The sequence below is a fragment of the Embleya hyalina genome (assembly GCF_003967355.1).
GTDB classification, from domain to species: Bacteria; Actinomycetota; Actinomycetes; order Streptomycetales; family Streptomycetaceae; genus Embleya; species Embleya hyalina.
The window spans coordinates 1-115343 of the sequence record NZ_BIFH01000040.1; the positions used below are offsets into that span (position 1 = coordinate 1).

Below are 115343 nucleotides of genomic sequence, written 5' to 3' on the forward strand. Positions count from 1 at the left end.
CGATGAGCAACGCACCCGTCTCGTCGGGAGCTTCGGGTCCCCGAGCCCCGCATGCCGGCGGCGGCCCGCCTCACGACCCGGACCAGCCGGCCCGCGACCCAAGGCGCAACGCCCGCCGAGGATGACCTGCCTACTCGGGAAGGCACCCCGGCGAACTCGACCCGAGCGCCCTCCTTGCCTGCCGCTGCAGGCCGCTTTTCAGTGAGCAACGCACCCCTGTCGTCGGGAACCCTCCGGCCCGGAGCCCCGAACGCCGGCGGCGGCCCGTCCCACGACCCGGACCAGCCCCGCACCAGACCCCGCGACCACAAGCGCAACGTCCGCCGAGGATGACCTGCCTGCTCGGGAACGCTCCCCGGCGGACTCGACCCGACCCCGTCCCTGTCCGCCGCTGCAGGCTGGTTTTCGGTGAGCAACGCACCCGTCTCGTCGGGAGCCTCGGGTCCCCGAGCCCCGCATGCCGGCGGCGGCCCGCCTCACGACTCGGACCAGCTGGCCCGCGACCCAAGGCGCAACGTCCGCCGAGGATGACCTGCCTACTCGGGAAGGCACCCCGGCGAACCCGACCCGACCGCCCTCCTTGCCTGCCGCTGCAGGCCGCTTTTCGGTAAGCAACGCACCCCTGTCGTCGGGAACCCTCCGGCCCGGAGCCCCGAACGCCGGCGGCGGCCCGTCTCACGACCCGGACCAGTCGGCCCGCGACCCAAGGCGCAACGCCCGCCGAGGATGACCCGCCTACTCGGGAACGCTCCCCGGCGGACTCGACCCGACCGCCCTCCCTGCCTGCCGCTGCGGGCCGGTTTTCGCCGACCCACGCATCCGTCTCGTCGGAAGCCCCAAGTCTCCGAGCCCCGTACGCCGGCGGCGGCGGCCCACACCACGACCTGGACCCGCCCCGCACCGGTATCTCGTAACCAACAGCGCAACGTTCGCCGGGTCTCCGATCTACTCGGCCTCGGTCGGGGATGTCGGCGTGGTCGGCGCAGGGTGGTTGGCATCCCACATGTCCTGAGTTGGCCGATTGCCATGGCCGGGCTTCGAGCGTGTGGCGGCACTCGGCGGGTTTCGAGTGATCACCGGTCGCGTTCGGGCTCGTGCTCCGGCTCGGGCTCGGGGTTTGGTCCGGTGCCTGCTGGTGGCTTTTGGGTTCTTTCGGTGAGGCTGAGTGTGGCCAGGATTTGGAAGAGCGCCGCTGTGGCCAGGGCTGTGGTGAGGGAGTGGGTGAGCAGAGGGCCGGTGAGGGCTGCGCCGAGGGCGAAGGCGGTGATTTTCAGGCTGGCGCCGGTGGTGAAGATGCGGCTGCGTAGGCCTTCGGGGGCTTCGCGGTGACGGATCGTGAACAGGGCCGTGAGCTGGGGGCCTTCGGCCGTGCCGGCGAGCAGCATCGCGGCGATCAGTGGGATCGGGTGGGCCGTTGCCGCGAGCAGGAGGGCGCCGGTGAGGATCAGTGTGCTGTACCGGATCACCGTCTCCGGGCGCAGTGCGTGCGGCCGGCGGGCCAGGAGCGCGTTGGTGGTCAACGCCGAGGCGGCGAGCAGTGAGAGCAGGGTCGTCCCGTGGGCGGCCGAGCCGAAGGCCCGTTCGCCGAGGAGTGGGCTGCCGGCGAGCAGGATGCCCTGTCCGACACAGGACAACATCGACGCCACCGTGGCCCGGGCCAGGGACGGTGATCCCACGATGGCCCGGAAGCCCGCGACGAGGTCGGCGCCGATCGACGGGGCCGACGAGTGCTTCGGGGGCACGTGGGGGCGGGTCGCCGCCGGCAGGTTCGAGGGCTCCCGGGGCTCATGGCTGCGATTGGCGGGCGACGCCCGGGTCGGTGGTGGCGGCACGTGCCTCCGCGGCACCTGCGTGCGGGCCGGCATCTGGGCTTGGGCCGGTGGTAGTGCTCGGGCCGCCGGCAGGGCCAGGCAGATCAGGACGATCGCGGTCGTTACCGCGAACCGTGCTCCGGCCAGGGTCGTGACGATCCCGGCCAGGGCCGGGCCGGTCAGGGCGGCCAGGTTGAATGTCATGGCGTCGTACGTCGTCGCGCGTGGCAGGTCGGATGGTGCGACCACGCGCGGCAGCTGGGACGTCCAGCCGCCGGTCAGGGCCGGGCCGGCCAGTCCTGCGGTCAGGGCGATCAGCAGTGTGACCGCGATCGGGGTTCGGCCCAGCGTGGCCAGGATCGCCCCTAGCGCCGCCGCGTAGCCCGCCAGCGTGGCGGTCAACAGGCGACCCGGTCGGGGGGAGCGGTCCAGGAGTACGCCGAAGACGGGACCGCCGAGAGCCGCCGCCGCGGTGACGGCGGCCAGTAGTGCCGAGGCGGTGGCGGCCGAGCCGGTGGCCGCCAGGCCGGCCAGCAGCAGGGCCGGGCCCGACATCTCGTCACCGGTGCGTGCGGCCGCCGCTCCGGCGATGTAGGACCATACTCCTCCGTAACGCTTTTGCATGACTGGCACGTTACGTAGGTAACCCAATCATTGGCTAGATGCGTTACATTTGACAGGTGCTGCACTCGACTGACGAGCGGGCCACCCGCCATTCGGTACAGGCCGTGGCCCGACGCACGGTCGCCCTGGTCAACGCGCTGACGGCGGACGACCCGACGCCGGACCCGTCCCCCTCCGCCCTGGCCGAACTCCTGCGCGAACACGGCGAGTCCGATCCGATCGAGCTCACCGCGACCGACGTCGTCGACCTGCATGCCGCCGCCCTGCTGCTGCGTGCGGTCTTCGCCGCAGAGGACGTCGACGTCGCCGCCGACGCGCTCAATCGCCTGCTGCGTCGGGGTCGGGGCAGGCTTCGGCTCACCTCGCACGCCGGCCGCAGTCCCTGGCATCCGCACCTCGACCGCGACGACGACGCGCCGTGGGGCGAATGGTTCCTCGCCTCGTCCTGCCTGGCCCTGACCATGCTGCTGTGGGACCGGCAACGTCCACCCGGCGGCGTCTGTACGTCGGCGACCTGCCGACACGTCTTCGTCGACGAAGGCGGCGGCCCGCCCCGCCGCTACTGCTCCCGCCGCTGCGCCACGCGCGAACGTGTGGCCGCCCACCGCCGCGCCCGGGCGTAGGGCGGCGTTTCGGCACCCGGCTCCCCGGCCTCCGGCTCCCCGACACCCAACCCGTCGGCATCCGGCCCGTCGGCATGCAACTCCTCGGCACCCGACCCCCTGGCACCCCGCCCCCGACGCAGCGCCGGGTCCAGTGCCGTGGCCGCCACCAGTACGACCGACATCACCGTCAGGATCATGGCCAAATGGTGCAGCCCCGCGTCGGTTGCCCGGGGGCCGAAGGTGGTGCCGATCAGACTCGCCGACGCCAGTGCGCCCAGGTAGGAGAAGGTACGCAGCAGCCCGGCCGCCGTGCCCGTCGCGGCGGCCGGCGCCTGGCGGAACATCGCCCGCTGGTTGGTCGTGTTGGCCAGGCCGTTCTGAAGCCCGAAGACGACGCTCACCACGATCAGCAACCACAGCGGCGAGTCGGCGCGCAGCAGCAACAGGCTCGCGCTGCCCACCGTCAGTACGCCGGCACCGGCCAGCAGGGGAGTACGCAGCCCCGGCCCCGTCACCACGGCCGAGACCCCGGCGGCCACCACGAACGACGGCGTCATCAGCAGCCCGGCGGCCGACGCGGAGCGGCCCGCGCTCTGCTCCAGCCACATGGTCCAGCCGTAGATGAAGCAGTAGGTCGAGGCCATCGCCACCGCCTGCCGCAGGTATGTCCTGGTCAGCGCGCCGTTGCGGGCCACCATCCGCACGTCCAGGAACGGCGAGGGCGCGCGCGACTCCCAACGGGTCAGCATCGATCCGGCCACCAGACCGAGCGCGAGCAGCCACCACCTCGACGCGGCGGGCCGCATCAGGAACAGCAGTACGCTCGTCAACGTCGCGGCGAACAGCAGCAGGCCCGGGGGATCGAGCTCCCGCGCCGCCGAACCGGTACGCCGCCGAGGCTCGTCCGCCGGCAGCCACAACACCGCGAACCCGGCCGCGATCGCCGCGAGCGGGATGTTGATCAGGAACATCGTCCGCCACCCGCCGACCGCGATCAACAGCCCGCCCAGTGGCGGCCCGATCGCCATCGTGGTCTGCCCGGCCACCGCGAGCGCGTTCAACACCCTTCCCGGCGCGGGCCGGGCGAGGCGTTCGGACTGCCGGCGCACCATCGTCATCGCCGCCGGATAGGCCGCCGACGTACCCAGCCCGAGCACCACACGCGCGACCACGAGCATGCCGATCGACGTGCCCACGAAGCCGACCAGCCCGCCGAGCGCGACCAGTGCCATGCCGGCGAGGTACACCCGCCTGGGCCCGAACAGATCCGCGAGCCGCCCGGCCGTCGGCTGCCCGATCGCGGTGGCCAAGTACAACGCCGACACCAGCCACGTTGTGGCCCCCGCGTCCACGCCGAACGCCCGGCCGATCGACACCAGCGCGATCGCGATGATGGACGAGTTGATCGGATTCAGGACCGATCCGATGGCGGCGGCCGCGGTGAACCGGGCCCCGAACCCGGCCTGTTCGGGGGTGGGTCCGGCGGATCGGCGGCGTGGGGGCGAGGGTATCGGGTGCGGAAGCGGATCGGTCGGGGGCATGGCGGCGGGCACGTCCGTTCTGCGAGTCGAGTCGAGTCGGGTCGGGTCGGGAGCCGGACCCGGGGCGGTGCTGTCAGCTTCGCGCGTGCGTGGGTCGCCATGAAGGCCGTGTCATTCGCGCCAATGGTGAGCGCGGTGCCGGGATGGGTGGCGGCACGGTCGTCCCCGTGCCGGTGCCACCGCGCCGTCGCGGTCCCTTTGCTCGGCCTGCGGCCGTGCCTGTCCCCGTGGGGGATACGCACCGAGACCCCGGCTTTGTGACAATCGAGAGGTGACATCACCACATCCACTCGGAGAGTTCCTGCAGGCCCGCCGCGCCCGGCTCCAGCCGGGCGATGTCGGGCTGCCCGCCGGCACCGGACTTCGGCGTACCCAGGGGTTGCGCAGGGAGGAGCTGGCCGCGTTGGCCGGGCTGAGCATCCAGTACTACACGCGCCTGGAGCAGGGCCGCGAGAACAACCCCGGTGGTGCGGTCCTGGACGGGATCGCGAGCGCGCTGCGGTTGAACGAGGAGGAGCACGCGCACCTGTACGCCCTGGCCAACCACGCGGCGGAACGGGTGCCGGCCGGCGGTGCGCCCGCCGATCGGGAGGTACGGCCGGGGATCCGCGCGCTCCTGGAGCGAGTCCGACCCTGGCCCGCGTACCTGCTCAGCCGGACCAGCGACATCCTGGCCGCCAACCCCGAGGTGTTCGCGCTGCTGCCCGGGCTGGCCGACTGGGCGCCGGAGCGGCGCAACAGCATCCGGTACCTGTTCCTGCACCCGATGGCACGGGAGTTGTTCGCCGACTGGGAGCGGGCCGCGCTCAGCACCACGGCGCAACTGCGCTCGCTGCTCGCCGCCGACCCCAGAGACCGGGAGTTGGCCGCTCTGGTGGACGAACTCACCGAGGAGAGCGCCGAGTTCGCGGCGCAGTGGCAGCGGTACGACGTACGTCGTCGGCGTAGTGACCAGGAGACGTACCGGCATCCGCAACTCGGCGAGATCACCCTCGCGTTCGAGGTGCTGCGGATGGAGGGCGGCCAGCGGATCACCATCTACCAACCGCAGGCGCCGGACGAGGAGGGCCGCCGGGTATTGCGGGGCCTGTCCGAACTGGCCACGAAGGTCCGGCCGGAGGCCACGGACTAGGGGGGCCGGCGGCCCGGGGGTGGGGTTCTCGGCGCTGTGCGGGCGCCGGCGGGGAGGGGTCTTGCGTCGGCGGGTTCGGGGCCATGGCGCTTGGGTTCTCGCGTACTCCTGCTCTCCTGTTCTCCCGTTCTCCCGTTCTCCTCTACTCCTGTACTCAGGTTCTTGGCTGCCCGGGTTTTCGGCTGATCAGTGTCCGGCCGTCGCGTCGACTCCGTTCGGGATGGTGGACTCCGTTTCGACCTCGGCCACCGGTTCGGCCCCGGTCGCGGCGGCGGCCTCGGCCTCGGTGAGTGCGCGGCGCATGTCCTCGGCGTGGCGGCGGGCCATCTCCCGGATCTCCGGGGTGAGATACGGGCGGTCGGCGACCGCCGCCGCCTCGGCCGACTCGGTCCAGGCGCGCATGACGTCGAGCGGGCGCTGGTGTCCGCACGACACCTCGGCACCCGATTCGTCGTGCACGGTGGCCTCGTAGGCGCCGTTGACCCAGACGCTGACACCCTCGTCGTGGAATACGACGTCGAAGGGCACATCGTCGGGATCCGGTTCGGGACCGTCGCCGGTGAGGAGCGTGAACTTCTCGTGTGGTCGCATCCAGTGGTCGGTGCCCCACGGCTCGACCCAGATGGCCAGCATCGCGGCGGTGTCGTTGTTCAGTCTGATCGATGGCATGGCCCAGGGTATTCAGCCCACGCCCGGCCCGCTTCGGTTCGGCGCGTCGAGGGCGGGGTTCGCGCGAGTGGGACGGCGTGCGGCCCGGCCGGGCGGGCGGTCGGGTCGAATCCGCCGGAGGGCTCCCCGACTTCGTCATGCTCGCGCAGTGCTTCGAACGGTGTACGGCGTCCGACATCCTGGGCAGACGTCGCGGGCGGCAGCGGTCGAGCGAGTTCCCGGATGTGCATCACCACACCCGCCGCCGACGCGATGACCGCACAACAGCTCGCGGAGAAGCTCAAGGCCGGCGGCCAGGCGATCGGCGAGATCACCGTGTTCGACGAGACCACCGACCCGAACCACCAACTCGGTCGTCCCGGCCAGTACTCGGCCAAGGTCGGATTCGTCGACACCCGCGTCAACCTCGCCGACGCGGTCGACACGCCGGGCGACATCTCACGCGGCGGCGGCATCAAAGTCCGGCCGAACCGGGCGGCAGCCCGGAAACGCGCCGACTACATCCGGAAGATCACCGCCGCCCTCGGCATGCCGACCATGCGCGAGTACGACTGTGTGCGAGGCGGCTATCTCCTGCGGATCACGCAGACTCTCACGCCCGCCAGGACAAGGCGTACGAAGCCGCCCTGAAGGCCGCGGTCGGCTGACCCCGGACACGACACGGTCCGAACGCCACGACGGACGAAGCTCGGCCGGTGTCGTCGTCCGCGTTCCGCGACGGCTTCTCGCGCCGACCGCCGCAATCCGCGACAACGCCCACACCGACCGGCCGACCGACCAACCGGCCCTCGGTGTGGCGCGAGAACTGGGGCGTGCCCGGCCGTGATCGGCCGGCGGGGCTCAGAAACCCGGTGGACGGCGGAATCCGCCGATCGCCTTCGCGAGGCACTGCACGAACCGGACCGCCGTGCGGTCGTGCAGGTAGGGCGCGATCACCTGGATGCCGACCGGAAGCCCGTCCCGGGTCGCCCCGACGGGCGCCACCGCCGCAGGCAGGTGGTTGACCGCCGAAGGCGCCATCCATGTGAGCATCTCGCGATACGGCCGGTCGCCGCCGTCGACCCGCAGGGTCCGGACCGACCAGGCGGGGTCGGGTCGATGGTCGTGCGGGAAGGCGGCCGTCGGGCTGACCGGGCACAGGAGCACGTCGACGTCGCGGAAGAACTCGGCCCAGCGGCGGCGGGAGTGTTGCCGGCGTTCGTCGAGTGCGTGCCAGCCCCGGAAGCTGATCGTCAGGTCCGACGCGAACCCGCCCGTCGTCCCCTCCGTCGCGGCGAGTTCCACGAGCCCGGCATACGACTCGTCGGACTCGACCAACCCGCTCTGCGCCATCAGCAACGGCTGATAGAGGGCCATCGTCTCGTCGAGCCCGACCGGCCCCTCGCCCTCCACCACGGAGGCGCCCTCGGCCCGCACCGCTTCCAGTGCCGCCCGCATGATCGCGACCAACTCGCTGTCGACAGGGCAGAACGGGTCGTCGAGCCAGGCCGCGACCCGGAACTCGCGCAGCGTGCGGGCCCTGGAGGCGGGCAGTTCCAGTCGCCATGCCGGGGCGCGTTCGTGATCCGCCCCGGCGAGGACGTCGAGACCCAGATCGAGGTCGTCGGCGTGCCTGGCGAGCGGGCCGAGCACCGCCATGTCGAAGTCCGCCAGTGTCCCGGGAGCGTGTCCCGAGACGCTGCCGTACCTCGGCACGATCCCGTACGACGGGCGCAGTCCGTAGACGCCGCAGAAGTGGGCGGGCACCCGGATCGAGCCCGCCGTATCGCCGCCGAGTTCCAGGCCGGTCAGTCCCGCGGCCACTGCCGCGGCGGACCCGCCGGACGAACCGCCGGGTCCGCGGGTCGGGTCCCACGGATTGTTCGTGGTTCCGTAGATCTCGTTGTGGGTCTGCCAGTCCCGGGCGTCGGCGGGCAGGTTGGACTTGCCGAACACGATCGCTCCCGCGTTCCTGAGCCGTGCGACCGACTCGGCGTCGTGCGTCGAGACGTGATGTCCCCAGCGGGTCGAGCCCCCGGTGGTCCGCATGCCCGCGACCTCGAGGCTGTCCTTGATCGTCACCGGAACGCCGTGCAGCCGGCCCAGCGGCTCGCCACGCGAGACCGCGCGGTCCGCCGCCAGTGCCGCGGCTCGCGCGCCCTCCTCGTCCCGGGCGACGATGGCGTTGACCTTCGGGCCGAGCCGCTCCAGCCGGGCGAGGTAGTGGTCGAGCAGTTCGACGCTCGACACCTCCTTCGCCGCGACGGCGGCGGCGAGTCGGCTTGCGGAACGAAATGCCAGATCGGTCATGCGAACCTCCGGAAAAAGCCCGAACCGCAGCGATCACACCACTGCGGCCGACACAAAAGCCCAGTTCAGGGCCGGTCGAGGCCGAGACTAACGTGCGTTTGCGATCAATTCGGCGTGTGGCCTTTGTCACTTTCGACAGCGGCTTCGTCCCGCACTCCGCGGCTCCCGACACGCCACTCGGACACGCCACTCGGACGCGGCCGACGGCCGGATGCTTGCCGCGGGTCTGATCGACGAGGTGCGCATGGACGTCGTACCCGTCGTGTGCGTGCGGGTCCGGGAAGCGCTACATCGGGTCGGCCCCCGCGCAGCACCTGCCGGAGGATCCCGACGTGGTGATCCGGAGTCACCGGGTGCTTCGCGTGCGCTATCGGGTGCGCCGTCGACCGACCCGAGCGGGGACGGGCCGCACCCACCGGTCCGCCGCCGTGCTCACGGCGTTGACGTGATCGGCACCGATCCGAGATGCCTGCGTATCGCGAGGGCCACGCGGTCCATCTCCGCGGTCGGCACTCGCTCCGCCTCGGACGGGTTCAACAGGGCGAACACGCTCGGCCCAAGCAATTCGGGAGCCAGGCCCGCCATGCGGGGCACCAGGTGGAAGTGCACGTGCTCGAACCCGGGTTTCTCGGCGAACTGTGCCACGTAGGTCTTGGCACAACCGGTCACCTCCCGCAGCGCCCGCGACACATGGACCTGCAACAGTCCCAGACCCGCAGCCTCGTCATCGGTCAGGTCCGCGATCGAGGTCACATGGCGCCGAGGGACCAGGACCAGCCAGCCCGGCAGGCTCGTGCCGACCGCGTGCGTCACCCTCCACAGCGCGTCGGAAACGATGCGTTCGCGGGGCGGGAGGGTGTCGTACAAGGCGTCCTGCCGACAGGAGAAGCAGGTCTCGGAAGGTGTCGTCATGCCCCCGAGCGTAGGCGGCGCGCGAAACCGCGAGAGGGGAAGTCCCTTTCCTGATCGGGCCGATGCGATGCGCGGCGTGCCTGGTCCGGGGCGGGGAATTCGGCCGGGAGGGACGATTCGGGGACGCCGAGGACGGGGAGGCGGGGTTCGCGCACTCGGCCCGGAGCAACGGGACTGCGGGCGTGCCGTGTGGCCGGGCGCGAAGGGGCCCGCAGGATGGCGGGCAGGCCGCTGCGGACCGGGTGCGCGTCGATGGCGTCGGGATCGGGGTCGACATCGCCCGCGGATGGGAATCACTCGAACCCGGATCCGGGCGACCGCTCGGCGAACTCACCTTCCAACGCCGCGTGTTCGCCGGGGGATGTCGGGATGTTCCACGGCGCGATCGGACGCGGGCCCGCGATCGCCGGCTTGTCCGCCGATTCGACGAGACTTGGCGATCGGGCGAGCTTCTGGGCGGGCCGACCGACCGGGGTGTTCTTCCACCCCTCGGCGACCGGTGTGTCCGACCGAGCGCGTGCGCTCACGGCGGAGTCGCTTCCGGTGCCGGTTCGTTCCCGTCGCGAGGGTGGAGCCCTATGCGTCCGGGCCCAAGGCCGCGAACAGCGTGTCGATCCGCAGCCGTAGTTTGGCGTCCGTCGCCCCCGTGACGACGACGTCGACGAGGTCCTTGTCACGAGTGACGGTAGCGACGTGCACGTGGAGAGACGCGGTCGAGCCCTCCATCGAGTGGGTGTCCCACATGGCGAAGTCGTCCTCGTCCGTGCTCCGTACGCACGCCACCACGGCGTCCCAGTCGGTCGGGACGAAGTCGGCGTCCGTGAACCGGGCCAGGAGATGCATGAACGAGCCGAGGTTCCCGCGCGATATCCGGCCGTCGAGGGCATAGTCCGGCGGCGGTGTTCCGTCGGGCGAAGGGCCGGCGCGGAGTGCTCCGCTGACGGGATATGGGTCGTCGAAGTACGTGCGCAGGCGCACGGTGAGGTCGAGTTGCCGGCACGCGGTCTCGGGGTCGTAGGCGGCGGTGGGCAGTTGGGGCACGCGCTTGCGGCCGGTCCCATCCAGCCGGTACGGCTCCTCGAACGCCCGCTCCCACCGCTCGACGGCAGGCGCGAAGCACTCGCGGGCACGGGCCGCGTCGGTGCCGAGGAAGTGGGCGATGTCCTCCCACGAACTGCCCCGCTCGCGCTCGAAGATCACCGCGCGGGTGAGGAGGTGATCGGCGTATTCCCGCAGGGCGACGGCCTCGCTGACCCGTCCGCCCAGGCCCGTCTGGTCGTCGAACCGGGTGATCGCCAGGTTCGCCGCCCCCTCGGCGAGCCCGACGCCGGCGTGGCTCAGGACCAGGCGCGCCAGTGCCGCTCGGGTAAAGGTGGCGCGTGCGGCGTCGTAGGGGGTGTGCTGCGTCAAATCCGGCTGCTCCCGTGCATGTTCCGACGGCCCCGGGCTGTGGGGTCCGCAGGACACTGTGACGCTCCGGGCGCGGCGGCGCCACCGCTTTTCCGACGCCGGAGCCCGAGGGCGCGGGCCCACTGTTCGGGTGAGCAGCGCTTTCGAGTGGGGTTGGGGGGTGGGGGTGGGGCGGAGCGATCGCCGGGAGCGTTTCGAGGGTTCGCCCGAGAAGTGCCTCGCCGCATGTCCCGATCGAATTGCCGGCGCAGGACACTAGGTCGTCGGAGCGACGGCCCCGAACGGCTCGTAGGCGAGAACGTCCGAGTGCGTCGAGCCGGACCATTCCTCGATGACGATGACCTCGATCGGATTTCCGTCCTCGTCGCGGCCGACCCCGAGCGTGGCGCGGACCAGGCCCGACGTATTCTCGGCGCGCAGCCGGGCCGTCTGCTGCTTCACCAGCGTTTGGACGCCCGCCTCGTCCGTGGCGGGAAGCCGCCGCGTCATCCACTTTTCGGCGACCGTGTCGACGTGCGCCACCACGGCGACGATCTCGGTCAGCGACCGGTCCCGCTCGATATCGGGGACCCGGTTGTTGACCGCCGCGCCAGGGATCGGCGCGACGTGGTGAACGTAGTGGTCGCGTGCGGCGGCGGTGGTCCACAGTGATTGGAGGAACAGCGTCGGTTCCGTCGGCGAGCGAAGCACCGAGAACCGGATCAGCCCGTCGGTCCGGGGCATCACCTCCAGCGCGCCGCGAGCGGCCTCGTCCGCCGCTGCCGCCGTGGGCAAACGCCACCAGCTGTCGATTCGCGCCGTGGCATCGTCATGGTGCGTGGCAACGTGTGTCGGCCGCATTGCTCGGGTTTGGTTCCGCTGATCGGTCATGCCCCCACTCTGCGTGTTGAACATTTGTTGAAGGCAAGGGCTCGGCGGTGGGAGAGTGCCGTCATGGCAGACACCGGGACTCCGACCGATGCGCCGCAGACCGTTGGTCCACGCGAAGCCGGATTGACTGTCGGCGACGTCGCTCGGGAGTCGGAGGTCGCCACTTCGGCGGTGCGCTTCTACGAGCGCTACGGCGTGATCAAGGCGGAACGGACCAGCGTCAACCACCGGGTGTTCGATCAGTCGGCGGCATGTCGGATCAAGGTGGCCAAGTTGACCCAGGGTGTCGGCTTGACCGTGCGCGAGATCGCGGAACTGCTCGCCACCCTGCCCCCCGACCCCCAGCCTGACGACTGGGCCGGGATCGCTCAGGAATTGATGGACGAGGCCGAGCGTCGAGTGGCCACACTGCGCGGCTTCCTGACGGAGATCGCCTCTCCCGGCAAGCTCTGTGAGGTTGTCGACCGGGTGAGTTGGCGTCCTGCGCCCGCCCCGGCATAGACACGGAACCACTTGCCGAGCCGGGGTCAGAAGTACGTGTCCACCCATTCGGCTGCGCCCGGGAGTACCTCGTCGAGGGTGGGGATTTCCGGGTACCAGGCTTTTTCCCACTCCAGGGAGATCCAGCCTCGCCAGTCGTGGTTTCGCAGGGTGGTGCCGATGGTGGTCAGTGGTACGGCTCCGGTGCCCAGGGGGACCGGGGTGGTGTCCACCGTCGAGGCCGCGTCCTTGATCTGCACGTAGTGCAGGAAACCCGCGAGTGCTTGGGCGGTTTCGGGGGGTTGTTCGCCGTGGCGCCAGGGGTGCAGGGCGTCCCAGATCACCCCGACCGCGCCGGCGAAGGGGCGGACCAGGGTGGCGACGGCCGTGCCCGTGGGGTGGGAGTCGTGGGTTTCGATGAGCATGGTGACGCCGCGTGCGCGGGCGTCGGGGAGGAGGGCGGCCAGCCTGCGTTGGGCGCGTTCGGTGTCGCCCTCGCCGGTGCCGCCGGGGAAGATGCGGACGGCCGATGCGCCCAGGTCGTAGGCCAGGTCGAGGAGGCGGTCGATGGTGGAGAGGACGACCGGGTCGGGGGTGGGTGCGCAGATGCCCGCGTAGCCGGCCAGGCACGGTACGGCCAGGCCGGCGTCGGTGAGTTGGGCGCGGATTGCCCGGCGCTCGGTCGGAGGCAGGTCCAGGTGTACGAACTCGTCCTGGTGGACCCGGAGTTCGATGCCCGTGCAGCCGTGTCGGAGGGCGCGGACGAGGTGTTCGTGCACCGGCCGACCGGGGGCGCCGAGGGTGCTGAAGGCCCACCTCGGATGCTCGGGTGTGCTCACGTGTCCTCGAATCTTTCGCCCGGCGGGTGGCACGGTCGACGTGGAAAGCGCTTTCCCATTTCTGTTTCGGAGCGTAGGTCTCCTCCGCCCCCGGGTCAAGGCGACACCGGTGCGTCGAGGTGTGTCCCCCGCGTCCGACTGTCGGAGCCGGGTGTCAGCCGAGTGTGTAGTCCAGGACGTACGTGTGACCGCCGTCCTCCGTTCGCGCGATCTCCAGCGAGCCGGTGATCCCGGCGAGTTCGTCCGTCCCGCTGCCCGCGACCACCCGGATCGCCAGTTCCTCGCCGGCGGTGCCCGGCGCGCAGTGCAGGAAGACGAAGGAGCCCTTGCGGCCGGTCAGTTCGCCGGTGAAGCGTTCCACCGCGACATAGGCGGCGGGGGCGCCTTCGACGTCCATGACCGACGACATGTGCACCGTGCCCTCGCCGGCCAGGTCGCCGGCGAACACCTTGGTGATGGTGACCCGGCCGAGTGCGGCGCCCGGGGCGTCGTCGATCGCCTCCGGCCGGAAGGAGGTGAGGTCGAATGTCCCGGTGGCGGTCGTACCCGTGCCCATTGTGCGGCCCTCGTTTCTGGAAGCATTCGGAAGCAGTCGGAAGAATGAGGATTCCGTACCCCGTCGGTCGCACGCAGCCTTGCATACGGGGCCGACACCCGGGGAGGGCCGGGCGCCCGCGGGTCAATCCCGCCGCCGCGCCACCAGCACCGTCGTCACCGCGCACAGCGCGGCCGGCAGCAGCAGGGCCCGGGCCGAATCGTCCGCGCCCGTCGTGCCGTCGACGCCGACGAACGCGCCCATCGCCGCGACTCCGACCGTGGCGCCGATCTGGCGGACCGCGTTGAACAGGCCGCCGGCCGCGCCGGCGGTGCCCTCCGGCGCCGTGGTGATCACCGTGCCGACCAGTGCGGGCAGCGCGAAGGACACCCCGAAACCGGTGCACACCAGGCCGATCGCCAGCACCGGATACCCGAGGTCGGCAAGCACCGCGACGGCGAACACCACGCAGCCCGACGTCAGCAGCCCCAGCCCGGCCAGCATCGGGGCCCGGGGCCCGGACCGCGCCACGATCCGGCCGGTCAGCAGCGGGTTCACCGCGAACGGCAGCGTCATCGGCAGGAACGCCACCCCGGTCCGCATCGGCGACATGTGCAGGTTCTGCCGGAACAGCAGCGGCAGGACGAACAGCAGCCCCGTCATCGCGAAGTTGACCGCCGCCCCGGCGAGCAGCGCCGACCTCGTGGCGCGCGAGCGCAACACGGCGGCCGGCAGCACCGGGTGCGGGCTGCGCCGTTCGGCCCGGACGAACAGCAGCGCGGCGAGCACCGCCGCCGCCCCCGAGCCCGCCGCGTGCGTCCCGGACCCCGACCCGGCCGCGATCAGCGCGTCGGTGGCCAGGCCCAGCGCCACGCACACGACGAGTTGGGACGTCCGGTCGATCGGCCGCTCGCCCCGGGGACACCGCACCGCGCGGCCGGCGGTCAGCGCCAACGTGAGGGCGGCGATCGGGACGTTGATCAGGAAGATGGCGCGCCAGCCGTACGCGTCCGCGAGCAGGCCGCCGGCGAGCGGGCCGACCGCGAGGGCCGCGCCGCTGAGCGCGGCCCACACCGATACCGCTCCCGCCCGCTCGGCGGGGACCGGGAACAGCCGGGTGATCATCGCCATCGACGCCGGTACGCAGGCGGCCGCGGCCACCCCGAGCAGCCCGCGCAGCGCCACCAGCGTCCACAGGTTCGGCGCCGCCGCGCTCAGCAGCGAACCGACGCCGAACCCGACGATGCCGACCCGGAACGCCCGGTGCGCGCCGAACCGGTCGGCCACCGCCCCCGCCGTCAGGAGCAGCGCGCCGAAGACGACCGTGTACCCGGACACCGTCCACTGCAGCCCCGCCACCGAACCGCCCAGCGACCGGGCCAGGTCCGGCTCGGCCACGGACAGCACGGTCATGTCGAGCAACACCATGAAGTAGCCGAGCGAGATCCCGATCAGGGCCCGGGTGCGACCTCGAGGTGATGGTGTGCGGGGTCGCGACGGGTGAATCGACGACGGTCATCGAGGGTTCTCCTGGCGTGCGGCGGCGGTGGGGAACGATCCCGGAGAGGCCGGGGATCGCGGCGCACCACTGTCCGTCCACCTCGGGTCTCGACTCGACCGGCCCGACCGTACGCTCCGTTCGGAATATCCGAATGCTCGAAGGAGGTTGCGCGGCCATGGAACTTCGCCAGCTCCGCACCTTCGAGGCGGTCGCCCGGTTCGGCACGGTCACCGCGGCCGCCAACGCGCTCGACATCGCGCCGTCGTCGGTCTCCGAGCAGATCCGGGTCCTGGAGAAATCCGTCGGCGTACTCCTGTTCGACCGAGGCCCCCGGGGCATGACACCGACCGCCGCCGGGGAGCGTATGCGGGAATGGGCGCACCGGCTGCTCGACCAGGCCGAGCAGGCCCGCCGCGAGGTGGCCGCCGCGGCGCCGCTGCTGCGGCTGGGGGCGTTGGAGAGCATCGCCGTGACCCACGTGCCCTCGGTGCTCGGCCGGCTCGCCGCCCGTCGGCCCGATCTGCGGGTCCGGGTGGTCTCGGACACCGATCGGAGCGGACTCCTGGCCGCCGTGGTGGCCGGTCGGCTGGACGCGGCGCTGCTCCTGGACACCGGCGCCCGGTTGGCCGAACTGGGGTTCGAACCACCGTCGGCCGCGCTGGCGTTCGTCGACCTGGAACCCGTCGCGCTGGCGCTGGTCGCCGCGCCGGGGCATGCGCTGGGCGGCCGGGACCGGATCACCGACGCCGACCTGCGCGAGGATCGGCTGCTGGTCAACGGGGCATCGGCCTGCTCGTTCCGGCTGGCCGGCGATCGGTTGCTGGGTGCCGAGGTGGAGCGGGTCCGGGCCGGCGGTGTCGCGGTCACCCGGGCCTGGGCCGAACAGGGCCTCGGTGTAGCGCTGTTGCCGCACTTCGCGGTCGCCGATCAACTCGCCGCGGGCACCCTGGTCCGGCTTCCGCTGGACACCCCCGACCTCACCCTGCGCCTGGTCTGGCGCCCCGACCGCGAGACGCTGCCCGGGCTGCGCGAGGTGCTGTACGCGGCGGCGTCCGGCGAGCGGGCCGGTGCCGGCCCGCCGATCCGGGCAGGCTCGTCGCGGGGTCGAGCCCACCCGCACCCCTCCCCCGGCCCAGTTCCCGCCCCACCGACGAGCGCGTCGATCGTGCGCCGACTACGCTCGAAAACCGACCGTCACGCTACGTGACGACAGTGCATCGGCCCATGCCCGCTCGCCGGCCCGGCCGGTCGACGGATGGGAGCAGGACGATGCCGGACAGCGCTGCGCTCCGCACGGCCGAAGGATGGTCGCCATGGATCCGGTGACCGCTTCCCTGGCCGAACTGCACGACCGGCTGAGTTCGCTCGCGGACGGCGAAGTCGCCGACTACATCCCGCAGTTGGCCTCGGCCGACCCCCGTACGTTCGGACTCGCGCTGGTCAGCATGTCCGGCAACTGCTACCACGCCGGCGACACCGACGACCTGTTCAGCATCCAGTCGGTGTCCAAGCCGTTCGTATACGCGCTCGCCGTGTCCGCACTCGGCCCGACCGAGGTGGCCCGCCGGGTCGGCGCCGAGCCCAGCGGAGAGGCGTTCAACGCGATCAGCCTGGAGCCGGGCACCGGCCGACCGGCGAACCCGATGGTCAACGCGGGGGCGATCGTCACCACCTCGCTGGTTCCGGCCGCCGACGCACGGGACCGCTTCGAGCGCATCCGCGCGTGCCTGTCCGCCTTCGCGGGCCGATCGCTGGACGTCGACGAGGACGTCTACCGCTCCGAGGCGGCGACCGGGGACCGCAATCGGGCGCTGGCCTACCTGATGCGCGGTGCGGGTTCGTTGGCCGGCGATGTGGACGAGACCGTACGCACCTACTTCCGCCAGTGCTCGATCCAAGTCCGGGTGGCCGATCTGGCGGTGATGGCGGCCACGCTGGCCAACGGCGGCGTCAACCCCGTCACCGGCGACCGGGTGATCGAGGAGCCGGTGGCGGTGCGGGCGTTGGCGGTGATGGCGACCTGCGGGATGTACGACGGCGCGGGCGAATGGCTGTTGCGGGTGGGGCTGCCCGCCAAGAGCGGGGTGTCCGGCGGCCTGATCGCGTGCAGCCCGGCGCGGTTCGGCATCGCGGTACACAGCCCGCCGCTGGACCGGGCCGGCAACCCCGTACGGGGCGTGCTCGCGCTGACCGAGTTGTCCGAGCGCTTCGCGCTGCACCTGATGCACCAGCCCGGTCGGCACATCGCGACCGTCACCGAGGTCACCACCACGCTCGACCACCCGTCCTACCGGGCCCGCACACCCGCGCAGCGGGCCGTCCTGGACCGCGAGGGGCATCGTGTCGTGGTCATCCGCGCGCAGGGGGCGTTGGAGTTCACCGAGACGGAGCATCTGCTGCACGCGCTGCGCCAGTCCGCGCCGAGCCCGCCCGGGTGGATCGTGCTCGACCTGGACCGGGTCACCCGGATCGCGCTCGGCTCGGCCGCGATGCTGGGCGCCGCGCTGGCCGACCTGGTCGCCGCCGGCCACGAGATCGCCATCGCCGCCCGGGAACCGCTGCTCGACCCGATCGGCGACGGGCCGGCGCCGTGGACGGCGTTCGCCGGCCGGGAGGAGGCCGTCGCGTGGGGCGAGGACCGGCTGCTGGCGACGACGAGCGAGCCGACCGGATAGCCACGCCGCTGCCCGGTCGCCCGGCATCGTGCCGCTCCGTACGGCCCCGAAAGACTTCACCGGAGCGGTTACCCTCCTCCGCCGGCGCGGGGCACCCCCCGACGGACCAACAACGGTCCCGCACCCGCAAGGGCGAAAGCCTCGACCCGGACCCGGACCCGGACCGGATCGCCGGCCGGCCCCCCTTCGCGTCCCTGGTCGAGGCCGGCGCGCAGTCGCTCCGGGACGTCGAGGAGGCCGACGACAACTCGATCGGTCTCATCCGGGAGGTCTGAGTCGGGAGCGTCGTGGGCCCGGGAACTCGCGAGTCCCGGCCGAGGACACCGAACCCCGGCCATGACTCCCGAGACCGGACTTCCGCGCCCGCGCGGGGAGCGGGACGCCCGAGCCGATATCTCCGGCCGGACCCCGCCCCGCCCCTGCTCCGGACCCCGCCTCCGCTCCGGCTCCGGCCCCGGACCGCGCCCCCGCCCCCGCGACCCGTACGGCGCGGCCGACGCCCCCCGTGGGCGTCGGACGCACCGTCGGTGTGTGCTCCCGGGCGTTCGGCTACCCCTGCTCGGGACGCTCGTAGCTGCCGTAGGCGGGTGCGCCCCGGCGCTCGTAGGAGGTGATCACCACGCCCTTCCCGGTGACCTCCGAGCCGGTGAGCGCGAACGCGGTCGGCAGGACACCCGGCTCGAACAGGCGCTTGCCCGCGCCGAGGGCGACCGGGAAGGTCAGCAGGTGCATCGTGTCGATCAGGCCGAGCCGCAGCAGCGCCCCGGCGAGCGCGCCGCTGCCGTGGATCTGGAGTTCGCCGCCGTCCTGCTTCCGGAGCGCGCCGACCTCCTTCGCCAGGTCGCCGTGCAGCAGTCGGGTGTTGTTCCAGTCGGCCGACGTGAGGGTGTTGGTGGGCACGTACTTGGGCAGGGTGTTCAGCGGCCCGGCGATCGGATCGGCCGGGTCGGTGATCGCGGGCCAGTAGGACGCGAAGATGTCGTACGTCCGACGCCCGAGCAGGAACGCCTCGGCGCGGCCGATCACCCCGACCATGAACCGGCCGAAGTCGTCGTCCCCGTAGGGCACCGACCAGCCGCCCTGTTCGAAGCCGCCGCCGCGGTCCTCCTCCGGGCCGCCCGGGGCCTGGTAGACCCCGTCGATGGTGAGGAAGGTGGTGAGGGTGATCTTCATGGCGCCGCCCTTCGTCGCGGTGGTGGTCCGGTGGTTTTCGAGCCGACACATGCTTCGACCGCGCGTCCACCGGAAACTCATCGGTCCGGGAGCCCCCGGAAGCCGGTCCTCGATCGATCTCCGACGATTCCCGCCCGGATCCGCCCGCATGCGTCACGACCACACACGTCACAACCACACACGTCACGAACGTGCGTCACGTCCGACGAGGAGCCCGCGATGTCCTTCCCCGACGTCCCCGACGATCCGCAGAGCCTCGGTTACCCCGAGACCCGCTACCGAGGCGACTCCGGCGAGGTCAACGCCCGGTTCCGCCCCGCCGAGCACCCGCCCGAGCTGATCACCGCCGGTGCGACCTACCACTACCTGGCCACCACCGATGCCACCGACGGCGAGTACGGCCTGTACCGGGTCGACATGCACGCGGCGCCCAGCGGGCCCGGCACCCACTTCCACCGGACCATCTCCGAGTCGTTCTTCGTGCTCTCCGGCACGATCCGGCTGTTCGACGGCCGGGACTGGCGCGACGCCAAAGCCGGGGACTTCCTGTACGTCCCGGTCGGCGGCCTGCACGCGTTCCGGAACGAATCCGGCGAGCCGGCGTCGATGCTGCTCCAGTTCGCCCCGGGGGCGCCCCGCGAGGCCTACTTCGAGGGCATCCCCGAGCTGGAACACCTCACCGACAAGGAACGCGCCCGGTTCTTCCTCCGCCACGACAACCACTGGGTCGACCTCGGCGGGTAGGCGCTCAGCCCCTCGTCGGCGGCGGTACCGCGGAGCGGCGGTGGATCCGGGAGCCCGGGGCGGTGACGATCAGGCTCCCGGCGTGGCCGGCCAGCGTGCGACAGGCGTCGGCCGGGGCCGATTCGCCGGGCAGCGGGACGAACGCGGCCGGCCCCACGATCGGCAGCCGGGTGCACAGCCGGCCGGCGCCGTCGGCGGCGTACAGCCGGCCGTTCATCGCGGCGAGCGCGATCGTGCCGCCCGCCGGGCCGAGCACGCGCCAGGGCGCGGGCGCCTCGGGGTCGGCGGGCAACTCGGTCGCGTACACGTGGTGCAGCGTGTCGGCGGCGTCCACCGCGAAGACGCCGCCGTCGCACAGCGCCAGCGCGAGGGTGCCCTCGGGCAGTCGGGCGACCGGAGTCCACGGCGCGGCCCGGGTCACCGGCGGCCGGCGCAGCAGCCGATCGTGCCCGCCGACCGCGTACACCTCCAGCGGCAGCGGACCGGCCGCCTCCCGCGCCGCGGCCAGGGCGCGTACCGTCGGCGCGGCGCCGATCGTCCGCCAGGGCAGGTTCTGCCCGCCGGTGTCGCGGCAGATCAGCGCTCCCTCGGTGTCCACCGCGAACAGCACGTCCTCGCAGGCGGTGAGCGCGTGGATGTCCGCGGCGGGGCCGATCACCTCCCACTGCGGTCGCGTGGCGGCGCCGAGCCGGTCCAGCACGTTGCGGGTGACCCGGTCGACCACCGGATCGGCCAGCGCACTGCCCCAGTTGATGGTGCCGGCGTTGAACACCGTGCCCGCGCCGAGCCGGAACGTGCCCATCACCGCGTCGCCACCCTGCCCGTAGCGCGCCCAGTGCCGCAGGTCGGCGGTGGCGAGCACGACGAACGACGGCGGGGTGCCGTCGCGGCCGGTGGTGCGCGGGACGCCCGTGCTCCAGTCCAGTTCGGCCGCGTCCGTCTCGTAGCCGAGCGCGCCCTGGGCGAACTTGTCGCCGTCCGCGAGGCCGGTGCCGGCGAACACCCAGTGGTCGGTGAACCGGGCGATGTACGCCTCCTCGCGGATCACCTTCATCCCCTCGCCCCACGCACCCGCGCCCCGCCGGAAGCTGAGCCCGGTCATCGTGTTCTCCGGCCGGTGCACCGGCGCGCTGGACCACTCCACGGTGACTCGTTCGGGATCGATCGCCGCCATCGGGTCGGCGACCGCGTCCCGGTGGCAGACCATGGTGCGGCCGTCGTCCTCCAGGCGCATCTGCCACCACGCGGTGTTCCCGGCGAAGATGGCCAGGTTGCCGCCGCGCCGGACGAATCCCTCGACGCTGTCGCGCTGTTCCCGGGACCAGTACTCGTCGTGCCCGTTGATCACCAACAGCCGGTAGTGCGCCAGGAGTTCGTCACCACCGTGCAGATCCAGGCCGGAACAGAACTCGACCGGGCGGCAGGTGGCCCGCAACCAGCGCTGCAGGCCCTCCTCCCAGCGCTCCGGCGGGGGCCCGCCCCCGGGCCGGTCGAACGCGACCCGGGCGGCCCGGTCCGGCTGCTCGGCGTAGTACAGCCCCAGGCCGGGCACGCCGGAGCGGTTGTACGCCTGCCAGGTGGCGAACGGCACCGACACCAGGATCGGCGCGGCCGCGCCGGGGCGCGCCGCGCGGACCACGAACCAGGCCTCGTGGTCCAGGGGTTCGTCCCCGGCGAGCGGTGTGCCGTCGTCGAACACGGCCCGGTACAGCGAGCTGGGCCAGTCGGACGGGACGGGCAACTCCCAGTGTTCGCCGATCACTCGGGACCGGGCCAGGACGTGGTCGGTGGTCGCGTCGATGATCGTGACCTCGCCGCGCACCGGGCCGCCGTCGGTCGAGGCCAGATGGAAGCGCAGCCGGTCGCCCGCCGTGACGGACGTGGCACCGGCATACGCCAGGACGCTCACGCGACCGGCTCCGCCACCCGCTCCGCGAAGCCGGTCAGCGCGCCGATCGGCACCTCCCGCCCGGCGGCCGCGCGCACCAGCAGATCCTCCAGCGCGACCAGGTGCGCCTCCAGCGCGTGTACGGGCAGATAGGCGGTGTCGCCGGTGACGCTGACCACCAGCGCGTCGCCCTCGGCGACCACGTGCAGGCAGTACCGGCAGGCGATGAACTCGTGCCCGCCCGCCGGTTCCACCCGACTTCGGGTGCGCGCCACGTCCAGTTCGGCGGCGGTCGGCTCGGGGCCCGGCTCCGGCGGCCGGTCCACCAGGCGCATGTCGTTGAAGCAGCAGAACGGCCGGATGGGCGTGCCGCGTTCGGCGGTGATCCTGGACATCAGCGCGTTCCACCGGTCGGGGTCGTAGCCCGCGCTGCGATACGCCCGCAGCGACGCCCGCCACGCGGCGGGAAGCAGGTCGGTGAAGCGCGCGTCGAGGTCCAGGTCGAGCACGAACAGCCCTTCCTGGGACAGTGTGGTGACCAAATCGCGGCTGTCCGCCCGGAAACGGTTGGCGACGATCGGCAGCATCACCGCGGTGTCCCGGCCGCCCGCGCGCGCCGCCAACACGGCCGCGCCCGCGAGCAACACCGCGGACGGGCTGACCCGATGGCGCAGCGCGACCGCGTCGGCGGCGCGGGCCAGGGCGGGGGAGACCAGGCGCACGGTGCGAAAGCGCGGCGCCGCCGGCTCGGCGACCACGTCCGCGAACACCGTCGGGGCGATCCGCCGATAGTGCGTCTCCCAGTGCGCGAGCGCCGATTCGCCCCGGCGCAGGCCGGTGGTCGTGGACTGCTCGTGGGCCAGGTCCAGTGGCGCACCCGCCGCCGGGCCGCCCGCCGATCCGCGACGGATCAGCAACCGCAGGTCGCGGACCAGGACTTCGACGCCGTGCCCGTCGGTGGCCACGTGACACAGGGCCAGTGCGATGTAGCGGACCCGGCCGCCGTGCACCACCAGGCCGACCCGGATCGGCCAGGCGTCGAAGTAGTCGAAGCGGGTGGCGCCCAGACGTTCGGCCACCGCCGCGGCGACCGTGTCCGCGTCCTCGATCAGCGCCGCCTCGAACACCTCCACCGGCAGCGTGCCCACCGAATGGCGGGCCTGTAGGGGCTCGCCGTCGGCGGGCACGAGCCGGGTGCGCAACGCGTCGTGACGCTCCATCAGCCGGCCGAGCGCGGCGCTCGCCCGGGTCACGTCCACCGGGTGTCCGCGGTCGGCGATCGGTAATACGCGGGTCATGTTGAAGTAGTGGTCGCTGGGCGCGGTGCGCCGGATGGCCTGCCAGATGGCCCGCTGACCCCACGTCAGCGGCGCCCGGACCGGGTCGTCGGCGGAGACCGCGAAGGGTGCGGGCACCTCGTAGGGGGCCGCGACCGGTGTCCGGGCCGCGACCCGGGCTCTCGCCGACTCGTCCTCAACCATCGCCCACCGCCACGCCGTGTCGGGTCAGGTGTGCCACCAGCGAGTCCAGGTCCTCGACGAAGTCCAGGTCGGCGTCCAGGTCGAAGAACACGTCGAACTCGCCCTCCAGGGCGTCGATCAGGCGCAGGAAGGTCAACGAACTCACGCCGGACGCGGTCAGCGGGCCGGTCGATTCCAACACCTCGTGCGCGCTCACCTCGCCCCCGCTCACGTCGGCGATCAGCGTGGCCACCCGTTCGCGCAGCGGGTCCGCCCTCATGCCGCGTCCCCGGCCAGTCGCCGACGCAGGCTCAACGGCCGGATGTCGGGCCAGACCCGGTCGATGTGCGCCGTGCACTCCTCGCGGGTGCCGACGAACCCGGTGGGCACCCAGCCGGCGGGCGGGTCGGTGCGCAGCGGCCACAACGAGTGTTGTTCCTCGTCGTTGACGACCACGCGGTAGGTCTCCTGGTCGGTCTCGGGGTCGAGGGGTTCGGGATCGTCGTGCATCACGGCTCCTGGAGGTCGCGGACGGCGTCGGTCACGCCGCCGACGGTGGGGGTGTCGAAGAAGACGTCGAGCGGGACCTCGACGCCGAGGCGTTTGCGGATCCGGGCGGCGATCCGGGTGATGGTGAGCGAGTGGCCGCCGAGGTCGAACAGGTCCTCGTCCACGCCGATGTCGTCCAGGCGCAACACCTCGGCCCAGATCGTGCGCACGGCCTCGGTGAGGTCGTCGGCCGGGCCGACGACCGCGCGGAACGCGTCGGTGGGGTCGATCGGTTCGGGCCGGGTGGGTGCCGGTTCGGGCAGACGGGCCCGGTCCAGCTTGCCGTTGGGGGTCAGCGGGAAGGCGTCCAGGGCCAGGAAGCCGGTGGGCACCATGGCGCTCGGCAGGGTGCGGGCGAGGAAGGCGCGCAATTCGCCGGGGGCGACGGGGGGTCGTCCGGGCTCGGGGACGAGGTAGCCGACCAGGCGGGCGTGTTCGCCGTCCGGGTCGAGCAGTCGGATCGCCGCCTGGGCGATCCCGGGGTGTGCGGCGAGCCGGCTCTCGATCTCGCCGAGTTCGATCCGGTGTCCGCGCAGCTTGACCTGGGCGTCGGTACGCCCGACGTAGTCCAGGCCGCCGTCGGGCGCGTGCCGGACCAGATCGCCCGTGCGGTACAGGCGGGCGCCGGGCGGCCCGAACGGGTCGGCCACGAAGCGCTCGGCGGTCAGCCCCGGGAGGCCCGGGTAGCCGTGCGCGACGCCGTCCCCGCCCAGGAACAACTCGCCCACCAGGCCCTCGGGGACCGGATGCAGCCGGCCGTCGAGCACGTACGCGCGGGTGTTGGCCAGGGGCCGGCCGATGCCGGGCGCGGCCGCGGAGTCGACCTCGGCGTAGGTGGACCACACCGTCGTCTCGGTGGGTCCGTACACGTTGACCAACCGGCCCACCACGCCGCGTAGTTCGGCGGCCAGTGGGGCGGGCAGGGCTTCGCCGCCGGTGATCGCGGTCAGTCCCGGACGGTGCAGGCCGGCCGCGAGCAGCACCCGCCAGCCGCTCGGGGTGGCCTGGACGTGCGAGACGGCGTGCCGCTCCAACAGGGCCAGTTGGGCGTGTCCGTCCCGGTGCCGATCGTCGGGGACCAGTACCACCCGGGCACCGGTGGTCAGCGGCAGCAGGAGTTCGACCGTGGAGATGTCGAAGGACAGCGAGGTCAATCCGAGCCAGCGGTCGCCGGGACCGGCGCCGAGCCGGTCGCGCATGCTCGCGAGCAGGTTGGCCAGCGCGAGGTGCGGGATCTGGACGCCCTTGGGCCGCCCGGTCGAGCCGGACGTGTAGATCACGTACGCCGGATCGCTCGGCGCGGGCCCGGTGGGCGGCCGGACCCGACCGGGTTCGGCACCGAACAGGTCGGGCCCGTTCAGGTCGGGGGCGGCCAGGACGAGCGGTTCGGCGGGGGCGACGAGGCGGAGCCGGGCCGGATCGGCCGGAGCGTCCGGGACGATCGGTTCGGCGGGGGTGACGGGGTGGACCCGGGTCGGCTCCGCGGGTATGTCCGGAACGCGAGGGGCCGTGGCGTGCGCACCGGGGCTGCCCGGACCGTCGCTCGCCGGCGCACCCGTGTTCCGCACGATCGCCGCCACACGCGCGTCCGACCGGATGAAGGCCAGCCGTTCGGCCGGATGGCCCGGGTCGAGCGGCAGGTACGCGGCGCCCGAGGCGAGCACGCCGAGGACGGCGGCGACCTGTTCGCCGGTGCGCGGCAGTTCGATCGCCACCAGGTCGCCCTGGCCGACCCCGGCCCGGTGCAGGCGCTCGGCGAACACGTAGGCGGCCGAGGCCACCTGGCGGTAGGTCAGGAACCGGCCCGAGCACACGACGGCGACCGTGTCGGGGGCCGCCGCGGCGCGCGCGGCGAACGACTCGACGACGGTGTCCCCCGCCGGATACGGCGTGTCGGTGGCGTTGTCGGTGTGCAGGACCCGGACCAGCTCCCGCTCGGACAGCAGCGGCAGGTCGCCGAGCGGCAGTTCGGGGTCGGCCAGCGCCGTGTTGAGCAGGGTGGCGAAGTGGCCCGGGATGCGCGCGGCCGCGTCCGGGACGAAGCCGTCCGTCGGTACGTGCAGCGCGCCGTCGATGCGATCCCGGCCCTCGACCAGTTGCAGATGCGCGGTGTTGCGCGCGGTCGGCGGCAGCACGATCCACTCGACCCGGGTCTCCACCCCGGGGAAGACCGGCTCGACCACGCGGGTGCGCCGTCGATAGCTCACGGTCAGTTCGGTCAGCGCGGTCCTGGGGCCGAGGCCGCGCACGGTGTGGCTGTAGGGCACGTCGCGGAAGGCGTAGATCGCCCGCAGTTCGGCGCGCAGTTCGCGGGCGAACGTGCCGAAGCCCTGTTCGGCGCGCGGCCGGGAGGAGACCGGCAACTCGTTGACGTGCAGCCCGACCCGGCGCGCCTCGGCCGGGGTGCGGGTGGTGAGTTCCAGCGCGGTGCGCACCCGCGCGTTGCCGTAGCGGAACAGCAGCGCGTGCCAGGCGGCCAGCAGCAGTTCGAAGTGGGTCACACCGAGCCGCACGGCGCTCTCGTGCAGTGCGTCGACCGTTTCGGGGCCGAGGGTGAACGGGATCGTGGTGCCCGGCGCCGGTTCGCCGCCGGCCCGCGTGGTGGGCAGCAGCCCCGGCAGGATCGCCCGACCGGGTTCCTCGCGGTGCCGGGCCCAGACGCCGGTGGTGTCGGTGGCGGGGTATTCGGTCGACGCCGCTCCGGCCCGGAACACGTCGGCCGTTCCGTGTCCGTCCGTGGTCGGGGTCGCCGGGATCCCGCCCTCGCGGGCCGCGCGGTAGGCCCGCGCCAGGGCCGCGACCACGATCTCCTTGGACGTGCCGTCGAAGATCACGTGATGCGCGGTCACCAGGAGCGTGTGCCGGTCCGGCGCGAGGGAGAACAGGGTGAAACGGGCGAGTGGACCGGCGTACAGGTCGAAGGGGCGCCCCAGTTCGGCCCGGATCAGTGCCTCCAGGTCCGCCGCGTCGGCCCGTACCCGGCGCATCGGCGCGGGGGTCGTGGGCACCAGGCCCGGCGTGCCGTCGGCCTCGCCGACCGCCGCGGCCAGTATCGGGTGCCGCTCGATCGTGGCGGCGCACGCGCGCGCCAGCGCGTCCGGGTCGAGCGGGCCGTCGAAGCGCAGCAGCACCGAGAGGTGGTAGGCGGACCCGGCGGGCAAGGTGCGTTCGGTCACCCAGACGCCCAACTGGGCGGCGGACAACGGCGCGAAGGGCAGCGCGTCGAGCACCGGGCCGGGGGCGACGCCGGTGTCGACGCCGCCGGCCGTCGGGGCCCGGTGATCGTTCGGCGGAATACGATCGTTCCAGGGGATCTGATCGTTCGTCACAGTCATGGTCGGACCTCGTCGTCCAGGAGCCGGCGCAGCTCGCGCTTGAGGATCTTGCCGCCCTCGTTGCGCGGCAGGGATTCCCGGAACACCACGTGCCCGGGGAGTTCGTGGGCGGCGAGCCGTTCCATCAGGAACACCCGCAGCTCGGTCGCGGTCAGTTCGCCCCGGGGTACCACGACGGCCGCGACGGTCATCCCGAGCACGGGGTGCGGTACGCCGAACGCGGCCGCGTCCAGCACGCCCGGGTGCTCGTGCAGGGCGTCCTCGACCTGCAACGTGGAGACCTTGTACGCACCGGACTTGATCACGTCCCGCTCGCGGTCGACCAGGTACAGGAAACCCTCCGCGTCCAGATAGCCGAGGTCGCCCATGCGTACCCAACGCCCGGAGAAGACCCGGGAGTCGGCCTTCTCGCCGTAGTACGAGCGGGGCGTGGTCGGGGTGCGCAGCCAGACCTCCCCGGTCTCCCCGACCGGCAACACCCGCCCGCGCTCGTCGGTCACCCGCAGGTCGCGCAACGACGCGGGTCGGCCCGGCGAGCCGGGGTTTTCGGGGTCGAACAACATCGTGGTCTGCGCGGGCGCGGCCTCGGTGGAGGTGTAGTAGTTGACGATCTGTGCCTGGGGGAACAGCCGGGCCAGGCCCACCGCGACCCGGCGCGGCAGGGCGGCGGCGGTGGAGCCGAGCAGGCGCACGCTGGACAGGTCGTGGCGGTGTGCCCGGTCCGCGCCGAGTAGTTCGACGGCCATCGCCGGCACCACGAACACGCTGCCCACCGCGTGCCGTTCGATCAGGCGGGCGAAGTGTCCCGGGGTGAAGCGCGGGGCGGCGATCGCGGTCGCATTCGCGTCGAGCGCGTTGATCAGCATGGTCTGCCCGGCGTTGGTGCCCACCGGGTACGCGTGCAGGAAGTGCGTGGAGTGGCCGAGCGGGCGGCGGCGCGCGTCCAGCGTGCAGCCGTAGGCCAGGTTGGCGTGCGTCGCGGCGACTCCCTTGGGGGTGCCGGTGGTTCCGGAGGTGTACAGGATCTGCGCGAGATCGCCGGGGGCCGGAGCCGGCAGGGCGCCGACGGGGTAGGTCTCGATGTCCTCGACCGGGGCGGTCCACGCGCCGGTGCCCGCGTCCGGCGGGACCGACTCGGCGCGGTGCAGCACTGCCGCGGCGCCGCTGTGCGCGAGCAGATGCCGCACCTCGGCCGGGGCGAGCCGGTCCGACATCGGCACCGCGACCGCGCCGGCGCGCTGTACGCCCAGGTACGCGGTCGCGTAGTCGATCCAGTCGCCGTTGCCGTACAGGAGCGCGACCCGATCGCCCGCGCCGATGCCGCGCTCGGCCAGCCCGGCGGCGACCGCGTCCGCGCGGTAGTGCCAGGAGCCGAACGTCAACTTCTCGCGCCCGCTGAGGATCGCGGGTCGGTCCGGCTCGATCTCGGCGCGATGCGCGAGCAGTGCGGGCAGACTCTCCGGTGCGCGGCGGCCGGCGGCCGTCGGTCGGGGTCGGATTCCGATGCTCATCTCGACACCTCCGCGAGGGCGGGCACCGACTCGGCGGCCCGGACCCGGATCCGACGTTCGCGCTCCCGGACGCCGACCTCGTCGTCGGGGGGCGCTTCCGGTGCGTCCCGGTCGAAGCCGGCGTCGACCCGCTCGGCGAGTATGCGGGCCGGGGTGGCGGCACTCGGCCCGGCCGGGTCCACGATCTCGATCGGAACCGGGCCGGGCGGTGCCACCACGGCGACGGGGCGTCCCCCGTCGTCGGGGAATCGGGTGCGCGGCGCGTCGTGTCGGGCGACGACGCCCGCGAACGCGACACGTGGCGCCTCGATGTCCGGCGGGCCGGACGGGCGCACCGACCACGGGATGTTCCCGGCGGCCCGGGTCGACTCGGTCCGCTCCCGGGACCCGGTTCGGGACAGCGTGTGCTCGTCGTCCATGTCGACCCCCTCGCCACCATCGCCCGAGGGACCTCACGCGCCGACCGAACGGCGGTGCCCTCATCCCGTTTCCGCGATCCGACGCGGCCGTCGGCTCGCGGCACGGCGGCGCGTCGGACGGCCTGTCGTCGCCCGATCGAAGTCCGCCCCCGTGGCGTGCGTCGGCAACGCTAGGAGTGCCATCGACACAGTGTCAATGGTCTATACCAAACCGACTATTGGTCCAGACCTCAAATCAAGCGGAACGGGACCGACCGGCCCGGACACCAACCGGGTGTTAACGATCGGGGTGTTCGAACAGGCGTCGGTGCAAGGGGAATCGGGGTGGATTCGAGCCGGACTCGGCTCAGCTTCGGAGCAGGTCGATCAGCCCCGTCCCGCTCTCGTTCCCGTGTCCGTCGGCGACCCGACGCTCCATCAGGGTCAGGTAGGGGAGCAGCAGTGCGGGATCGACCCCCTGTTCGGCGGCGGTGCGCAGGAGGGTCGGCGCGCCCGCGAGTTGCATCGCGAGCGTGGAGGCCACGCCCGAGACGTAGTCGTCGGCCGCCAGTTGGGCCGCCGTGCGGTGCGCGGCGGGCGCCATCGCGGTCAGCCACTCGGCGAGCAGCGGGGCGAAGGCGGTCGGGTCGACGGCCTCTTCGCGCACCAGTGCGAAGGCGTGTGTGATGCCGGCGAACATCCCGGTCATCGCACTGAGCAGGGCCACGTCGTGCAACGCGGCGAAACCGGCGTCGGCGCCCACGTAGCGGCCCGCCGCCGGTACGGCGAGGATGTCGCCGTGGGTGTCGAAGACGTCCCGGGAGCCGCTGTAGAAGACGTAGCCGCCGGCCCCGGGGACGCCGATCATCGGCGGGATCGCCATCACCCCGCCGGCCAGGAAACGGGCCCCGCGCTCGGCGGCCCGGGCGGCGCCGGCGCGGGCCTCGGCGGGGGTGGTCGTGGTCAGGTCGACCAGGTCCCGACCGGCGAGGTCGACACCGGCCAGGGCCTCCTCGACCGAGGCGTGGTCGAGCAGGCACACCACGACCAACTCGGCCGAGGCCACCGCCTCGGCGGCGCTCGCGGCGACGGTCGCCCCTGCGGCGGCGAACGGCTCGGCCCGGCTCGGGGTGCGGTTCCAGACGGTCGGCGCGTGTCCGGCGGCGAGCCAGGCGCGGGCCAGAGCGCCGCCCATGGCACCCAGGCCGAGCACGGCGAGCGGGGTCTTCGGGGTGGCTGCGGGCACGGTGGGATCGGTCGTTCGAGTGTCGGGTTCCATGCCGATTAGGCTGGTCACGGGCGTCCGGGCGGGCAAGTACGCACTTGGAAGTGGGTACTCGCGAGACGCCGGTCGCCGGGATCGCCCGGCGGCCCCGGAGCGGGGCCGCACCCGGCGGGAGTGGCACGTGCACGGGCGACGAGCGGGCGGAGGACGGACATGACGGGAACGGGCGGCGACAGGGGCAGGGGCAGGCCGGGGGCGTACGTCTGCGGTATCGATGCGGCCATGGGGGTGGTCGGCGGGAAGTGGAAGGTGCTCATCCTGTGGGCGCTGAACGAGCACCCGTGCCGCTTCGGCGAGCTGCGCCGGTTGGTACCCGGCATCACCGAGAAGGTACTGGCCTCGCACCTGCGGGAGTTGGAACTGGACGGCATCGTGCATCGCGAGCAGTTCGACGAACTGCCTTTGCGGGTGGAGTATTCGCTCACCCCGCTGGGCACGTCGCTGAACCGGGCGCTGGGTCCGCTCGGTGCGTGGGGGCGGGCGAACCTCCTGGGCGACGCGTCCGGGGACGGCGCCGACACGGACCGGCTGATCACCCTGTCGGTGGTCGGCGACCGTACCGAACTCACGGACCGGGAATGGGCGTTGCTCGCGCCGCTCTGGCCCGCGTCCGGACCCTTCGCCGACCGGGGACCGGATCTGCGACGGATCGTCGACGGTGTGCTGTACCGGATGCGGACCGGGGTGCGCTGGTCCGACCTCCCGCCCCGGTTCGGGCCGTGGCGGACGGTCGCCGCGTGCCGGCGCCGCTGGCTCGCCGACGGCACGTGGGCGGAGGTCGTCCGGGTGTTGCGAGACCGCCTCCAGGCGGTCGGCGGGGACGACGCGGAGGTGCTGCGCGGCCTGATCGGCCGGTTGGGCGAGGTGGCCCGGCAACCACGACCGGTGGTCGTCGGCCGGGGATGAGTCCGGCCCCGGTCAGCCCTGGCCCATCGTGTGATGGGTGAAGACGCGGTCGCGGGCGGTGGCGACGGCCGTGGCCACCGCGCCGAGCAGGACCGCCTCCTCGCCGAGCACGCTCGCCGCCACCCGCGGGCGCAGCGGGGTCAACTCGTGCAGTTCGGCGGTCATCGGGCCGAGCAGCAGGTCCGCGTTGGCGCCGATCCCGCCGCCGAGGACCACCAGTTCCGGATCGAGCACGGCGGCCACCGAGGCCACCACGTGGGCGAGTCGCTGCGCCTCGTGCCGAACCGCGCTCGCGGCCGGCTCCTCCGCGCGGCGGGCGGCGTCGAAGACGGCCTTCGCGGTGAGCGGCCCGGTCATCCCCAGCGCCCGCGCGCCGCGTACGACCGCGTCCGCGGACACCGCGTCCTCCAGCATGCCGCGTCGCGGTACCGGGGCGCTCGCCCCGTGCCCGACCCGGTCCGACGGGCGCGGGGACAGCGGCAGGAAGCCGATCTCGCCCGCGGCGCCGCCCGCGCCCGGGAACAGCCGCCCGTCGGCGACGATGCCCATGCCCAGGCCGGTACCGACGGTGACGTACACGAACAGCGGGCAACCCACCCCGGCGCCGCCGTGGTACTCGCCGAGCGCGGCCAGGTTGGCGTCGTTGACGATCTCCACGGTGGTGCCAAGGGCCGCCTCCATTCGGCCGCGCAGGCCCGGGCGACCCCACCCGGGCAGGTTCACCGCGTACCGGATCCGGTCGGCCGCGCGGTCGTACACACCCGGGCAGCCGATCACGGTGTGCACGACGGCGGTCGGTTCCAGACCGGCGTCGGCGACCACGGTCCGGGCCAGGTCGGTGGCGGTGGCCAGCATGGTGGCCGAGGTACGGGCCCGGTTGTGCCGGTCCTGCCGGGCCAGCAGTCGGCCGTCCAGGTCGGCGACCGCGACCCGGATCCAGGACCGCCCGACGTCGACGCCCACCACGTAGCCGGCGGTCGGATCGGGTTCGTACAGCAGCGCGGCCCGCCCCCGCGCGCCGGTCTCCAGACCCACCGGGCGCACCAGCCCCGCACGTTCCAACGCCTCCAGGGCGGTGGACACCGTCGGCTTGGACAGGCCGGTGTCGCGGGCCAATTGGGCGCGCGAGATGGGCGCGGCGGCGCGGACCCGGTCCAGGAGTACGCGCTCGTTGTGACTGCGCAGCACGCCCCGGTTCCAGTGCGCCACGGCGGGCGCGTCGGGTTCCGGCGGGATACCTCCTGGGGTCATCGGCTCTCCGTCAGCGGCGTCGAGGGTGGTCGCGCCACTGTAACCGCCACGGAAGGGCAAAGATGTGGCCTCGATCCCGGGGTGCTCTTGACGGCGATTAGTTAAGGAATTTTACTTAACAAATCGATGGCCCCGACCATCCGGTCGTTGCCCGAAGTCCCTTGCTCCGCACCATCGTTCCGACCCCCGGCAGTCCCCCGGGGGTACCCCTCTGCAGGAGGTCCACGATGAGCGCCGGCCCGAGAACGACCACGCCGGACGGCGGATTCGTCCGCCGGATCGGCCTGTTCCAGGCGACCGCGATCAACATGAGCCAGATGTGCGGCATCGGACCGTTCGTCACGATCCCGCTGATGGTCGGCACCTTCGGCGGTCCGCAGGCCGTCCTCGGCTTCCTCGCCGGCGCGCTGCTCGCCCTCGCCGACGGCCTGATCTGGGCCGAACTCGGCGCCGCGATGCCGGGCGCGGGCGGCACGTACATCTATCTGCGCGAGGCGTTCCAGTACCGCACGGGTCGGCTGATGCCGTTCCTGTTCGTCTGGACGGCCATCCTGTTCATCCCGCTGATCATGTCCACCGGCGTGCTGGGCATGGTGCAGTACCTGCAATACCTGTGGCCCTCGATGTCGCAGTCCGAGGGCGACGTCGTCGGCGTCGGCGTGGTGGTGCTCGTGGTGCTGCTGCTGTGGCGCCGGATCGAGTCGATCGGGCTGCTCAGCACCGTCATGTGGGTGGTCATGCTGATCAGCGTGGGCGCGGTGATCATCGCGTGCTACACCGACTTCGACGCCGATCTGGCCTTCACCTACCCCGACGGCGCGTTCGACATGGGCACCACCGGCTTCTGGTTGGCCTTCGTCGGCGGTCTCAACATCGGCATCTACGACTACCTCGGCTACAACACCACCGCCTACCTCGGCGCCGAGATCAAGAACCCCGGCCGGGTACTGCCGCGTTCGATCGTCTACTCGATCGTGGGCATCATGGGGATCTACCTGATCATGCAGATCGGCGTGCTGGGCGTGACCGACACCGACACCATCTCCGGTTCCTCGTCGATCGGTTCGCTGGTGCTGGAGAAGGCGTGGGGCAAGGGCGCGGCGCGGACGGTGACCGTGCTGATCCTGATCACCGCCTTCGCGTCGGTGTTCGCCGGCCTGCTCGGCGGCTCCCGGGTGCCCTACGACGCGGCCCGCGACCGGGTGTTCTTCAAGCACTTCGCCCGGCTGCACCCGCGCCACCGGTTCCCGACCGTGGGGCTGGTCACCATGGGCGTGGTGACCGCGGCCGGCTTCCTGATCGGCAACCACACCGACTTCAACACGATCATCGTGCTGCTGACCGCGGTGATGGTGATCGTGCAGGCGGTGTCCCAGGTCGCCGCGCTGATCGTGCTGCGCCGCCGGCAGCCCGGGCTGCGCAGGCCCTACCGGATGTGGCTCTACCCGGTGCCGGCCGTGGTCTCGCTGGTCGGTTGGATCGCGATCTTCTGCTACGCGGACAAGAATTCGCCCGACCGGCATCCGATCGAGTGGGCGCTGGCGTGGGTGGGGCTGGGCTGCGTGGCGTTCCTGATCTGGGCGAAGGTGGAGCGGACCTGGCCGTTCGGGCCGAGGGAGATCGACGAGGTGTACGTGAACCGGAACGAGGCGGATATGGACGGCAGGATCGACGGCGAGCCGGCGCCGGCCGGGGCGGCGGCGAGCGAGGTCGGGCCGGGTGGAGCCGGTGCGACCGGCGGCGGCGTCGCGGAGCCCGCATGAAGGCGGTCGGCGGTGATCGGAATCCCGCTACGGCGGACGGATTCGGCGTTCCCGGCGCACCCGGCGCGGCCGGACCGAACGGAACGCATGGCGGCACCGAAGCCGCCGGTGCGCTCCGTACACCCGGCACCCTTCCCGCGCCGGAGCGGGTGTTCGCCCGCTCCGGCGCGGGGACGGGGGAATCCTTCGTGTGCGGCATCGACTTCGGCGGCACCAAGATCGCGGTGGCCACCGCGCGGCCGGACGGGACGGTGCTGGCCGGCGAGCGGCTGGACACCGACGCACGCGAGGGCGCCGAGCAGGCGGTTCGGCGGGCGATGCACGTGGCGCGCGACCTGGTCGCGCGGACCGCGGCCGATACCGGCGGGCACTGCTCGGCGGTGGGCGCGGTCAGCCCCGGAATCGTGCTGCCCGACCGGGTGTTGCTCGCGCCCAACGTGCCCGGTTGGCAGGATCTGGCGCTCGCGGCCACCCTGGCCGAGGGTTTCGACCTGGAGCCCGAGCGGGTCGCGGTCGGCAACGACGGCAAGGCCGCGGCCCTGGCCGAATCCCGCTGGGGTGCGCTGCGCGGCGCGGATCCGGCGATCCTGCTCACCCTCGGCACCGGGATCGCCGCGGCGATCGTGCTCGGCGGGCGGGTCCTGGCCGGTGCGAACGGCGCCGCGGGCGAGATCGGTTACCTGCTTCGGGACCGCGCGGACATCGGATTCGGCGCCGGACGCGCGCCGTTGGAGGAGTACACCGCCGGCAGCGGCCTGGGCTGGCGTGGCGGCGAACTGCTCGGCCGTGAGGCGGATGCCGCCGCGCTGTTCACGGACCCGGATCCGCGCGTGCGGGCCATGGTCGACGAGGCGCTGGACGAACTCGCGGTCCACGTCGCCAATCTGGCGATCACGATCGACGCGGAACGCATCGCGATCACCGGCGGGCTGATGCGTTCCGCACCGCGCGTGCTGGCCGCGCTGCGTGCCCGCATCCGCACCGCGGTGCCGTTCCCGCCGGTGGTCGTCCCGGCCCGCTTCCTCCAGGACGCGTCCCTGCGGGGCGCCCTGTCACTCGCCGCCGAATTGCCGCACCTGCCCACGGCCACCGCCGGGGCGGCCTCGAATGCCGGGCGACCGTGAGGGCTCGCCCCGGCCCGATACCCGCCCGGAATCGGCCCGAACGACAGGAGAATTGCGGATCGGATTAGTCCGGTACGCGGGCCGGGAGCGTACCGGGCGCGCGCACGATCCACCCGGTACCCGCTCCGAATGCGCCCGGACCGCATTCGGAACGGGTACCGCGTTCGCCTGCACGAATTCGACGCCGCGCCGAATTCGTGCGCCGCACGCGCGATATGCGCGTCGGAATTCGTCCGCACCCGGACAACGGCCGCTCCGAATTCGCCGCACCCGGTGACCGATGGCGGCCGATACCGGGCGACTTCCGCCGGCTCCCGACAACGCCCGCCGCACGTCGGCGTTCGCATCCCGATCGAAATGATCGACCGATAAGACCCTTTCGTCTTGACAAGATGTGCGCCCCACCCGCACCATGCACACGCATACGCGCGCCATGGTCACCGCCTGTGTGCGCAACGGTCGGCATGTGGCGGCCCATTCGGTGTGCGGGGGTAGGTGCGGATGGCCATCACGGTGGGCGACTACCTGATCGACGACACGATGCACGACCGGGTCGAGGACCCGCGCACGCTGCCCGACCTGTTCGCCGAGGCCGCCGCCGCGTGGGCCGACGCACCCGCCGTGTCCGACGGGGAACACACCCGGACCTGGCGCGAATGGCGGGCCGAATCACACGCGTTGGCCGCCGGACTCCAGGACCTCGGCGTGCGCCCGGGCGACCCCGTGGCGGTACGGCTGGCCAACTCCTGGGAGTTCCTGATCGCGCATGTCGCGATCGCCGACCTCGGCGCGGTGATGGTGCCGCTGCATCTGGCCCTGGGCCCGCGCGAACTGCGGTCGTTGCTGGAGCGGGTGGCGCCCCGGTTCCTGGTGCTGCCGGCCGAGTGGCGCGGTCGCGACGAACTCGCCGACGCGCGCCGAATATCGGCGGGACTGGCCGTCCCCACCCGCCTGTTGGTGACCGGTGAGGTCACCGAAACGCCCGACGTGCGCTCGTTGACGGCGCTGTCGCGCGCATATGCCGGCCGCCGTCCCCGGCCGATCCCGGTACGCCCGGAGCAGCCGTTCGTCCTGCTGCCCTCCTCCGGAACCACCTCCACCCGGCCCAAACTCTGCCTGCACAGCCACGCCGGACTGCTCGCGAACGCCGCGACGGTGGCCCGGGAGGGGCGGTTCCGGGCGGACGACACGATCGTCAGCGCGAGCGCGTTCACCCACCTGTTCGGCCTGCTGTCGATCCACCTGTCGGTGCTGGTCGGCCACCGTCAGGCACTGCTGCCCGCCTGGGACGTCGAGACCTTCGCCGACCTGGCCGCCCGGGTCGACGCCACCGTGCTGTTCGCGGTTCCGGCGCAGCTGCGCGACGTGGTGGGCCGGACCGGGACCCACCCGCCGATCCGGCTGCGCGAGGTCCGCACCGGCGGTGCCGCGGTGCCGGGCCGGCTGGTCGACGAACTGCGCCGCGTCGCCGGCGCCCGCACGATCGTCCAGTGGGGCATGTCCGAACTCGGCGCCGGCACCTACACCCTCCCGGACGATCCCCCCGAGGTCGCCGCCCGCAGCATCGGTCGCCCGATCCGGGAGGCCCGGGTGCGGGTGCTGGACGAGAGCGGCGCGCCGTGCGCGCCGGACGAGGTGGGCGAACTCCAGTACCGGGGACCGCATTTGTTCCGGGGCTACCTGGGCGACCCGGAACTCACCCGCGCGGCGATGACCGCCGACGGCTGGTTGCGCACCGGCGATCGGGCCGCGCTCGCCGAGGACGGCACCGTGGTCTTCCACGGCCGGCACGCCGAGTCGATCAACGTCGGCGGGCTGAAGTTCGGCGCCGCCGAGGTCGAGGCGGTGCTCGACGAGCTGCCGCAGTTCGCCGGCGTCGCGATCGGCGCGCGCCCGGACGCCAGGTTGGGCGAATACCCGTGCGTGGTCGCCGCGTTGCGCCCGGGCGCGACGATCGACCTGGAGGGGATCCGGGCGCACCTGGCCCGTCGGGAAGTCGCCGAGTACAAGTGGCCGTTGGTGTTGATCGTGGTCGACGAGGTGCCGGTCACCCCGACCGGCAAGATCGCGCGCGGTCGGCTGGCGGAACTGCTGGCGAGCCGGACCGACGCGGCGTCCGGCGGCGTCCGGGGCGGTGGTGCGGGGGATGCGACGGGAGTGGGCCGGAGGGGGACGACCCATCGGGATGGGGTGATTCCGGCAGTGGCCGAGTCGGCAGACCCGGCCGACTCGGTCAACCCGGCGGGCCCGGCTAACTTGGCTAACCCAGCCATTCCGGCCGATTGGGCCGACCCGGCCAACCGGGCCGACCCGGCCAACCCGGTCGACCCGGCCGCCCCGGCGACCCGGGCGTTGCGATCAGTCGCCGCGCTCACCCTGGTCGTCGACCTCACGACGGACGCGGTCGGTGCCGAACCGGCCGAACCCGTCGCGCCCGACGCCACGTTCGGCTCGCTCGGCCTGCATTCGGCGGCCGCAGTGCGGCTGGCCCTGCGCCTGTCGGAAGCGGCCGGGATCCCGCTGCCCAGCACGGTGGTCTACGACCACCCGACCCCGCGCGCGCTGGCCCGACACCTGGCCGCCCTCGGCGGCGAGGCGGAACCCGACGATCGCGCGGTGCCGCGCACGGCCGCGGGGGACGACGACGAACCCCTGGTGATCGTCGGGATGGGCTGCCGCTTCCCCGGCGGGATCGTGTCCCCGGCCGACCTGTGGCGCGTGCTCGACGAGGGCCGCGACACGATCACCGAATTCCCCGCCGATCGCGGCTGGGACGCGACGCGGCTGTACCACCCCGACCCCGACCACCCGGGCACCTCCTACGTCCGACACGGCGGATTCGTCGCCGACGCGGCCGACTTCGACGCCCGCTTCTTCGGCATCGGCCCGGGCGAGGCCCTGGCCATGGATCCGCAGCAGCGGCTGCTCCTGGAAACCACCTGGGAGGCGTTGGAGCGGGCCGGCATCGATCCCGCGACCCTGCGCGGTACGCCCACCGGCGTCTACGTCGGCATGATGGCCGCGGACTACGCGCCCCGCGTCGGCGAGGACCCGGAGCGCTTCGACGGACGGCTGCTCACCGGCAACGCCGCGAGCGTGGCGTCCGGCCGGATCGCCTACCAACTGGGCCTGACCGGTCCCGCGCTCACCGTGGACACCGCCTGCTCGTCGTCGCTGGTCGCCCTGCACCTGGCCGGCCAGGCGCTGCGCCGCCGCGAGTGCACGCTGGCCGTGGTGGGCGGGGTGACCGTGATGGCGGGCCCCGGTTCGTTCGTCGAGTTCAGCCGGCAGCGGGCGCTGGCCGCCGACGGCCGCTGCAAGGCGTTCGCGGCGGCGGCGGACGGCGCCGGATGGGCCGAGGGCGCGGGTGTACTGATCCTGGAACGGCGCTCGGACGCCCGGCGCCTGGGCCATGCCGTCCTGGCCGAGTTGCGCGGCTCCGCGGTCAACCAGGACGGCGCGAGCAACGGGCTGACCGCGCCCCACGGCGGCGCCCAGGAGCAGGTGATCCGCCGGGCGCTGGCCGACGCCGGACTGAGCGCCGACCAGGTGGACGCGGTCGAGGCACACGGCACCGGAACCCCGTTGGGCGACCCGATCGAGGCCCGCGCGATCCTGGCCGGCTACGGCGGCCGGCGCCGCGCGGGTGCTCCGCTGTGGCTGGGTTCGATCAAGTCGAACCTGGGCCATACCCAGGCCGCCGCCGGGATCGCCGGAGTGATCAAGACGGTGCTGGCGCTGCGCCACGGCGTACTGCCCCGCACGCTCCACGTGGACGCGCCGACCCCCCACGTCGACTGGTCGAGCGACACGGTTCGGCTGCTGACCGCCGCGATCCCGTGGCCGAGGTCCGCCCGCCCCCGCATCGCGGGTGTATCGGCGTTCGGGATCAGCGGCACCAACGCCCATGTACTGGTGTCGGAGGCGGACGAGGCCGACGACGCGCCGGCCGCACGATCCGCCGTGCCGGGGGGCCGGCCCGTGCCCTGGGTCCTGTCCGCGAAGACCCCGGCCGCGCTGCGGGAGCTCGCCGGACGGGTGGCCGATCACCCCACCGTCCGGGCCGACCGCACGCCGGCCGCCGTCGGGCACACCCTTGCCCGCACCCGGACCGGCTTCGAGCACCGCGCCGTCGTGGTCGCCGACGAACCGGCCGCCTACCGGGCCGCGTTGCGCGCGTTCGCCGCGGGGGAGGACACGTCGGACCTGGTCGGCGGGATCGCCGGGCCCGTCGGCGAGGCAGTGTTCGTGTTCCCCGGCCAGGGGTCGCAGTGGGCCGGCATGGTCGACGGACTGCTCTCCGAGTCGCCGGAGTTCGCCCGTTCGATGGCCGTCTGCGACGCGGCCCTGGCCGAACACCTGCACTGGTCACCGCTCGACGTCCTGCGCGGTGTGGCCGACGGCCCGCCGGCGGACGGGGTCGAGGTCGTCCAGGCGGTGTTGTTCGCCACGCAGGTCTCGCTGGCCGAACTCTGGCGCGCGTACGGCGTACGACCCGCCGCCGTGGTCGGGCACAGCCAGGGTGAGGTCGCCGCCGCGTACGTATGCGGCGCGTTGTCGCTCGCCGACGCCGCCCGCGTGGTCGCCGTACGGGGCCGCGTGGTTCGCGAACTCGCGGGTGGTGCGATGGCCTCCGTCGCGCTGTCCGCCGACGAACTCCGATCCCGCGCCGCGCTTCGGGACGGCCGGGTGAGCATCGCCGCGGTCAATGCGCCGCGTTCGGTGGTGCTCGCCGGAGACGCCCCCGAGGTGGACGCGCTGCTGGCCGAATTGCGGGGCGAGGACGTCCGGGTCGCCCGACTCCCCGTCGACTACGCCTCGCACTCGGCGCACGTGGCCGAGGCCGAACACCGCCTGCGTGCCGAACTCGCCGGGATCACCCCGCGCGCCGGGCACATCCCGCTGTACTCCACGGTCGACCCCGGGCGGTTGGACACGCGGAGGATGGACGCCGAGTACTGGTACCGCAATCTGCGCCGGCCGGTCGCGTTCGACACGACCGTCGGCAAACTGCTGGCCGACGGCCATCGCTACTTCGTCGAGCCCAGCCCGCATCCGCTGCTCACCCACGCCGTGCACGAGAGCGCGGAGGCGGCCGGGCGGGACGCGGTGGCCGTCGGCAGCCTGCGCCGGGGCGACGGCGGCATGCGCCGGTTCCTGCTGTCGATGGCCGACGCGTACGTCCAGGGCGTGTCCGTCGATTGGCGGTCGGTCTGCCCCGGGCGGGCGCGGGACGTGGTGGAGTTGCCCACGTACCCGTTCCGGCGGGAGCGGTACTGGCTGCCCGACAGGTCGACGCCCGCCACCCGGACGCCCGCCACCCCGTCGCCTGCCGCGCCCGAGCGACCCGCCGCCGGCGACACCGCCGGAATCGCCGACCGTATTCGCGCCCTCCCGGAAGCCGAGGGCCGCATCGCCGTGTCGGATCTGGTCCGGCGGATCGCCGCCGACGTGATCGGATATCCCGACGCCGACGAGATCCCGGCCGATCATGCCTTCCAGGAACACGGGTTCGACTCGCTCGCCGCGGCCCGCATGCGCCGTCGGCTCACCGACCTGCTCGGCGTCCGGCTCCCCGCCGGAGTCGTGTTCGACCTCCCCACACCGGCCCGGCTCGCCGCCTACGTCCGGTCCCGGCTCGTCGACGCCGCCCCGGCCGCCATCGCGAGTCCCGAACTGCCTGACGGGTTGGCCGGGTTGGTGCGCCGAGCCTGCGCGGACGGACAGGCCGCCGTCGCCCTGGACATCCTCGCGAGCGCGTCGCGACTGCGGCCCGTCTTCGACACGGCCGCCGCGTCCGCGCACGCCTCGATCGGCGGCACCCGGGCCCGGGGCGGCACGGGGCCAGAACTGGTGTGGCTGCCCTCGGTGTTGCCGATGAGCGGGCCGCACGAGTACGCCCGCCTGGCGGCCCACTGGGTCGGCGTGCGTACGGTCCACGTCCTGTCCCAACCGGGCTTCCTGGCCGGCGAACCGCTGCCGCGCGACCTGGACGCCCTCGTCGCGGCACACGTCGCGGCTCTGGAACGCCGCGATGGTTCGGCGCCGTTCGTGCTGTGTGGGCACTCCTCCGGCGGGTTGATCGCCCACGCGGTGGCGGGCCGCCTGGAGGCGCTGGGCCGACCGGCCGAGGGGGTGATCCTGCTCGACACCTCCCGACCGGATCCCGAACTCCTCGCCGCGGCGCTGCCGACGATCCTCGCCGCGCCCGCGGCCGGGCTCGGGACGGACGCCGACCCCGGGACCGGAACCCGCCCCGGAACCGCCGACCCGATCGACGCCGGCCCGACCCGGCTCACCGCGACCGGCGCCTACCTCCGCATCCTGACCGCCCGGCAACCGGAGCCGATCGGGACGCCCACGCTGCTGCTTCGGGCCGAACGACCGCTCGCCGGAGCCGCCGACTGGGTGCTCCCGCACACCCGCGTCGACGTGCCCGGCGACCACTTCTCGGTGCTCGACGCGGATGCCGGACCGGTGGTCGCGGCGGTCGAATCCTGGCTGCTCCGGCTCCCGTTCGACGCGGCGGATCGGTGACCACCCCCGTACGCACCCCGTCCGCCCGTCCCACCACCGCACCGCCGGCGCCCGGCGTCGTGCGGCCACCCCTTGTGTCAGGAGCCACCCCGATGACCGAGCACGCCCGGCGAACAGCCCTGGGACACGCACCCCTTCCACCCATCGAGCCCGCCTTCCCCGACCCCGCCAAGCTGTTCGCCGACGTGCTCTTCGATCCGCCGGCCGGGCCCGACGCGGCGATCGCCGGGCCGGTCCGCGACGCGCTGACCTACCGTCGGGTGCGGTGGCTGCACGAGCGCATATCCGGCGAGGATCCGCTCCTGCACCATCCCGCGTACCTGCGCGAACTGCTCGAACTCGCCGCGATGGTGGACCCGAGCGTGTTCCATGTGATGTTCCTGCACCACTGCATGACCCTCGGCCCCGCCCTGGACTTCGGCGCGAGCCCCGAGGACATCGCCGAACTGGCCCTCGGCCCCTCGATCGGCGCCGCGCTGATGACCGAGGTGGGCCGGGGCAACAGCGCCGCCGGCATCCGCACGGAGGCGGTCTGGGACCCCGTGGGCCAGGTGTTCGACCTGCACACCCCGGACGCCGGGGCCTGCAAGTACCCGCCCAACGTGGGGCTCTCCGGCATTCCCCGAGTGGCGGTCGTCGGCGCGCGGATCGTGGTGGACGGCATCGGCCGGGGTACCGGGCTGTTCCTGGTGCCGCTGCGGGACGAGGCCGGCCCGTGCCCCGGGGTGGTGATCACGCCGCGACCGCCGACCGGCCTGCTGCCGCTGGACTACGCCGCCGTACGCTTCGACCACGTCCCGGTGCCCGCCGCCCGCTGGTTGCGCGACGGGGCCACGATCACCGCCCCCGGCGAGCGCGGCGGCGGCCATCACGACCCGCTCGATCCGGCGGCCCGCAGCCGCCGCAGCCAGGGCCAGAGCAGGTTCGCGTGGGGAGCGATCGCGACCGGGATGGCCGCCGTCACCCGCGCCGCCACCGCGATCGCCCTCGCCCACGCCCACCGGCGCCGCACCGTCGGCCGCTTCGATCCACAAACCCCGGCGCTGGCCCACCGCAACCAGCAGCGCGCGCTGTTCGGCGCCCACGCGGCGGCCCTGACCGCGACGGTGCTGGCCCGCCGGGCGACCGACCTGTGCTGGCGGTTGCCGGTGCACCGGGCGGCCGATCGGGGCCTGCCCCCGACGACGATGCGCACTGCCTCGCTGCTCAAGGTGACGACCGATCGACTCGCCGAACAGGCCGTGTCGCGCTGCCGGCGGGCGTGCGGCGCGTTCGGCTTCTTCACCGAGAACCGGCTGATCGACTACCAGGGCCTGGCGATGGCCTTCAACGCGGCGGGCGGCGACAACCAGTTGATCCTCCTCGACGCGGGCTGGTCGATGGCGACGGGCGTCGACTACGAGCCCCCGGCCGTCGCCGACGCTCCCGGCGACGCCCACGCCCGTGACGACGCCGAAACCCCTGCCGGCGCCGACGCCCCGGGCCGCTCCACCGAACCCCTCGAACGCCCCGGCTGGGCCGACCTGTTCCGCACCCGCGAGCGACTGCTGCACGAAGAACTCGTCGAGCGGCTGCGGCTCGGCGCGGAGCGGGGAGTCGACCCGTTCGTCCTGCGCAACGACTGCGCCGACGCCGCCGAGCGCCTGGGCGAGGCGCACGCGGCGCGGATCACCGTCGAGGCGCTGATCCACGACGCCCGCGCCACGTTCGCACACCGGGTGGCCGAGTCGGTGCTCGACGACCTGTGCCTGCTCCGGGTCCTGGAGGAGGTCGCGGCGCACGACGGCTGGTTCCTGGCCGCCGGCCTGCTCACCGCCGACGAGGTCCGCGGCCTGTCGGCCCGGATCGACACCGCGTGCGCCCGACTGGCTCCGCACGCCCGGGCGTTGATCGAGCTGCTGGACGTACCGCCGGGCCTGGTCCGGGGCGCCCTGGTCGGGGACGACCCGATCGGCGACCCGACGAGGTGACGCCGCGCCGCCCCCGGATCCGCCTCCCCGGGCATCCCCGGCCCTCCACACACCTCCACCCGGCGCCCCGCCCCGACCCGCGCACCCCCGCAGGGTCGTTCGGGACGCGCACGCACCACCCTCGGACCACGGACAAACGGAGCTTCGATGAACCCTGCACCTTCGACGGCCGTCCCGACCGGGATCGACCCCGAGTACCTGTCCGATCCGGACGCCGACCGTATCCGCGCGTTGATCGACCACGTGTGCGGACACGGCGCGGCGGACATCCTCCGGGCCGCGCTGCCGCCGGGAGTCCCCGACGCGGTCGTGGACATGGTGTCCCGGCACTGCCGCTTCGACCACGCCGCGCTGCTCGTCTTCCCGGAGCGGCTCGGCGACCTGCTCGACCGCCTGCCGCACTGGGGATTACGCACCACCGAGGTCGTGCCCAGCACGGTCGTCCGCGACCGGATCGCCGAACGCCTGGGCCTGCGCGCGGAGTCGGTCGAGGTACACATCGTGCGCTGCGCGCTGCCCGGCGACGGGGTCGCCGCCTGCGAGGGCCGCAATCTCGAACTGTTCGCCGTGGCACCGGTTCCGGGGGCCGACTTCGCCCGACTACGGGCCGAGGAGCGTGCCCGCAACGGCGAGACACACTTCGCCTTCCGCGTGGTCGAGCCGACTCCGATCACCCTCCTGGACCTGCACGACCTGCTGGTCTCCCGGGACGAGGTGCGCCGGGACGGCGGCGGCTTCAATCCGCACGAGGACACCTTCGTGCTGTACTTCCGCAGCATCGGCGAACCGGCCTCGGACCGCTGGCCGCGCCGCTTGGAGATCCTTGCCACCGGTTCGTATCCCGAGGTGCTGCGGCGTCACGCGGCACCGCGCCCGGCGGCGGGTCGGGCCGGTTCGCCGCCACGCGAGGATTCGTCGCGCGAGGACCCGACGCGGGAGATGTTGCACCTGGTCACCGGCGCGTGGGTGACCCAGGCGATCGGTGTCGCGGCGCGGTTGGGCCTGGCCGACCACCTCGGCGACGGGTCCCGGTCGGTGGCCGACCTGGCCGAGGCGGCGGGCGCGGAACCGGACCGCCTGGGGCGGCTGTTGCGCCTGTTGGCCGGGCACGGGGTGCTGCGGGCCGAGGCGGACGGGCACTATCGGCTCACCGAGCGCGGCGCGCTGCTGCGCACCGAGCGGGACGGATCGTTGGCCGCACTGGCGGATCTGTACAGCGGTCTGTTCTTCACGTCGTATCTCGGCCTGGAGCACACGGTGCGCACCGGCGAGGACGCGTTCACCCGGGTGCACGGCCGGGAGTCGTTCGAATACTTCGCCGAACACCCGGACGACGCACGGCTGTTCCGGGAGGCGATGGCGTTCGGCACGGTCGTCTTCGACGCGGTGCCGGCCGCTCTGGACCTGCCGCCGGGCGCGACGGTGGTCGATGTCGGGGGTGGCGACGGGGAGTTGCTCCTCCGCGTGTTGCGCGACCATCCGAGCGCGCGCGGGGTGCTCTTCGAGCAGGGGCACGTGGTCGAAGCCGCCCGGGAGTTGCTGGCCGTGTCGGCCGCGGCGGATCGGTGCGACCTGGTGGTCGGCGACTTCTTCACCGGCGCCCTGCCCGATGGCGCCGATTTGTACCTGCTGGCCCGGATCCTGCACGACTGGGCGGACCCCGAGTGCCTGGTCGTGTTGCGGGCACTGGCCCGGGCGATGCCGGCCGACGCACGTCTGGCGATCGTCGAACGGCCGATCGTCGAGGCGGGCGGGTCGGTGTTGCCGCTGCGCTTCGACATCCAGATGATGACCAACGCCCGGGGCCGCGAACGCACGGTGGCGGAGTATCGCGCGTTGTTGGCCGAGGGCGGCTTCGAACTGCTCGACCTGCGACCGCTGCCGCTGGACATGGCGGTACTCACCGCCCGACCGCGTCCCGCGCAGGGGTAGGCACCGGACGCACGTACGAGCCCCGGGCACACGTGGGCACCGGACGCACGACGGCGCCGTGTCCCCGACCACGGTCGGGGACACGGCGCCGAGCCACTGCCATCGCTGTGCGATCGTCACCCGGGCGCCGCCGCGGCCGGGTCGCGCGATCAGTTCGGGCGGGTGGCGCCGGCGATCGGCATGGTGTTGATCGAGGCGATCTCCACCGGCTTGCGCGAGTTGGCGGCGTGCACCATCTTGCCGTCGCCGATGTAGATGCCGACGTGGCTGATGCCCGAGTAGAAGAACACCAGGTCGCCGGGCTGCAGGTTGGCGATCGACACGTGCGGGTCGGCGGCGAACTGGTCGTTGGTCACGCGCGGTAGCGAGATGCCCGCCGCCTTGTACGCGGCCTGGACCAGACCCGAGCAGTCGTACGCGTTCGGGCCGGTGGCGCCGTACACGTACGGCTTGCCGACCTGCGCCTTGGCGAAGGCGACGGCCTGGGCGGCCTTGCTCGACGTGTTCGATGAACCGCCGGTGGGCGCCTGGTTGCCCTTCGAGCCGCCGGTGGCGGGCTTGGCGGCGGGCTTGGCCGCGACGTCGACCGACGGCTTGCTCGCCGGCTTCGGCGCGGTCTTGCCGGTGACCGTGGTCTTCGGCTGGACCCGGATGCTCGGCTTGGCCGGGGCGTCCGCCTCGGGCTGCGCGGGCGCCGAGCCGGTCAGCCGCAGGCTCTGGCCGATCTCGATCAGGTCCGGGCCGGACAGGAGCACGTCGCGGTTGAGCTGGTACAGGTTCTGCCAACCGCCGGCGACCTTGTTGGTCAGCGCGAGCTGGGACAGCGTGTCACCGGCCTGGACCAGGTAGCGGGCCTTCTCCGCGGCGGTGGCGGCCGCGGGCGAGGCGGTCTCGGCCTGGACCGGGGCGCTCTCGACCGCGGCGGTCGGCGTGGCCGACAGCACGGCGGAGGCGCCGGTGGGGGCCTGGTCGGTGGTGGGGACCTGCGCGTGGGCCGCACCGGCGCCGGCGACCGGGATGACGGCTCCCATGCCGGCGATGCCCACCGCCGCGACGAAGCGGCGGACGTTGGCGGGGCGAGCGGCTCGATGGCGAGCGTTTGCGGACAGCATGAAATGGGGTCCTCTCCTGTCGCCTACGAGGTGAGCTGTCGGATTCGGACTGGAGCAGCCCGGTCGCTTCACGCGACTTCACCCCTAGCCGTCACCGGAACGATCCCGGCCACGGCGATTCACCTGGTTCCCCCGCTCCCGTCGGATTCTTCGCTGTGGACCTCCCGCTGCCGGCGACGGGATTCGGCGTACCGGCGGCAGGGTTCACCCGAAAGGTGAATCGGCGAGAAAGGTAGGCAATGCGACGGGGAGATCACAACCGAATCGCAGACTTTGCCCGGAGTGTAAAGGCGGAATAAAGGCGACATCTCGGCCGGCTTCGGTCGGAAGCACCCGTGGTGACGAGGGCATATCTCGGAGAGTGGCGTGACGGAGCGGTAACGGAAAATAGTCGAGATTCGTCGCCGCCCCCCGGAAATGAATTGCAACCCGAAGTCGGCTATATAATTTATGTCCGTTTTATCCATGCGGGCTACATCACATTCCGGGCATCGGGCCGCCGTGCTCCCGGCAGAGGGGTTTCCACCGGACAGACGCGCGGGGAGCCGTCACTGTGGTGCGTACCGGCGCCACGACGAACGTGCCGCGCGGGGGATACCGGGGGGTTGGGATGAACGCCGTGTCCGGCGGGGGCGTCGCGATACATCCGACACACGCGACGGGACTCGCGACGACCGGAAGCGGGGCCGGGGCCGGCGCCGGTGTCGTCGACGGCGGGGTCCTCGCCGGGAGTTGGTCGATGCCGACCGGCCTCGGTGGTCTGTACCTGGCGGTGGCGACCGCCTGTCTCGGCTGCCTGGTCGCGGGGTGGGTGGTCCGGGTGGTCCTGATGTACCGGCTGCGCCGCCGTCCGGCGTCGCCCGGAGCCGGTCGCCCGCTCGACGTCTGGGAGATCGCGCTGCTCGTGGCCGGCCCCGGGCGATTCGCCCAGGTGGCGCTGGTCGCCATGCACCGCCGCCGGCGTGCGGTGATCGGCGCCGACCGCCGGATCGGACTGCTCGCCCCCGTACCGGAGGACGGGTACGAGCGCGCGGTGTTCGACGCGGTCGGCTCGGCCCGTACCGCCGTGACCGACCCGGTCGTCGAGCACATCGCCCGCTCGACCCCGACCGCCGTCTGGCGACCGGCGCGCACGCGCCTCGAACAGGACGGACTGCTGCTGACCGAACGGGAGGTGGGCCCGCGCGGCGTCACGGGTCTGTGCGGTGTGCTGCTCCCGGGCCTGGGCTTCGCCATCGCGGGCGGCGTGAACGGCTATCCGGTGCCGGGCGGGCTGCTCTTCTTCGCCCAGTTGGCGGTCGTCACCCCGCTGTTCGACCGCACCCTCGCACCGCAGACCCTGACCGGTCGGGCCCGGATCGCGGAACTGCGGACCATGCCCCCGACCGTATCGACCGACTCGGACGAGGACGCCCTGATCCGTCTGGCCGTCTTCGGCCCGGAAGCCCTCCCGGATCCGGCGCTGCGTACGGCCCTGATGCCGCCGCCGGCGCAGCCCACTCCGGGCTGACCCGAAGGCCGTACCTCACCGTGTGAACAGACCGTTCATCACAAGTCGAGCAACGTAATCCGTTGACATCAATCCATGTGTCCCGGCATGATGTGCTCATGTCTTCGACTCCGGACACCCCCGCGACCCCCGAACCCCACGACCCCTTCAGCCCGCCCGACCCCGAGCAGGCGCGGGCCGAGCGCGTACACGCCTCCCTCTTTCGGATCGCCGAACGGCACGCGGCCACCGACGAGCAGCGTGCGCGGCAGGTGCATCCGTACATGCTCGGCCCGCACGAGGCGATCCGCCTGGTGTCGTTCCTGCTCAGCGGCATCGCGCAGCCCGCCGACGGCGAGCCGGCGGTGGACCACGCCGACATCACCGCGGCGCTGAGCCTGATTCCGCTGGCCCGGGGCGAGATGGACGACCTGGAGGCGGGGCTGCTCCGGATGGCCCGGGGGCGCGAGATGACCTGGCAGGAGATCGCCTTCGGCCTGGGCCTGGGCACCCCGCAGGCGGCCCGCCAGCGCTATGAACGCCTGCTCGGCCGCACCACCCCCGAGTCGGCGGACGACCCGGCCGCCCACGCCTGAACGCCCACCGGGTCAGCCCGCGAACACCTCGACCAGCGACCAGATCGCCAGGCCGAGCATGCACACCCCGCCGATCCGCTGCACGGTCTGCAAAGGCATGCGCTTGGCGATGAACCGGCCGGCGAGCAGCGCCAGCGCGGACACCGACATCAGTGCCGCGACCGAGCCGATCGCGGTGGACCAGGTGCCGTTGGTGGCGGCCAGGTTGGCGGTGGTGATTTGGGTCAGGTCGCCCCACTCGCTGATGAACACGGCCATGAAGGCGGTCGAGAACACCGCCCGGAAACCGGTGATCCGCGCTCCGCCGCCGTCCGCGTCCTCGTCGTCGGCACCACCGCGCAGCAGCATGAACGCACCGAAGCCGAACAGCGCGGCGGAGACGAGCTTGACGATCCAACCGGGAAGCAGGCCGAGCAGTCCGCCCGCGCCGACGGCGAGCGCGACGTGCACGGCGAACGCGGTCGAGGTACCGAACCAGACGTAGAGAGGGCGCATGCGGGTGCCCATGGCGAGCGACGCGAACATGGTCTTGTCCGGGAGCTCGGCGAGGAAGATCAGCCCGAAGGCGGTCAGGATCGCCAGGAGGTCGAGGTGCATTCCGGGTGGCTTTCTGCGAGAGCCGGGCCCCGGGTCTTCACGAAGCGCCGCTCGGCGGATTGGAGGACCACTCGGCCCGGCACGACGGGGCGCGTCCGCGAGACTCGCGGACGCGTCGTTGCCTGGCCGAAGGTCTCGCCCACCCGGATGATCGGGCCCGGCCACCGGGAACCCGAGGGCTCCAGCATGTCGACGACCGGTTCGCGGGGCTACTCCCCTTCGCTGCTGCGACCCTACCGCATGCGTACGCCCCGACCGAGCCTCGCCGGGCGGGTCCGGGCCGGTTCACGACGCCAGACAGCGCGCCAGCGACCAGCGCAGTTGCTCCTCGTCCAGTGGCCTGCCCAGGGTCAGCACCTGCAACATCGTGCCGTCCAGGACCGCGACGGCCGCGGCCGCGGCGGGCGGTCCGAACCGGTCGACCAGGAAGCCGCCGACCCCCTCGACCCAGGCCCGGGCGAAACCGCGCAACTCGGGGCTGCGCGCGGCGGCCAGATACAACTCGTACTCGACCAGCGCCCGAGGGCGGTCCGCGAGGTATTCGGCGGTGAGCGTGGCGAGCACGCGGGGTACGTCGTCGCTGCCGCGGATCCGCGCCGCCCAGTCGTCCACCATCCGCACCGTCTCCGCCGACGCGTACGCCAACGCCGCGGCGACCAGGTCGTCGAGCGACGCGAAGTAGTACGTGGTCGCCCCCAGCGGGACCTCGGCCCGCGCCGCGACCAGGCGGTGCGTGGTGTTGCCGACGCCCACCTCGGCGATGGCCTGGACGGCGCCGCGCACGATCCGCAACCGGCGGCCCTCCGGATCCCGGGTCGCGGTCAATGCGCACCACCGAGGTTCAGCACCACGACGCCCGCGATCACCAGGGCCATCCCGAACGCCTTGAGCAGGGTCATCGGCTCGTTCAGGAACACCGCGCCGACCAGGGCGATCGCCACCGTGCCGAGCCCCGACCAGATCGCGTACGCCGTGCCCACCTGCAACTGGCGCAGCGAGAGCGTCAGGAGATAGAAGGCGCCGGCGTAGCCGCCCAGGCACGTCAGTGTCGGCCACAGCCGGGTGAAGCCGTCGGTGCTCTTGAGCAGACTGGTCGCGATCACCTCACACGAGATCGCCAACCCCAGGAACAACCAGGCCACGCGTCCTCCCCACCGAGTGGTACAGATGTACAAGTACAAATGTACTGGAACGGGGTGCGCGGTCGCCGGCCCCTCGCGGGCCGGTTCGTGGTGGTGGGTAGGCTGCGCCGATGCCTCCCGACCGGCCCGAACGGCCCGAACGGCTCGATCCGCGCCGGTGCGCGACGGCCGCCCGGTTGGCCGCGTGTGTCGGGGTGCTGCCGCCGTCCGTCGGCGGGACCCGGCTGATCGTGGTGGACGGGATCGGCGGCTCGGGCAAGACCACGTTCGCCGACGCGCTCGCCGCGCACCTGCCCGGCGCGCCCGTGGTGCGATTGGACGACTTCGCCCGGCCCGGCGACTTCTTCGGCTGGTCGCCTCGACTGCGCGAGCAGTTGTTGGCGCCGCTGGCCCGGCACGAGACGGCGCGGTGCGACATCTACGACTGGCCCGCCTATCGGATCGCCGGCTACCGCGAGATACCGGCCGCCCCGGTGGTGATCCTGGAGGGCGTCGGCGCGGCCCGCCGGGAACTCGGCACGGTCACCGCGCTGCGCGTCCTGGTCGACGTCCCGGCCGAGGTCGCCGCCGCCCGCACGCTGGAGCGGGACGGGCCCGGGCTGGCCTGGTTCTGGCGGTTGTGGCGCACCGCCGAGGCCGCGCACCTGGCCGCCGACCGTCCCTGGGACCGCCCCCATGTGCGCGTCGACGGTACGAGCGGCCGGTTGTCGTCGGCGGGGCCCGTGCCGCCCGGATCGCCTCTTCCGCGAGCCGGGGCCGTCGCCGGATCCGGCTGAGCCCGCCGCCCGGGGAGCGGGCGGCGGGCTCGATCGCGCTACTTGCGGCCCAGCCGGCGGGCGGCGGTGTCCATCGCCTGGGCCCGGCGGTCCTCGGCCAGGTCGGCGATCTCCTGCGGACTGGTGGTGTTCGCCCGCGCGTACTCCTCCGCCATCGCCTTCGAACTCGACCAGCCGCTCCAGTAGTTCTCGGTCCGGTCGAGCCCGGAGCCGTGTTCGAGGGCGGCGGTGTCGGCGGCCAGGGCGTGTGCGGTGTAGATGTCCATCATCCGGCCGGCGGGAATGCCGACGTGCGGGATGTAGCTCAGGATCTGTGCGCTCGCGAGGGTCTGGTACTTGCGGTTCCAGGTCGCCTCGGTGACCCCCGCCTCGCGCGCGGCCACGATCGACTCGTCGCGCAGACCGTCCATCGTGCCCAGCGCGTTGAACGCCTGGCGGGCCTCGACGTCCATCGCCGGCAGTGCCCCCGGCACCTCGACCACCGGGTGCGCGGCCAGCACGCCGGCGGCGTGTTCGACGGTGGCGCCGTGCATCACCGCGAACGCCTCGGGGTCGTTGCCCGCGCCGGTGATCACCCGCATCAGGTCCCGGTCGTGGAACATGGCCCCGTTCCGCCCGTCCTTGGCGACCAGTTGGTCGTACACGCCGTCGCCCATGTAGGACGCGACCATGTTGCCGACGCTGTCCCGCAGATCGGCCGCGAACCTGCCGCGCAGGCCGTCCTCGCCGCCGAGCGTGGCGACCGTGTCCCGCATGATCTGCCGCATCGTCTCGTCGTGCGGGGGCTGCGGGCCGCCGGGGAGTCCGTGGCCGCCGCCCGGAGTCCGTCCGGTCGAGGCGGCCTCCAGCGCCCGGCCCAACTGGTCGAGGCCGGGCGGCTCGTACCCCTCGGGGATCGGCCCCGCACCGGCCCAGTCCGGCAACCAGTGCCGCTTGAGCATGTAGCCGACCTCACCGGGATGCTCGGCCGGGTCGAAGAACTCCTTCGACGCCTCGGGGTTGTTGCCGAAGGCGGCCATCAGGCCGGTCATCGGGTCCAGCCCCGCCCCGTGTCCGTCGGCGATGTCGAGTCGGAACCCGTTGTACATCGCCCCCGACGGCGTGTTCTTCATCCAAACGGCGGGATCGTCCCGCTCCATGGCGCGCATGTCCTGACCGATCAGGCGCAGGAAATCGGTGTCCTGTCGCCCGGTGTCGAGCAGGGTACCCAGGAGTTGGTACCCGTAGGGCCGAAACGAATACAGCCCGATGTCGGTCTTCTCCCGGCCGGCCCGCATGAGTTCGTCGACCCACGCTCGATCGACGTGCGGCCCGGGGCCCTTTCCGGTACCCGCGGCCAATACCCGACCGAGATCGGCCTGGATCGCCTTCAGGTCCTCCTGTTGGCCCTCGGGCACGTCGCCGCCGCCCAGCTTGGCGATCATCCCCGCCAGCCAGAGCGTGCCGCGCGGACCCTGCCCGTTCAGGAACGGGGTGGCGAACGCCGGGTCGTCGGCGTTGGCGGCGAGCAGGTTGCGCAGTTCGCCGCGCTCGGCCGGGCCGAGCATCATCAGCCGATTGGCCAGGTCGGTGGCGCGCCGCGCGTCCTGGGCGGGACCCGCGCCGACCGCCTTGCCGTTGAACTTCCTTGGATCGTCGCCGCGCGTGTCCGCGTTCAGCGCGAACGCGGCGCGCCGGTCGGCGGCGGTGGCCTCGGTCAGGGCCCGGCCGATCCGGTCCGCGATGGCCTGCGCCGCCTCCTTGAGCGGTTTGGTCACCGCGTCGTAGTCGTCCGGGGGCAGGTTGCGGGCGTACGACGGCGCGGTCCAGTGCACGCCGCCGCCGTCGTCCACGGTCAACTTCCGGTCGGCCGCGTCGGCGATCGCCTCGGTCAGGTGCTCCTTGGCGGTTCTCAGGTCGCTCGCCGCGTCGAGCAGCACCGTGCGCAGCGCCGCCGCCTCGGTATGCGCGTCCTCCATCTGGCCGGACATGGCCCGGAGTTCGCCGATACCGGCGGTGGCCTCGGCGCCCTTCCAGGCGCCGCCGGCGAGCGGGGAGACCACGTCGCGGTCCACGTCGCCGTGCTGGGTGTGCATCCGGTCGGGCAGCGTGGCCCACACCTCGGCCGCGGTGGTCAGCGTGCCCAGGTCGACGTCGCGCAGGTGGATGAAATCGACCACGTCAGCCTCCGAAGGTCGTGCAGACGGATCCCTCGGTGTTGCGCCATGTGGTCGCCGCGGTGTTCAGGTTCCCGGCCCGGCCCGCGAGTGTGTCGGCGACCGCGATGGTACGGTCGTGCCACGCGGTGTGCGCGGCGTCCACCGCCTTGGCCAGGTCGAAGCCGCCGAGCGCCTTGGCCACCGGTTCGAGGGCGGTGACGCCCTTGAGGCCGGTGGTGCGGAAGTCCCCCGCGATCTCCCGCAGTCGGCCGGCGGCGGTGTCCAGTGTGCCCGGCTCGACGTGTACGTCCGGTGCCTGCGGCGCGCAACCGGGCCGCGGGTCGGGCGTGTTCGTGGCGGCGAACGGACCGCCGTCCACCTTCACCCGGGGCAGCCCCGGATTGAGTATCGAGTCGAAATCGGTCGTCATGCCGTAACCCCCGAGTCACCGATGCGATACGCGCCATACATGCGCGATACCTGGCCATCCAAGACCACCGGCTCGCCGTGATCAACCGATCCGTGGACATCGCGGGGGATGATGCCGGATCGGGATTCGCGGGGCGGGGAGTCGGCCGGTGGGCGCCGGTATTGCGCCGAGCGGGTGGGTCGCGGTGGCGCGGTGGCGAGGTACGGGGGAATGTGCCGTCCTGTGGCGATCGGGTACGGGAGGCTGGCGCCGGGACGTCCCCGGTCGTCCGCCGCGTCACCCCGTTCGCCGCCGTCAAGAGGAGCCTTCGATGCCCGACTTCGGACCACCGCCCGCGCGCTACGACGACCTGCGTGCGCTGTTCGTGAACTGCACCCTCAAACGTTCCCCGGAGATCAGCAACACCCAGGGCCTGGTGGACATCAGCCGCGGCATCATGACCCGACACGGGGTCGCGGTCGACGAGTTCCGGGCGGTGGATCACGAGATCGCCACCGGGGTCTGGCCGAACATGCGCGAGCGCGGGTGGCCGAGCGACGAGTGGCCGGAGTTGTACGAGCGGGTGATGGACGCGGACATCCTGGTCCTGGCCGGGCCGATCTGGCTCGGCGACAACAGTTCGGTGCTCAAGCGGGTGGTGGAGCGGCTGTACGCGTGTTCCAGCCTGCTCAACGAGGCCGGGCAGTACGCCTATTACGGGCGGGTCGGCGGTTGTCTGATCACCGGGAACGAGGACGGGGTCAAACACTGCGCGATGAACGTGCTGTACAGCCTTCAGCATCTCGGCTACGCCATCCCGCCGCAGGCGGACGCCGGCTGGATGGGCGAGGCCGGGCCGGGGCCGTCGTATCTGGATCCCGGGTCGGGCGGGCCGGCGAACGAATTCACCAACCGCAACACCACCTTCATGACCTGGAATCTGCTGCACCTGGCCCGGCTGCTCAAGGACGCGGGCGGGATGCCGGCGTACGGCAACCAGCGGGCGGGCTGGGACGCCGGGTGCCGGTACGACTTCGAGAATCCGGACTATCGCTGAGGGTTCACGCGTCTGCGGAGGAGGTCAACCCGGCGGGCTCGGCAGTACGGCGATCGTGTCCTCGGTCCAGGTGCCGGCCGCGCCCGGGCAGCCGGCGAGGTAGCGCGCGGCGCGCCGGCGGGACCAGCCGTGCGCCTCGCCGAGACCGGCACTCAGGTGGTGCAGATATGCGGCGGAGGGGGCGTTCCACGGCACGTCGGCGCTGCGGGACGGCGTGGTCAGGGTGAGTATCGGCAGGCCGTCGGCCGTACCGACGCGGACCACCGTCTCGTAGCGGCCCGGGCCGAGGGTCACCCGGGCGCCGGCCGCCAGGTCGCCGAGGTCGAGGTCGAGGCCGGGCGCGCGGTGCATCTCCTGTGCGGCCAGGTCGGCGAACTGCCCGACGGTCAGCAGGTATGCCCGGCCGGGCGTGCGGCCCGGGTCCAGCGGGTCGTACAGGGCGAGTCCGCCGGTCCACACCTTCGACTCCAGGGCGAAGTACATCCGGCCCGATATCACCATCGGTCGCGTCGCGCGCGGTGCGGCCGGGTCCCGGCATCCCGGATAGTCCCGGACGCCGCCGGGCGGCCGGCCGCCGCGCAGGTAACAGTCGAGGCGGGCGGCATGCATGTTGGACCCGTACGCGACATACCACACCAGATCTGGACACACATCCGGCAGCCTAACCCGGCGTGCGCCCGGAAACGGCGACGCGCGCCCGGATCCGGGCGATCGGTGCCGCCGTGCGCGGTCGTCCGGCGCGGCCCGGTCTATCCGGCCCGGGCCGCCGCCACCAGCGGTCGTACGTCCCATACCTGCACGTCGGCGACCCGTCGACCCGGACCGAGCAGCGCGGTCAGGGTGTCGGTCAGCTCCGCGCCGTGCGGGTGCGGGGGCAGGACGACCACGTCGGCGCGCCAGCGGGTCAGGTCCTCGCGGGCCTCGCGGCGCTGGTCGTCGGTGATCTCGGGAACCTTGCCCTCGGAGGCGACCCGACCGAGCAGCGCCGAGGTCGGGCTGTAGTCGGCGCCGTACACACCCACCCGGTCGGGACCCCACGGGCCGACGAAGTAGCCCTCCGCGAGCGGGAAGCCCAGGTCGGCCACGCTCTGCCAGTGCAGCGCGGAGGCCTCGACCACGCTCGGCAGCGGCACCACGACCACCGACCCGTGGTCCACGTACGGGCGCCACCGTCCGTCGGCGAAGAAGGCGGGCACCGAGCGGCGCTCGACGACGTCCAGCGGGGTGGGCGCGATCGGCAGCAGGGCCATGGTCAGCACGCCGGCCCAGATCAGCCGCACCGGCAACTCGCGCCCGGTGACCGAGTGGTCCCGGACCGAGGTCAGTACCCGGTCGGTGGCCATCGCCAACAGGACCGCGATCGCGGGGACGCAGACCATCGCGTACCGGGATTCCAGGATCGATTCGAACAGCGGCAGCTTGTTCACCAGCTGCCACGGTCCCGGGATGCCGGTCTGCTCGTGGTCGACGACGATCCGCAGCCCGAGCGAGAGCAGTGCCGCGACCAGGGCGGTGATCGTCGCCGCCCGGGCGACCGCCTCGCGGCGCAGCCACACGACGAGGAATCCGGTGAGGATCACCAGCGGCCAGCCGAAGAACGCGTTCTCCTCGGTCGGGCCCTCGGACAGCGCCGCCGCGCCGCTCCGGTCGCCGGCGAGGGAATCGCTCGCGTACGCGGTGAACGCGGCCAGGTCGTTGCCCGACTCGTGGTCGAGCGAGGAGTAGTGCTGCGGCCCGAAGAACTGCACCCAGAGTGGATACGCCACCAGCGCGAACGACACGCCGGCGGCGATCAGCAGTCCCGTGCCCAGCGGTCGGGCCGCCGCCCGGGCCGCCTCGGGGCGGGCCAGTGCGTAGGCGATCCCGAACACCACCAGGCCGGTGGCGGCGAACAGCAGGGGTTCCTCGCCGAGGAAGATCTGGAACGCGATCAGCAGCCCGAGCACGATGCCGTCGCGCACCGGGCGCTCGTCGCGCCACAGCCGGATCAGGGCGCCGATGATCGGCGGGATCACGAAGAGCACGACGAAGTTCGGATGCGCGTTGCCGTGCGCGACGATCGGCGGCGCGAACCCGCAGAACCCGCCGGCGATCACCGCCGCCGCGCGATGCTGCACGAGGTGGCGGATGAACAGGCGGTACCAGGCGAACGCACTGGCGGCCAGGCCGCCGGTGAGCACCAGGGCCCACGTGCTGGTCGGGCCGAACAGCAGGGTGACCGGGGTCAGCGGCACGCCGAGGCCGAGCATGGCCGTGTTGGCCATCATGTTGACGCCCAGCGGGTGGTTCTGCAGGTCCGAGATCAGCGGATTGCGCAGGTCGCGCACCGCGTCGGCGGTGGCGTCGAAGAACCACTCCCACATGTTCTGGTCCTGGCCGGCGGAGGCCAGGTAGGCCTGATCGAGATCGGCCCAGAGGTCGTGGTAGAGCCAGATGGCGAGCAGGAGGAACCCGACGGCGACCCACCGGTCACCGGCACGTACACCGGGTATGCGACCGCCGCGCGCGAGACGGGACGTTATGCGGAGACGAGTCTCGACGGCGGCCATGGATCGGGTCCTTCCAGGGAGATTGCCCGCCATGAGCGCCCAGCGGCGAGGGGATCGCCGGCCATGGTACGAGGGCCGTGCGGCCGAGTGGGCAGCGGGGTCGCCCGTCCGGGAAATCGGCCGGCCCCGGCTCGCGCCGTCGGCCAGGATGGCGGGATGTCGATCTTTGTGGAGACGCCGCGTCTGGAGCTGCGGGCGTTCGTCGAGTCGGACCTGACGCATCTGGTCGAGCTGGACGGGGATCCGGAGGTCATGCGCTTCATCGACGGCGGGCGGCCGACGTCGGTCGAGGCGGTTCGGGAGCGGGTCCTGCCGCGGCTGCGGCATGTGTACCCGGCGTGGGGCCACCCGGGTTTCTGGGCCGCGCGGGAGCGGGACGGCGGGCGGTTCGTGGGGTGGTTCGAGCTGCGACCGCTCGCCGAGGACGGTGTCGACGTGGTCGAGCTGGGATATCGCCTGCGCCGTGCCGCGTGGGGGCTGGGCTACGCGACCGAGGGCTCGCGGGCGCTGCTCGACCGGGGCTTCGCCGAGCCGGGACTGCGCGAGGTGACGGCGAACACGATGTTCGTGAACCGGGCCTCGCGACGGGTGCTGGAAAAGCTGGGACTGACCCTGCGACGCACCTACTTCGGCGACTGGCCGGAGTCGATCGAGGGCTCCGAACACGGCGAGGTCGAATACACCGTCACCCGCGCCGAATGGCTCCGCCGGCCGCCGCCCACCCTCGCCTGACCCGGCGACACCGCTCTCGGCACCCGGGCCGCCACGGCCTCGCCCGCCCGAGCCCGTCCGGCTGCCCGCCCGCCCGCTCGCCGGGCCCGGCCCGACCGCTTGCTCGCGCGCCCGAGTGGCCGCTGCTTCGGTCGGTGGCTGCCGGGGGCGGGTTGCGGTCACCCGATCCGTCCGCCCGGCCCGGGGCCGTGGGAAGCTGCGTTGTGTGACTGTTCTTGTCGGTGTGCCGCAGTTCGTTGGTCGTGAGCCCGAGATGGGGCGGCTTGTCGAGGCGCTCGGCGAGGCCGATGCCGGGGAGCCCCGGGTCGTGCTGCTCACCGGGGAGGCCGGGGTCGGGAAGACCCGGTTGCTGGACGAGTTCCTGGCCGGCGCCGTCGGGCGGGCGCGACCGACCGTGGTCGCGGTCGGGGCCTGTCTCGAACTGGGTGCCGAGGGGTTGCCGTTCGCGCCGTTCTCGGCCATCCTGCGGGCGCTGGCGGGCACGCTCGGCGACGACTTCGACGCCGCGGTCGGCGACCGGCGCCGCGAACTGGCCTGGATCTCGCCGACGCTCGCCACCGAGCCCGTCGTGGGGCCCGCACCGGAGCGGGCCGGGCTGTACGAGTCCGCGCTGCGCCTGCTGGAGCGCGCCGGCGAGGACCGCACCCTCGTGATCGCCTTCGAGGACCTGCACTGGGCCGACTCGGCCACCCGCGAACTGCTCGCGTTCCTGGTCCGCTCGCTGCGCCGGGGCCGGATCCTGCTGGTCGGCACACTGCGCGCCGACGCGATGGACCGCAGCCACCCGATGCGCCGCCTGGTCGCCGAACTGGAACGCATCCGCTCGGTGACCCGGGTGGAACTGGGCCGGCTCACCCTGCCGCAGGTGGAGAGGCACCTCACCGGCCTGCTCGGCGAGACCCCCTCGCGCACCCTCACCCGGCAGGTGTTCGAACGCTCCGAGGGCAACGCGTTCTTCGTCGAGGAACTGGCCGCCGGCATCCGCGACGGGCGGCTCACCGACCTGTCCGATACGCTCCGCGACCTGCTCCTGATCCGGATCGAACAACTGCCCGAACAGGCCCGTCGGGTGGTCCGGCTGGCCGCCGTCGGCGGCATCGGCGTGGAGCACCGACTGCTCGCCGAGGTGGCCGGCCTGGACCCGGACACCCTGGAGACGGCGCTGCGCGCGGCCGTGTCGGGGCACGTCCTGGTCTCCGACGCGAACGGCGAGGGCTACACCTTCCGGCACGCGCTGGTCGGCGAGGCGGCGCTCGGCGATCTGCTGCCCGGTGAGCGCACCCGGATGTACGCGGCGTTCGCCCGGGCCCAGGACGCCCTGGTGGAGCGCGGCGAACTGTCCCCCCACCGCGACCACGTGGAGCGCCGGGCCCGCTACTGGACCGCCGCCGGCCGCCCCGCCGAGGCGCTGCCCGCGAGCCTGACCGCGGCGGTCGCCGCCGCCGATCGATACGCCTTCGGCGAGGCCCGGGAGCTGTACGAGCGGGCGATCGCGATGTGGGACATGGTCCCCGACCCGGAGGGGTCGACCGGCACCACACTCGCGCAGGTCCTGGACGGTGCCATCGTCGCGGCCCGCTACGACAACTCCGGCGATCGCGAACTCGCCCTGCTGCGGCACGCGTTGGACCTCGTCGACGAGGAGCGCGACCCGCTCCGGGCGGCGCTGCTCTGGACCCAGCGGGCGAAGTCGCTGAACCGGCTGGGTCGCGGCTCCGGCATGGTCGAACTGGAGCACGCCGAGAGCCTGTTGCAGGACCGACCGGACTCGATCGAATACGCGGGGGTGGCCCTGCGGAGCGCCCGCGCACACTTCCTGGAGGGGCACGTCCGGGAGGCCCTGCGGATCGCCCGGCAGGTCCTGGAGATCGCCCGCCGGCTCGACGACCAGGACATGGTCGCCGGCACGCTCCAGGCGCTGTCCTGGTTCCTGACCGGGTCCGGCGAGCCGGACGAGACGCAGGCGCTCGCGTACGGACGCGAGGCGGTCCGCGTCGCGGAGGCGGCTCGGGGCGGCAAGCCGGACACGCTGATCTACGTGCTCGGCAACTGGGCCTCGGTCCTGGAGGGCGTCGGCCGCCACGAGGAGTCGGTGGCCGCGCTCCACCGCGCGCTCGAACTGTCCCGCGAGCGCGGGGTGGTCCGCAACACCGGCGCGTTCCTCCTGGGCAACCTCGCGGAGAGCCTGTTCTCGCTCGGCCGCTGGGACGAGGTGGCCCGGACGGTGGACGACATCCGCGAGCACAACGCGGACGGCTGCGCCACCGGCCACGCGGAACGCATGCTGGCCATGACCCGCCTGGTCCGCGGCGACATCGCCGAGGCGGCGACCCCGCTGACCCACGCGCGCGAGAGCGCACGCGGCAGGCACCAGGAGGCGCAACACCGCATCCCGCAGTCCGGTGCCGCGATCGCGCTGGCCCGGGCGCGGGGCCGGCGTGCCGAGGTGGCCGAGATCCTGGACGCGGAACTGCGGGCCGGCTTCGGCGTCGGCAACCAGCGGTTCGCGTTCCCGCTGCTGATCGAGGCGGCCCGCGCGTACGCCGACGACGAGCCCACCGAGGCGATCCGGGCCGACCTGATCCGGATCCGGGCGGCCGGCGCGGCGCTGGCCCGGGACTGCGCGCTGGACCGCCTCCAGGCACGCACCCTGACCGCGTACCTGGACCGGGCCGAGGGCACCGACACCGTGGACCGATGGCGGGAGGTGGTGGCCGGCTGGGAGGCGACCACGCAGCCCTATTCCACCGCGCAGGTACAGGCCGACCTCGGCGCCGCGCTCGTGGCGGCCGGCGAGCGGTCGGCCGCCGCCGAGGTGCTCGGCCGGGCCCACGAGACGGCGGTGCGCCTGGGTACCGTGCCGCTGCGCGAACGCATCGAACTGCTCGCCCGACGGGCCCGGCTCGAACCCTTCGGCCGCGCCGGCGCGGCCCCGGCCGCAGGCCGACCGGCGCACCAGGCGGGCGATCTGACGCCCCGTGAGCAGGAGGTGCTGCGCCTGCTCGTGGACGGGCGGAGCAACCGAGGGATCGCCGAGACGTTGTTCATCAGCGTCAAGACGGCGAGCGTGCACGTGTCCAACATCCTGGCCAAGTTGGAGGTGGCCACCCGCGGCGAGGCCGCCGCGCTGGCCCATCGCATGCGGCTGCTCGACGACTGACCCGAGGTCGACGAACCTCGGCGAACCCGGGACCGATCGCGCCGAGCGGGGTGTCCGGGGCCGGTCGCACGGGCTATACATGACCCGTCGATGGTTCGGGGGCAGTCGTCGGGGGGCACTCATGACGGGGCACGGGATACGGGTCGCGGCGTGCGACGTGGAACGAACGGTCGGCGGGCGGACCGTGCTTCGCGGCGTCTCGCTGGTCGCCGAGGCCGGCGAGGTGTCGGCGATCGCGGGCGGCAGCGGGTCGGGCAAGACCACGCTCCTGGACACCCTGGCCGGCATCCGGCCGCCGAGCGCGGGCGAGGTGCGGCACGACGGCGGGCGGCCCGACGCGCGCGGCCTGGGCTATGTACCGCAGGACGACATCCTGCATCGCGCGCTGCCGTTGGCGCACAGCCTGCGCTACGCCGCGGCGCTGCGCGCACCGGCCGACGAGGGGCCGGCCGACGCCGTCGACCGCACCCTGGCCGCGCTCGGGCTGACCGCGTGCGCGGGCCGGCGGGTGGGCACGCTCAGCGGCGGCGAGCGCAAGCGGGCCAGCATCGCGGTGGAGTTGCTGACCCGGCCCAGGGTGCTGTTCCTGGACGAGCCGACGTCCGGCCTCGACCCGGCCGCCGCGGCCGAACTGATGTCCCTGCTGCACGAGTTGGCCCGCGCGGGCACCACCGTCGTGCTCACCACGCACGCCCCGGCCGACCTCGCCCGCTGCGACCGGGTGGCGTTCCTGGCGCCCGACGGACGGCCCGCCTACGTCGGGGATCCCCGGGCGATGTGCGCGCACTTCGGCGTGGCGACCGAGGCCGACGTGTACGCCGCGGTGGCCTCCCGAGGGGCGAGCGTGGACGCGGGCCGTGAGCCGGAACTCCAGCTGGAACCCGAACTCGGGGCACTGGAACCGGAGTTGGAGCGAAATGCCGGACCGGGAGGGACGTCGGGTCCGGCCGCCGAGTCGGTGCCCGGATCGGAACGCGCGGCCGAGACACGTCCCGCCGGCCCGAAACCCGCGGCCGTCCGCGGGCCGGGACCCGCCCGCGGCGCGGGCGCCGATCACCCGCTGCGCCAATGGTCGATCCTGGCCCGCCGCGACCTCGAACTGATCACCCGGGACCGGCTGACCGCCGCGATGCTGATCGGCTCGCCGCTGGTGATCGTGGCCATGTTCGCGATGCTCTTTCGCCCCGGCGCCTTCGATCCGCTCGCGCCGAGTCCGTCCGGAGCGGCGATGATCCTGTTCTGGATCGCGTTCGGCGGCTTCTTCTTCGGGCTGACCTACGGGCTGTTGCAGATCTGCGTGGAACTGCCGATCGTGCGCCGCGAACGGCTGAGCGTGCTGCGGATCGGGCCGTACCTCGCGGCGAAGTTCACCGTGTTGTTGCCGATCCTGGTACTGGCCGACGTAGTGCTGCTCGCGGTGCTGCGCGGGATGAACCGGCTGCCCGCCGCGTCCTGGAGCGTGTACGGATCCCTCCTGGTGACGCTGCTGCTCGCCTCGGCCGCGGCGCTCGCGCTCGGGCTGCTCACCTCCGCCGCGGTGACCGAGGTCGGCCAGGCCACCCTGATGTTGCCGCTGCTGTGCTTTCCCCAGGTGCTCTTCTCCGGCGCGTTCGTACCCGTGCCCCGGATGCCCACGATCGGGTACACGCTCAGCTACGCGATGACCAACCGATGGGCGTTCGAGGCCCTGGGCAGCGACCTGGACCTGTCCGGCCGCTGGGCGCACAGCCGTTCCCCGCTCGGGCCGCCGCTGCTCGCCTCGTACGGGGACAGCTTCGACCACTCGCCGCTGCTCGGCTGGGCGGTACTCGCGGGCTGCGCCGCGCTGTTCGTCGCCGCGACCTGCGCCGTGCTGGCCCGCCGCTGCCCCCGGGCCGGGTGGTGAGCGCGCGCGGGCATGGTCAGCAGCGCAGTCGCGGGGCCAGTCCGTGCGGGTCGGCCGGTCGGTCGCGGTAGGTGCGGACCAGGAAGTCGAGGAAGGCGTCGACGTCGGCGTGGGTGGACGGCAGGCCGAGCGAGACCCGGACCGCGCCGCCCGAGGGCAGGCCGAGCCGGGTCAGGTGGTCGTCGAGGGTGCCGCCGGAGGCGGCGGTGCGCGACACAGCGCCACGCAGCGTGCGTCGGCCGATCGCGAACGCCGCCTCGCCCGCGCCGGGATTGCAGAAGCAGCCGGTGCGCACACAGATCCGGGCGGCGGCGGTGTCGCGCGCCACGGCCCGCTCGTCCACCACCTGCCCGGCGGCGTCCAGGACGTTGAGCGCCACCGTCGCACCCCGCTCGTTCGTCGTGCCCGGCCCGTACAGCCGGATCAGCGGTTCGCCGCCGTGATGGCGCAACTCGGCCAACCCGGCGAGGAGATACCCGGTCAGCGCGTCCACCCGCTCGTGGATCGCCCGCATGCCCACCTCCTCGACCCAGGCCAGGCCGTGCGCCACGTCGGGAACGGCCAGGAAGTTGAGCGTGCCGTCCTCGTACGCGGACTCGTCGTCGGCCATCCGATGCCAGCCGCCCTGCGCGCTGGCCGCCTCGATGGTGCCGCCGGCGAACCACGGCCGGCGCAGCCGGGCCAGCGCGTCCCGACGGGCGATCAGAGCGCCCACGCCGGTCGGGTACCCGAACACCTTGTACCAGCTGACCGCGACGAACTCCGGTTGTACGACCGACAGATCGAGCACGTTGGTGGGGGCGTACGCGGCCGCGTCGAGCAGCACGTCCCAGCCGTGTTCGTGGGCGACGTCGATCCAGTCCAGGCAGTGGCGCACGCCGGTGAAGTTGCTCTGCGCGGGGAACGCGAACAGGCCCCGGCGGCGGGCCAGCACGGCGCGTAATCGTTCGCCGTCCAGCCGCAGTTCGGGTCCGGACAGGCCGATGTACTCGGTGCGGGCGCCGTGGGCGCGGGCGTACTCGCGGATCCCGTTCACCGAGTTGTGGTTGTCGATCGGCAGCACGAACCGGCCGCCGCGCCGGAACGGGTAGGCCTCGCCGACCAGTCGGCAGGCGCCGGTGGCGTTCGCGGTGAACACCGCCGCGTAGCGGTCCGGATCGGCGTTGAAGTGCTCCAGGATCGCCCGGCGGGTGTGCTCGACCAGGTTCGTGGAGGCGACCGAGGCCGGGTGTTCGGAGTGCGGATTGCCGTAGGTGCGGCCCGCCATGCGCGCGGCGTGCGCCTGCCACTGGCGGCGCGCGGCCAGGCCGGCGCCGGTGTGGTCGAGGTAGACGAGGCCCTGGTCGTCGAGGTAGCCGTACTCCCTGCGGCGGATCGCCTCGAAGTCCGCCGGTTGTGCCGGCTCGACGATTCCCACGGTCCCCACCTCCCCGGACGTCCGAGTCTCGCGCCCCCGCGGAGCGCACGTCAACGGATTCGGTGGTGCGCGGATCGGTGCGGCGCGCGGGTCGGCGGGGTCGGCGGCGCGCCGACCCTCGCGTCGAAAGGATCCCGACGGCGTGTTCCGGATGCCCGTTCTCACCCCTGATGGCGGTTCCGCGCCAAGCATCCTCTAGGGTGAGGAAAGGTAAGCCTTACCTGAGCACAACTGGGTCGTTCGTCGCCGCACCGCGGTGTTCGGCCCGCGTCCCCCACGCGCCAAGGAACCAGGACCCATGCCGATACCCCGCCGCCGGATCGCCGCCGTCGCCGTGACCCTGTCCGCCGCCCTGCTCACCGGAGCCTGCGGCGGCTCGGACTCCTCCGACGGGAACAAGGGCGGCAAGCCCGCCGTCGCCGCCGGCGGCAAGGAGTTCGGCAACGCCGGTCAGGTCACCACCGGCCTGGGCACCGACGCGGCGCCGGGGCAGTACCCGCGCACCATCCGTACCGCGATGGGCGACGTGGTCCTCAAGGCGCGGCCGAAGCGGGTCGTCGTGTTGGACACCGGCGAATTGGACAACGTCGCCGCGCTCGGTGTGCAGCCGGTCGGCGTCGCGTTCACCGACGGCTCCCAGGAACTGCCCGCCTACCTGGAGGGCAAGGCCGGCAAGCCGGCCAAGGTCGGCACGATCAACAGCCTCAACCTCGAGGCGATCGAGAACCTGAAGCCCGACCTGATCCTGGGCAGCAAGCTGCGCGCGGAACAGCAGTACGCCACGCTGGCCAAGATCGCGCCGACCGTGTTCTCCGTGCGTCCCGGCTACACCTGGAAGGAGAACTTCCTGCTCAACGCCGCGGCTCTGGACAAGACCGCCGAGGCGAAGCAGCAGCTGGACGCCTACCAGGCCCGGGCCAAGGCGCTCGGCGAGAAGCTGGGTCCGAACAAGCCGACCATCTCGATGGTGCGGTTCATGCCGGGCAAGATCCGCCTGTACGCGAACAAGTCGCTGATCGGCACGGTGCTCCAGGACGTCGGCCTGCCGCGCCCGGCCAACCAGAACATCGACGACCTGGCGGTGGAGCTGTCCGAGGAGCGGATCACCGAGGCGGACGCCGACCGGATCTTCGTCGGCACCTACGGCCCGGCGGACAAGACCGCGCAGGGCAGGGTCACCGACAACCCGCTGTGGAAGAAGCTCGGCGCGGTGGAGAAGGGCAAGGCCGTCACCGTCCCCGACGAGACCTGGTACCTCGGCCTCGGCGTGGTCGCGGCGAACTCGATCCTGGGCGACCTGGAGAAGAACCTGGCCGGCTGAGGTCGCCACTCGCGGTGGGACCGGCCGTGCCGCGTCAGGCCGGTCCCAGCGGTTCGCGGGCCGCGTACCTCAGCAGGCCGGCGATTCCGGCGGCCGGGCCGTGTGCGCGGCGCCAGTGTTCGTCGCGCTCGGTCAGTGCCGCGAACAGGCGCTGCCACGAGCGGTCCTCGGTGCCCAGCAGGTCCACGGTCAGCGCGGCGACCTCCACGTATGCCGCGTCGACCGCCGCGCGCACCGGCCCGCACAGGTCGACCCGCGCCCGGGCGTCGGCGAGGTAGCGCAGCGCCCGTTCCGCGTGGCCGACCTCGTGTACCAGGTCGCGGCCGGTCAACAGCCCCGCCTCGACCAGCCGTTCCACCTCCGCGTGCCACTCGGCGGTGCCGCCGTCGGGCACCACCCGTGAGGTGACCGCCCGGGCCGCGTGCGGGCCGCGCCGGGCCGCGGCGAACGCCTCCGCCGGGTGCAGGTCGGCCAGCATCGCCAGCACGATCTCGTCGGGCGCGTCCGGCCGGCTCGCGAGCGCGTGCCGCACCCCCGCCGGCCACGGCTCGCGCGCGTGCTCCCGCGCCAACAGCGCCCAGTCCCGCCGGTAGGGCCGATCCAGGACCCGCTCCGCGTCCGGCAGCCGCCGACATCCGCGCAGCCGGGCCACCAGCCGGGCCGGCGACGACTCCCGCTCGACCCGCTCGCTCAGCACCGCCACCCCGGCGTCGAGCGCGGCACGCGCCGGCGGGGACACGTCGAGCCCGGCCCGCCCCCCGGCAGGCGGGGCATCGAGCGCCCGATCGTGCGCCTCCAGGGCCTTGCCGGCGATCCTGGCGGCGCCGCTGCCCAGGAGACCGCCGTCGATCACCGCGTGCAGCCGGTGCGCGCCGCCGAAGCGCAACACGTTGCGGGCCGCGATCAGTTGATCCAGCAGGGACAACTTCCCGGACATCGCCGCCAGGGCCGGCTCGACCACGTCCGCGTCGGCCGCCTCGACGGTGATCCGCAACGCGTCCACCCAATACGCCGAGAACACGCCGGGTTCGAGCAGCCGGGCCCGCAGCGCGGCGGACAGCGGCCGGGGGTCGTCCGCCGCCCGGGCCAGGATCCGCCGCCGCTCGACCACGTCGCCGCGCCGCTTCACATCGCCGTAGAGCCGGTCGTCCAGGGCCGGATCGCGCCGCGCGAGCAGGCGTTCGCGCACGTGTCGGGTGTGTGGCGAGCGGGCCTCGCCCTCGGCCAGGATCAGCGCGGGTTCGACGTCGGTCAGGCCGAGTACGTACTCGACCAGGTCGGCGGTGACATGCCGACCCCGCTCGGCGTCGCGGGCCAGGATGCTCGGCGCGCCGGGTGCCAGCAGTGGCAGGACGGTGCGCAGCACCCGGACGTCGGCGTAGACGAGCAGGGCCGACCCGGCGGTGGAGAGCACCGCGGGCGGCCCGTCCCCCGGCGGTTCCGGTGCGCCGGCGGTGACCCGCTCCAGCAGCTCGGGCAGCGGCAGTTCGCCGCCGTCGCCGTCCATCACCGCCAGTGCGGCGAGCCAGTGCCGCGGGTCGTGGCCGAGGCGTTCGGCGAGCAGTGCGCGCACCGCCCGGGTCAGCGGTTCCCGGGCGAGCTGGGAGAACTCGCCCGGCCGTGCGGCGCTCAACGCGCGGGCGGGGGTGTCGGCGATCAACTCGGCGGGGCCGACCAGCCCGGCGCGGTAGCGCACCGAGGCCGAGGCGCCGGCGCGGAAGCCGACCGGATCGCGCCGGGCCAACCGCTCGCGCGGCAGGTCCGCGGGAGCCGCCGCGCAGGCCGCGCGCAACCAGTCCGGGTGGGCCAGCCCGGGTACATCCGCCTCCGGGGTCTCCGCGAACACCGTGAGCACGGCCGGATCGGTGGGGATCGGCGCGCCCGGCACCATCGACCGCAGCAGATGCGCGGCGGCCAGCGCACAACCCCGGTCCGGGGTGCCGCGCCGCCCGCACCGGGTGGGCAAGGTCGGCCCGACCCGCTCGCGGGTGGGCGTCGCCGGTGCGGACCCGTCCGGTTCGCGGGCCGACTCGGCGATCTCGGCGTCGGCGGCGGCGCGTTGCTCGGGCCCGGGCGGCGGTCCGGCGGCCTGTGCCGCGACATCGATCAGCTCGCCGACGGTGCCGGTGAACGAGTCGAGCAGGCTCAGCGCGATCACGGTCGCCTCGACGTGCCCGGCGAGTCGGGTCCGCACCAGCGCGCCGATCCGGGCCCGGACCGGGGCGGCGACGGTGTCCCGGGTCAGCTTGGGCAGCGCGCGCAACACCTCGCCGGCCGGGCGGGCGGTGTCCACCAGGCGTATCGGGTCCAGGAGTTCGTGCTCGACGCAGTCGTTCACCCAGCCGGCGTCGGTGCGGCGGAAGGCGACCTCGCGCAGTCGGTCGATCGGCTCGCGGTTCAGGTCCTCGGCGGTCGTCCCGCAGGCCCGGTTGACCACCGCGAGGCGCAGCAGGCGGGCCGGTTCGCCGACGGCGTCCTCGTGGCGCAGGAGTTCGTCGATCGACTCGGGCGCGAAGGGCGTCTCGCGATGCCGGGCGACCAGGCGCGGCAGGTCGTACGCGTACGGCTCGTGCACCAGCGTGGCCAGGAGCCGGCGGGTGGCGTTGCGCCCGCGCACGCCGGCCAGCACGCTCGGCAGCGCGTCGGGGTCCTCGTACGGGATCCGCACCGCGCCCGATCGGCCAGGTCCGGCGTCGATTTCGAGGTGGTCCGGGAGGGCGTCGGCCCGGTGGGCGGGCCCGAGTCCGCCGATCGGTTCCACCAGGCGCCGGGCCGCGTCGGGGCCGCCGCGTCGCCACACCTTCAGGAACGCGAACGCCCGCGCGTCGGCGGAGGGGAACGCGTACAGCGCGGCGCGCACCAGTTCCGGGTCGCCGCTGACCGCCAGCGGGGTGAGCAGGCGCCGATCCGCGCAGTCGAGCAGTTCGGCGCGCAACACCGGGTCCAGCGGCACCGGTTGGGTCCGATCCGGAGTGCACGGCACGCCGGAGGCGATGCGGCGGCGCAGGGTGAGCGGGCTGTGGTGGTTGCGGTACACCGCGGCGTTCACGTGTGGTTCGTCCAGCGCGGCGAGCCGGCCCAGCCGGCGTGGATCCAGGCCCGAGTTGGCCGCCAACGCCGCGCACACCCTCGGGTCGCGGCCGGCGAGGGCGGCCTCGAAGGTGTGCTCGGGGAGCGGGCCGCGGCCGAGCAGGTCGCGCAACAACTCGTCGGGCAGGTGCGGCAGCAGGGCGCGCAGATCCTCGGCCGGGGCGGCGTGGAGCAGGAAGCGGTAGGGCCGGGACAGCGCCGGGGGAGGAACGTGTCCGGGGCCGGGCACGGAGCCGTCGGCGATGCCGGCCAGGAGGTCGGCCAGGGTGCCCCGGTACCGGGACAAGGCGCCGCGCAGGGTGGCCCATCGGTCGGCCGAGCAACCCAGGTGGCGGTGGATCAGCTCGGCGAGCGGGCGGCCGGGCGGGAGTTCGGCGAGCACGGCCACCCCGACGCGGGCGGGGGCGACACGGCTCGGTATCGGTACGGCGTGTCGTTCGTCGGCCAGTCCGGACGCGGCGGCAGCGGCGGCGATCCGGGTCGCCTCGACATGGCCCGGCAGGTGCACCGCGGCCTCCAGGAGGGCGACCGAGGGGCGGGCGACGTGGGCCACCGCGGCCGGGTGGGCCCGATACAGCTCGGCGAGCAGCACCTCGGGACAGTCCGGCCGGGCGGCCAGCGCGACGGCGGCCGATTCGGGCAGCGGGTCGGCGCGGTGCGCGGCCGGCAGCCGGGTCCAGTCGAGATGCCGGCGCCAGGTCGGTTCCGGCTCGCCGGCCCGCAGTCCCGCGATCAGCCCGGCGGAGCCCTCCGCGGCGAGCACCGCGGCCCGCAGCGGCCCGTCGTCCCCGGACGCGAGCGCGGCGGCGGCGAGATCGGCGACACCGGGCCCGGGCGCGCCGCCGGGCTCGGGCGGCACGCCGGGCCGAAACCGCACCTCGCCGAGCAGCGCGCCCAGCCGCTCCGGGTCGTCGAACAGGCCGAGCAGCCCGCGTAGTTGCTCGGCGCGGGTCAGCCGTGCGCCACCGGTGCGCAGCGCGTGCTCGATCAGCGCCGGGACGCCGCAGACCACCGCGGCGCCGACGAAGTGCGGGTGGTCCGGCGGGTCTTCGGTACAGGCGCGGATCTCCTCCCACAACACCGCGAGGGCGATCGGATCCGGGTGCCGGCCCGGGGCGAGGATCTCCCGGCGCATCCACGGCAGCGCGGTGGCGTGCCGGTAGACCAGGCGATCGACGACCGGGTCGGGCCGTTCCAGGAGCGCGGCCAGATCGGCCGGGGTGGCCCGGGGATTGCGCGCCACCGCGCGGCGCACCGACACGTCCGGGTCGCGAACCGCCCGTCGACGTGCGGTGATCGGCAGCGCCGCATCGGCCAACCAGGCCGGATCGCGCACGCCGAGCCGGTGTCGCAGCCGGCCCGCGTCGCCCGGCTCGCCGCTCGCCACCGCGATTCCGAGCAGCACCTCCGCGGCGGGGTCGGATCGCCGCGCGGCTCCCTGCGTCACTGTTCGCCTCCCCTTGCCTGTCGGGCCCACCGTCGTCCGCCGGGTTCCGGGCGGCATCGCGAGGACCACCCCACCACAGCCCACCGACGATCGGCCGTCGAGCGCGGATCGGTCAGGGGTCGACAGGGGTCCCGACAGGGGCGCGGGCCGAGGTCGGCGGTGATCGCCCGGGGCGGTCGCCGGGATCGCCGACGAGCGCCCGCGCATCGCGACCGCACCCGCCCCGATCCGCGCGAACCTGCCCGGGTCGGTACCCGATACACGCCTGGAGCGCCGGTTCGGACGCGACCGATCATAAAAGCCCGCGGTGGCATCGGTGCGCGCCGGCACGCCGTCGAGCACGAGCGTGCGGGTCCGGGTTGCCGGGAAACGCGCGGGACCCGGACCACGAGAGGTGGTCCGGGTCCCGCGCGGCGGTGGGTGGGTTCACTCCCCGGCGATGGCCTCGCGCCACACCGGGCTGTCGACGTAGTGGTTGTCGAACCGCTCGGACGTCGCGCGCAGCTCGGCGAAGTCGGCCTCGCCGCGGTGCACCCGCTCCAGCAGGCGGTAGTAGTCGAAGCGGTCCATGCCGGGCGTGAAGACCACCAGCATCTTGGCCTCGGTGTCCGGGGCCGGGGCGAAGGCGTGCGTGGTGTGCGGCGGCACGAGCAGGAAGTCGCCCGTCTCCAAAGTGACGATCTCCTCGCCGAGCAGGATGCGCATGGTGCCCTCGGTGACGTGGAACATCTCGCTCGCCCGGGTGTGGAAGTGCGCGGGCGCGCCCGGCGAGCCCTTCCGGAACGTGGCCAGGTTCGCGGTCAGCCCGGGGGTGTCGGCCAGCAGTGTGATCAGGCTGGTCGGACCGTCCTGGATGATCTCGGCGTCCCGGGTACGGACCAGGACGGGGACCTCGCCGGTGGTGGCGGCGGCGGTGTTCGAGGCGTTCGCGGACATGGTGGCTCCTTGCGTGCGGGATGTGTGAGGTGCGCCGGTGTGCGGCATCGGTCGACCGGGACGGCCGGTGGGGGCGCTTCGGTGCTTCCTCCGAGCCCGGCCCCGCCGTTCCTCGATACCAATCTACGACCGCTTTCGACCTCCACAATGGTGCATTCCGAGGCTGAAATGATGGGTCAATTGTGTGATCCCCGATCCACCCCGGACAGACAAAAGGAGGGGTTTCGCCGCCCCGTGACGGCGAAACCCCTCCCACGCCCCCGAAGGAGTCCCGGACGCCTACTTCGCGTCGATCTTGTCCCGCAGCGCGGCCAGCAGGTCGCGGAGCAGGCCGATGGTCGTCTCGTCGGTGAGGTTGCCCGCCTCGTCGAAGCGCTCGTGCGACCGGAACGCGATCACCTCGGGCTTGACCACCACGTCGGTGTGCGTCCAGACGAACACCTGACGCAGCGCCAACTGGGCTCGTACGGAACCGAAGTTGGTGGGCGCGGCGCCCATGATCGCGGTCGGCTTGTGCAGCAGCGGCAAGCCCTCGGTGCCGCTCCAGTCGGTGCTCGCCCAGTCGAGCGCGTTCTTCAGCACACCGGGGATCGAGTAGTTGAACTCGGGCGTGGCGATCAGCAGCCCGTCCGCCTCGGTGATCCGCCGCCGCAGGTCCGCGGCCGCGGCGGGCCGATCGTCCGGGGTGTCCTGGTCCATGTCGTACGGGGGAATCTCGCGTAGGCCCTCGTAGATCTCGATGTCCACCCCACCCGGGGCGAACTTCCGTGCCGCGTGCAGCAGCCGGGTGTTGTGCGATTCGGCGCGCAGGCTGCCGGAGACGGCCAGGATCTTGACGTCGCGCACGCGATGGCTCCTTCGGGTGGATGTGGCCGGGTTCGGCGACCGGGGTGGTCGACGGTGCGCCCGTTCCCGGGCCCCGAACCAACGTATGGCCCGTTCGATGTCGGTATGACCGGCCCGACATGCCAATTGGGGGACCGATTGCGACACGCGTACGACTCCCGGGAGGGGGACCTCCGGCCGACCGGCCGACGCTGTGACGCAGGACACGTGCATCCGGCCCCTCCTCCGGATGCGTATGGATCAGGGACGGACGAGACAGGAGGGGAGGTCGGGATGGGACGGCAGGGCCGCGACGGGTTCACCGAGTTCGCCGAGTCCTCGGCGCAACGCCTGTGCCGGACGGCGTATCTGCTGTGCGGCGACTGGCATCTCGCCGAGGACCTGACCCAGATCGCCCTGGAGAAGTTGTACGTGGCCTGGCGCCGCATAGAGCACACCGACCAGCCGCACGCGTACGCGAAGCGGGTGCTCCTGAACGCCTACCTGGACCGCAGGCGCCGGCGCAGCTCCACCGAGCTGCCGGGCATCGACGCGGCGAGCCTGGAGCACCGCCCCGACGCGGCGGCCGACGCCGATCTCCCGGACGTACGGCTGACCCTGATCGACGCGCTGATGCGGCTGCCGCCGAGGGACCGGGCGGTGGTGGTGCTGCGGTATTGGGAGGACCACAGCGTGGAGGCGGTCGCCGAGATGCTCGGCATGTCCCCCTCGGCGGTCAAGAGCGCCGGCCCCCGCGCGCTGGCCCGGCTGCGCGGCACGCTCGAGGTCAATCCCCTGATCGGCTGAGTGGAGGAGAGCGGTGACGAGCGAGACCGGGAACGACGAAACCGAAGCCGATACGGGAAACGAAGTCGGCCGGAACGGGAGGCGGGAATGGCAGCGGATCGGGTGACACCACGATCCGGGACCGAGTCGGGGCGACGGTCCCCCACCGGAGCGGACACCGATCTCGACCTCGATGATGTCGTGCTCGACGTCGACCCCGGACTCGAAGTGGCCTTCCGACGGCAACTGCACGCCGAGTTGGGGAGCCAGGACGCCCGCCCGATGGCCGAGGTGGTGGCCCGTGCCGCCGCCCGGGGCCGGCGGCGGGTGTGGATCCGCGCGGGCGCCGTCGTGGCCTCGATGGCCGCGGTGACGACGATCGGGGTGGCCTCGGCGGTGGTCGCCCTGGACGCCGGCGAGCCCGACTCGCGGCAGGCGATGTCGTCCGCGTCGAGCGGTGTACCGGAGTCGCGGCCCCGGTCGGAGGACCGGACGGCCGAGACCCGGATCGCGCGGGCCCGCGAGGTGATCGCGCGGCAACTGGGCGACCTGCTCGTCGCCATGCTGCCGCCGGAGGGGACGAAGTCGGCGGTACGGACCGGGTATTCGCCGGAATACGGCATCTCGGCCGAGCTGACCTGGGACAACGGCCAGGGACCGGCCGGGGTGTCGGTGTCGCTGCGCTCGGGCGAACCGGCGGTGTGCGCCCCGGACGCCCCCACCGAGCCCACCCGGATCGACGAGTACGGGCGCAGTCACCATCTCAAGTGCATCGGCCCGCCCCAAAAGCCCGGCCGCTTCGCGACGGAGGCCGTGCGCAGGTCCGAGGCGGGCGTGCTCTGGGGGCAGGGCCTCCAGTTTCCGTCGGGTCCGACCGTGCTTCGGCTGTTCTGGGCCATCGGACCGCTGGACCGGGTGGAGATCACGGACGAGAAACGACGGATGCCGTTGACCGACGACCAGGCGCAGGCGATCGTGCGGGACGCGCGCTGGCTGGACGTCTCCCGGCAGTTGCGGGCAGCCGAACCGGGGACGGGGTGAGCGGGCGAACCATGGGCCGTCGATCGAGATCACGCCCCCGGGCCGAGAGCCGAGCGGGAGCCAGGGCGCGGGCCCGCTCGGACGCCCGTCGGCGGATCGTGGCCCGCGCCTGGGTCGTGGCCGGGGCGGTGACCGCCGTGCTGCTCCTGATCGCGCTGATACCGCACGGTTCCCGCGGCGGCGCGCCGACCGTCGACGTCGGCGCCACCCGGCTCGACGCACCGACCGGCCGGCCGGCCGAGGCCACCCCGAGACCGGACGAGCCGTCGGCGCAACGGGACCTGCCGGTACGGTCGTCCGCCTCGCCGGACCCCGAGGCACAGGCGAGCGTGCCGTTCGCCCTGGACCCCGAACTGCGGCTCGCCGGCACGTTCGTCACCGTGCCCGGGGAGGCGGCGGCGCCGGGCCCGGGCCGGCGGGTCGCCTACCGGGTGGAGATCGAGCAGGGACTCCCCCTGGACGGCGCGCTGTTCGCCGACGTGGTGCAGCACACCCTCAACGATCCGCGGAGCTGGTCCCGGGACGGGCTCGCCTTCGCCCGCACCGACGGCGCCGCGTCGTTCGTGGTGCGGTTGTCCAGTCCCGGCACCCTGCATCGGATCTGCTCGCCGATCGTGGGCGACACCAGCAGGTCCAACGTGTCGTGCAATGCCAACGGCACACCCTGGGTGATGATCAACGGCTGGCGCTGGGCCCAGGGTTCGACCGCGTACGGGGACGACCTCCTCGGCTACCGCCACATGCTGATCAACCACGAGGTCGGCCACCGTATGGGCCACCAGCACAGCACCAGGTGTGCCGCCGGCGGCGTGGCCCCGGTGATGATGCAGCAGACCAAGTCGCGGGTGGCGGACAACGGCAAACTGTGCGAGGCCAACCCCTGGCCCTACCCGAACGCCTCCGGCTGACGAGCCCGCGCCCTCCACACCCTGTCACATCCGGGCAACTGCCCGGCCGGTGGCCCGCGCGACGGCTTCCCCGCCACCACCCGGCTGACCGCTCAGCGCGGTGCGAGCCGCAAGTGCCTGCGCAGGAAGTCGAGTTGATGGGCCAACAACTTCTCGAACAGGTTCTCGTCGGTGGGTGCGTGGCCGGTGCGCACCAGCGGCAGCACCTCGTGCGGCCGTCCGGCGGCGAGCAGTGCGCCGGACAGCCGCAACGTGTTGGCCGGCCATACGTTGTCGTCGGCGAGTCCGTGGATCAGCAACAGGGGTCGGCGCAAGTCGGCGGCCCAGGACAGCGGTGAGCAGGCGGCATAACGTTCGGGGTGCTCGTCGGGACGGCCGAGGAAACGTTCGCGCCAATGCGTGTCGTACAGGCGCTGATCGGTGACGCCGCCGCCGGCGATCGCGGCGTGGAAGACGTCCGGGCGGCGCAGGATCGCGGTCAGCGCCAGCGTCGCGCCGAACGACCAACCTCGTACGGCCACCGTCGATGGATCCAACTCCGGTCGTCGCCGCACCACTTCGGCCAGCGCGGCGACCTGATCGGCGAGCACCGGGCCCAGGATGTCGCCGGCCACTTCGCGTTCCCAGGCCGGACCGCGCCCGGGCGTCCCGCTGCCGTCGGTGATCAGCACGGCGAAGCCCTGTTCGGCGAACCACTGGGAGACGAAGGCCATCGGCGCCTGCCAAGCGGTGACGCGCTGCAGGGCCGGACCCCCGTACGGGTCGACGAGCACGGGCAGCGGCGGGTCGCCCGCGCGATGCCAGGACGGCAGCAACACCTGGCTGTGCAGGCCGCGTTCGGTGGTGGTGATCCGGGTCGCGCGCAGCCGCAGGACCGGCTCGGCCGGATACGAGCGGATCGGCACGGCGGGGTGATCCGCACGCAGCACGTGCGTACGGGCGCCGGGGCGATCGGGGGTTCGGGCGGTGTGCACGAGCGTGCCGGCACGGCGTACGGCGGTGTGTACGCCGGCCTCCCCGTCGAGCCGCTCGGCGCCGGTGCCCGCTCGGTACGTCCAGATCCCGGTCTCGGTGGGGTCGTCGGCGGCGCCGAACAACACGTCGTCGCCGTCCACCCCGAACACCTCGCGCACCTGAAGTCCCGCCGGGGTGATCGGCACGCCGTCCAGGGTGAGGCGGCGGGTGTCGTCGGCGTCGCAGTGCCCGACCAGCGCGCCGGACGCGGTCCGCGCCGGCGTGCCGGGCAGCAGGTGCACCCAGTGCGCGTCGTGCCGTTCGGCGAGGAGGCGGGTACGACCGTTGGCCTCGTCCACGGCCAGCACGCGGACGGTGCGCTGGTCGCGGCTCTGCACCTCGGCGAACGGGCCGTGGACGTCCCAGCCGGCGGCGGTCAGGTATTCGAACCCGGCTCGGTCCCAGGGCACTTCGATCCGCTCGCCGTCGAGGGCGACGAGCCACAGGGTGACCTCGGCGTTGGGGTCGCCGGCCGCCGGGTAGCGCAGGGCGCGCGGCGCGACGTCCGGATCCGTCGGATCGGCGAGCAGGCGGATCGGCACGTCGCCCTCGTCCACGCGGGCGACCAGGAGCCTCGTGCCGTCCGGCGACCACCAGTAGCCGCGGTCCCGGCCGATCGACGCGGTCGCGACATACTCGGCGACCCCGAAACGCACATGCGCACCGTCGGGTTCGGCGACCGCCCGGTCCCCGGTGCCGTCCGCCTCGACCACCCGCAGCGCACCGTCGGCCCGATAGGCGATCCGCCGCCCGGTCGGGTCGGGGCGGGGGTCGGCCGGCGGCCCCTCGACGGGCAACCGACGCGCGTGTCCGGTCGGCACGTCGACCACCCACAACCCGTCGGGCAGCACGAACGCGGCGAGCCGGGCCGCGTCGTCGGTGGCGTACGCGGCGATCCCGGCCCGACCGGCCGTCTTCGCCGAGCGGGCGGGATCCACGAGCAGCCGCTCCGTGGCGGTGTGGAGGTCCAGGCACCACAGACAGCCCACCGGATCCTCCCCGGAACGACTGCGCAGGAACAGCACCGACGCGCCGTCGGCGGACACGGTGAACGCGGTGGGCGAACCCGAGGTGAACCGCCGGGTGCGCACGAACTGCCGGGGCAAACCGATCATCGACATGCGCTACAGACTGACCGCCGGGCCCGGGCCCACCGAATGTTTCGCCACCCGGCGAAACAACCCCGACCGCCCGGCCGACGAGCGCGCCTCGCGCCTGGCCGTGTCCGGTGGATCGGATCGGATCGGGCGGTGTCCGGCACGCACGCCTGCGGCGTTGCGAGGCCTCGCGAGTACGACCGGGTACGAGCTTCGGCCGCACGCCTTGCGATCGCCCGGACCGGGCACCGCCCGATCCGATCCGATCCACCGGACACGTGGGCCGGGCGTTCGTGCTTTCCTCTCGGCTTCGCAGCGCTTGCGGTCCTTTCGGTGTGCGTGGCCGACTGTTCGGTTGTGTACTCCGTCGCCCACCCCGGCCGGCGGCCCGGTCGGGGCCGTAACGCCCTCGGCACCCGGCCTGTTCGGGGTATCGGCGGCAACCTCGCGATGCCGACGGCCGGTTGCCCGCCGCACACGCGAGCGCGGCCGTGTGTCAGGGTGCTGTCATGGGCGAGCAGCCGCGTGCCGATCGGCCGAGTCCGCCGCGCGATCACCGACGTCGCCGATGGGCCGCGCCGGCGGTCGCCGTGATCGTCGTCGGCGTCGGCGGGACCGTGCTGCTCGATGCCGCCGGGGACGCGCCCGCGCGGTATTCGGCGACCGCCAACCCCGCGCCGCCGCCCGCTCCCGTGGACGCGGAGGGTTGCCCCCGATGGGTCGACCCGACCACCCCCGACTGGCGATTGCCGAACCACGCCGCCCCGGCGGACCCGTTCGTCCCGGGCATACCGCGCTCCGCCGTGGTGTGCCGCTATCCGCGCGACGACCGTGCCGCGCGGCACCGTACGGACCTGGCCGGCTCGCGGGCCCTGCCGGATCCGGCCGATTACGCCCGGGCGCTGCGGGCCCAACCTTCGTTGCCCGCCGGCGGACTCGCCTGCCCCGGGGCGGGCCGACAGGCGGACTACGTCGTGATGTTCGGATACGACGACGGCCGGCGCCACGGCGTGCGGGTGATGTCGTCCTGCCCGATCGCCGCCGACGCGCGCCGCGCGGTCCTCCCCGACGCCGCACTGGTCGCCCGCCTGCACGCGTTGTTCCCCGACCCCGACCCCGACCCCGACCCCGACCCCGACCCCGACCCCGACCCCGACCCCGACCCCGACCCCGACCCGGATTCGGACCCCGACCCGGTGCCGCTCGTCGGTCGATGACCGTGGGCGCACCGGCCCGGTCGACACGCGGCGGCGAGTGCGTCGACCGGGTCCGGGCCGTCGCGGGCCTCGGGTGGATCAGTGCGCGAGGCCGCCGACGAGGGAGGTCACGGCGGTGTTCAGGGCCTGCTGCGGGTCCACGCCGTCGGCGGCCGAGGCCGTGCTGTCCGGGGTGGTGAGGGCGATGTCCGGGGGCGGGGTGCCCGCGTTCGCGACCGGGGTGGCGAGTGCGGCGGCGCCCGCCGCCAGGGCCACGGCGGCGATGATGCGTCGAGTCTGGGTCATACCGTGCTCAACGTCGGGATGGGCCGAGGGCTACGCCATGTCACCCGCCCGGGCCTGCACGGGGACGGTCCGCCCCGGCGTACCCCGGCGCTGGTCGACGGCGCGAAGACCGCGCGCCCCCGTACCGGCTCAGCCGGGCCGTCGCGCCTCGAACAGCACCCGGGTCGAGTGCGCGACGAACGGTTCCGCGTCGATACCCGCGCCACACAATGCATCCGGCAAACGCTTTCCACCCCGGCCCGTCGTCGTGGACCGGCCGCGCGGGCGGTGCGGGAGGCGACGAACGCCGCCGTCACCGCGTCCCGCGCCGCCCGGTCGACGCGCTAGCCGACGAACTCCCGGTCCCCGTAGTGGATCGTGGCCCGCGACCAGTCGCCGCCCAGGGTGTCGACGAAGCGCTCGACCAGAGCCGCGTCGGCGCGGTCGGCGACCAGGATCAGCTTGCCGCCGCGCACCGTGACCGAGCCGCCGAAGAGGCGCTCGCGCGCCTCCGGGTCGGCGGCCAGTCCGTCGTGCAGCCGCCGCACGCTCACATCCGGCACCTCGACCTCGATCGCGTCCGCGCGCGGGGAGTCGGCGCGCAGGTACTCGAAGGTGAGCACCGACTGCTGGTGGTAGCGCTTGCGCAGTACGTCGGCGATGTGGTTGAGCCGCGCCGCGTCGAGGCCGTCGACGTCGAACTCGCGCGAGCGCTCGTACGTGACGTTCCGCGACTCGTCGGACCAGAACACCCCGTCGAGCAGCGAGGATTTGTCCGGGTCGGCACCCCGCGCGCGGATCGTCGAGCGCACCTCGCAGGCGAAGCGGTTCAGTTGCGTCCGCAGTCGGGGATCGTTCGGATCGCTGATCACGGCGGTGTTGTCGGTCACGAAGATCTCCGCCACCGGCAGATGCCGGCGCGTGTGCCCGGGCGAGGCGTCGGCCACGCAGGACGGGCCGAGCACGGCGGTTCGTCAGCGCCGACTCTCGACCCGCTCCGCACGGAAGATGGTGAACAACACCCGCAACACCAGTACACAGCTGACCACGAGCAGGTTGTAGCCGAACACCTGGTACAGACCCACGCTTTCGCCCACCCGCGGCCCGCCCTCCGTGCCCAGGAGCAGGACCGCCATGATCCCGGCGGTCGCCCCGAGCACCGTCAGCAGCGTCTGATGCAGCATCGAGGTGACCACCCGGCGATCGCGCTCGTCGGCCAACAGCCGTACGTTGACGCCCAGCCGGCCCTCCTCCAGCGCCCCGGTCAGCCGCTCGAAGCGGCGCGGAAGTCGGCGCAACACCGGCAGCAGGTGCAGCAGTTCGCTCGTCGCCGCGTCGCGCAGGCTGCCCGGTTCGAACTGTTCGCTGATGTGTGCGGTCGCATAGCCGCGTGCCTCGGCGAAGATGTCGAAGCCCGGTTCGATCCCGGTGAGCGTGCCCTCGACCGTGGCCAGCGCCCGGAACACGGCCGCGATCTCCGGCGCCACGGTCAGCTCGAACGCGGACACCAGCCGGAACAGGTCGGTGAACATGGCCATGTCCGGCGCCAGACCCGCGCTGAGGTGGCGGGCCATGAACTGGCCGAGCGCACGTTGCAGCCGCTGCTCGTCCAACTCCGCCGGCCGGGTCACCACCCGAAGCAGCGCGTCGGACATCGCGACGGGATCGGCCCGGCCGAGCGCGAGCAGCAGATCCTGCAATCCGCCGCGCAGTTGCGCGTCGATCCGGCCCACCGAGCCGAAGTCGAGCAGCGCCAACCGGCCGTCGGTCAGCAACATGATGTTGCCCGGATGCGGGTCGGCGTGGAACACCCCGTCGAACATGATCTGCCGCAACAATTCGCCGAGCAGCGTGCGGGCCAACCCGCCCCGGTCGACCCCACGCTCGTCGAGCGTCGCCATGGCCGTCCCCAGCGGTACCCCGTCCAGCCGGTCCAGGACCAGCACCCGCGCGGTGCTCAGCTCGGGATGCAGTCGCGGCAGGACCAGATTCGGATCCCGCCGCCCGGAACCGGCGGCCAGCACGGCGGCGGTATTGCGCGCCTCGATCCGGAAGTCCAACTCCTCGCGCAACGCGACCGCGAAGCCGTCGGCCAACTCGACGAGACCGAGCGCGTGTCCCCACGCGGTGCGCCGATCCAGACTCGCCGCGAGCCGAGCCAGGATGTCCAGGTCCCGCTCGACGATCGGCCCGATCCCGGGCCGCTGTATCTTCACCACGACCTCGTCGCCCGACCGCAACCGGGCCCGATGCACCTGGGCGATCGACGCGGCCGCCAGCGGCTCCGGGTCGAACTCGGCGAAGACGTCGCACACCGGCGCGCCCGACTCGGCGGTCAGTACCGCCTCGACCTCGGCCCACGGAGCGGGCGCGACCCGGTGCTGGAGCAGCGCGAGCGCGTCCACGAACTCGACGGGCAGCAGGTCGCGGCGGGTGGACAACACCTGGCCCAGCTTGACGAAGGTGACCCCGCCCTCCTGGAGCGCCTGTCGCAACGACCGGGCCAGGACCGCACGCCGGCCGTCGGGATCGGCCCGACGCCGACCGCGCAGATACGGGCCCAGTCCGTGCCGGGCGGCGATCCGGCTGATCTGCGAGTAGCGCCGCCCCCGCGCGGCGCGCCGGCGCAGTCCGCGGACGAACTCGACCGTGCCGGGCCACGAACCGCTCGGCACCAGCGCCTCGATCACCACGATGAACGTCATCGAGGCGAGCAGCGCCACGCCGAGCGTCACGGTCATGAAGACGCCGGGGTTGTGCCGTTGGATGTTGCCGCCGACGGCCCACGACACGACCATGCCGAGCAGCCCCGCGGCGAGCGTACGCCTCGTCCCCACCGGCAATCCCAGCAACCGCCGGGCGCCCCAGGCCAGTCCGACGGCGAGGGCCAGTGCGGTGAGCGTGGTGGCCACCCACAACACGCCCCGATCCACGCCGGCCTCACCCGCGCTCAGCACGAGCGTCCCCGAGGGTCGACCGCGAGCGTGGTGTGTCCGTCGGCGGGCGCCGAGAATCCGTGCGACATGCTGATGAGACCTTCCCCGAGTGATCTTGCACGTGCGGGGGAGAACCTACCGCCCGAGGCCCCGCCCGGCGGCGACCCGCGGATTCGGGCCTGCGAACCGCGAGGCGGATCCCGACGACCCGACGCGGCGGCCGTCGCGCCCCCGGGCGAAGCGCCGTCGAGGGCTTGGATCATCATCGTGGTAGGGGTTCCCGGCATCGTCGTGGCCGTCGACGCGTCTCGTCGTCGTATTCGGCGTCGCCGCCCTCGCCCTCGTCGTCGGGAAGAAGATCGGAAAGCACATGACTCGGTCGCGCACGTTCACCTGGCAGGACCCGAAGCTCTCCGCGGTCGCCGTGGGCACCATGTCGGGTCTGGACTTCCTGCGCGAGATGGTGGCCGGACGGCTGCCGGGACCGCCGATCGCGGCCAACCTCGACTTCACCCTGGAGGAGGTCGAGGAGGGCCGGGCCGTGTTCGCCGTCGTCCCGGGGGAGGAGCACTACAACCCGATCGGCAGCGTGCACGGCGGGCTCTACGCCACCCTGCTCGACTCGGCGGCCGGCTGCGCCGTGCACACCACCCTCGCCAAGGGCGTCGGCTACACCTCGCTCGACCTGTCCACCCGGTTCCTGCGGCCGATGACGGTGGACACGGGCAAGGTCCGGGCGATCGGCACCGTGCTTACCCGGGGCCGGCGCACCGCCCTCGCCGAGGCCGGCCTGTACGACGCGAACGACCGGCTGCTGGCCCACGCCACCAGCACGTGCATGCTCTTCGACCTGCCGACGCCCTGACCCGAGCGGTCGTCGCGTTCCTCGCGTGAAACGTGGTCCGCCGGGTGAGACGCGGCCGGGGCACCGGCGGGACCGTGGTCCCGGCGATGCCCCGGTATGTGGTCGAGCGTGTGTGTGGTCGAGCGTGTGTGTGCGGTCGAACGCGCGACCGCGACTCAGTCGCGGATGACGCCGACGTTCTCCGCCTGAGGACCCTTGGGGCCCTGGGTGACGTCGTACTCCACCCTGTCGTTCTCCTCCAACTGCTTGAAGCCGGTGCCCTGGATGGCGGAGAAGTGGACGAAGACGTCCGGACCCTTGTCATCCTGCTCGATGAAGCCGAAGCCCTTGTCCGCGTTGAACCACTTCACCTTGCCTGTTGCCATCGTTCATTCCTTCATCTGATCCACGACGCGCGACGGGCGCGTCCGCCGGAGCCTCGTCGCTACTGCGGCCCCCGAGATTTCCCGCCCGGCCGGCGGCGAAACACGCGGTGGACGCGGGCGGCGGCCTCGACCGAGTCCGGGTCGGTCATGTCCCGACCTCGCCCGCCGCCCGTCGGGTCGCCGCCTCGTCGAGGACGTACGCCGGGGTCAGGGTGTGTTCGTCGTGATCGTCGTAGTAGCGGTGGTACACCGGGGTCAGTGCGCCCGAGACCGGCGGCACGATCCAGCTCCAATCCGCCGGGCAGGCGCGGCCCGCCTCGGCCTCGCGCTCGACGTGGCGCAGGAAGCGGGTGGACTCGGTGTGGTGGTCGGTGATGGTCGCGCCGGCCGTATCGAAGGAGTGCAGTACGGCCCGGTTGAGCTCGATCAGGGCCCGATCCCGCCACAGCGTGCGCTCGCTGGAGGTGTCCAGCGCGAACAACTCGGCGATCGCCGGCAGCGCGTCGTAGCGATCCGCGTCGACCAGGTTGCGGGCGCCGATCTCGGTGCCCATGTACCAGCCGTTGAACGGCGCCGCGCTGTACGAGACGCCGCCGATCTCCAGGCGCATGTTGGAGATCGCCGGGACCGCGTGCCAGCGGAGCCCCAGGTCGGCGAAGCCCGGGTGTTCGGGGTGGGTCAGGGCGATCTCGCGGATCGCGTCCGGGGGCAGCGCGTACGGTCGCAACCGGCCGTCCCGGCCCTCGATGATCAGCGGCAGCGGGTCGAACTCGGTGCCCTCGCCGCGCCAGCCGAGTTCGTGCGCGAGTTCGGTGATGCCGAGGTTGCGGCCGTCGCCCACCGGGGTGCCGTCCGCACGGCGGTAGCCGGCGTAGCGGATCAACTGCTCGTTCCAGATCCGTACCCGCGGACCGGTGGGGGTGTCCGGGGCGAACACCGTGAGGGTCGGACGGATCCGGCCGCCGCGCCAGGTCTCGCGCAGGTGCCCGGCGCACTGCGCGGCGACTTCGTCGGGCCGGCTCACGTGTCGGCGGTCGCGGACGGCCAGGCTGTTCCAGTACAAACGGCCGATGCAGCGGGCCGAGTTGCGCCAGGCGACGCGAGCACCCCAGGTGAGTTCGGCGGAGGTGTGGGTGTAGGTGCCGGTGTCCCGGATCTGCTCGGCGATCGCACGCCATCGACCGGCGGGATCCACGGGGGCCTTGGTCTCGCTGAGGAAACGTTCCAGGAAGGACCGGGCGAGTTCGGGGTCGACGGCGCCGAGGGGGCGTGGGGAGTGGATCGGTGGCGGTGGGGCGGGTGGCGTCGGTGGGGTGGGCCGCGACGCCGCATGGGAGGGGAGTCGGGCCGGTATCGCGGCCATTTCGACCGCCGGTGCGGGAGGGTGCGCCGGTGGGGAGGTGAATCGGCCCGTGGGGCAGGTGACTTCGTCGGGCGGTGACGGAACTTCGGGATGGGACCCGACGGGGGACGGCTGATCCTCGCGGATTCGGGTGCTGCCGTGTTCGGTCAACGTTCTCCTGGGAACCGGCTCGGCGGCGCGACCACGGGGTCGCGGGAGCCTGTTTCGGGTCTGGGCGGGGTACGAGACGGCGAGGGTGCCCCGAGGGTCAGCCGGGTGCCTCGGCGGCGACGGGGGTCGGTGTCTCGACCTCGGCCTCGGCGGCGTACGCGCCGACGACCGGGTCGTGGTGGATCTGGCTTCTGTTCAGGCCCAGTCGGCGCAGGACGCGGGCGCTGTCGAGCACCATCGCGGGTGGTCCGCTGAGATAGGCGTCGCAGTCGAAGCGCGGCCCGTACTCGCCGACCACTTCCGAGATCCCTCCGCTGATCCCGGCCAGGGTCAGATCGTCGAGCGCGGGTCTGACCCGCAGCCAGGACACCTTCTGGGACAGGCGGAGCAGGTCCTCCAGGCCGTACAGGCCGCTGTGCGCGCTGGCGCCGTAGAACAGGTCGACGAACCGATCGGTGCCGTAGTAGGCCAGTTCCTCCACCATCGCCTTCAGCGGCGCCAGTCCGGTGCCGCCCGCGACGCACAACACCGGGTTGGGCGCCAGGTGGTCGACGACCATCTCGCCCATGGCGGCGCCGAGTTTGATCCGGTCGCCCGGCTTGGCCTTGTGGACCAGGGCGTTGCTGACCCAGCCGGCCGGCACCGAGCGCACGTGGAAGGTGAGCAGGCCCTGGGGGTTCGGCGCGTTGGCGATCGAGTAGGCCCGCCATACCCGTGGCCACCAGGGGGTTTCCAGGAACGTGTACTGGCCCGCCCGGTACGGGAACGGGACGTCGGGGCGGACGGTGACCACCGCGATGTCGTCGGCGGCCTTGTGGTGCGAGACGATTTCGGCCGCCCAGTGCGGGGGGTTGGTTCGGGCGTCCTCGTCGGCGGCGCCGATCATGATGCCGGCCGCCGCGCCGTAGGCGCGTGTCCAGGCGGCCTGTACCGCGTCGTTCCAGGTTTCGCCGCTGTAGCGGGCGAGGGCGGCGACCAGGCATTCCCCGACCAGGTCGTAGTGTTCGGCGATCACGTCGAACTTGCGATGGTCGCGTCCGAGTTGGCCGAGGTAGCCGTGCAGCGCGGGAGCGTCGTCCAGATCGCCGACGATGCGGATCAGTGCGTGCAGCAGGCGATCGCGCTGGACGTCCATCGCCGGGGGGAACAGGTCGCGCAGTTCGGGCCGCCGCAGGAAGAGCAGCGCGTAGAAGTGGGACGTGACGTCGGCGGCCCGAGGAGCGACGACCGCGAGGTTGTGCCGGATGAAGTCGGCGTCGTTATGTCGGATGTGGTCTGCGTCGTTGGATTCCAAGATCGGCCCATCGGTAGCCCTTCCGCAAGAGGGTTGCTCGGCCGGTTCCGTCGCGAGTCCGTCGCGAGTCGATCGCGGAACACCGGCGGCCGGAACACGATCATCGGATCGTCGTCCCGCCGTCAAGTCGAGGGCCCGGTTCCGGTTCTGGATGAACAGAAGTCTGTTATGGGACGGTTGATCGGTAATCCACCCACACTCTCCGCAGCCGTACGTACACGTATGGGAGTGGTAAACCCCCAGGTCGGAGCGCAAATCCGGCCGGCGGAGAGCGGCGCGAAGGGACGCGGAGAACCGCCGTCCGCGACCCGGGACGACCGAGTGCGTCGCCGAGGCGGCCGGCCGCACGCGCCGAATCGGGTCTACGCGCGTCGCCGACGCATCGCGCGAGTGGCCGCGTCCGCCGGTCGTCGGCGGACGCGGGAAGCCCGGGGATCGGCTCGACGGAGCGCCGCGTCCGTCCGGAAAGTCCGCATACGCGCACGGACCGCGCCCCGGTTCGGTACGCGGGGCGCGGTCCGTCGACCGTGCGGGCGGGGTCAGAGCGGGGCGATCTCGCCGTGGGCCCGCGCCAGGAACAGGTAACCGGCGCCGTTGGCCTTGATGCCGGCGCGTTCCTCCTCGGTGAGTTCGCGCCGGATCCGGCCCGGAACCCCGGCGACCAACACGCCCGGCGGCACCCGCATGCCCTGCGGGACCACCGCGCCGGCGGCGATCAGGGCGCCGGCGCCGATGTGCGCGCCGTTGAGGACGGTGGAGTTCATCCCGATCAGGACGTCGTCCTCGATCGTGCAGCCGTGCAGCACCGCGTTGTGGCCCACCGACACCCGCGCGCCGATCACCGTGGGGAAATCGGGGTCGCTGTGCACGGTGCAGTTGTCCTGGATATTGGTTTCGGGGCCCACGGCGATCGACTCGGCGTCGCCGCGCAACACCGCGCCGTACCAGACGTTCGATCCGGCGGCGAGGGTGACGGCGCCGACCACGGTGGCGTTCACCGCGACGAACGCGGTGGGATCGACCTGCGGAACGAGTCCGCCCACGGCGGCGATCAGCGGGTTGGACATGACCCTCCTTCGACACGCGGACCACCCGATCCGCGACCCCGGCACTGTAGCCGCGCCCCGCGGCCGCGGGACGGCCGTCGTCGGGTGGGCCGTTCGAGGGCCGCCGACCTGGGCATACTGGCGGGATGGCTGATGCGCGGCGGTTGGCGGGGATGGGTGCGGGGCGGCTTCGGGGGGTGTGCCTCGGGTTCAACGGGGCCGTCGAGGAGTTTCCGTTCGGACGGAATCCGGATGTGTCGACGTTCAAGGTCGGTGGGAAGATCTTCGCCCTGTCCACGCTGACCGACACGCCGCCGCTGCGGGTGAGCCTGAAGTGCGATCCGGACCTGGCGGTTCGGCTGCGCAGCGATCACCCCGCGATCGTGCCCGGCTACCACCTCAACAAGCGGCACTGGAACACCGTGACCCTGGACGGCTCGTTGCCGGAGGCGATGGTGCGGGACCTGATCGAGGACTCCTACGACCTGGTGGTCGCCTCGCTGCCGCGACTGCAACGGCTCCGACTCGACTGGCCGGGGCAGCGGGAGCGCGATCGCGAGGACGGGTAGCGGCGGCGCCGATCCGGGGGCGAGCGCTCGTCGGCCGGTCCGGCCGGGGTCGAAGTCTGGACTTGCCGGTCCATTTTCGCCGACCTACGGTTGCCGGCATTCCCACACGACGTGCCCGCTCGCGCGGACGGCCGGAGAGGTTCCACCCCCATGCATGCGATCCGTATCGAAGAGCACGGCGGCCCCGAGGTCATGCGCTGGACCGAACTGCCGGACCCGTCCCCGGGCCCCGGCGAGGTGCTGGTGCGCCTGGGCGCCGCCGGAGTGAACTACATGGACGTCGGCGCCCGCGCCCGGGGCGGCCCCGGCTGGGCCGCGCCGGCGATCCTCGGCGTCGAAGGCATGGGTCGCGTCGTCGCGCTCGGCGAGGGTGTTCGGGACCCGGCCGAGGGCGACCGCGTGGCCTGGTTCTACCACCCCGGCAGCTACGCCGAACTCCTCGTCGTTCCGGTGCACTCGCTGGTCGCGGTGCCCGACGGTGTCGACGACGAGACGGCCGCCGCCGTGCTGATGCAGGGCCTGACCGCGAGCCACCTGAGCACCGAGACCCATGCGATCGCGCCGGGCGACACCGCCGTGGTGCACGCGGCGGCGGGCGGGGTCGGCCTGATGCTCACGCAACTGGTCAAGGCGCGCGGCGGCCGGGTGATCGGTCTGGTCTCCCGCGAGGACAAGGTTCCCGCGGCGAAGGAGGCCGGCGCCGACCACGTGCTGGTCCACTCCGGCGGCGGTTTCGAGGACCGGATCAGGGAGCTGACCGGCGGTCGGGGGGCCGACGTCGTCTACGACGGAGGCGGCGCCGACACCTTCCGGTCCTCCCAGCTGGCCCTGCGGCCGCACGGGGTGCACGCGTACTACGGCCCGTTCATGGGCGTCCCGACGCTGCGGCCCACCGACCTGCCGAACAGCATCCTGCTGACCTATCCCGTGGTGCATCACCACGTCGACACCCGTGCGGCGCTGCTCCGGCGCACCGGCGAGATCTTCGACCTCGTCCTGGCCGACCGCCTGACCCCGCGCGTCACCGGCCGCTACGCCCTCGCGGACGCCGCTCGCGCCCACGCGGACCTCGAGTCGCGCCGGACCACCGGCAAGCTGCTGCTCCTGCCGTGACACGGCCCGACCCGGTTCGACGGGAACCGACCACACCGGGAGGACACATGCCGTTGACCCGCAAGGGCGCCGCGACCAGGCGACGCATCATCGAGGGCGCCGCCGAGCAGATCCGGGCCGAGGGCGTGTTCGCGTTGCGGCTGGAGGACGTCATGGCCCGCACCGCGACCAGCAAGAGCCAGCTCTTCCACTACTTCCCGGACGGGAAGGACGAACTGCTCCTCGCGGTGGCCCGGCACGAGGCCGCCCGGGTGATCGACGACCAGCAGCCGGAGCTGGGCGCGCTCACCTCCTGGGACGCCTGGTATCGGTGGCGGGACAAGGTCCTCGCCCGCTACCGCGCGCAGGGCGTCGACTGTCCCCTGCACGTGGCGCTGTCCCGGGTGGGAGCGGCCACCGACGCCGGCCGGAGCGTCGCCGGCGAACTGCTCGACCGGTGGCAGGGGCAGTTGGCCGAGGGCATCCGCCGCATGCAGGAGGGCGGCGAGATCGCCCCCGAACTGGACGCCGACCGCGAGGCCGCCGCCCTGTTGGCCGGCATCCAGGGCGGTGTGCTGATCCTGCTGACCACGGGCGGTACGGCCCACCTGGAGGCCGCGCTCGACCTGGGCATCGCCCACCTGCGCACCGGAAATCACCGGGATCGCTGAGGACGGACCCGGTGGACGGGTCGAGGGTGGGGACGGGCACGTGACCCACCGTCGTCGGCACCGCGGCAGCGGGGGATCCGACGCTCTCCCGCCGGGGTTCGGCGTGTGCCGGGCTTCGACCGGGTCGCCGGGTCGCCGGCCGTGATGTGCCATAACCGGTCGGACGCGCAGGCGGGTTCGGCGGCGGCTCGCGCAACAGGACGACCGCTGCCACGAGTTCTCGGCGGGACGGCTCGCGGTCGTCGACGTCGCCCCGGGGCGGGGCCACCCGGTCGCCGGTGGCGGCACGTATCGGGTGGGTATGGGCTCGGGCCGTGCGGCCGTGGGCGATCGGGTGGGGACCGTCGGGGCGGGCGGCGGTGGGTCGCCCGCCCCGACGGTCGCGTCGGAGCGTGGGGCGGGGCCGCCGGTTCGCCCGGGACGGGGGCGCGGGTTCCGGACGCTGTTCGATTTATCGCTCATTCGTTCGCTTTCCCGGGTCCGCCAACCGCTTTTCGGCGGACCGAAGTCGGAATTCCGGAACGGGCGAGGCGAGGCGATACGGATCGGGTGCGAGGGTGACTGAGGGTGAGTCTCCGAGGTCGTCGGCCCGTGGGAGTGCGGCGGATCGGGCCGCCCGGTTCGACCGCCGGTGTTCGGCGACGCTCCGGCGGACGCGCGGTTCCCGGTGAATTCGGAGTGCCGTCGGGCGCGGTGAGCTGCGGGTTCACGAAGCCGCGCCGCCGTGGATCCGCCCGCCTCGGGATCCGGTTCGCCCTGGACCGCCCTGAATCGCCCTCCACGGGCCTCGAGTCCATCGCCCGTCCCCGGGGTCGACCGGGGTGCTTTGAGCGACTCTGTCCCGCGTGTGGGCCCTTCCATGGGCCGACGCACGGCGTCCCCGGCCGCGTATCCGCCGTCGAGAGCCCCGGATCGGCGTCCGCTCGCGGCCTTTCCGCCACCGGTGTCCATCCCGCCGCGGGGCCGCCCGGTGTCCCGAGTTCGGCCCGCGAGCACGCCTTCGGCCCGGCCGACGCCTCGTGTTGGGCCCCGACCCGGGCTTCCGGACCCGGAGCGGATCCGGCCGACGGGTGCGCACGCCGTCCCGAGTCGGTGGTGGCGGTGGGCTTTCGAAGGGCCGGGTGAACCGAGTTCCGTCCCGCGCGCCGGCGGGCGTTGGCGCGCCGGGGCGGGAAATCGGTTTCGACGGGCCGCGAGTCGGCGCGTATTTCCCGATTACCGGACCCTCGACAGGGGGCCGAAGGGGTGTTTCGTGCGCCGGATCCGAGGACCCTCGTGCCGCCTCGGGCCTTGTCCCACAAGGGGAAAACGGTCCTCGGGCGGCGAACGTCGGGACCGGATACGCGGATTTGCCCGGTGTCGGACCGATCTCCGTGCGGGGTCCGCGTCGTTGATCCAAGGGGGTGTTTCGAGCGCGTCGTTACCGCAGTTCGAAATGCCCCTCGTGTGACGGAGAGTTACAGTCATGGAAATGGGTACTGGCGCAACGGCGTTCGACCCGATCGGTCGGATGGTCCGGCCGGTCGAAAGCGATCGGTACCCCCGCACCACGAAAGGCGTCTCATGAACAAGGCACAACTCGTCGAAGCCATCGCCGACAAGCTCGGCGGCCGGGCTGCGGCCGAGGAAGCGGTCGACGCGGTTTTGGACACCATCATTCGTTCGGTCGTCGCGGGCGACCGGGTCTCGGTCACCGGCTTCGGGTCGTTCGAGAAGGTCGACCGGGCCGCTCGCTACGCCCGTAACCCCCAGACGGGCGAACGGGTTCGGGTCAAGAAGACGTCGGTGCCGCGCTTCCGCCCGGGCCAGGGCTTCAAGGACCTCACCGGCGGCACCAAGAAGCTGACCAAGGGCGAGACCGCGATCAAGAAGGCGTCCCCGGGCACCGTGTCCGGCGGCACCACGGTCGCGGGCAAGAAGGCCGCGGCCAAGAAGACCACCGCGAAGAAGGCCACCGCCAAGAAGACGGCCAAGAAGGCCACCACGCGCGCCGCCGCGGCCGCTCCGGCCAAGAAGGCCACCGCGAAGAAGGCCACCACCCGGGCGACCGCGGCGGCCAAGACCACTGCGGCGAAGAAGACCACCGCCAAGAAGGTGACCGCCAAGAAGACGACCGCCAAGAAGACCACGGCCAAGGCGACCCCGGCGAAGACCACCGCCAAGAAGGCCGCCAAGCCGCCGACGCGCGGCGCGTCCGGTCGCAAGGGGACCGCCGCCAAGCGCGCGACCGGCGCCCGTACCGCCAAGCGCGCCTGAGGACCACCCGGTCGGACGCGATGGTCGGACCGCCCACACGGGGCGGTCCGACCGGGCTCGCCGTGCCGGCGCGGCACGGTGGCCCGTCTCCCGATACGCACACGCTCCGGCGGGGCGACCCGCCGAGGCACCGTCTCGTCGACCGCCCGCTGCGGTACACCGTGGTGGGCGACCACTCCCGACCGGGCACCGCCGTGTCGCCCGGCCGATTCCGCCCCGAACCCGTCCGCGGCGCGCCCGCCGCCGCGACGGGCCCCGGTGCCGGCTACCGCCCGTTCGACTCGGCCACGATCGACGCCGGTGTATGGCCGCTCCCGTCCGACAGTCGATGGAAGTCGACCGCGACGAAGTTCGGGGCTCGGCCCGCCGCCCGCTCGCACTGCTGTGCGATCCGATTCCGGAGCTTGGTCCCGTTGTCCAGGGCCGCGGTGCCCACCGTCGGCACATTGCGGAAGTGGCTCATCACGAACAACCGGCGAAAGCCCGGTTCGGTCCGGTCCAACGGCACGTCCGACCAGCGGCTCGTACAGGCGAGGTCGTTGCCCAGGTCGCCCAGGCTCCAGTAGTTCTGCACGGTCCACGCCTTGTCGTACATCACCCCGAGGCTCGTCTTGTCCGAGCGGTCGGAGAACATCAACAGTCGCTTGTTCGCGGTGACCAGGTCCGCCACCCTCGGCCAGCCGTTGTCGCGCACCCCGGCGGCGTCCGGGCGGAACAACAGATCCGACAGGCCGCGCACACGGTCGAGCGAGCCGCGGAGTTGCCCGGTGTCGACGTAGTCCTCCAGGAAGACGGTCACCACCTCCAGCGGATTCGCGGTCAGGAAGTCCACGACGGTCTGCATCGTGCCCGCGAAGCTCTGCCGGGGCAGTGCGTACGTCACGCCCGCGAACGCCTTGCAGTCGCCGTGGCACAGGTAGACGTCGCTCGGGTAGCAGTCGCTGCCGAAACTGATCACGCACAGCGCGGTGCTGTGCTCGTACCAGTGCGTGTCGAGCATCAATCCGCGTACGCCGCCCGCCAACTGGCCGCGCACCGACTCGGATTGGTTGACCGAGGACCATCGGGAGTCCTCGTGGTTGGTGAACGAGTTGTGCGTGGTCAGCGAACCCACCTGATCCAGCCGGGCGTTGCCCCAGCGCTGCTCCGCGGCGGTGAGGGGTGCCGCGGAGGAGGTCGAGGGGAGCAGGGCGACCAGGAGGGCGAGCACCACGACGAGCAGGCCGAGTCCGGGCCCGCCGAACGGGCGCGACCCGCCGCGCGTACCACGGTGTTCCGGGGATCCGAGAGGGGCGGCCGAGACGCCGCCGGAAGAGTCCATGGCCCGGGAACGTACCCGCGATCGCCCACGATGTGACCCCCCACGAACCGGCCGGCCGGCGTCCCCGGCCGCCGACCACCCGGAGCCGGGCGTCAGGCCACCATCAACACCCGATCCCAGCCCGCCCTCGCCCGTCCCTCCGCGTACGCGTCCAACGCGAGCGCGATGCCCGCGGCACCCTCCATGAACGACGGTACGTCCGCACCCTCCGGCACGTTGGTCATCGCCGAGCGGTAGCCGAAGCGGTACTCCTCGTGGTACCGATCCAGGATCAGCGCGGCCAACTCGTCCCGAACGAGCGGTAGTCGAGGGTCGTCCACGTGTTCGCCGAGCAGCCCGAGCAGGTGCAGCAGGCCGCCCCAGCCGTGGCACAGCGCCGAGTCCTCGACGCCCCAGTCCGCCGGCGGGGTGTCGAGCAGCCCGGTGAGCGACCGTCGGGTCGACTCGTGCCAGTCGGGCCGGTCGAGCGCGAGCGCGGCGAGCTGGAGCGCCCGGGACACCCCGGGTACGCCGTAACACCAGGACGGGCGGGGCGGCTTGGCGTCGAGCGCGGGCCCCGCCGACCACCGGTCCAGCGAGTACGCCGGCGGCCACCACAGCGCGTCGCCGGCCGGGACGGCGCACCTGGTGAGCAACGCCACCAGGCTTTCCAGCGCCGCGCGCTGCCCCGGGACCCGCACCCCCGCGCTCCACGCCAGCGCGAGCAACGCCAGCGGTCCGGCCACGCCGTGCGACAGACCCAGATTGAGATGGCCGTCGGGGAGTTCGTCCTCCTGACCGATCTTCGGCGCGGCCGTCGTCCACCAGCGCGGTACCCCGCGCCCGCGCCGGGTGACCTCGCCGTCGGCGAGCCCGACCAGATACGACAACACCATCCGCAACTCGTCGGCGCCGCCCTCGGGGGCATCCTCGCCCCCCGCGCCCTCGAACCGCGCCAGCAGGTACCGCCCGATCCCGGTCAGCCCGCGCACCGTCTCGAACTCCGCGTTCGAGGCGAGCGGTTCGTGGGTCCGCGGACGCGGCAGCGTGGCCCGCACCACCCGGCGTTGATGGTCGTGCAACCGGGCCAGGGCCGACACATATCCACCGGTCGCGTCGTGCGCGATCAGCGTGGCGTACGCGACCGAGCCCGGGCCGTCGAACACGCCACCGGCCGGGAAGGGTTCGCGAGCCAGTACCGCCATCGCCCGAGCCAGGTAGGCGTGCGCCCGGGCCGCGTGCTCCGGGCCGCGTGCGGTGGTGCCGCTGAAGGCCAGGGACACCCCCGGGAAGCCGCCCGACAGCGACGAGTCCACCCACAGCGGGGCGCCCTCGCCGGCCCACGACCGTGCGGCCAGCGCGTCGGTGTCCTCGGCGACGGCCGTCGGATCGGCGAGTCGATCCAGGACGCGTGCCACCGTCGCACGGGCGCGCTCGGCATGCCGGGGTTCGACGGTGCCGGTGGTTCGCTCAGCCGTGTCGGCCGTCTCGGGCATCTCGACCGTCCCCCTTCGGATCGTCGGTGCGGGTCCGCGGCGCGTGCGCCAGTCGGCCCAGGTGGTCGCTCGCGATGCCGCGCAGGATCTCGTAGCCGCGATCCTCGCTCGCCGGGTCGATGCCGAGCAGCCGGTTGTGCTGCATGTGCAGCAGGCCGAGCAGGGCGTTCTCGTGCGCGGCACCGGCGGGCCCGCGGCCGTTGTCGGACAGCACGATCCCGCCGTAGGCACGTGCTCGCGGCGCCCGGGTCCACGCTTGTGCCAGTGCCGGTGCGCCCAGCCGATCGCCGACCGCCGCGGCCGTCCGACCGGGTCGGATCAACTCGCGCACCAGCGCCCGATGCCGGCGGAACACGGTCTGCGCGGGCGACTTGGTGAACGCGTCCTCGACCCACGAACACCAGTCCCAATCCCCCAGGCCCTCCAGGAGGAGCGCGTGGTTGACGGCGATCAGCACCTCGTTCGGCACGGCGAGCCCGCCGCGGCCCCGAAGGCCCAGTTGGGCCAGCACCGACCTGCTGTCCAGGGTGAACAGGTGCTCGGCCGCGGCGAGCGCGTGCGACCCGCCGTACCGCTCGGTCTCGGGTTCGTACACGTCGAGCGCCATCGTGCGCAGCACGCCCGCCGTGCGCATGGCCCGCACCCGGCGGGCGAGTTCCGGCAGTACCCGCTCGCGCAGCCGGTCCGGATCGCCGTGCAGGCGGATCCGGATGTGCGGTTCGGGATCGCGGTAGCGGATGAAGAACCAGCGGTCGACGTGCTCGCCGACGGCGGCGAGCAGCTCGGGCAGATGCCCCCGGAGCAGTTCGTCGTGTGTGTCGGGAGTCGCGTACAGCTTTGCGAACAGCCAGTCCTCGCCGGGCAGATGGTAGGTGTCCGGGGCGGGCTCGGCCGGGCGCGCGCGGGCCGTCGCCACGGTCGCCGCAGTGGTCCGGGGCGAGTGGGGTCGGGTCAGCGGGACGACCAACTCGGTGCTGTACCCGGCCGCCCAGCCGAAACCGCGCCCCTGGTCGGTCAGGTCCTCGTACAGGGCCACCCGGTCCCGACGCATCTCGTGGCGCAGCAGTGTGCGGTGCCAGGACGCGTCCAGGTCGAGACCGTACGCGCGGTCCCAGCGCACCAGTTGCACCCGATCCGGCACGTCGTGACGATCGCTCCATTCGCGCAGCGCACGGTCGAATTCCCGGGGCTCGTCGGCCGCGGCGCGCATGGCGTGGTCCGGGGTCCACCGCCGGGGTACGGCGACCACCCGGCCGAGGGTCACCCTCGGCAGCGACGGCAGCACGTCCAGGTCGGCCCAATCCCAGCCGGTCCAGGTGCGGGATCGGCCGAAGACGATGTCCACCATCAGCCGGACCACATCGGGCGCCTCGCTGTCCAGGGCGACCATGTGCGGCACCACGGGCAGCACGCGTTGCCCGGTCCCGGGCAGGGTCAGCGTCAGGCCGACCGGGTCGACCCCCACGAGCAGTTCGCGCCAGTCCAGGCAGTACGGATCGCGCCGGTCGGCGTATGTGCCGACGGGGATTTCGTAGGGCAACAGTCGGGGCACCCGGGCCATGTTCGACGCACGGGCGGAGTTGGGGGCGAAGCGGACCTGGGCGGCCACCGTGTCGGGGCTCGCCGCGGCCGCGACCAGCTCGGCCAGTTCGACCGTGCTGTCCGTGAGTTCGGCGAAGCGACCGGTCATCGCCCCGGCCAGCCACGAGCCGGCGTGCGGGGTGCCGACCAGGCGGAACGCGCCCCGGTCGAGGGCGGCGGCGTCGTCGGCCAGGAGTTGGAAACACAGTTCGAGCGAATTCGGCGGTTCGGCGGGTCCGACGCCGTCGAGTCGCGCGGTGCGGGCCAGCCGGTCGATCCGGTCCGGGGTCAGCCGCAGTTCGCGATCGTCGCGAAGGAGGGCCTCCTGGACCCATTCGGCGGTCAGCACGCGCCGTTCGCGAGTGGGCCGGTATCCCGTTTCGGACCGCTCGTCCGCGCCCAGGCGTGCGCCGTATCCGGCGGGGAGGCCGAGGCCGCGGTGCGGGTCCACGAGTTCGGCCAGCGGGACGGCCCCGGTGGTGCCGTAGCGGTCGATGAATCGAAGGCGATAGTCGCGGATGTGCGGATGGGTGACCCACGCGTCCGACAGTGTCCACATCGCGCGGGCGTAGGCGCTCACCTCCTCGCCCACGGCCGACGGCAGCACGATGTCGGTGTCCATCCGCAGGTCCACCTGCACCGGTGGACGGGGCGCGTCGCCGTGCGGATCGACCAGGGCCGTCAATCGGCGCAGGGAATCGGCACCCTCGCCGGGCCGGGCCTTCTCGTACTCGCGCACGGCGACCCTGGTCGCCCGCAGCTCGGCGACCGCATCGGGGAGTTCCGTGATCGCGGCATCGATCCGATCGAACAGTGCCCCGTCCAGGCGGTGCGGGGTGATCGAGCTGATCAGGAAGCCGTGGCGCAACAATTGCGCCACCACGCCGTCGAGCCGATCGCGGGGCACCTCGGGGAAGGTCTCGCCGGTCCGATCCAGCAGGCTCTCGTACGGGACGGGATGGGTCGCGGCGGCGCAGACGTGCGCGACCAGTGCGCTGTGGCGCACCGAGAGCCCCCGCGTGGAGCCGGGCAGGGTCAGTCGACCGTCCCGGACTCGGCACAGGTCGTTGAGCACCACGTCGACCCGTCGCCGGACCGTGGGTTCGGCGAGCCACGCCAGGACCCGTTCGTGCAGGAGTTCGGCGTCCACGCGGACGGCCTTGGGGCCGGGGCCACGCACGGACACGCGCGCCGCCGGGCCGAAGCGGGCGGTGGTGACACCCGCGAACAGGCCGAACGGGGTCGGCCGACCGGTCATCCGCAGCACGTATCGGGTCACCGACAAGGCGGTGCCCGTGAGCCGCTTCGGGCCGGGGTCGATGTCCGCGTCGCATCGATCCAGCGCCGCGGACAGGCTGCCGCTGGCGAGCCGGACGGCCTCGCGCAGCAGTGGGTCGGCGGTGATCCGGCGCAACCCCTCGGGGGTGTTCGCGTCGGTCGTGTCCGGGCCGGCGGCGGGCTCGACCCGCGGCAGGATCGCCATCCGTACCAGGATCGGGCCGGCCGGTTCGTATTCGTCGTCTCGCGCGCCGCCCGGTCTCTCGTGAAGACCGTCGTCGCGCCCGGGATTCCGCTCGGAGTGTCGCATCGTGTCTCGCACCGACCCCAAAACCGTGTCACCGGCTCTCGCCGGGAGCCGACCCGGGGGCGGGCGCAGCCGCCCGCCCCCGGGGAATCACTACCAGCAGCAGACCCAGCAGCGGGACTGGACGCCGCGGGTGCTCGGGGAGAGGGTGACGGAGGCGCCGGACGCGCCGAAGTCCGCCGCGCCGAGGTCGCCGTCCGCGATGCGGACATCGAGGTCCAGATCGGCGAGGTCGCGCGTCTCGATGGTTTCTTCGAGCAGAATCTTGTCGTTCATGACAACTCCCGCGATATCGGCCGCCGGGCATTGATGAGCCCGGCGATTCGAAGAGATCTGTTTGATCTCGGGGAGGACGCTAAGCCGGCGATAGGCGGCCGAACAAGAACGATTACCGGCCATACGCGCCGGCTGGAAATCTGCCTGCGAAAAGCGTGATCAGGCTCCTACCCTGCAAGGATGCCGAGCCGGTGCGGGCCGCTCGGCGCCCGATACAAGGGGGTCGTCCGAGTCGGAAGGCGATTGCGGGTGAATCGCCGTCAACCAATTTCACCGACACCTTCTGCGGCGAGAATATTCCGCGTGACAATTGCTGTCGCGGCGCACCGGTGCCTCTCGTCAATTCGCCGGCGACGCCCTTTTCGGTCGCGGTATTACGAATGCCGGCGTTCAGGCCAACGTCACCGTCACCGGGAGTTCCTTGATGCCGTTGACGAAGTTCGAGCGGACCCGGCGGACCTCGCCCGCCAGGCGGATGTCGGCGATCCGGGGGAGCAGTTCCTCGAACATGATCCGCATCTCCAGGCGGGCCAGGGCGTTGCCGAGGCAGAAGTGCGGGCCGCCCTTGCCGAAGGTGACGTGGTCGACGCCGCGTCGGGTGACGTCGAAGCTGTACGGGTTCTCGAACACCGCCTCGTCCCGGTTGCCCGAGGCGAACCACATCACCACCTTGTCGCCCTCGCGGATGCGCCTGCCGCCGACCTCGGCGTCCCGGGTCGCGGTGCGGCGGAAGTGGTAGACGGGCGAGGCCCAGCGCAGGAACTCCTCGACGGCGTCCGGCATCAGCGCGAGATCGTCGCGCAGCAGCTCCAGCTGTGTCGGGTTGCGCAGCAGGGCCAGCATCGTGTGCGAGATCGCGTGTCGGGTGGTCTCGTTGCCGGCCACGACCAGGAGCAGGAAGTAGTTGTCGAAGTCGTGCCGCGACAGCGGCACACCGTCCGAGGGGCAATGGTTGACCAGCCGGCTGACCAGGTCGGTGCCCTCGCCGCCACGGCGCGCGGCGGCCAACTCACGTCCGTAGGCGAAGACTTCGAGCGACGCCGGGCTGCGGAAGGGCAAGTCGCGATAGCGCTCGCTCTCCGCGCTCTCCAGGAGTACGTCCGCGTAGTCCGGGTCGGTGTTGCCGATGATCCGGTTGCCCCAGTCGATCAGTTTCTCGGTGTCCTCGCCCGGCACGTCCAGCATCTTGGCCAGTACGTTGATCGGGAAGTCGGCGGAGACCTCGTGCACGAAGTCGAACGTGCCCTTGGCCAGCGCGTTGTCGAGGGTGCGAGCGGTCAGCCCGCGCAGGAACGTGCCGTAGTCGGCGATCGCGCGCGGGGTGAACTGCTTCTGCAGCAGCCTGCGCAGGGCGCCGTGGCGCAGGCCGTCGGTCTCCAGGAGCGAGCGGCGGATGGCGATCTGCGAGTCGTCGACCTCCTCCAGGTTGGTGAAGCGCGTGGAGGTGAAGGTCCGCGGATCGCGGTCGACCGCGACGATGTCGGCATGCCGGGTCAACGCCCAGAAGCCGCTGTTCGGCGCCGGCTCGGGCTGCCAGTGCACGGGATCCTCACGGCGCAGCGTGTGGAACATCCGCCACGGCGTCTCGCCGTCGAGGAAAAGGTCGTTGTCCGCGAGGTCGATCTCGTCGAGCGGCATCGGCTCGGGCGTCGTCGAGGCGTTGGTGGGGGTGCGCACGCGGGCTCCTCAGAGGTGGTAGGCGTACTCGGTGAACTCCCAGTCGGTGACGTGCCGGTGGAAGCGGGCGACCTCGTCGCGCTTGTAGGTGAGGAAGGCGTCGGTGAACTCCGGGCCGAGCAGCGCGGTGAGCGCGTCGTCGGCCGCGAAGGCGTCCAGCGCCTCGGTCAGCGTCGCGGGCAGGATCGGCGCCTTGGCGGTGTCGTAGCCGTACCCCTCCAGCGGGGGCGGCGGCATCGCCTTGTCGCGCAGGCCCAGATGCACCGCGGCGAGCAGCCCGGCGACGGCCAGATACGGGTTGGCGCTCGCGTCGCCGAGACGGATCTCCAGCCGCGCGCCGGCGCCGCGCTCGGGCGGTATCCGGATCATCGCGCTGCGGTTGTCCAGGCCCCAGTCGATCAGCCACGGCGCGAGCGTGTCCGGGCCGAAACGTTTGTACGAGTTGACCGTCGGGTTCAGCAGCGCGGCCAGCGCGGGGGCGTGTGCGAGCACGCCGGCGATGGCGTGGTGCGCGACCGTGGACAGGCCGTGTGCCCCGTCGGGGTCGTCGAACGCGTTGGCCCCGTCCGGATCCACGCAGCTCAGGTGCAGATGGAAGCCGGAACCACCCTCGTCCGCGAAGGGTTTGGCCATGAAGGTGGCCAACCGGCCCTCCATGCGGGCGAGTTCCTTCACCGAGGCCTTGAAGCGGAAGGCCCGGTCGGCGGCGTCGAGCGCGTCCGAGTGGTGCAGGTTGATCTCGAACTGACCCGAGCAGTACTCGTGGTTGCCGGTGGTGGCGCCGATGCCCAGGCGGCCGAGGTGACGCAGGGTACGCAGCAGGTGGCCGTCCGGGTCCCCGCGTCGGCCCGCGACGTAGACGTTGCCCGGCGCGTCGCCGTACCGCCGCCACCCGCCCCGGCCGTCCGGGTCCGGCTCGCACAGGAAGTATTCCAACTCGGGCCCGACCACCGGCCGAAGTCCGGTCTCGTCGGCCATCCGACGCAGTACGTCGCGCAGCAGCGAGCGCGGCGCCTCGGCGGCCAGTCGCCCGGTCGCCGGGTCCACAGTCTCGCCCAGACACCACGCCACGCCCGGCTCCCACGGGATGTCGACCAGGGTGTCCAGGTCCGGGTACACGCAGATGTCCGGCAGCCCGGCGTCCATGCCGCCGGCGACCGCGACGGTCTCGCCCCGGGGCGTGGTGTGGAAGACCGCGCGACAGAAGGCCAGTCCGTGGGCCTGTACCGAGGGCAGGTGGTCCACCAGCACGTCGCGACCACGATCGGTGCCGATCAGGTCCGGGTAGGCGACCCGGACCACGTCGATCCCGCGCGCCCGCAGGTCGGCGACGATGTCGTGGACCCGGTCCGACTCGGATGGATTCACCGGATTCTCCTCGCACGGGATGGACGGCGGCGGCACGAGCCGATTCGTTTGAGCCCAAACCATATGAAGGTCGCAGGTGTCGCACAAGGGGTTGGGCAAGCCTTTTACGCACGTGACAACGCGGAGTGGGGGGCATATCGTACGGACCCAAACGATCCATTCGGCTCGGCTTCGGGCTCGCAGAGGGAGGCGCCATGACCGGCGTACGCGGTGTACACGGTTTCTTCCACCCCAAGACCGGCACGGGCCGGTCGTCGATGATCCCCGCACCCCCGTGGCACTACTCCGGCGACCTGCTCACCGTCGAGTACCGCACCGACCCCGCCCGGGTGGCCGAACTGCTGCCCCCGCAACTCGAACTCGCCGACGAGGACCCCGGCGCGGTCGCGCTGATCTGGGCCGATTGGCAGTCCTGCTCGGCCGGGCGGGGCGAACTGCTCGACCCGGTGCGCGCGCAGTACAAGGAGTGCTTCGTGGTGGTGCGCTGCCGCTACGCGGGGGTGACCTACTCGCGCTGCGTGTACATCTGGGTGGACAAGGACTTCGCCATCGCGCGCGGGCTGCACCAGGGCTATCCGAAGAAGCTGGGCTCGATCCACCAGACCCGCCCGCACCCGTACGGCCCGGCGCCCCGGATCGAGGCGGGCGCGACGTTCGGTGCCACCCTGGCCGCCGCCGACCGGCGCCTGGCCGAGGTGGTGGTGACGCTGCGCGAGCCGGCGCCCACCAACGGCTTCGTCAACGGGCATCCGATGGCGCACCACCGCTGGTTGCCGTCGATCGCCCCGGGCGGGGGCCTGGCCCTGGACGAACTGGTGGTCACCGGCGCCGAGTCCGCCGAGGGCGGGCAGGCGTGGGCCGGCGACGCGGAGTTGACCCTGTTCGAGGCGCCCACGGAGGAACTGGCCCGGCTGGAGCCGATCGAGCCGATCGGCGCCTACTACCGCCAGGTCGGCGTGGTCTGGAACGGCGGCACGCTGCTGGCGAGCGGCGCGTCGGGCGCGCGGTAGGCCCGGCGGCGGTACCCGCGCGAAGGACCCTGCCGATCGGCAGGGTCCTTCGTGTGTCCGCGGTCAGCCGCGCCCCCGCCCGATGCCCGCGTAGACGTGCGGTCGGGCCGTGCGCAGGTACACCGCGAACAGCGCGCCGACCACCCCCGCGCCGAGCACCAGCGCGGGCAGCACCCAGCGCAGCGCGGAGCCCGAGTCGACACCGAGGAGTACGCCGAAGTTGTCCAGGGCGGCGACGAACACCACCGCGAGCAGTACCGCCGCGACGGCGGGCGCGAGCAACCGGCTCCACGCGTTCTCGCCGTCGGCGCCGTGCCGCAGGAAGAAGGCGATCACCGCGAGCGAGGTCAGCACCAGGAGCAACATCACGCCGAGCGCGCCCAGGTTGGTGAACCAGTTGAACAGGGTCGCCATCGGGTCGCGGTCGAGCACGACGAACACGATCACCACGGCCGCGGCGAGCACGGTCTGGGTGGCCGAACCCAGGTGCGGGGAGTCGGTGCGCGGGTGGGTGCGGCCCAGCGGCGTCGGCAGCACCCCCTCGCGACCGAGCGCGAAGAAGTAGCGGGCGACCGCGTTGTGGAAGGACAGCAGCGCGGCGAACAGGCTGGTGATCAGGAACACCTGGGCCACGTCGGCGAAACCCGAGCCGATCTGGTCGCCGCCGAGGACGAAGATCAGGTTCGGCCCGTTCTCGGCCGCCGCCGCGACCGCCTTGTCGGTACCCGCCCCGCTGATCAGCGCCCAGGCGGTGATCGCGTACAGCACGCCGATCACGCCGACCGAGATGTAGGTCGAGCGGGCCACGGTGCGCCGGGGATCCTTGCACTCCTCGCCGTAGATCGCGGCCGACTCGAAGCCGGTGAAGGAGGCCATCACGAAGCAGAAGGCCGCGCCCATCGAGCCGGTGGTCAGCGCGTCCCAGGAGAAGGGGTGCAGCGACACGCCCTCGGGGGCGTGGCCGAACGCGCCGATGTCGAAGACCAGTACGGTGATCGTCTCCGCGACCAGCAGTGCGGCCAGCACCCGCGCGTTGAGGTCGATCCGCAGGTAGCCGAGGGTGCCGACGATCGCGATGCCGACCAGGACGATCACCCACCAGTCGACGTGCCACCCGAACTTGGCGTCCAGGAAGTCGGCCGTGGTGAAGCCGAACAGGCCGTAGATGCCGATCTGCATGGCGTTGTAGGAGATCAGCGCGACGAACGCGGCGCCGAGGCCGGCCACCCGGCCCAGGCCCTGGGCCACGTAGGCGTAGAAGGCGCCCGCGCCGGTGATCCGCCGGCTCATCGCCGCGTAGCCGACGCTGAAGACGGCGAGCAGGGCGGCCAGGACGAGGTAGGCCGCCGGTATTCCGGAGGTCTCGGTGACCGCGAGGCTCTGCGGGATGCCGCCGGCGGCGACGGTGAGGGGGGCGGAGGCCGCCACCACGAAGAAGACGATGTGTGCGACGCCGAGCGAGCCGCGGGAGGGTACGGCCGGGTCGGAATCGGAGGAGTTGTTCGTCGACGCTTCTCTGACTGCCATGTCCGGCGCCTCCGAGGGTGGGAGCGGATGGGGACCGGTGGGAGCGGGCGGGAACCCGTTCGTTTGGGCCCGTACGATCTAGGAGTGTCGCCGATCGTACGGATGCAAACAGGTCCTCACAAGAGCTAGATTTCACGGTGCACAGGGCGTATCGGGCCGGGGTCGGATACGCGCACGACTAGATAAGGCGGGGCACGTTGGTCGGCAAGCGGTCCATCACCGAGACGGAGAAGGCCGTTCGGGCCCGGCTGGGCGACATCCCGCTGCGGCGCGAGCAGATGGCCGCGGTGTCGAACATCTATCGGGCCGCCGCCGCGGTGCGCCAGCACCTGGAGAACTCGGTGCTGCGCGACGCGGAACTCACCTGGACCGCGTTCACGGTGTTGTGGGAGGTGTGGATCTGGGGCGAGAGCGAGACCCGGCACGTCGCCGAGGAGGCGGGCATCTCCAAGGGCACGCTCACCGGCGTGGCCCGCACGCTGGAGACGCGCGGGCTGCTCCATCGGGCGGCGCACGCCACCGACGGCCGGCTCGTGCTGCTCTCGCTGACCCCGGCCGGCGAGGAGCTGATGGCCCGGGTCTTCCCGGCCTTCAACGCGGAGGAGGCCTTCGTCGCCGACGACCTGACCGCGGACGAATGCCTCACCCTGGCCGACGGCCTGCGCCGCATCGTGGCGCGGTTGGAGGCCAAGGGAGAGGAACGCCGCCAGGAACTCCTGGCCGGCGGCGAACCGAAGCCGAGGCGCGGGGGGCGGCGCCCGAAGGGGTAGGCGGGGTCGCGGGGTCGGGGCGGATGTCGGACGGGTCTGCTTCGCTCGGTGCGCCGCATCGAGCGGGCGGGTCCGGACGAGGAGGAAACGTGGGTACGTGGGGCAGTGGCAACTTCGACAGCGATCCCGCCCATGAGCACTTGACGATGATCGTCGATCGGCTCGTCGACGAGGTCGCCGAGGTGATGGCGGCGGACGATCCGGTGCAGCTGGAGCCGGACGAGTACTGGGGTGTGGCGATCCCCTGCAACCTGGAACTGGTGTGCGCGCTGTACGACGCCGGCTATGTCGCCGACCGGATGCCCGCCGCCGAGGTGGTCGAGGGGTGGAAGCAGACCTTCGTGGGTGTCTGGGAGCGGACCATCGACGGTCTGGGGCCGTCGGAGGAGTGGAAACGGGAGCGGCGGGCGATACTGGTCGCCACGTTCGACCGCATGGCGCGGGCGTGTACCGAGGCCGCCCGGTAGCACGCCGCGCGCCGTGTCGTGGTGCGGATGGTCAGTGCGTGGCCGCCTCGATCAGTGCGTCGAACAGGGCCTGTTGCCTCGGGTCGATGGCTGCGGTGTCCTCGGGGTGCCACTGGATCGCGACGAACCAGCCCGCGGGGTCGACGAGTTCGACCGCCTCGACGATGCCGTCGGCGGCGGTGCCGGTGACCCGGAGCCCGGGGGCCGGGCGGTCGATCGCCTGGTGGTGGTAGCAGGAGACGTCCAGGTCCTCGGCGCCGGCGGCGCGGGCGGTGGTCGAGTCGGGGGTCAGCGTCACCGGGTGGACGACGTGGCGGTGGTGGACGGGCATGTCCTGGGACAGCGTGCCGCCGAGCGCCACATTGACCACCTGCAGGCCCCGACAGACGGCGAGGGTGGGCAGGCCGACGGCCAGCGCGTGGCGGGCGGCGGCGAGGTCGAAGGCATCCTGGTCGGCATCGACGTCGTACACCTCGTCATGCGTGGTGTCCGCGCCGTAGGTGCTCGGCGCCAGGTCGCCGCCGCCGGGCAGCAGCAGGCCGTCGGCGCGGGCCAACCGGGCCGCGGCACCGGCGGGTTCGGCCGGGTGCATCATGAACGGCTCGCCGCCCGCCCGGTACACCGCCTCGGCGAGGGCGCGGGCGGTCACCTCGGCGGCGTGGCGCAGGGCGGACGTGGTGGCGGCGAACCGGCAGGGGAGGGCTATCAGGGGGCGGGGCACGGGGGTCTCCGAAAATGCGGGGGAACGGTGGTGCGCTGCGGGGACGGCGGCCCGGCCGCTCGGGAGGAACCGCCGGGCGGGTCGGGGGAGTCGCCGGCCCTCGGTGTCACAGGCGGATCCAGGTGGTCTTGAGGTCGGTGTACTTGTCGAGCGCGTGCAGCGACTTGTCCCGGCCGTGGCCCGATTGTTTGACGCCGCCGAACGGCACGTTGAGGCCGCCCTCCTCGTAGCAGTTGACCCAGACCGTGCCGGCGCGGACGGCCCGGGACAGGCGGTGCGCGGCGGAGAGGTCGGTGGTCCACACGCCCGCCGCGAGGCCGTACTCGGTCGCGTTGGCCAGACGGACCGCCTCGTCCTCGGTGTCGAACGTGAGTACCGCGAGCACCGGGCCGAACACCTCCTCGCGTGCGAGCGCCATGTCGGGGGTGACCCGGTCGAACACGGTCGGCTCCAGGTAGTGGCCCGGGCGATCGAGCCGGGTCCCGCCGGTGCGCAGCCGGGCGCCGGCGGCGTCGGCGCGGGCGATGTGGTCCCCGACCCGGGCCAGGTGCTCGGCGGTCACCAGCGCGCCCATCGTGGTGGCCGGGTCGAGCGGGTCGCCGACGCGCAGCGCGCGGGCCCGGTCGACCACCGCGTCCACCACCTCGTCGGCGATCGAGGAGTGCACGAGCAGCCGGGACGGCGCGGTGCACATCTCGCCCTGGTTGAAGAAGATGCCCCAGGCCGCGCTCGCCGCGGCGGCCGGTATGTCGGCGTCGGGCAGCACGATGTGCGGGGACTTCCCGCCCAGTTCGAGCCAGACCCGCTTGAGGTTGGAGTCGGCGGCGTAGCGCAGGAAGTGCCGGCCGACGGCGGTGGAGCCGGTGAACGCGAGCACGTCGACGTCCGGGTGCAGACCCAGGGCGCGGCCCGTGGTCGGGCCCTCGCCGGCGATCACGTTGAACACCCCCGGCGGCAGGCCGGCCTCGCTCGCCAGGCGGCCCAGCCGCAGGGCGGACAGTGGTGACTGCTCGGCGGGCTTGAGCACGACGGTGCAGCCGGCCGCCAGTGCCGGAGCGACCTTCCAGGCGGCCATGGTGAGCGGGAAGTTCCACGGGACGACCGCCGCGACCACGCCCACCGGCTCGCGGGTGACCAGGGCCAGGGCGTCGGCGGGGGTCTGCGGCGCCTCGTCGACCAGCTTGTCGGCGACCTCGCCGTACCAGCGGAACGTGGCCGCCACGGCGCGCAGTTCGATGTCGTACGCCTCGGTGATCGGCTTGCCCATCTCCAGCGAGACGGTCAGCGCGAGTTCGGCTCGGTGGGCCTCGACCGCGTCGGCGAGCCGGATCAGCGCACGGCCGCGTTCGGCCGGGGCGAGTCGGGGCCAGGGCCCGGCGTCGAAGGCGCGGCGGGCGGCGGCGACGGCGAGGTCGACCTCGTGCTGCCCGGCGCGGGCGGGTTCGGCGAGGGGGGTGCCGTCGCGCGGGGCGATCACGGTGAAGGTGTCGCCGCCGCCGGGGTGGTCCTCGCCGTCGATGTGATGGACCGTTACGGGACGGAGGCGGTCGGCGCGGTGCAGCCAGTCGTCGTGCGTGGGGTGGTCGCCGGGGGCGCTTGGGGCGCCCGGGTCGATCGGGTGGGGGTGCTCCGTCATGGTGTCCGCTTTCGTCGGGGCGGTCGGCCGCGCGAGGCGACCGGAGGGCGGGGTCTCGGTGGTGATTGTTTGGGAGCAAACGATACAGCGGAACGGCCTTCCCGGGAGAGGGCTTGACCGTCGTGTTCGGCGCCGGCTAAATTGTTTGGGGTCAAACGACTTGGAGGGGTATCCATGACCGAGGTCACCGTCGCGGGCGTCACCGTCGACACCCGGCACTGGATCGGTGGCGAGCGGGTCGGGTCCGCGGACACCTTCACCGACGTCTCGCCGATCGACGGCGCCGTGCTCGGCGAGATCGCCCGGGGCGGGCGCGCCGAGGCCGACGCGGCCGTGGCCGCCGCCCGCGCCGCCTTTCCCGGGTGGGCCGCCACGCCGCCGGCCGAGCGGGCCCGACTGCTGCACGCCGTCGCCGACGGCGTCGAGGCCCGGCTCGCCGAGTTGGCCATCGTCGAGACCACGGACAACGGCGCGCTGCTTCGCTCGCACCTGCGTGGGGTGATGCCGCGGGTCGCGCACAACTTCCGGTTCTTCGCCGATTGGCTGACCGACTCGCTCGGACACGACGACTTCGACACCCGGGGGCACGAGAACCGGGTCTCGTGGGACCCGGCCGGGCCGTGTGTGCTGATCACCCCCTGGAACGCGCCGCTGATGCTCGCCACCTGGAAGGTCGCCCCGGCGCTCGCGGCCGGCAACACCGTCGTGCTCAAGGCCGCCGAGTGGACCCCGCTGACCGCGTCGCTGCTGGCCGACATCACCGCCGAGGCGGGTCTGCCGGCGGGCGTGTTCAACGTGGTCCAGGGCTTCGGCGAGGAGGTCGGCGCCGCGCTGACCGCACACCCGGACGTGCGCCGGATCAGCTTCACCGGCTCGGTCCCCACGGCCCGGCACATCGGCGCCGCCGCAGCCGCCAACCTCACCCCGGTCAGTCTCGAACTCGGCGGAAAATCACCGCTGTTGGTTTTCGCCGACGCCGACCTCGAACTGGCCGTGGAACTGGCCGTCGAGCAGTACGACAACGCCGGCCAGGTCTGCCTGGCGGCCACCCGGCTGCTCGTCGACGCCGCCGTCGCCGACGAGTTCACCGCGCGGTTCCTGGCGAAGGCCCGCACCCTGGTCCAGGGCGACCCGCGCGATCCGGCCACCGACATGGGACCCAACATCCACCCGGAGCACCTCGCCCGGGTCGACGGCTTCGTCCGCCGCGCGCTCGACGCCGGTGCCAAGGCACTGCTCGGCGGCGGGCCCAACACCGAACTCGGCGGCCTGTACTACCGCCCCACACTGCTCACCGACGTCGCCCGGGACGCCGAGATCGTCCGGGAGGAGGTCTTCGGTCCGGTGTTGACCCTCCAGACCTTCACCACCGAGGACGAGGCGATCACCCTCGCCGACGACACCCGGTTCGGGCTGGCCGCGACGTTGGTGACGGGAAGTCGGGAGCGTGCCCGGCGGGTCGGCGCGCGGCTCGCCGCGGGCACGCTGTGGGTCAACTGCTTCTTCGTCCGCGACCTGCGGGCACCCTTCGGCGGCGCGCGGCAGTCGGGCATCGGCCGCGAAGGCGGTACCTGGAGCTTCGACTTCTACTGCGATGTCAAGAACACCGTGACGTCGCCGAACGGATGGCACTGACCATGGGAGAGATCGTCGGCGCGGGCATCCTGGCCCACTCGCCCACCATCATGCTGCCCCCGGACGTGCGGTACGAGCTGAACGAGGGACGGGAGATCAGCCTGGTCCCGGCCCTGGCCCGGCTGCGCGCCGAGGTGTTCGAACGGCTCGACTACGACACCGTCGTGGTCTTCGACTCGCACTGGGCGACCACCGTCGAGTTCGTCATCGCCGCCCAGGCGCACCGCGCCGGGTTGTACACCTCGGAGGAACTGCCGCGCGGCATGCGGCAGATCCCCTACTCCTTCCCCGGCGACCCGGAACTGGCACACGCCACCGCCGGGTTCGCGGCCAGGCACGGCACCTGGATCACGCCGATCGAGGATCCGTTCCTGCCGATCCACTACGCCACCGTCAACCTGTGGCACCACCTCGGCGTCCCCGGCAAACGCTGGCTGGGCATCGGCTGCTGTCAGACCGCCGACGTCGAGGACAACCTGCGGCTCGGCCGGGCACTCGCCGACGGCATCGCGGCCACCGACCGCAGGGTGCTCCTGATCGCGTCCGGCGCGTTCTCGCACACGTTCTGGAGCCTGCGCGAACTGCGCGACCACGAGGCGTCGGACCCGGTGCACGTGCGCACCCCGCAGGGGCGCGCCGCCGACGAGCGGCGCATCGCCTGGATGGAGCGCGGAGACCACGCGAGCGTACTCGCGGGCATGCCGGACTTCCTGCGCCACAAGCCCGAGGCCCGCTTCGGGCACTACCTGATGATGCTCGGCGCGCTCGGCGAGGAGCGCTGCACCGCACCGGGGCGGCTGGTCGGCGAGTACGAGAACGCCACCGGCACCGGGCAGGCACACGTCTGGTTCGACCGGCCGGCGGGCGGCTGGACGGCGCCCGACGCACCCGCCTCGCGGCTCGCCGACCCCCATTCCCGAGTCGCCGACCCCCACACCTCCCGAGGACGAGCCGAATGACCACCACCGAGTACCGCCGCATCCTGCTCGACGGCGCCGTCGTCGAGGTCGTCCGCGAAGGGGCCGAACTGGTCGCCGCCGACGGCCGACGGATCAAGGCGGCCGACGCGCACCACCTGCCGCCCGTCGCACCGGGCAAGATCGTCGCGGTGCACCTCAACCACCGCAGCCGGGTCGAGGAGTTCGGCACCTCGCTGCCGTCCGCGCCGACCTACTTCCACAAGCCGACGTCGTCGTTGAACGCGCACGGCGGTGCGGTCGTTCGGCCGGCCGGGTGCAAATACCTCAACTACGAGGGCGAGATCGCGATCGTCATCGGCCGCACCTGCCGCAACATCGCCCCCGCCGACGCGGGCGCGTACATCCGCGGGTACACCCTCGCCAACGACTACGGCCTGCACGACTTCCGGGACACCGACGCCGGCTCGATGTTGCGGGTCAAGGGCTCGGACACGCTGTGTCCGCTGGGCCCCGGTCTGGTCGAGGGCTGGGACTTCCGCGGCAAGGCGCTGCGTACCTACGTCAACGGTCTGGTGGTGCAGGAGGGTTCCACCGACGAGATGGAGTGGGACATGCACTACCTCGTCGCCGACATCGCCCGCACGATCACGCTGGACCCCGGCGACGTGCTCCTGTCCGGCACCCCGGCCGGCTCGCGTCCCGTACAGCCGGGCGATGTGGTCGAGGTCGAGGCGGAGGGTCTGGGCCGACTGGCCAACCACATCGTCACCGGCCCGACCCCCATTCGTACCGACTGCGGCGCGCAGCCCACCGAGTCCGAAGAGGTGCGCTCCACGGCCCTCGGCGGCGACTGGGAGCTGCGCGGAATCCGCGCGCCCAGGCGGTGAGTTGCCCGCCACTCGCTCGGCCCACCACCTCATCCGATCGGAAGGGACCACCACCGTGAAGGTCATCGTCGACATGGACCGGTGTCAGGACCACGGGCAATGCGTGTTCTCCGCGCCCGAGGTGTTCCGCATCAACGACGCCGGACGCCTGGAGTTCGTCGCCGAACCGGACGACACGCTGCGCGACGCGGTCGAGGACGCCGCCGACGTCTGCCCGTTGCAAGCCATCACGATCGAGGACTGAGCGATGGCCGGGCGTCGGGTGGTGGTCGTCGGCGCGTCCATGGGCGGTCTGCGGGCCGCCGAACAACTGCGCGCGGCCGGCTGGACCGGCGGCATCACCGTCGTCGGCGACGAGCCGCACATGCCGTACAACCGGCCGCCGTTGTCCAAGGACGTGCTCGCCGGCGACGTGACGCACGCGGCGGTCGCCTTTCGGCCACGCACGAGTTGCGCGGACGTCGACTGGCGGCTGGGCGAGGCGGTGACCGGGGTCGACCTGGAGGCGCGTCGCGTTCGGCTGGCGGGCGGATCGTCGTTGTCGTACGCGGGTCTGGTGGTGGCCACCGGGTTGCGTGCGCGCCGGTTGGGCTGCCCGGGGCCGGCGGTGGGGCGACACGTGGTGCGCACCCTCGACGACGCGCGCCGGCTGCGCGACGCCCTCGGTCCCGGGCGCCGGGTGGTGATCGTGGGTGCGGGCTTCATCGGCTGTGAGGTCGCGGCCACGGCACGCCTGTTGGGGGCCGAGGTGACGGTGGTGGCGCCGGAGGCGGAGCCGATGTACCGCCCGCTCGGCGCCGAACTCGGCGCGGCCCTGCGCCGGCGGCACACGGCTCGCGGGGTGCGCTTCGAACTCGGCCGCACGGTCGAGCGGTTGACGGGTGAGGGGCACGTCACCGGAGTGGTCCTGGACGACGGCCGCACGCTCGCGGCCGACGCGGTGGTCGAGGCGATCGGCGCGGTCCCGAACACCGAATGGCTGGCCGGAAACAGCCTCGACCTCACCGACGGCGTGCGCTGCGACGCGGCACTGCGCGTCGAATCCCGCCCCGACGTGGTGGCCGTCGGGGACGTGGCCCGCTTCGCCAACCCGCGCTACGACGACGTGCCGCGCCGCGTGGAACACTGGAGCATCCCCACCGACACGGCCAGACACGCGGCCCGCACCCTGGCCGCCCACCTGTCCGACACCGCCCCGCCCGCCGCCCCCTTCGCCCCGCTGCCCGGCTTCTGGTCCGACCAATACGAGGACCGCCTCCAGTCCTACGGTGCCCCCGCCCTCGGCGCCACCGACATCCGCCTCCTCGAAGGCACGTGGACCACCGCCTGCGCGGTCGGCTACCACCGCGACGACACCCTGGTGGGTGTGGTGTCCCTGACCCCCGGATCCCACCCCTTGTCCACCAAATACCGCAGCCGGCTCGACTGACCCCGACGCGACGAAGCAGCCCCCGACATCGAAGTCGGGGGCTGCTTCGTCCCGTGCGGCCGCCGCGTCCGGACGCGGGCAGCGCGTTTCGGGTCGCCGTCCGTGGCGACCGCGGGACCTGCGTGCCGCTTCCCGGGTGGACGGCTCGCGTGTGATTCCCGTGCCTTCGGGTGGGTTCGGCACGGTGATTGCCGAAGTGCCGAGCGAACTCCCGTGCAACCGAGGTCAAACGGCGTGCGAACACCTCGCCGGCCGCCGAGCGTCCGTTCTCCGCCTGCGTGATCACGCGGAAACGCGCCGTTGCAAAAAGGATCATCGTGGGGGTTGACACTGAAAGTTGGTCTAGACCAACCTAGAGGTACGGGGATTGGAGAGGTGTGTGTCCCGGCATGGCCGCAGCGTGGCAGCGCGGCCGGTCGGTGAGGCATCTCGCGTTCGCTTTGGGTGTCCGCGATCGATCTGCGGCGCCGGATACGAGGAGGTAGGAATCCCGAACGAGGCTTCGTCGGGGATCACGGCCTCCCCGGACCACCACCCCTGTACCGCCGTACCCCCCGGCCGACCTCCCTCGGCCGATTCTCCCGGCTGACTCCCACAGCCGAACTCCCGAGCACCGCACACGGCAGCACATCGGCGGCCTCACCCGACACATGTTCCGCGACCGGCAGGTCCTCGCGGCACGCGCGGGCAGGCGAGGTTGTGATGTGTCCTGCCCTCGGTCGGATCGAGGCGACCCGCAGGCCGGGCGAGCGCGCACGAGCAGTCGCGCCCGTCCGATGACGAGCGAACCGCCCTTTCCCGTCCACGACTTCACCATGCCCGGGAACGGCCGACCGCCGCCCGTGCCTCGACTCGCCCGGTCGATCCCGGACGGCGACGGCCGGGGCGGGGCGATCGCGCCGACGCGCCGGTACGCCGGCACGAACCGCGATGCCCCACGCCCGCGTACCGACCAGATCGTTCGAGCCTTGGAGGGATCGTATGCCGACGCCCGAATCCGACCCGTACCCGTACCCAGCCGCGTCCGAGATCCCCTACTTCAGTTCGATCGGCGAGACCTACCTGGCCCCGACGCCGCTGCGCGACCTGAAGAAGACCCGACCCCTGCGGGTGCTCTCCGAAGCCGACTTCGACTTCTGGCAGACCTACGGGTACGTCGTCGTCAAAGAGGCCATCCCGGCCGAGGCCGCCGCGCGACTCCTCGAATTCGCCTGGGACTTCCAGGGGCTCGACCCGAACGACCCCGAGAGCTGGTACTCCGAGGACCGGCGGTTCCGCTCCGCGCTGGATCAGGAGCTGCACATCTACGGCTTCGTCGAGGCCTACCACCACCAACTCATCTGGGACAGCCGCCAGTCCGCCCGGGTCTACGACGCGTTCGTCGACGTGTGGGACTGCGAGGAGCTGTGGGTGACCCTGGACCGGCTCAACCTGAACCCGCCCAACATCCGCGACCGCGACCGCGCGCACATCGCGCCCACGGACAAGGGCTTCGACATCGAGCTGCACTGGGACGTCGACACCACCCTCGCGACACCCCCGCAGCGGGTCCAGGGCATCATCGCGCTCGACGACACCCGCCCGGACCACGGCGGTTTCCAGTGTTCGCCGGAGCTGTTCCACCGGTTCGAGCATTGGAAGTCCGGCCAACCCGAGGACCGCGACCCGATCCGGCCGGACGCGGATCGCGCCGAATACCCCGTGGTACGACCGCAGTTGGCGGCCGGTGACCTGCTGATCTGGAACGGACTGCTCGCTCACGGCGTGGCCCGCAACACCTCCGAGCGCGGCGTGCGCGCAGTCCAGTACCTGTCCATGATGCCCGCGCTCGAAAGCAACCGGGAACTGACCGAATCCCGAGTCGACTCCTGGCGGCACCTGCGCACCCCCGACTGGAACAAGACGCTGGTCGGCGACGCCCGCAAGCACGAATCCCTCAGGTACGAGACGGCGACGCTGAACGATCTCGGCAGGAAGCTCCTGGGCCTCGAATCCTGGAGCGGGCCCACACCCGCACCATCGACCGGAGAAGCGCGATGCACGCAATCTGCCTGACCCTACCCACCAACAGGGCCTGCGCCGCCACGATTTCGGCGATCGCCGCCGAGGCGGCCCACGCGGCCCGGCACTTCGACGTCGAGGTGCACCTGCTGATCCTCGACTCCTCCGACCCGGCGACGCTGAGCGGACACCGGCAGGCCGTCGCCGCCCTGCCGGCGACACCGCACGTGGTCGTGCACCATCTCGACGAAAGCGAACAGCGCGCCTTCCTCCGAGCGGTCGTCGCCCGCGCCGACGTCACCAAGCCGGACCTGCTGCTCGACCTGATGCTCCCGGACCGGGTCTCCTACGGCGCCTGCACGAACCGCGCGTTCCTGATCGCCGCCGCCCTCGGCTGCCGATCGATGCACCGCCGGGACTCGGACAGCACCTACCAAACGCTGCACGGCGCCCCGGTCTTCCCGATCCACCACGAGCTGATGTCGCTCGGCCGACCGGCGCGCGAGGCGAGCGCCGGCGTGTCGGAGACCACCCTGGATCCGGCCCTGGCCGCCGACCCCGTGGTCCTGGTCGGCAGCTCGTTCGTCGGCGAACTCTCGGTCGACATCGGCGAGATCCGCCGCCTCGACCCCGAGGTGTACTACGACGTGGTCGGCCTGTGGGCCCCGCCCGCCTGGTCCGACGAGCGCAAACGGGAACTGGTCGACGAGTCGTTCACGGGCGCGGGCACCGCACCGTTCGTCGCGGACCACTCGCTCCTGACCGTCGTCGACCCGATGCGGGTGGACATGTGCAACGTCGCGTTCGACCACGCGGTGTACGAACGGGTACCGCTGCCGCCGGCCACCGACACCATCGGCAGCGACTACTTCCTCCTGCACCTGATCCACGACGCCGCACTGCCCGGAGTCCTGCACAACCGCAACATCGTGAACTTCTACACCGCGGAACGCCGCACCGACCCCGGATTCGCGGCCTACCAGACCCGGTTGACCAAGTTCTTCCTCTCGATGCTCTACTTCGAGTTCATCTACGACCGCATGGCGGCGGCCGGTGGCACGCTCCTGGACGACGCACGCCACGTACGCCCCGCGGTGATCGCCGACCTCGCCCGCGAGAGCACCCGGTCGGACCGCACGGACAACATCGACCGACTGCACGCCCTGGACCGCTCCTACCGACGACTGGGTGGCCGCTACGCCGAGTTCGCCGACACGCTCGTCACCCGCGGCCCACGCCTGCTCGACGAGGTCCAGGAGGACATCGAGGACTTCGCGCTGCTGATCGAGACATGGGATTCGCTGGTCCGGGCGAGCCGGGCCACAAGCCTCCACGAACCGCACGGATAGTGGGACCCGGACCGACATCATGCACGTAAACGCACACATGCGCGCCGCCCTGGCCACCGCCGCCGACGACCTGATCGTCTTCGATCTCGCGGGCATCGAAGAACGCTACGACACGCTGATCCGCGAACTGCCCGACGTCGCCGTGCGATTCGCGATGAAGGCCTGCCCCGTCGACGAGGTCCTCGGCTGCCTCGCCCGCCAGGGGGCGGGCTTCGACGCGGCCAGCCCGCAGGAGATCGCGCAGGCGATCGAGACCGGCGTACCCGTGGACCGCGTCCACTACGGCAACACCATCAAGTCCGACCGGAACATCGCCGACGCGTACCGGCTCGGCATCCGCGACTTCGCCACGGACAGCGTCGAGGACGTCGTCGCGA

At 72.8% G+C, this 115343-nt stretch carries 90 protein-coding genes, 2 pseudogenes and 1 riboswitch (1 of these 93 running past the window's edge); of the genes and pseudogenes, 42 read left to right on the plus strand and 50 right to left on the minus strand.

Translation table 11 applies throughout. From position 1 onward, the window contains the following. Positions 1-1073: 1073 nt before the first annotated feature. Positions 1074-2435, minus strand: coding sequence for an MFS transporter (locus EMA17_RS40250; RefSeq protein WP_126642195.1), 1362 nt, complete (start codon positions 2433-2435; stop codon positions 1074-1076). Positions 2436-2494: 59 nt separating this feature from the next. Here EMA17_RS40250 and EMA17_RS40255 point away from each other — a divergent pair, with 59 nt between their 5' ends. Next, positions 2495-3058: a CGNR zinc finger domain-containing protein gene (locus tag EMA17_RS40255; RefSeq protein ID WP_170222338.1), complete on the plus strand. Its 564-nt coding sequence runs from the start codon at positions 2495-2497 to the stop codon at positions 3056-3058. On the opposite strand, the gene EMA17_RS40260 is transcribed toward EMA17_RS40255, so the two are convergent. Then, on the minus strand, positions 2995-4581 hold the full coding sequence (locus tag EMA17_RS40260) for an MFS transporter (protein WP_126642197.1): 1587 nt from the start codon (positions 4579-4581) through the stop codon (positions 2995-2997). The genes EMA17_RS40255 and EMA17_RS40260 overlap by 64 nt on opposite strands. Before the next feature lie 271 nt (positions 4582-4852). Between EMA17_RS40260 and EMA17_RS40265 the strand changes: the two genes are divergently transcribed. Then, positions 4853-5713, plus strand: a complete 861-nt coding sequence (locus EMA17_RS40265; RefSeq protein WP_126642198.1) for a helix-turn-helix domain-containing protein — start codon at positions 4853-4855, stop codon at positions 5711-5713. 186 nt (positions 5714-5899) lie between these two features. Here EMA17_RS40265 and EMA17_RS53045 read toward each other — a convergent pair whose 3' ends face one another. After that, positions 5900-6382 carry a hypothetical protein gene (locus EMA17_RS53045; protein ID WP_174861508.1) on the minus strand — a complete coding sequence of 161 codons (483 nt, stop codon included), beginning with the start codon at positions 6380-6382 and terminating at the stop codon, positions 5900-5902. A 222-nt stretch (positions 6383-6604) separates the two neighbouring features. Here EMA17_RS53045 and EMA17_RS40275 point away from each other — a divergent pair, with 222 nt between their 5' ends. Beyond that, complete coding sequence (locus EMA17_RS40275; RefSeq protein ID WP_126642199.1) at positions 6605-7012, plus strand: hypothetical protein; 408 nt, start codon at positions 6605-6607, stop codon at positions 7010-7012. 210 nt (positions 7013-7222) lie between these two features. Here EMA17_RS40275 and EMA17_RS40280 read toward each other — a convergent pair whose 3' ends face one another. Continuing rightward, complete coding sequence (locus EMA17_RS40280) at positions 7223-8671, minus strand: amidase (RefSeq protein ID WP_126642200.1); 1449 nt, start codon at positions 8669-8671, stop codon at positions 7223-7225. A gap of 205 nt (positions 8672-8876) precedes the next feature. Here EMA17_RS40280 and EMA17_RS54720 point away from each other — a divergent pair. Then, positions 8877-9054, plus strand: a pseudogene (locus tag EMA17_RS54720) (dihydrofolate reductase); the annotation flags it as partial. Between the two features lie 49 nt (positions 9055-9103). Here the strand turns inward: EMA17_RS54720 and EMA17_RS40290 are convergent. From EMA17_RS40290 to EMA17_RS40310, 4 genes are all read right to left on the minus strand, one after another. Further along, the gene (locus EMA17_RS40290) at positions 9104-9583 is read right to left on the minus strand and encodes an HIT family protein (RefSeq protein ID WP_126642201.1); all 480 of its coding nucleotides are present in this window, start codon (positions 9581-9583) and stop codon (positions 9104-9106) included. A 293-nt stretch (positions 9584-9876) separates the two neighbouring features. Then, the gene (locus EMA17_RS40300) at positions 9877-10110 is read right to left on the minus strand and encodes a hypothetical protein (RefSeq protein WP_126642202.1); all 234 of its coding nucleotides are present in this window, start codon (positions 10108-10110) and stop codon (positions 9877-9879) included. Positions 10111-10159: 49 nt separating this feature from the next. Continuing rightward, the gene (locus EMA17_RS40305) at positions 10160-10993 is read right to left on the minus strand and encodes a hypothetical protein (RefSeq protein ID WP_126642203.1); all 834 of its coding nucleotides are present in this window, start codon (positions 10991-10993) and stop codon (positions 10160-10162) included. A 255-nt stretch (positions 10994-11248) separates the two neighbouring features. After that, a complete protein-coding gene (locus tag EMA17_RS40310; protein WP_126642204.1) occupies positions 11249-11863 on the minus strand; it encodes a hypothetical protein in 615 nt (204 codons plus the stop codon). Positions 11864-11926: 63 nt separating this feature from the next. On the opposite strand from EMA17_RS40310, the gene EMA17_RS40315 reads away from it, so the two are divergent. After that, entirely contained in the window at positions 11927-12364 is a 438-nt protein-coding gene (locus EMA17_RS40315; RefSeq protein ID WP_126642205.1) for a MerR family transcriptional regulator, read from the plus strand. A gap of 26 nt (positions 12365-12390) precedes the next feature. Here the strand turns inward: EMA17_RS40315 and EMA17_RS40320 are convergent, their stop codons facing one another. The 3 genes from EMA17_RS40320 to EMA17_RS40330 all read right to left on the minus strand — a co-directional run bounded on the left by EMA17_RS40320 (position 12391) and on the right by EMA17_RS40330 (position 15223). Then, the gene (locus EMA17_RS40320) at positions 12391-13182 is read right to left on the minus strand and encodes a sugar phosphate isomerase/epimerase family protein (protein ID WP_126642206.1); all 792 of its coding nucleotides are present in this window, start codon (positions 13180-13182) and stop codon (positions 12391-12393) included. 154 nt (positions 13183-13336) lie between these two features. Beyond that, positions 13337-13738 carry a DUF3224 domain-containing protein gene (locus EMA17_RS40325; protein ID WP_126642207.1) on the minus strand — a complete coding sequence of 134 codons (402 nt, stop codon included), beginning with the start codon at positions 13736-13738 and terminating at the stop codon, positions 13337-13339. Between the two features lie 123 nt (positions 13739-13861). After that, complete coding sequence (locus tag EMA17_RS40330; RefSeq protein ID WP_281290593.1) at positions 13862-15223, minus strand: MFS transporter; 1362 nt, start codon at positions 15221-15223, stop codon at positions 13862-13864. A gap of 170 nt (positions 15224-15393) precedes the next feature. Here EMA17_RS40330 and EMA17_RS40335 point away from each other — a divergent pair, with 170 nt between their 5' ends. Both EMA17_RS40335 and glsA read left to right on the plus strand, forming a co-directional pair. Next, a complete protein-coding gene (locus EMA17_RS40335; RefSeq protein WP_126642209.1) occupies positions 15394-16425 on the plus strand; it encodes a LysR family transcriptional regulator in 1032 nt (343 codons plus the stop codon). A 106-nt stretch (positions 16426-16531) separates the two neighbouring features. Further along, positions 16532-17893, plus strand: a complete 1362-nt coding sequence (gene glsA, locus EMA17_RS40340) for a glutaminase A (RefSeq protein ID WP_371863117.1) — start codon at positions 16532-16534, stop codon at positions 17891-17893. A 549-nt stretch (positions 17894-18442) separates the two neighbouring features. Here glsA and EMA17_RS40345 read toward each other — a convergent pair. Beyond that, entirely contained in the window at positions 18443-19066 is a 624-nt protein-coding gene (locus EMA17_RS40345) for a dihydrofolate reductase family protein (protein WP_126642211.1), read from the minus strand. Between the two features lie 219 nt (positions 19067-19285). Between EMA17_RS40345 and EMA17_RS40350 the strand changes: the two genes are divergently transcribed. Further along, positions 19286-19810: a cupin domain-containing protein gene (locus EMA17_RS40350; RefSeq protein WP_126642212.1), complete on the plus strand. Its 525-nt coding sequence runs from the start codon at positions 19286-19288 to the stop codon at positions 19808-19810. 4 nt (positions 19811-19814) lie between these two features. Here EMA17_RS40350 and EMA17_RS40355 read toward each other — a convergent pair whose 3' ends face one another. The 8 genes from EMA17_RS40355 to EMA17_RS40390 all read right to left on the minus strand — a co-directional run bounded on the left by EMA17_RS40355 (position 19815) and on the right by EMA17_RS40390 (position 30230). After that, positions 19815-21719 carry a N,N-dimethylformamidase beta subunit family domain-containing protein gene (locus EMA17_RS40355; RefSeq protein ID WP_174861509.1) on the minus strand — a complete coding sequence of 635 codons (1905 nt, stop codon included), beginning with the start codon at positions 21717-21719 and terminating at the stop codon, positions 19815-19817. After that, the gene (locus EMA17_RS40360; protein WP_126642213.1) at positions 21716-23179 is read right to left on the minus strand and encodes a condensation domain-containing protein; all 1464 of its coding nucleotides are present in this window, start codon (positions 23177-23179) and stop codon (positions 21716-21718) included. The genes EMA17_RS40355 and EMA17_RS40360 overlap by 4 nt, the downstream gene beginning before the upstream one ends. Then, entirely contained in the window at positions 23172-23438 is a 267-nt protein-coding gene (locus EMA17_RS40365) for an acyl carrier protein (protein ID WP_126642214.1), read from the minus strand. The genes EMA17_RS40360 and EMA17_RS40365 overlap by 8 nt, the downstream gene beginning before the upstream one ends. Beyond that, on the minus strand, positions 23435-23668 hold the full coding sequence (locus EMA17_RS40370; RefSeq protein ID WP_126642215.1) for an MbtH family protein: 234 nt from the start codon (positions 23666-23668) through the stop codon (positions 23435-23437). Before EMA17_RS40370 ends, EMA17_RS40365 begins: the two co-directional genes overlap by 4 nt. Next, positions 23668-27042: a non-ribosomal peptide synthetase gene (locus EMA17_RS54725; protein ID WP_246127209.1), complete on the minus strand. Its 3375-nt coding sequence runs from the start codon at positions 27040-27042 to the stop codon at positions 23668-23670. Before EMA17_RS54725 ends, EMA17_RS40370 begins: the two co-directional genes overlap by 1 nt. Further along, complete coding sequence (locus EMA17_RS40380; protein WP_126642216.1) at positions 27039-28553, minus strand: class I adenylate-forming enzyme family protein; 1515 nt, start codon at positions 28551-28553, stop codon at positions 27039-27041. The genes EMA17_RS54725 and EMA17_RS40380 overlap by 4 nt, the downstream gene beginning before the upstream one ends. Beyond that, positions 28550-28972: a hypothetical protein gene (locus EMA17_RS40385; protein WP_126642217.1), complete on the minus strand. Its 423-nt coding sequence runs from the start codon at positions 28970-28972 to the stop codon at positions 28550-28552. Before EMA17_RS40385 ends, EMA17_RS40380 begins: the two co-directional genes overlap by 4 nt. Before the next feature lie 346 nt (positions 28973-29318). Further along, positions 29319-30230 carry an NAD(P)-dependent oxidoreductase gene (locus EMA17_RS40390; RefSeq protein WP_126642218.1) on the minus strand — a complete coding sequence of 304 codons (912 nt, stop codon included), beginning with the start codon at positions 30228-30230 and terminating at the stop codon, positions 29319-29321. Between the two features lie 159 nt (positions 30231-30389). Between EMA17_RS40390 and EMA17_RS56160 the strand changes: the two genes are divergently transcribed. Beyond that, the gene (locus tag EMA17_RS56160; RefSeq protein ID WP_160161738.1) at positions 30390-31142 is read left to right on the plus strand and encodes a winged helix-turn-helix transcriptional regulator; all 753 of its coding nucleotides are present in this window, start codon (positions 30390-30392) and stop codon (positions 31140-31142) included. Positions 31143-31154: 12 nt separating this feature from the next. Here the strand turns inward: EMA17_RS56160 and EMA17_RS40400 are convergent, their stop codons facing one another. Further along, on the minus strand, positions 31155-32393 hold the full coding sequence (locus tag EMA17_RS40400; protein ID WP_126642219.1) for an ROK family transcriptional regulator: 1239 nt from the start codon (positions 32391-32393) through the stop codon (positions 31155-31157). 227 nt (positions 32394-32620) lie between these two features. Between EMA17_RS40400 and EMA17_RS40405 the strand changes: the two genes are divergently transcribed. The 5 genes from EMA17_RS40405 to EMA17_RS40425 all read left to right on the plus strand — a co-directional run bounded on the left by EMA17_RS40405 (position 32621) and on the right by EMA17_RS40425 (position 45719). Then, a complete protein-coding gene (locus EMA17_RS40405) occupies positions 32621-34156 on the plus strand; it encodes an APC family permease (RefSeq protein ID WP_126642220.1) in 1536 nt (511 codons plus the stop codon). A gap of 188 nt (positions 34157-34344) precedes the next feature. Beyond that, a complete protein-coding gene (locus EMA17_RS40410; protein WP_246127210.1) occupies positions 34345-35280 on the plus strand; it encodes an ROK family protein in 936 nt (311 codons plus the stop codon). Between the two features lie 501 nt (positions 35281-35781). Continuing rightward, the gene (locus EMA17_RS40415; RefSeq protein WP_126642222.1) at positions 35782-41817 is read left to right on the plus strand and encodes a type I polyketide synthase; all 6036 of its coding nucleotides are present in this window, start codon (positions 35782-35784) and stop codon (positions 41815-41817) included. A gap of 92 nt (positions 41818-41909) precedes the next feature. Next, entirely contained in the window at positions 41910-43787 is a 1878-nt protein-coding gene (locus tag EMA17_RS40420; protein ID WP_126642223.1) for an acyl-CoA dehydrogenase family protein, read from the plus strand. Between the two features lie 147 nt (positions 43788-43934). Then, on the plus strand, positions 43935-45719 hold the full coding sequence (locus EMA17_RS40425) for a methyltransferase (protein WP_126642224.1): 1785 nt from the start codon (positions 43935-43937) through the stop codon (positions 45717-45719). Between the two features lie 149 nt (positions 45720-45868). On the opposite strand, the gene EMA17_RS40430 is transcribed toward EMA17_RS40425, so the two are convergent. Next, positions 45869-46831 carry a C40 family peptidase gene (locus EMA17_RS40430; RefSeq protein WP_246127211.1) on the minus strand — a complete coding sequence of 321 codons (963 nt, stop codon included), beginning with the start codon at positions 46829-46831 and terminating at the stop codon, positions 45869-45871. A gap of 6 nt (positions 46832-46837) precedes the next feature. After that, positions 46838-46994: riboswitch (cyclic di-AMP (ydaO/yuaA leader) on the minus strand. A gap of 576 nt (positions 46995-47570) precedes the next feature. On the opposite strand from EMA17_RS40430, the gene EMA17_RS40435 reads away from it, so the two are divergent. Both EMA17_RS40435 and EMA17_RS40440 read left to right on the plus strand, forming a co-directional pair. Then, positions 47571-48341, plus strand: coding sequence for a TIGR04222 domain-containing membrane protein (locus EMA17_RS40435; protein ID WP_160161739.1), 771 nt, complete (start codon positions 47571-47573; stop codon positions 48339-48341). Positions 48342-48439: 98 nt separating this feature from the next. After that, entirely contained in the window at positions 48440-48916 is a 477-nt protein-coding gene (locus tag EMA17_RS40440) for a DNA-binding protein (RefSeq protein ID WP_126642226.1), read from the plus strand. 12 nt (positions 48917-48928) lie between these two features. Here EMA17_RS40440 and EMA17_RS40445 read toward each other — a convergent pair whose 3' ends face one another. The 3 genes from EMA17_RS40445 to EMA17_RS40455 form a co-directional block, all read right to left on the minus strand. Next, positions 48929-49513 carry a TMEM165/GDT1 family protein gene (locus EMA17_RS40445; RefSeq protein WP_126642227.1) on the minus strand — a complete coding sequence of 195 codons (585 nt, stop codon included), beginning with the start codon at positions 49511-49513 and terminating at the stop codon, positions 48929-48931. Positions 49514-49798: 285 nt separating this feature from the next. Next, positions 49799-50338, minus strand: a complete 540-nt coding sequence (locus tag EMA17_RS40450; protein ID WP_126642228.1) for a TetR/AcrR family transcriptional regulator — start codon at positions 50336-50338, stop codon at positions 49799-49801. Further along, positions 50335-50655 carry a DMT family transporter gene (locus EMA17_RS40455; RefSeq protein WP_126642229.1) on the minus strand — a complete coding sequence of 107 codons (321 nt, stop codon included), beginning with the start codon at positions 50653-50655 and terminating at the stop codon, positions 50335-50337. The genes EMA17_RS40450 and EMA17_RS40455 overlap by 4 nt, the downstream gene beginning before the upstream one ends. Before the next feature lie 110 nt (positions 50656-50765). Here EMA17_RS40455 and EMA17_RS40460 point away from each other — a divergent pair, with 110 nt between their 5' ends. Then, positions 50766-51431 (plus strand): uridine kinase family protein, encoded by a 666-nt coding sequence (locus EMA17_RS40460; protein ID WP_246127212.1) that lies wholly within the window; start codon positions 50766-50768, stop codon positions 51429-51431. A 38-nt stretch (positions 51432-51469) separates the two neighbouring features. On the opposite strand, the gene EMA17_RS40465 is transcribed toward EMA17_RS40460, so the two are convergent. Further along, positions 51470-53590 carry a DUF6571 family protein gene (locus EMA17_RS40465; protein WP_126642230.1) on the minus strand — a complete coding sequence of 707 codons (2121 nt, stop codon included), beginning with the start codon at positions 53588-53590 and terminating at the stop codon, positions 51470-51472. 1 nt (position 53591) lies between these two features. Beyond that, the gene (locus tag EMA17_RS40470; protein ID WP_126642231.1) at positions 53592-53999 is read right to left on the minus strand and encodes a WXG100 family type VII secretion target; all 408 of its coding nucleotides are present in this window, start codon (positions 53997-53999) and stop codon (positions 53592-53594) included. A 310-nt stretch (positions 54000-54309) separates the two neighbouring features. On the opposite strand from EMA17_RS40470, the gene EMA17_RS40475 reads away from it, so the two are divergent. Then, complete coding sequence (locus tag EMA17_RS40475) at positions 54310-55035, plus strand: flavodoxin family protein (RefSeq protein WP_126642232.1); 726 nt, start codon at positions 54310-54312, stop codon at positions 55033-55035. A 24-nt stretch (positions 55036-55059) separates the two neighbouring features. On the opposite strand, the gene EMA17_RS40480 is transcribed toward EMA17_RS40475, so the two are convergent. Then, positions 55060-55644 carry a histone deacetylase gene (locus EMA17_RS40480; protein WP_246127213.1) on the minus strand — a complete coding sequence of 195 codons (585 nt, stop codon included), beginning with the start codon at positions 55642-55644 and terminating at the stop codon, positions 55060-55062. A gap of 140 nt (positions 55645-55784) precedes the next feature. After that, complete coding sequence (locus EMA17_RS40485) at positions 55785-57584, minus strand: glycosyl transferase (protein ID WP_218043230.1); 1800 nt, start codon at positions 57582-57584, stop codon at positions 55785-55787. A 156-nt stretch (positions 57585-57740) separates the two neighbouring features. Between EMA17_RS40485 and EMA17_RS40490 the strand changes: the two genes are divergently transcribed. From EMA17_RS40490 to EMA17_RS40500, 3 genes are all read left to right on the plus strand, one after another. Next, positions 57741-58316 carry a GNAT family N-acetyltransferase gene (locus EMA17_RS40490; protein WP_126642234.1) on the plus strand — a complete coding sequence of 192 codons (576 nt, stop codon included), beginning with the start codon at positions 57741-57743 and terminating at the stop codon, positions 58314-58316. 205 nt (positions 58317-58521) lie between these two features. Next, entirely contained in the window at positions 58522-61476 is a 2955-nt protein-coding gene (locus EMA17_RS55625; RefSeq protein WP_126642235.1) for a helix-turn-helix transcriptional regulator, read from the plus strand. 157 nt (positions 61477-61633) lie between these two features. Beyond that, a complete protein-coding gene (locus tag EMA17_RS40500; RefSeq protein ID WP_246127214.1) occupies positions 61634-63361 on the plus strand; it encodes an ABC transporter ATP-binding protein/permease in 1728 nt (575 codons plus the stop codon). 16 nt (positions 63362-63377) lie between these two features. Here EMA17_RS40500 and EMA17_RS40505 read toward each other — a convergent pair whose 3' ends face one another. Further along, the gene (locus EMA17_RS40505; RefSeq protein ID WP_246127215.1) at positions 63378-64778 is read right to left on the minus strand and encodes an aminotransferase class V-fold PLP-dependent enzyme; all 1401 of its coding nucleotides are present in this window, start codon (positions 64776-64778) and stop codon (positions 63378-63380) included. A gap of 298 nt (positions 64779-65076) precedes the next feature. Between EMA17_RS40505 and EMA17_RS40510 the strand changes: the two genes are divergently transcribed. Further along, positions 65077-66099, plus strand: coding sequence for an ABC transporter substrate-binding protein (locus EMA17_RS40510; RefSeq protein WP_126642238.1), 1023 nt, complete (start codon positions 65077-65079; stop codon positions 66097-66099). 34 nt (positions 66100-66133) lie between these two features. On the opposite strand, the gene EMA17_RS40515 is transcribed toward EMA17_RS40510, so the two are convergent. The 3 genes from EMA17_RS40515 to EMA17_RS40525 all read right to left on the minus strand — a co-directional run bounded on the left by EMA17_RS40515 (position 66134) and on the right by EMA17_RS40525 (position 72418). After that, positions 66134-70636: a hypothetical protein gene (locus tag EMA17_RS40515; RefSeq protein ID WP_126642239.1), complete on the minus strand. Its 4503-nt coding sequence runs from the start codon at positions 70634-70636 to the stop codon at positions 66134-66136. 426 nt (positions 70637-71062) lie between these two features. Next, positions 71063-71572, minus strand: coding sequence for a cupin domain-containing protein (locus EMA17_RS40520; protein WP_126642240.1), 510 nt, complete (start codon positions 71570-71572; stop codon positions 71063-71065). A gap of 279 nt (positions 71573-71851) precedes the next feature. Beyond that, positions 71852-72418 carry an NADPH-dependent FMN reductase gene (locus EMA17_RS40525; protein ID WP_218043231.1) on the minus strand — a complete coding sequence of 189 codons (567 nt, stop codon included), beginning with the start codon at positions 72416-72418 and terminating at the stop codon, positions 71852-71854. Positions 72419-72691: 273 nt separating this feature from the next. On the opposite strand from EMA17_RS40525, the gene EMA17_RS40530 reads away from it, so the two are divergent. From EMA17_RS40530 to EMA17_RS40540, 3 genes are all read left to right on the plus strand, one after another. Beyond that, positions 72692-73204, plus strand: a complete 513-nt coding sequence (locus EMA17_RS40530; protein WP_126642242.1) for a SigE family RNA polymerase sigma factor — start codon at positions 72692-72694, stop codon at positions 73202-73204. An 87-nt stretch (positions 73205-73291) separates the two neighbouring features. Beyond that, on the plus strand, positions 73292-74224 hold the full coding sequence (locus EMA17_RS40535; RefSeq protein ID WP_126642243.1) for a hypothetical protein: 933 nt from the start codon (positions 73292-73294) through the stop codon (positions 74222-74224). Between the two features lie 98 nt (positions 74225-74322). Further along, positions 74323-75132, plus strand: a complete 810-nt coding sequence (locus EMA17_RS40540; protein ID WP_160161740.1) for a DUF3152 domain-containing protein — start codon at positions 74323-74325, stop codon at positions 75130-75132. Between the two features lie 92 nt (positions 75133-75224). Here the strand turns inward: EMA17_RS40540 and EMA17_RS40545 are convergent, their stop codons facing one another. Continuing rightward, positions 75225-77267 (minus strand): S9 family peptidase, encoded by a 2043-nt coding sequence (locus tag EMA17_RS40545; protein ID WP_126642245.1) that lies wholly within the window; start codon positions 77265-77267, stop codon positions 75225-75227. Between the two features lie 485 nt (positions 77268-77752). On the opposite strand from EMA17_RS40545, the gene EMA17_RS53060 reads away from it, so the two are divergent. Further along, positions 77753-78460, plus strand: coding sequence for a hypothetical protein (locus tag EMA17_RS53060; RefSeq protein ID WP_126642246.1), 708 nt, complete (start codon positions 77753-77755; stop codon positions 78458-78460). A gap of 78 nt (positions 78461-78538) precedes the next feature. Here the strand turns inward: EMA17_RS53060 and EMA17_RS40555 are convergent, their stop codons facing one another. The 3 genes from EMA17_RS40555 to EMA17_RS40565 all read right to left on the minus strand — a co-directional run bounded on the left by EMA17_RS40555 (position 78539) and on the right by EMA17_RS40565 (position 81681). Next, positions 78539-78745, minus strand: coding sequence for a hypothetical protein (locus tag EMA17_RS40555; protein WP_126642247.1), 207 nt, complete (start codon positions 78743-78745; stop codon positions 78539-78541). A gap of 323 nt (positions 78746-79068) precedes the next feature. Beyond that, on the minus strand, positions 79069-79689 hold the full coding sequence (locus EMA17_RS40560; protein ID WP_126642248.1) for a hypothetical protein: 621 nt from the start codon (positions 79687-79689) through the stop codon (positions 79069-79071). Between the two features lie 9 nt (positions 79690-79698). Next, complete coding sequence (locus EMA17_RS40565) at positions 79699-81681, minus strand: ABC1 kinase family protein (protein ID WP_246127216.1); 1983 nt, start codon at positions 81679-81681, stop codon at positions 79699-79701. 349 nt (positions 81682-82030) lie between these two features. Here EMA17_RS40565 and EMA17_RS40570 point away from each other — a divergent pair, with 349 nt between their 5' ends. After that, entirely contained in the window at positions 82031-82525 is a 495-nt protein-coding gene (locus EMA17_RS40570; protein ID WP_126642249.1) for a PaaI family thioesterase, read from the plus strand. A 155-nt stretch (positions 82526-82680) separates the two neighbouring features. On the opposite strand, the gene EMA17_RS40575 is transcribed toward EMA17_RS40570, so the two are convergent. From EMA17_RS40575 to EMA17_RS40590, 4 genes are all read right to left on the minus strand, one after another. Continuing rightward, entirely contained in the window at positions 82681-82890 is a 210-nt protein-coding gene (locus EMA17_RS40575; RefSeq protein WP_126642250.1) for a cold-shock protein, read from the minus strand. A gap of 145 nt (positions 82891-83035) precedes the next feature. Then, a complete protein-coding gene (locus EMA17_RS40580; protein WP_126642251.1) occupies positions 83036-84253 on the minus strand; it encodes a nitric oxide synthase oxygenase in 1218 nt (405 codons plus the stop codon). 247 nt (positions 84254-84500) lie between these two features. Continuing rightward, positions 84501-85697 carry a globin domain-containing protein gene (locus EMA17_RS40585; RefSeq protein ID WP_246127217.1) on the minus strand — a complete coding sequence of 399 codons (1197 nt, stop codon included), beginning with the start codon at positions 85695-85697 and terminating at the stop codon, positions 84501-84503. A 539-nt stretch (positions 85698-86236) separates the two neighbouring features. Beyond that, complete coding sequence (locus EMA17_RS40590; protein WP_126642252.1) at positions 86237-86764, minus strand: gamma carbonic anhydrase family protein; 528 nt, start codon at positions 86762-86764, stop codon at positions 86237-86239. A gap of 152 nt (positions 86765-86916) precedes the next feature. Between EMA17_RS40590 and EMA17_RS40595 the strand changes: the two genes are divergently transcribed. The 4 genes from EMA17_RS40595 to EMA17_RS40610 all read left to right on the plus strand — a co-directional run bounded on the left by EMA17_RS40595 (position 86917) and on the right by EMA17_RS40610 (position 91331). Then, positions 86917-87312, plus strand: a complete 396-nt coding sequence (locus tag EMA17_RS40595) for an MmcQ/YjbR family DNA-binding protein (RefSeq protein ID WP_126642309.1) — start codon at positions 86917-86919, stop codon at positions 87310-87312. 150 nt (positions 87313-87462) lie between these two features. Beyond that, positions 87463-88425 carry a quinone oxidoreductase family protein gene (locus EMA17_RS40600; protein WP_126642253.1) on the plus strand — a complete coding sequence of 321 codons (963 nt, stop codon included), beginning with the start codon at positions 87463-87465 and terminating at the stop codon, positions 88423-88425. 47 nt (positions 88426-88472) lie between these two features. Then, positions 88473-89075, plus strand: a complete 603-nt coding sequence (locus EMA17_RS40605; RefSeq protein ID WP_126642254.1) for a TetR/AcrR family transcriptional regulator — start codon at positions 88473-88475, stop codon at positions 89073-89075. Positions 89076-90638: 1563 nt separating this feature from the next. Next, positions 90639-91331, plus strand: a complete 693-nt coding sequence (locus EMA17_RS40610; protein ID WP_126642255.1) for an HU family DNA-binding protein — start codon at positions 90639-90641, stop codon at positions 91329-91331. Positions 91332-91596: 265 nt separating this feature from the next. On the opposite strand, the gene EMA17_RS40615 is transcribed toward EMA17_RS40610, so the two are convergent. From EMA17_RS40615 to EMA17_RS40640, 6 genes are all read right to left on the minus strand, one after another. Further along, the gene (locus tag EMA17_RS40615) at positions 91597-92652 is read right to left on the minus strand and encodes a PI-PLC domain-containing protein (protein WP_126642256.1); all 1056 of its coding nucleotides are present in this window, start codon (positions 92650-92652) and stop codon (positions 91597-91599) included. A 92-nt stretch (positions 92653-92744) separates the two neighbouring features. Next, positions 92745-94127, minus strand: a complete 1383-nt coding sequence (locus EMA17_RS40620; RefSeq protein ID WP_126642257.1) for a lanthionine synthetase C family protein — start codon at positions 94125-94127, stop codon at positions 92745-92747. Continuing rightward, positions 94102-97191, minus strand: coding sequence for a lantibiotic dehydratase (locus tag EMA17_RS40625; protein WP_246127218.1), 3090 nt, complete (start codon positions 97189-97191; stop codon positions 94102-94104). The genes EMA17_RS40620 and EMA17_RS40625 overlap by 26 nt, the downstream gene beginning before the upstream one ends. A 195-nt stretch (positions 97192-97386) precedes the next feature. Further along, entirely contained in the window at positions 97387-97569 is a 183-nt protein-coding gene (locus tag EMA17_RS40630; protein WP_126642259.1) for a hypothetical protein, read from the minus strand. A gap of 390 nt (positions 97570-97959) precedes the next feature. Then, a complete protein-coding gene (locus EMA17_RS40635) occupies positions 97960-99207 on the minus strand; it encodes a cytochrome P450 (RefSeq protein ID WP_126642310.1) in 1248 nt (415 codons plus the stop codon). 48 nt (positions 99208-99255) lie between these two features. After that, positions 99256-100614 carry a glutamine synthetase family protein gene (locus EMA17_RS40640; RefSeq protein WP_246127219.1) on the minus strand — a complete coding sequence of 453 codons (1359 nt, stop codon included), beginning with the start codon at positions 100612-100614 and terminating at the stop codon, positions 99256-99258. A 194-nt stretch (positions 100615-100808) separates the two neighbouring features. Here EMA17_RS40640 and EMA17_RS40645 point away from each other — a divergent pair, with 194 nt between their 5' ends. Beyond that, positions 100809-101624, plus strand: a complete 816-nt coding sequence (locus EMA17_RS40645) for an acetoacetate decarboxylase family protein (protein ID WP_126642261.1) — start codon at positions 100809-100811, stop codon at positions 101622-101624. A gap of 63 nt (positions 101625-101687) precedes the next feature. On the opposite strand, the gene EMA17_RS40650 is transcribed toward EMA17_RS40645, so the two are convergent. Continuing rightward, positions 101688-103151 carry an APC family permease gene (locus tag EMA17_RS40650; RefSeq protein ID WP_126642262.1) on the minus strand — a complete coding sequence of 488 codons (1464 nt, stop codon included), beginning with the start codon at positions 103149-103151 and terminating at the stop codon, positions 101688-101690. Between the two features lie 197 nt (positions 103152-103348). Between EMA17_RS40650 and EMA17_RS40655 the strand changes: the two genes are divergently transcribed. Both EMA17_RS40655 and EMA17_RS40660 read left to right on the plus strand, forming a co-directional pair. Then, complete coding sequence (locus tag EMA17_RS40655; protein WP_126642263.1) at positions 103349-103921, plus strand: MarR family winged helix-turn-helix transcriptional regulator; 573 nt, start codon at positions 103349-103351, stop codon at positions 103919-103921. Between the two features lie 89 nt (positions 103922-104010). Next, positions 104011-104388: a DUF4259 domain-containing protein gene (locus EMA17_RS40660; protein WP_126642264.1), complete on the plus strand. Its 378-nt coding sequence runs from the start codon at positions 104011-104013 to the stop codon at positions 104386-104388. Positions 104389-104419: 31 nt separating this feature from the next. Here EMA17_RS40660 and EMA17_RS40665 read toward each other — a convergent pair whose 3' ends face one another. Together EMA17_RS40665 and EMA17_RS40670 are read right to left on the minus strand one after the other, a co-directional pair. Then, positions 104420-105109, minus strand: coding sequence for a gamma-glutamyl-gamma-aminobutyrate hydrolase family protein (locus EMA17_RS40665; RefSeq protein WP_126642265.1), 690 nt, complete (start codon positions 105107-105109; stop codon positions 104420-104422). Between the two features lie 106 nt (positions 105110-105215). Further along, positions 105216-106745 carry an aldehyde dehydrogenase gene (locus tag EMA17_RS40670; protein WP_126642266.1) on the minus strand — a complete coding sequence of 510 codons (1530 nt, stop codon included), beginning with the start codon at positions 106743-106745 and terminating at the stop codon, positions 105216-105218. A gap of 174 nt (positions 106746-106919) precedes the next feature. On the opposite strand from EMA17_RS40670, the pseudogene EMA17_RS40675 reads away from it, so the two are divergent. The 8 genes and pseudogenes from EMA17_RS40675 to EMA17_RS40710 form a co-directional block, all read left to right on the plus strand. Continuing rightward, positions 106920-108387, plus strand: a pseudogene (locus tag EMA17_RS40675) (aldehyde dehydrogenase); the annotation flags it as partial. Further along, a complete protein-coding gene (locus tag EMA17_RS40680) occupies positions 108383-109339 on the plus strand; it encodes a DODA-type extradiol aromatic ring-opening family dioxygenase (protein ID WP_126642268.1) in 957 nt (318 codons plus the stop codon). The pseudogene EMA17_RS40675 and the gene EMA17_RS40680, both read left to right, overlap by 5 nt. Further along, positions 109336-110187 (plus strand): fumarylacetoacetate hydrolase family protein, encoded by an 852-nt coding sequence (locus EMA17_RS40685; RefSeq protein ID WP_126642269.1) that lies wholly within the window; start codon positions 109336-109338, stop codon positions 110185-110187. The genes EMA17_RS40680 and EMA17_RS40685 overlap by 4 nt, the downstream gene beginning before the upstream one ends. Before the next feature lie 55 nt (positions 110188-110242). Beyond that, on the plus strand, positions 110243-110431 hold the full coding sequence (locus EMA17_RS40690; protein WP_126642270.1) for a ferredoxin: 189 nt from the start codon (positions 110243-110245) through the stop codon (positions 110429-110431). Positions 110432-110434: 3 nt separating this feature from the next. Further along, a complete protein-coding gene (locus tag EMA17_RS40695; RefSeq protein WP_174861510.1) occupies positions 110435-111616 on the plus strand; it encodes an NAD(P)/FAD-dependent oxidoreductase in 1182 nt (393 codons plus the stop codon). A gap of 981 nt (positions 111617-112597) precedes the next feature. Continuing rightward, positions 112598-113671: a phytanoyl-CoA dioxygenase family protein gene (locus EMA17_RS40700; RefSeq protein ID WP_126642271.1), complete on the plus strand. Its 1074-nt coding sequence runs from the start codon at positions 112598-112600 to the stop codon at positions 113669-113671. Further along, positions 113653-114966, plus strand: a complete 1314-nt coding sequence (locus EMA17_RS40705) for a DUF6271 family protein (protein WP_126642272.1) — start codon at positions 113653-113655, stop codon at positions 114964-114966. The genes EMA17_RS40700 and EMA17_RS40705 overlap by 19 nt, the downstream gene beginning before the upstream one ends. Before the next feature lie 19 nt (positions 114967-114985). Then, positions 114986-115343: the start of a type III PLP-dependent enzyme gene (locus EMA17_RS40710; RefSeq protein ID WP_126642273.1), read on the plus strand. 827 nt of this gene lie beyond the right edge of the window; 358 of the gene's 1185 nt are visible here — the first part of the coding sequence; the start codon lies at positions 114986-114988; its stop codon lies beyond the right edge, outside the window.

Bases quoted from the DNA above. Each gene is read 5' to 3' on its own strand.
- EMA17_RS40435 (WP_160161739.1), top strand. From the start codon at position 47,571: ATGCCGACCGGCCTCGGTGGTCTGTACCTGGCGGTGGCGACCGCCTGT.
- EMA17_RS40535 (WP_126642243.1), top strand. From the start codon at position 73,292: ATGGCAGCGGATCGGGTGACACCACGATCCGGGACCGAGTCGGGGCGA.
- EMA17_RS40595 (WP_126642309.1), top strand. From the start codon at position 86,917: ATGGGTGCGGGGCGGCTTCGGGGGGTGTGCCTCGGGTTCAACGGGGCC.
- EMA17_RS40625 (WP_246127218.1), bottom strand. From the start codon at position 97,191: ATGGCGATCCTGCCGCGGGTCGAGCCCGCCGCCGGCCCGGACACGACC.
- EMA17_RS40695 (WP_174861510.1), top strand. From the start codon at position 110,435: ATGGCCGGGCGTCGGGTGGTGGTCGTCGGCGCGTCCATGGGCGGTCTG.
- EMA17_RS40445 (WP_126642227.1), bottom strand. From the start codon at position 49,513: ATGCACCTCGACCTCCTGGCGATCCTGACCGCCTTCGGGCTGATCTTC.
- glsA (WP_371863117.1), top strand. From the start codon at position 16,532: ATGGATCCGGTGACCGCTTCCCTGGCCGAACTGCACGACCGGCTGAGT.
- EMA17_RS40650 (WP_126642262.1), bottom strand. From the start codon at position 103,151: ATGGCAGTCAGAGAAGCGTCGACGAACAACTCCTCCGATTCCGACCCG.
- EMA17_RS40680 (WP_126642268.1), top strand. From the start codon at position 108,383: ATGGGAGAGATCGTCGGCGCGGGCATCCTGGCCCACTCGCCCACCATC.
- EMA17_RS40510 (WP_126642238.1), top strand. From the start codon at position 65,077: ATGCCGATACCCCGCCGCCGGATCGCCGCCGTCGCCGTGACCCTGTCC.
- EMA17_RS40590 (WP_126642252.1), bottom strand. From the start codon at position 86,764: ATGTCCAACCCGCTGATCGCCGCCGTGGGCGGACTCGTTCCGCAGGTC.
- EMA17_RS40605 (WP_126642254.1), top strand. From the start codon at position 88,473: ATGCCGTTGACCCGCAAGGGCGCCGCGACCAGGCGACGCATCATCGAG.
- EMA17_RS40600 (WP_126642253.1), top strand. From the start codon at position 87,463: ATGCATGCGATCCGTATCGAAGAGCACGGCGGCCCCGAGGTCATGCGC.
- EMA17_RS40460 (WP_246127212.1), top strand. From the start codon at position 50,766: ATGCCTCCCGACCGGCCCGAACGGCCCGAACGGCTCGATCCGCGCCGG.
- EMA17_RS40620 (WP_126642257.1), bottom strand. From the start codon at position 94,127: ATGCCCGAGACGGCCGACACGGCTGAGCGAACCACCGGCACCGTCGAA.
- EMA17_RS40370 (WP_126642215.1), bottom strand. From the start codon at position 23,668: ATGCACGACGATCCCGAACCCCTCGACCCCGAGACCGACCAGGAGACC.
- EMA17_RS40250 (WP_126642195.1), bottom strand. From the start codon at position 2,435: ATGCAAAAGCGTTACGGAGGAGTATGGTCCTACATCGCCGGAGCGGCG.
- EMA17_RS40670 (WP_126642266.1), bottom strand. From the start codon at position 106,745: ATGACGGAGCACCCCCACCCGATCGACCCGGGCGCCCCAAGCGCCCCC.
- EMA17_RS40470 (WP_126642231.1), bottom strand. From the start codon at position 53,999: ATGACGACCGATTTCGACTCGATACTCAATCCGGGGCTGCCCCGGGTG.
- EMA17_RS40475 (WP_126642232.1), top strand. From the start codon at position 54,310: ATGCCCGACTTCGGACCACCGCCCGCGCGCTACGACGACCTGCGTGCG.
- EMA17_RS40290 (WP_126642201.1), bottom strand. From the start codon at position 9,583: ATGACGACACCTTCCGAGACCTGCTTCTCCTGTCGGCAGGACGCCTTG.
- EMA17_RS54725 (WP_246127209.1), bottom strand. From the start codon at position 27,042: ATGACTGTGACGAACGATCAGATCCCCTGGAACGATCGTATTCCGCCG.
- EMA17_RS40275 (WP_126642199.1), top strand. From the start codon at position 6,605: ATGTGCATCACCACACCCGCCGCCGACGCGATGACCGCACAACAGCTC.
- EMA17_RS40280 (WP_126642200.1), bottom strand. From the start codon at position 8,671: ATGACCGATCTGGCATTTCGTTCCGCAAGCCGACTCGCCGCCGCCGTC.
- EMA17_RS40430 (WP_246127211.1), bottom strand. From the start codon at position 46,831: ATGCTGTCCGCAAACGCTCGCCATCGAGCCGCTCGCCCCGCCAACGTC.
- EMA17_RS40610 (WP_126642255.1), top strand. From the start codon at position 90,639: ATGAACAAGGCACAACTCGTCGAAGCCATCGCCGACAAGCTCGGCGGC.
- EMA17_RS40480 (WP_246127213.1), bottom strand. From the start codon at position 55,644: ATGCATGCCGCCCGCCTCGACTGTTACCTGCGCGGCGGCCGGCCGCCC.
- EMA17_RS40545 (WP_126642245.1), bottom strand. From the start codon at position 77,267: ATGTCGATGATCGGTTTGCCCCGGCAGTTCGTGCGCACCCGGCGGTTC.
- EMA17_RS53045 (WP_174861508.1), bottom strand. From the start codon at position 6,382: ATGCCATCGATCAGACTGAACAACGACACCGCCGCGATGCTGGCCATC.
- EMA17_RS40570 (WP_126642249.1), top strand. From the start codon at position 82,031: ATGACTCGGTCGCGCACGTTCACCTGGCAGGACCCGAAGCTCTCCGCG.
- EMA17_RS40685 (WP_126642269.1), top strand. From the start codon at position 109,336: ATGACCACCACCGAGTACCGCCGCATCCTGCTCGACGGCGCCGTCGTC.
- EMA17_RS40325 (WP_126642207.1), bottom strand. From the start codon at position 13,738: ATGGGCACGGGTACGACCGCCACCGGGACATTCGACCTCACCTCCTTC.
- EMA17_RS40400 (WP_126642219.1), bottom strand. From the start codon at position 32,393: ATGACCCCAGGAGGTATCCCGCCGGAACCCGACGCGCCCGCCGTGGCG.
- EMA17_RS40555 (WP_126642247.1), bottom strand. From the start codon at position 78,745: ATGACCCAGACTCGACGCATCATCGCCGCCGTGGCCCTGGCGGCGGGC.
- EMA17_RS40385 (WP_126642217.1), bottom strand. From the start codon at position 28,972: ATGGACGACGAGCACACGCTGTCCCGAACCGGGTCCCGGGAGCGGACC.
- EMA17_RS40310 (WP_126642204.1), bottom strand. From the start codon at position 11,863: ATGACCGATCAGCGGAACCAAACCCGAGCAATGCGGCCGACACACGTT.
- EMA17_RS40345 (WP_126642211.1), bottom strand. From the start codon at position 19,066: ATGAAGATCACCCTCACCACCTTCCTCACCATCGACGGGGTCTACCAG.
- EMA17_RS40520 (WP_126642240.1), bottom strand. From the start codon at position 71,572: ATGTCCGCGAACGCCTCGAACACCGCCGCCGCCACCACCGGCGAGGTC.
- EMA17_RS40360 (WP_126642213.1), bottom strand. From the start codon at position 23,179: ATGGTTGAGGACGAGTCGGCGAGAGCCCGGGTCGCGGCCCGGACACCG.
- EMA17_RS40700 (WP_126642271.1), top strand. From the start codon at position 112,598: ATGCCGACGCCCGAATCCGACCCGTACCCGTACCCAGCCGCGTCCGAG.
- EMA17_RS40260 (WP_126642197.1), bottom strand. From the start codon at position 4,581: ATGCCCCCGACCGATCCGCTTCCGCACCCGATACCCTCGCCCCCACGC.
- EMA17_RS40335 (WP_126642209.1), top strand. From the start codon at position 15,394: ATGGAACTTCGCCAGCTCCGCACCTTCGAGGCGGTCGCCCGGTTCGGC.
- EMA17_RS40425 (WP_126642224.1), top strand. From the start codon at position 43,935: ATGAACCCTGCACCTTCGACGGCCGTCCCGACCGGGATCGACCCCGAG.
- EMA17_RS40580 (WP_126642251.1), bottom strand. From the start codon at position 84,253: ATGGCCGCGATACCGGCCCGACTCCCCTCCCATGCGGCGTCGCGGCCC.
- EMA17_RS40615 (WP_126642256.1), bottom strand. From the start codon at position 92,652: ATGGACTCTTCCGGCGGCGTCTCGGCCGCCCCTCTCGGATCCCCGGAA.
- EMA17_RS40315 (WP_126642205.1), top strand. From the start codon at position 11,927: ATGGCAGACACCGGGACTCCGACCGATGCGCCGCAGACCGTTGGTCCA.
- EMA17_RS40705 (WP_126642272.1), top strand. From the start codon at position 113,653: ATGCACGCAATCTGCCTGACCCTACCCACCAACAGGGCCTGCGCCGCC.
- EMA17_RS56160 (WP_160161738.1), top strand. From the start codon at position 30,390: ATGACGGGAACGGGCGGCGACAGGGGCAGGGGCAGGCCGGGGGCGTAC.
- EMA17_RS40405 (WP_126642220.1), top strand. From the start codon at position 32,621: ATGAGCGCCGGCCCGAGAACGACCACGCCGGACGGCGGATTCGTCCGC.
- EMA17_RS40490 (WP_126642234.1), top strand. From the start codon at position 57,741: ATGTCGATCTTTGTGGAGACGCCGCGTCTGGAGCTGCGGGCGTTCGTC.
- EMA17_RS40485 (WP_218043230.1), bottom strand. From the start codon at position 57,584: ATGGCCGCCGTCGAGACTCGTCTCCGCATAACGTCCCGTCTCGCGCGC.
- EMA17_RS40635 (WP_126642310.1), bottom strand. From the start codon at position 99,207: ATGCCGCTCGACGAGATCGACCTCGCGGACAACGACCTTTTCCTCGAC.
- EMA17_RS40630 (WP_126642259.1), bottom strand. From the start codon at position 97,569: ATGAACGACAAGATTCTGCTCGAAGAAACCATCGAGACGCGCGACCTC.
- EMA17_RS40440 (WP_126642226.1), top strand. From the start codon at position 48,440: ATGTCTTCGACTCCGGACACCCCCGCGACCCCCGAACCCCACGACCCC.
- EMA17_RS40575 (WP_126642250.1), bottom strand. From the start codon at position 82,890: ATGGCAACAGGCAAGGTGAAGTGGTTCAACGCGGACAAGGGCTTCGGC.
- EMA17_RS40420 (WP_126642223.1), top strand. From the start codon at position 41,910: ATGACCGAGCACGCCCGGCGAACAGCCCTGGGACACGCACCCCTTCCA.
- EMA17_RS40530 (WP_126642242.1), top strand. From the start codon at position 72,692: ATGGGACGGCAGGGCCGCGACGGGTTCACCGAGTTCGCCGAGTCCTCG.
- EMA17_RS40380 (WP_126642216.1), bottom strand. From the start codon at position 28,553: ATGAGCATCGGAATCCGACCCCGACCGACGGCCGCCGGCCGCCGCGCA.
- EMA17_RS40390 (WP_126642218.1), bottom strand. From the start codon at position 30,230: ATGGAACCCGACACTCGAACGACCGATCCCACCGTGCCCGCAGCCACC.
- EMA17_RS40350 (WP_126642212.1), top strand. From the start codon at position 19,286: ATGTCCTTCCCCGACGTCCCCGACGATCCGCAGAGCCTCGGTTACCCC.
- EMA17_RS53060 (WP_126642246.1), top strand. From the start codon at position 77,753: ATGGGCGAGCAGCCGCGTGCCGATCGGCCGAGTCCGCCGCGCGATCAC.
- EMA17_RS40365 (WP_126642214.1), bottom strand. From the start codon at position 23,438: ATGAGGGCGGACCCGCTGCGCGAACGGGTGGCCACGCTGATCGCCGAC.
- EMA17_RS40645 (WP_126642261.1), top strand. From the start codon at position 100,809: ATGACCGGCGTACGCGGTGTACACGGTTTCTTCCACCCCAAGACCGGC.
- EMA17_RS40415 (WP_126642222.1), top strand. From the start codon at position 35,782: ATGGCCATCACGGTGGGCGACTACCTGATCGACGACACGATGCACGAC.